Raw genomic sequence first — 109,853 nt, forward strand, 5'->3', positions numbered from 1 at the left:
CATCGATCGCCAGCAACTGGGCGCGCGCGTGTTCGGCGATCCCGCAGCGCTCCACCGGCTTGAGGCGATCCTGCATCCGCGCGTGCGGGCGGCGAAACGCTGCTTCCTCGCGGCCCAGGCCCGGCGACGGCAGCGCCTGGTCGTGCTCGACGTGCCGCTGCTGTTCGAGACCGGCGGCGAGCGGGAATGCGACGCAGTGCTGGTCGTCTCGGCGCCGCCGTTCCTGCAGCGCCAGCGCGTGCTCGGCCGGCCCGGCATGCACGAGGCCAAGTTCCGCTCGATCCTGGCGAAGCAGATGCCGGATCGCGAAAAACGCCAGCGTGCGCAATATGTCGTGCCAACCGGCCTCGGTCAGCGCTATAGCTTGGATAAGCTGAAAGCGGCGATCCGAGCGATCAAAGCGAAGCCTCGAGAGCGCCGTCGCCGCTAGAGAGAAACCATGCGCGAGATCTGCCTGGATACGGAAACCACCGGCTTCGACCCGGCCGAGGGCCATCGGATGGTCGAGATCGCCTGTGTCGAGCTGGTCAACCTGATGCCGACGGGCCGGGAGCTGCATCTCTATTTCGACCCGGAGCGTGACATGCCGGCCGAGGCCGAGGCGGTGCATGGCCTCACCATCGAATTCCTGACAGGCAAGCCCAAGTTCCGCGAGCTAGCCCACGAATTCGAAGCCTTCATGCAGGATTCCCGCCTGGTCGCGCACAATGCCGAGTTCGACGTCCGCTTCATCAATGCGGAACTCGTGCGCGCCGGCCGGCCGAAGCTTACTTGCGAGGTGCAGGACACGCTGCGGCTCGCCCGCACCAAGTTCCCAGGCTCACCCGCGAGCCTCGACGCGCTCTGCCGCCGGTTCGGCATTGACTTGAGCGAGCGCTCGAAGCACGGCGCGCTCATCGATACGCGGCTCCTCGCCAAGGTCTATCTGGAGCTGATGGGCGGGCAGCAACCGGGCCTGAGCCTCGCAATCGACAATGGCGCCGCGGTTGCGGCGGCGGTCGTGGCGCGCCGCGAACCGAGACCGGCGCGGCCGCATCAGGCGACGCCGGAGGAACTGGCGGCACACGAGGCGATCGTCGCGACGCTCAAGGAAGCGATCTGGCTGCATTGATCCTGCTGTTCTGGCCGATATGAAAACGGCGCCGGCCCAGAGGGCGGCGCCGTTTCTTTTTGGCCAACCGATCGCCGGCTCAGGCGTTGCCGGCAGTCTCCGCCTGCGCCGCCGCCTCGGCTTCGGCAGCCTTGCGCCGCTGCACCTCGGTGAAGTCGATCGGGTTGATGAGCAGCGGCGGGAAGCCGCCATCACGCGTCGCGTCGGCCACGATCGCCCGGGCAAACGGGAACAGCATGCGCGGCGTCTCGATCAGCACCAGCGCCGCCATGATGTCCTGCGACACGCCGCGGATCGTGACGACGCCGCCGTATTCGACCTCGACCAGGAACGCGACTTCGCCCGCGGTCCGCGCCTGGACCTTCAGCACCAGGACGACCTCGAACGTCTCTTCGCCCAGCTGGCGCGCCTTGACGTCGACGTCGATGCCGACCTCCGGCGCCGCCGACTGCTGCAGCAGGCTATCCGGCGCGCGCGGGTTCTCGAAGGACAGGTCGCGCAGGTACTGGGCGTTGATGACGATCGACGGGGCCTGCTGGCCTTCGCCGTTCGGGCCGGGGGCGGCGGTATCGGACATGGAACTGAGGCTCCGGGAAAGAATGGAGCCGGTGGGCTAGCACGGAACGGGGGCGCGGCTCAACCGCTCAACCATTTCCGGCCGCTGCGACAGCTCAATCTCGATCGGGCGGCGGATGGTCGATCCGCCGCTCCGGCGGCACCTCGTGCTCGACGATCTCGTAATCCGTCTCGATCACGGTCGGGCCCGCCTTGGGTCCGGTCCCATGAACCTCGACACGGACGAACCGCTTCAGCGCCCACGCGGTGGCAATCCGACGCACGGCCGGGATCAGCAGCAGAAGCCCGATCGCATCGGTGAAGAAGCCGGGCACGGCCAGGAGCACGCCCGCCAGTACCTGGACACCGCCATCGGCCGCGACCGGCAGCGGCGTCTCGCCGGCCTGGGCCGCGTCGCGCAGCCGGATCAGCGTTTCGAGGCCGCGCTGGCGGATGATCGCCATACCCAGCATGCCGGTCAGCACGATCTCCGCCAGGGTGCCGGCCACACCCAGGTAGGGACCGATCAGCACGAAGCCGGCGATCTCGATCAGCGGCAATGCCAGAAGGAAGGCCGGAAAACCCATGCCAATACCCATGCCGAAGCTTGTCCTTTCCCGAGCTTCCGCCTATGTCTCCGTGATGGACGGACGCTTTGCGGCGCAGCGGGGCTCGAGCGCCGTCCCATAATCCGTCTCTTGGGATGCGTCCATGGGCGATCAGGTTATCGATATCATTTTGTTTGCCCTGGTCGCGGGCTTTCTGGTGTTCCGCCTGTGGAGCGTGCTCGGCCGCCGCACGGGCAACGAACGCTCGTCCGTCGAGCCGCGGCGCCCGATGATTGATGTGACGCCGCCGCCCCCCGCCGACAATGTCGTGTCTTTGCCCGACCGGCCGCGCATGCCGCAGGCCCGCCCGCTGAACCCGCTCGACGCGGGCCTGGCTGAGATCGCCGGCGCCGACCCGCATTTCCGGCGCGATCCCTTCATCGATGGCGCGCGCCATGCCTTCGACATGATCGTGAAGGCCTTTGCCGACGGCGACACGGCGACGCTCCGGCCGCTCTTGAGCGACGAGGTCTACGACACGTTCGCCGAGGCGATCCGCCATCGGCTCGCGACGAAGGAGACGGTCGAGACCCGCGTCGTCAGCATGCGCGACCCGGAGCTGGTCGACGCCCGGCTCGAAGGCCGGACCGCCTCCGTCACCGTCAAGTTCGTCTCCAACCAGATCTCGGCCACGCGCAGTGCCGACGGCAAGGTCGTCGACGGCGATCCCGAACGCGCTGCCGAACATACCGATCTCTGGACCTTCTCGCGCAATGTGCGGGCCTCCGACCCGAACTGGATCCTGGTCTCGACCGGCCCCCACGAGTGATCGGCCCACACGTGATCGGCCCACCCGTGATCGGCTGGCGTTTCCTCCTCCTCGGGCTCGTTGCGGGCGCGCTCGCCGCCTGCGGCGCACCGAAGCCGCCGCCCGACAAGCTGGTGCTGACCCGCGCCGGGTTCGGCGAGCTGCCCGGCTGGGCTCAAGACGATCCGTCGGCGGCGCTGCCGGTGCTGCTCAAGTCGTGTGCCGTGCTGCTCAAGGGGACCGACGACCAGGCGCTCGGGCTTGCCGGCCAGGTCGGCGACTGGCGGGCGCCATGCGCCGATGCAGCCCAGGTCACGCCCGGTGACCAGGCGGCTGCGCGCGCCTTCTTCGAACGCGATTTCGTGCCGTTCCGCGCGGCCAACAACGACAAGACCGAAGGCCTGTTCACCGGCTATTACGAGGCCGAGCTGCACGGCTCGCTCACGCACGACGACCGGTTCTCCGTGCCGCTCTATCGCCGGCCGGCCGATCTCGTCTCGGTCGATCTCGGGCAGTTCCGCCCGTCCTTGAAGGGCGAGCGGATCGCCGGCCGGGTCGCCGGCGGCAAGCTCGTGCCCTATGCGACCCGGACGCAGATCGAGGCGGGGGCGCTCGCCGGCAAGGGGCTGGAACTCGCCTGGGTCGACAACTCGGTCGATGCCTTCTTCCTCGCGGTCCAGGGCTCGGGCCGCGTCATCCTGCCGGACGGGCAGGTCATGCGTGTGGGCTACGACGGCGAGAACGGCCAGCCCTATGTCGCGATCGGCCGGGTGCTGGCGCAGCAGGGCGTGCCGGCCGACCAGATCACCATGCCGTTCCTCAGGCAATGGATCGCCGACCATGGCACGGACGGCACGGCGCTCATGGACAAGAACCCGTCCTATATCTTCTTCCGCGAGCTCAAGGGCGACGGACCGATGGGCGCTCAGGGTGTCGCGCTGACGCCTGGGCGCAGCGCCGCGGTCGACCGCAGCTTCGTGCCGCTGGGCCTGCCCTTCTGGATCGATACGACCGATCCGGTCGAGTCCTCGGGGCGGCTGCAGCGCCTGTTCGTGGCGCAGGATGTGGGCGGCGCGATCCGCGGCCCGGTGCGTGCCGACCTGTTCTTCGGCTACGGCGCCGAGGCGGCGAACCATGCCGGCCTGATGAAGGGCCGCGGCTCGGCCTGGCTCATGCTGCCGACTGCGGCGGCGGCGCGCCAAGCGCCGGGCGTCTAGGGCGGCGGCGTATCGTCGGAGCATTTGGGCAATTGCAATTGTCCCGGAGCTGACACAGGGTACTGGCCGGTTTGAACCGCCGGGGTTTTTTCTAGATGGCGCCGTCAAAGCCGCGGGTCGCGTTGTTCGTTACGTGCCTCGTTGATCTGTTCCGCCCGACTGTCGGCTTCGCTGCCGTCAAATTGCTCGAGGACGCAGGCTGCATCGTCGAGGTGCCGCCGACCCAGACCTGCTGCGGCCAGCCGGCCTATAATTCCGGCGACCGGGCCGATACCAAGGCGATCGCCCGCGCCGTGATCGACGCGTTCGAGGACTACGACTATGTCGTGGCGCCGTCCGGTTCCTGTGCCGGCATGATCCACGAGCATTACGCCCGCCTGTTCGAGGACGAGCCGGCGATGTTCCAGCGCGCCCAGCACCTGGGCAACCGCACGCACGAGCTGGTGTCGTTCCTGGTCGACGTCAGGGGCATGACCGCGGTCCACGCCCACTACGACGGGGTCGCGACCTACCATGATTCCTGCTCCGGCCTGCGCGAGCTCGGCGTCAAGCAGCAGCCGCGCGCGCTCTTGAAATCGGTCGAGGGCCTGAGTCTCAAGGAACTGCCAGGGGCCGAGATTTGCTGCGGCTTCGGCGGCACCTTCTGCATCAAGTATCCCGACATTTCGAACCGCATGGTCGGCGACAAGACGGCCGACGTCGTCGCGACCGGTGCCGACACGCTGCTCGCCGGCGACATGGGCTGTCTCATGAACATGGCCGGCAAGTTGAGCCGCGACGGCCAGCCGATCGCGGTGCGCCATGTCGCCGAGGTGCTGGCGGACATGGCCCATGACGCGCCGCCGATCGCCAGCAACCAGCCGGCCAGCGGGCACCAGGACCGGCACTGAGGAGCAGGGCCCATGCAGCCGACCAGCCACGCCTTCAAGGCGAACGTTCGCGAAGCCCTTGTCGATACGACCCTCCAGCGGGCGCTCGACAACATGAGGACGGGTTTTCCGGCCAAGCGTTTGTTGGCTATCAGCCGGCTGCCCGAGTTCGACGCGCTCAGGGACCAGGGGCGCGCGATCAAGAACCACACGCTCGAAAACCTGGATTTCTATCTCGAGACATTCGAGCGCAACGTGTCGCGCGCCGGCGGCCATGTCCATTGGGCGCGCACGCCCGAGGAGGCGCGCCAGATCGTGCTCGACATCTGCCGCTCGGTCGACGCCAAGACGGTGACCAAGGGCAAGTCGATGATCTCGGAAGAGATCGAGCTCAACGAGTTCCTCGAGCACCAGGGGCTGGTGCCGGTCGAGACCGATCTCGGCGAATACATCATCCAGCTCAGGCACGAGGCGCCGAGCCACATCATCGCGCCGGCGATCCATCTGGTGAAGGAGCAGGTCGAGGAGGCATTCCGCGCCAGCCACACCGACCTGCCGCCGGACCGGCCGCTGTCGGAGCCGCGCGAATTGACCGACGAGGCGCGCGCGGTGCTGCGCCGCCGCTTCCACGAGGCCGACGTCGGCATCACCGGGGCGAATTTCCTGATCGCTGAGACCGGGTCGACAGTCATCGTGACCAACGAGGGCAACGGCGACCTGACCCAGACCCTGCCCAAGGTCCATCTGGTGCTGGCCTCGCTCGAAAAGGTCGTGCCCACGCTCGAGGATGCGACGACGATCCTGCGCCTGCTCGCCCGCTCGGCGACCGGCCAGGAATTCTCGAGCTACACGACCTTCTCGACCGGACCGCGCCGGCCGGGCGACCTGGACGGGCCGGAGCAGTTCCATGTCGTGCTGCTCGACAACGGCCGCAGCGGCATGCTCGGCACCGAATTCCAGGACATGCTGCGCTGCATCCGCTGCTCGGCCTGCATCAACCATTGCCCGGTCTATTCGTCGGTCGGCGGCCATGCTTACGGCTGGGTCTATCCCGGCCCCATGGGCTCGGTGCTGACGCCGAGCCTGATCGGCGTCGAGGAGGCGGGCAACCTGCCGAACGCGTCGACCTTCTGCGGCAAGTGCGAAAGCGTCTGTCCGATGCGCATCCCGCTGCCCAAGATGATGCGGCACTGGCGCGAGCGCGAGTTTGAGCGGAACCTTTCGCCGGCGCCATTCCGCTGGGGCTTGAAGCTCTGGGCCTATTTCGCCAAGCGGCCGAAGCTCTACCGCCTTGGCGCCAACCTGGCGGCCAGAACCCTGGGCCGCATGGGCCGCGACAGCGGCCGCTTCAGCCGCCTGCCGCTCGCGGGCGGCTGGACCGGCGGGCGCGACCTGCCGGCGCCCCAGGGCAAGAGCTTCATGGAGCAATGGCAGGCCCGCACGGAACAAGCCCGCCGGCGGGAGGCGGCATGATGGAGGACGCGCGCAGCCAGATCCTCACCGGCATCCGCAAGTCGCTGAAGCGTGGGCCCTTGGGCGAGGCCGCGGCCGCCGTCGGGCCGGCCAGCCGCATCGCCGAGCACAGGCCGGGCCTCATCCCTGCCCGCACGACGTCGCTCGACCGCCAGGGCTTGCGCGACCTGTTCGTGAAGATGGCCGAGGAGGTGCAGACCACGGTGACGCGCGTCGCCGACGCGGCGGCGGTGCCGGGCGCCGTCGCCGATTATCTGGCGCGCCACAACCTGCCGGCCGAGATCGCCATGGCGCCCGATCCGGCGCTCGACGCCTATCCCTGGGCCGACCGGCCGCTGCTGCGCATCCGCCGCGGCCGAGCCGAGGACCATGACCAGGTGAGCGTCACCGCAGCCTTCGCCGCGATCGCCGAGACCGGCACCTTGATGCTGACCTCGGGCCATGACCGGCCGACCACGCTCAACCTGATGCCCGACACCCATATCGTCGTGCTGCGCGCCGACCAGGTGGTGGGGCCGTACGAGACGGCGTGGGCGCGGCTCCGCGCGCAATACGAGGGCAACGCCATGCCGCGCACGGTCAATTTCATCACCGGCCCGTCGCGCACCGGCGACATCGAGCAGCGCATCCAGCTGGGCGCCCATGGTCCGCGCCGCCTGCACATCGTCCTGGTCGACGGACCGGACGGCGAAGCCGCCTGAGACGCGGGAATGGTCCGGCAGGGGATGAACGGCCGGCGGGTCCGCGCCATGACGAGCGTGGAGCGCGCGCTGTGGCGTGCCGCCATGCGCGATGTCGAGCCCCTGCCCGGCCATGTCTTGCCGCCGGAGCCGCCGAAGCCGGCCGCGGAGCCGGTGGCACCGCCGCCATCGCCCACGGCCGCGTCGGTTGGGGCGGCGGTAGTGGTCGCGAAGCCGCATCCCGTGCCGGCCGAGCTGCCGCCGCTCACTTATGCCCGCACGCCCGGCCTCGACCGGCGGACGTCGGAGCGGCTGAAGCGCGGGCAGCTGCCGATCGAAGGCCGGCTCGACCTGCACGGCATGACCCAGGACCAGGCGCGCCGGGCGCTCGACCATTTCATCGGCCATGCCTACGAGCGCGGGCTGCGGGCCGTGCTGGTCATCACCGGCAAGGGCCTGAAGCCGCGGGCCGTGGATCGAAAGCCGGGCGACGCCGATCCGTGGGAGGCGGCGCCCGGCGTCTTGAAGCACCAGACGCCGCGCTGGCTGAACGAGGCGCCGAACCGCGGGCGCGTGCTGGCCTTCACCCCGGCGCAGCCGCGCGACGGCGGGTCGGGCGCGCTCTATGTGCTGATCCGCCGGCACCGGGCGTGAGGGGTGCATGACACCGTTCGGCGCGCGACTTCGCGCACTCCGCGAGGAGCGCGGCCTTACGCTTACGCGCATGGCGGCCGACCTCGGCCTGTCCGCGGCCTATCTCTCAGCACTCGAGCACGGCAAGCGCGCCCGGCCGACGCCGGGCCTGGTCCGGCAGATCTGCGGCTATCTGGGCATCATCTGGGACGATGCCGACGAGCTGCAGTTGCTCGCCAAGCGCTCGCGCCCGAAGGTGACGGTCGATACCGGCGGCCTCTCCCCGCTCGCGACCGAATTCGCCAATCTGCTGGCCGACCGCATCGGCGACATCGACCAGGAGACGCTCGGCCGGCTGCTCGACCTGGTCCGCGAGGTGCCGGCGCCGCCGCGTCGTCATCGTCGTTGACCATCGCACCCGTAAGCATGGCTAAGCGATTGTTAACGGCCGGGACCGTAGTATCCTCACGCCGGAGGACTATCGAGGAGGTGTCGCACCATGGGCGATGACCTGCGCCAGGCCGACCTGTCGAGCCTGACGATCAATCAGATGACGAAGGAACAGCGGGCCGAGTTGCGCCGGCGGTTCGAGGAATTCGTTTCCGCCTTCACCAAGCACAATCCCAACGCCCGCATCACCGCGGCACCCAAGGTCCGCAAATGGGTGCCGGGCATGAAGAAATAGCGACGGCCCGAAAACCCTCGCCCGCGGAGCAGGAGAGGGTGCTGAGCGCCAGCGAAGCGGGTGAGGGTCGCGCCGCTGCGACACCCTCACCCTCCGTCTCCCTCTCCCGCAAGCGGGCGAGGGAGAGAATGCCCTACAGAATGAACTTCGACAGGTCGGCGTTCTTGGCGAGCTCGGCCACGTGGCTGCGCACGTAGGGGCGGTCGACCGTGACGACGGTGCCCGGCGGCATGTCGGTCGCCTCGAAGCTGATCTCCTCCAAGAGCCGTTCCAGCACGGTATGGAGCCGGCGCGCGCCGATGTTCTCGATCGTGCTGTTGATCTCGACCGCGAGCCGGGCGAGCTCGTCGATCGCGTCCGGCTCGAAGCCGAGCGTCACGCCTTCCGTGCCGAGCAGCGCCACATACTGCTTGATCAGGCTTGCCTCGGTTTCGGTCAGGATGCGGCGGAAGTCGTCCTGGGTGAGTGGCTTGAGCTCCACCCGGATCGGCAGGCGGCCCTGCAGCTCCGGCAGCAGGTCGGACGGCTTCGCCACCTGGAAGGCACCGGACGCGATGAACAGGATATGGTCGGTCTTGACCGGCCCATGCTTGGTCGCGACCACCGTGCCTTCGATGAGCGGCAGCAGGTCGCGCTGCACGCCCTCGCGGCTGACGTCGGCACCGCCGCGCTCCGACCGGGCGCAGATCTTGTCGATCTCGTCGATGAACACGATGCCGTTCTGCTCGACCGCCTGGACCGCCTCGCGCGTCACGACGTCGCTGTCCAGGAGCTTGTCGCTCTCCTCCGCCATCAGCACCGCATAGCTCTCGGAAACCGTCAGCTTGCGCGGCTTCGTGCGCTGGCCGCCGAGCTTGCCCATGAGCTCGCCCAGATTGATCATGCCGACCTGGGCGCCGGGCATGCCCGGGATCTCGAAGGTCTGGCCCGAGGTGTCGGCGACCTGGATCTCGATCTCCTTGTCGTCGAGCTGGCCCTCGCGCAGCATCTTGCGGAACTTGGAGCGCGTGTCGGCCGACGCGGTCGGGCCGACGAGCGCGTCCAGCACCCGCTCCTCGGCCGCGAGTTCGGCCTTGGCGGTCACTTCCTTGCGCAGGCGTTCCCGCGTGAGCCCGATCGCGGCTTCGACCAGGTCGCGCACGATCTGCTCGACGTCGCGGCCGACATAGCCCACCTCGGTGAACTTGGTCGCCTCGACCTTGATGAACGGCGCCTGGGCGAGCCTCGCCAGGCGGCGCGCGATCTCGGTCTTGCCGACGCCGGTCGGGCCGATCATCAGGATGTTCTTGGGCAGCACCTCCTCGCGCAGCGCCTCGGGCAGCTGCTGGCGGCGCCAGCGGTTGCGGAGCGCGATTGCGACCGCGCGCTTGGCATCGTGCTGACCGATGATGAAGCGGTCGAGTTCCGAGACGATCTCCCGGGGACTGAAGGCGGCGGTCATAGATCGATGCTCTCAAGCGTGATGTTGGTATTGGTGTAGACGCAGATCCCGGCGGCGATGGCCATGGAGCGGCGGACGACCTGCTCGGCGTCGATGCCGTCGACCGGGGCGAGCGCACGGGCAGCCGCCAGCGCGAACGAGCCGCCGGAGCCGATGCCGATGATGCCGTCCTCGGGCTCGAGCACGTCGCCGGTGCCCGACAGGATGAGCGAGGCCTGCTTGTCGGCGACCGCCATCATCGCCTCGAGCCGGCGCAGGTAGCGGTCGGTGCGCCAGTCCTTGGCGAGCTCGACCGCGGCGCGGGTCAATTGGCCCTGGTACTGCTCGAGCTTGGCTTCGAGCCGCTCGAACAACGTCATGGCATCCGCCGTGGCGCCGGCGAAACCGGCGATGACCTGGCCGTCGCCCAGGCGGCGGACCTTGCGGGCATTGGACTTGACGATGGTCTGGCCCATCGAGACCTGGCCGTCGCCCGCCAGCACGACCTTGTTGCCCTTGCGCACGCACAGGATCGTCGTGCCGTGCCAAGTGGCGTCGCGTTCAGACATGAGGGTTCCACTTCACCTTTGCCGGCCTCCCATTGAGCGCCGGCGCGAAGTCCCCATGTGGGCGACGGGTTGCAGGAGGTCAAGCACCCGCCTCGGCGGCCCGGGCGTGGCGGTTCAGACCTCCGGCCGCTCCAAGAATTGCCACAGCGGCTCGAGCGACAGATGGACCGCGAGCGCAGCGTCCAGATGAGTGGGGTCGCCCGGGTCGAAGCGATTTTGGGTGGCGAGCATTAGGAATCCGCCGTTCGGGGTCTCTTCGACGATTGCCGTCGGCGGCGGCGCGATCTCGTGGCACCAGGGTGCGGCGACATAGGTCATCCAGCCGCCGTGGCAGCGCGCCTGCTCCATCATCGGCGGTTCGCCCAGCCAATGCTGGATCATCTCAAGCGGCCGGACGTTGCCGGTCATCGGCTCCCAGGCGTCGATGAGAGCGAGCAGGATCGGTTTCAGTGTCGCGGCTGAAAGCAGCGCTGTGTTCGCGGGCTCCGGTGGCTCGAACGCGATGCCGACATGGTTCACCATGTCGTTGCCCCAGTCGAGGCCGCTCCGGTCCGAGCCCGCCTGGATGATCAGGCTGGCGTGGTTCGGGCCCTGCTCACCGTTCCAGGCCGTAAGGTCGAAGCCTTGGTCGGCATCCGGTTCGTCGGCCGAGGTCGGCAGATGGCTCTCGGCAAGCCGGCGCGCCAGACTCGACGGCGCCAGCGGCAGCGGCACTGCCGCCTCAGCCGGCGTCGCACCGATCTCGAACCATCGCCGGACGCGTGCGTCGCAGCGCGCCAGGTTTTCCTGCATGCGCGCGAAGCGCCGGGCGATCGCACCGGCATCTTCCCGCCGTGCCGGCCAGGCAACGTCGAGCAGCACGGGCGCCCGCACCAGATCGGACAGCACTCGCGTCATCGGGCAGCCTCCGTCTCGTTTGAATCCCGGTCCAGGCCCACGTCGTCCAGGCCCACATCGGGCGGCCACGGCATCTCACTGAGCGGTGCCAAGCTCTCCTGGATCGCGTCGAAGGCCGCGAGATCGCGCGGATTCGAGGCGTCGAATCGATTTTCGCTCGCACTCAACAGCAAGCCGCCATCCGGGACGGGTTCGACGATTGCGCCGGGTGGCGGCTTGATCCGCCGCGCCAAGGCCGGCGCCAGATAGGTCAGCCAACCGGCTTCGACGCATGCGCTGCGGTCGACCGTCAAACCCGGCGGTCGGACGCGCCCGACCGCCGGTTGCCAGGCCTCGACCAACGCCAGAAGCATTTTTTTCAATAGTGCCGCCGAGACCTGGTCCTCCGCCGCACCGGATACGATGATATAGATCCGGTTCGGCAAGTCGCGACTGGCCGTCGCGGGCATGCCGATCGCAGCCGAAAACCGCAACGGCGGCGTGAATGCATTGTTATGAGCATGCACCTGAAATAGCTGCGGCGTAACGGGCTGCCCACGGCTGTCTCGCCATCGCCCCCGGTCGATCCGACGCGCCATCGGTGCCACCTGCGGCGGCATGGTCGAGAATGGAACGCTCACCTCGCGCCGGGTCCAACCACCCTCACACCAGCGATCGAGCCGCGCGTCGCATCGGCCGAAATTCTCGATCATCCGCACCATTCGCTCGGCGCACTGCGCGGCGCTTTCCGGCCGCCCCTGCCACTTGAGGAAAATCCACGTTTGCTCGGACGGCATTTCGAAAGCCATAATTCCTCGCCTTCAGTAACGGGGAGAAAATTGTCGTAGGTGGAGTATAGATCACGTCGATATTGGTCAGATTCAAGTCAGCAAAATGAGCTCTCATAAAATCGGCAACACGCTTTTCGGCAAAATGCCACTCGACGCGTCGCCCACCCGCGTTATCTAATTCGCGAATAGCGAGCTCGTCGAAATCCTTTACGGTGTCATCCCACCAAAAAAGATCCATCATAGCTTCGTATCCAGGCCCCTTTGCTTCCAGTAGAGCGCCGGTCACTGGATTGCAGCCGTCATATACTTGACCATTGAACCAAATGGCCAAACCGGGCGGTAGCCCTGTTATTTGCCACTGGTAGGCCTGGGCACGCGGGCTGGCGCCGTGGGGGTGATCTGGCCCCGGATCAGGGCAAACCTGCGGTTCATCGGTCGTGCTTACCGCACGAGCTTGCGTAACCGGGGGCGATTTGTCTGAAACGGCATCGATCCGGTCGATGTCGACCCGAAAGCCGCGACCGAGATCGCTGCCGATGACGGTCCCTTGGGGATCGCGGTACAGACCATCGCTACCGGCGCGGCCTTGGTAAAGCTGCGTGCGACTTCCGTCTGGCGCGGTTCTGTAGAGCGACAGGTGGCCTTCGTCATATCGGTAATCGACGTCAGGGCGACCGTCCAAGGTGCCTTGATAGGTATTCCAATTGCCGGATGGGTAGACGAGCCCCGCGAGCAGTCCGGCCGCGCTGCCCGCGACGCCCGCAAGTGCTGCCCGGGCGGCGGTGGCGATGGCCGATGCATCGATTGCGGCCTCCGCGAATCCCATGCCTTCCGCAGCCGTCGCGAGAGCGCCGCCAACGGTCCATTCGCCGTTGGGTTTCCGCGGCTCCTGATCGTCATAGCCACCCTTTAGCAGGCCACCCGCGGACGGCGGTTCCTGTGCTGCGAGCGGCAGCTGCAAACCCAACAGCTGCGCCCGCACCAGATTCCCGCCGTTGAGCGCGTCGGCGATGCGCGAGAGCTGCCGGGGATCTGCCCCCGCTTTCGCCATCCGCGGGACAAGCGCGAGTTCATTCTTGTCGAGTGCCCGATAGGCGCCGCCCGGCAGCCGGCGCACAAGTTCGCAATCCGGGCCGAACGCGACGCCTTCATGGTCGACAACGAGCCCTCTGCGAGCATCGTCGCGTGTGTGAAGTCGGCGCACCTGTTCTTGTGGATCAAACATTCGGTCTCGCTACCTCAGATGGTGGCGAGCAACCTACCTTGAAGCCGTGAAAAGAACAAACAAAGAACGAAACTTTTTCGCGCCATGCGACCGGCGAGTCGTCCAGCCGTCCATCTCCTCCCTCGCCCACCGCTGGGCAGCCCCGTTTCCAGCGGCCTTCCGCGCGAGAACGGAACTTGCTAGAAACCGGGAACAGCCAAGCGCTTTTGCAGATTTCGAGGGAGTGCGGCCCGGTGCGCCAGGCGACGGTCGAGCGGAATACCAAGGAGACCCGGATCAAGGCGACGGTGCGCCTGGACGGGACCGGCCAATACAAGGTTTCGACCGGTATCGGCTTCCTCGACCATATGCTGGAAAATTTCTCGCGCCATAGCCTGATCGACCTCGAACTCGAGGCGAAGGGCGACCTGCATATCGACTTCCATCACACGACCGAGGACAGCGGCATCACGATCGGCCAGGCCGTCAACCAGGCGCTGGGCGACCGGCGCGGCATCCGGCGCTATGCCGATGCGCTCATCCCGATGGACGAGACTTTGACGCGCGTGGCGCTCGACCTTTCCAACCGGCCCTATCTGATCTGGAAGGTCAATTTCACCCGCGACAAGCTCGGCGAGATGGATACCGAGCTGTTCAAGGAATGGTTTCAGGCCTTCGCCCAGGCGGCCGGCGTGACGCTGCACGTCGAGAACCTCTACGGCGAGAACAACCATCATATCGTCGAGAGCTGCTTCAAGGCGTTGGCCCGCGCGCTCCGCGCCGCCATCGAGATCGATCCGCGCCAGGCCGAAGCCGTGCCCTCGACCAAGGGCACGCTCGGCGGCACGCTCTAAGGCGGTCCTACCCATGCAGCGCTGCGTCATCATCGACTACGGCTCGGGCAACCTGCGCTCGGCCGCCAAGGCGTTCGAGCGGGCGGCCGCGGAGGCCGGGCTCGACATCGCGATCGAGGTCTCGGCCGATGCCGCGGCCTTGGCCCACGCCGACCGTATCGTGCTGCCGGGCGTCGGCGCCTTCGCCGACTGCCGGCGCGGCCTCGACGCCGTCGAGGGCTTGGTGGACGCCCTCCAGCAGCGCGTCATCCGCGATGCGGTGCCATTCATCGGCATCTGCGTCGGCATGCAGCTCGTGGCCGAGCGCGGGCTCGAGTTCCAGACGAGCCGCGGCCTCGGCTGGCTCGCCGGCGACGTGGTGGCGATCCCGCCGGCGCCGGGCCTCAAGATCCCGCACATGGGCTGGAACGATCTCCGCATCCTGGCCGACCATCCGGTGCTGGATGGTATCAAGACCGGCGATCACACCTATTTCGTCCACAGCTTCAAATTCGCCGCGGCGGCGTCCGACATCCTCGCGACGGTTGAATATGGCGGCCCGGTTGCCGCGGTGGTCGGACGGGACAATATGGTGGGAACGCAGTTCCACCCCGAGAAGAGCCAGGCTGTCGGCCTGAAGCTCATCGGCAATTTTCTGAAGTGGCGTCCCTGATGGCTGTCGCCCAGACTCATAAGCCCTCGATCTCGGTCGAGCGCCTCACCCGGTTCGACAAGACGGACCTGGCGGACCTTTGCGATGCAGCCGATGCCGCGATCGAGGCCGGCGGCGGCTTCGGCTGGGTCAAGCCGCCGCCGCGCCATGTCTTCGAATCCTACTGGAAGGGCGTGCTGCTGGTGCCGGAGCGGCACCTGTTCGTCGGCCGGCTCGACGGCACGATTGCGGCCTCGGCCCAGCTCGTGCGCCCGACCCGCAACAACGAGGCCCAGGCCTTCTCGGCCCAGCTGATGCACCATTTCGTCGCCCCCTGGGCGCGCGGTCATGGCTTGGCCAAGCTCGTGACACTCGCGGTCGAGCAGGCGGCGCGCGACCATGGCGTCAGCATGGTCAACCTCGACATCCGCGAGACGCAGATCGCCGCGATCCAGCTCTACGAGGGGCTGGGCTACACCCGCTGGGGCGTGCATCCGCACTATGCCAAGGTAGAAGGCCGGATGATCCGCGGCTTCTACTATTACAAGTTCCTGGACCCGGCGGCCGAGGCAGACACCTTGAGCGAAGCCGCCCTGACCAACCCTGGAGAAGCGCCGTGATTCTGTACCCGGCGATCGATTTGAAGGATGGGCGCTGCGTCCGGCTGCTGCGCGGCGACATGGCCGCGGCGACGGTGTTCGCGGCGGCGCCGGCCGACCAGGCGCGCCAGTTCGCCGATGCCGGCTTCGAATGGCTGCATCTGGTCGACCTGAACGGCGCCTTCGCCGGGCGTCCCGTCAATGGCGACGCGGTCGAGGCGATCCTGGCCGCGGTCTCCCTGCCGGTGCAGCTGGGCGGCGGCATCCGCGATCTCTCGACCATCGACTTCTGGCTCGACCGCGGTGTCAGGCGGGTGATCCTCGGCACGGCGGCTGTCACCGACCCGGACCTGGTCCGCACGGCCTGCCAGCGCCATCCGGGCTGCATCGTCGTCGGCATCGACGCGCGCGACGGCATGGTCGCGGTCGAGGGTTGGGCGCGGACGTCGGAGGTGCGCGCCCTCGACCTGGCGCTCCGCTTCGAGGACGCGGGCGTCGCAGCCATCGTCTATACCGACATCGACCGCGACGGCGCCTTGGGCGGCGTCAATGTCGAGGCGACGGCCGATCTCGCCTTCGCGCTCACCACGCCGGTGATCGCGTCCGGCGGCGTCGCCTCGCTCGCCGACCTGCGCAGCCTCAAGGCGGTCGAGAAGACCGGCGTCGAGGGCGTCATCTGCGGCCGCGCGCTCTATGACGGCCGGCTCGACCCGGCGGCGGCCTTGAAGCTGTTGGCGGAGCCCGTCTGATGCTGAAGATGCGGGTCATCCCCTGCCTCGACGTCAAGGACGGGCGGGTCGTCAAGGGCGTCAACTTCGTCGACCTGCGCGATGCCGGCGACCCGGTCGAGCAGGCGCGGATCTATGACGCGGCCGGCGCCGACGAGTTGTGCTTCCTCGACATCACGGCGAGCGCCGAGGAACGCGACACGCTCTACGACGTGGTCCGGCGCACGGCCGAGCAATGTTTCATGCCGCTCACCGTCGGCGGCGGCGTGCGCAAGGTCGAGGATATCCGCAAGCTGCTCCTGGCTGGCGCCGACAAGGTGTCGATCAACACGGCGGCGGTGGCGCGGCCGGAATTCGTGCGCGAGGCGGCCGAGAAGTTCGGCGCGCAATGCATCGTCGTCGCGGTCGACGCCAAGGCGACCGGGCCCGGCCAATGGGGCGTCTTCACCCATGGCGGCCGGCGCGAGACGGGGCTCGACGCGATCGAATGGGCGCGCCGCATGGCCGATTACGGCGCCGGCGAGATCCTGCTGACCTCCATGGATCGGGACGGCACCAAGTCTGGCTTCGACCTGGCCTTGACTCGCGCGGTCGCCGACGCGGTCACGGTGCCGGTCATCGCGTCCGGCGGCGTCGGCTCGCTCGACGACCTGGTCGACGGCATCCGCGAGGGCCATGCGACGGCGGTGCTCGCCGCCTCGATCTTCCATTTCGGCACGCACACGATCGCCGAAGCCAAGGCGCGGCTCGCCGAAAGCGGGATCGCGGTGCGCTGATGAGGGGGCGCTGATGGGGCCGCTCGACAAGCTCTACGCCAAGGTCCAGGCCTCGCGCGGCGGCGATCCGACCCAATCCTATACCGCGAAGCTGTTTGAGCGCGGCCGGCCCAAGATTGCGCAGAAACTGGGCGAAGAGGCGGTCGAGGCCGTGATCGAGCTGATGCGCGGCGACAAGCAGGCACTCGTCGGCGAGAGCGCCGACCTGCTTTATCACCTGATGGTCTGCTGGGCCGAGGCCGGCATCACGCCGGACGAGGTCTGGGCCGAGCTCGCCCGGCGCGAAGGGGTGAGCGGCCTCGCGGAAAAGGCCTCGCGCCCGCCTTCCTGACGAAGCCCGCCTGAGACGATCTTAATAGCAAAAGGATCTTTGCCTTGTCCTATGATCCGTCGAACGTGTTTGCCCGCATCCTGCGCGGCGAGATCCCGTGCAAGAAGGTGTATGAGGACGCCCATGTGCTGGCGTTCCACGACATCAATCCGCAGACGCCGACCCATATCCTGGTGATCCCCAAGGGCGCCTATGTGTCGTTCGACGATTTCTCGGCCAAGGCCTCGGCCGAGGAGATCGCCGCCTTCGTGCGGGCCGCGGGCCAGATCGCGCGCGACGCCGGGCTCGACCAGCCCGGCTATCGCGTGCTCTCGAACATGGGCCGTGACGGGCACCAGGAGGTGCCGCATTTCCACCTGCATATCTTCGGCGGCCGACCCCTGGGCCGCATGGTCCCCAAGGCCGAGTAGCTACTCGTAGCGCAGCGCCAGCACCGGCCGGCGCCGTGCCACCTGCAGCGCGTGATAGAGCGTGGTGCCGCTGGCGATCGCGAGCGCCACCGCGGCTGAGCCCAGGAACACGAGCGGGTTCAGGCTGATCCGATAGGCGAAACCGTCGAGCCAACGGGTCATGACGAGATAGGCGAGCGGCCAGGCAATCGCGTTCGCCAGCAGCACCGGCTTGGCGAACTCCCAGATCAACAGCTTCAGGATGTCCGTGGTCGAGGCACCCATGGCCTTGCGGATGCCGATCTCCTTGGTGCGCCGCTCGGCGGTGAAGGCGGCGAGGCCGAAGAGCCCAAGGCAGGCGATCAGCACGGCGACGAGCGCGAAGCCGGCGAAGACCTGACCCTGGCGCGTCACGTCGCGATAGAGCTTCTCGATCCGGTCGTCGACGAATTGGCGCTGGATCGGCCGGGTCGTGACCATCTCCTGCCAGATCCGGTCGATCGCGGCCAGGGTCTCGGGCACGCGATCGCCGGTCAGCTTGATGTTGAGATAGTTGGACCAGTCGGGCTCGACCAGGAACACGCTCGGCCGGATCGGCGCCCGGATCGTCGAGAGCGGGAAGTCCGGCACGACGCCGACAATGCGGCGCGGCTGGGATCCGTTGTTGCCCTCGATATCCATGGCCAACTCCTGGCCGATCGCCTTCTCAGGCGAGGCGAAGCCGAACAGCTTGACCGCGGACATATTGAGGACGGCCGTGCCTTCGACCCCGGCTTGCTCGGGCGTCGCATCGTCGCCATGGTCGCGGCCGAAGCTGCGGCCGGTGATCGGCTTGATGCCGTAGAGCTCGAAGAAGCCGAAGCCCTGCGTCACGCGTCCGGCGATGATCGCCCGTCCGGCCGGATCGCCATTCAGGTGCCAGGTGGTAGACGACATGGAATGGGCATCCGGGATGACCCAGGAGTCAGCGACTGCCTTGACCCCCGGCAGTGCGGCGAACCGGTCGCGCATGCGCCCGACCGTCGCCTGGTCATGGGAGAAGAGCCCGTCGGGGCTCGCCCGGCCGGGAATCCCGTCCAGCGACACGGCGACGATCAGGTTCTTGTCGAAATGGAGGCTGTCGCTGGTCGCGAATTCCGTCTGGCGATAGATGATGGCCGTCGCGATCAGGAGCGTGATCGAGATGGCGTATTGCAGCACGACCAAGACCTGACGCAGCGTGCCGGAACCCTGGGCGGCCGCGGCCCCTTTGAGCACGGTGGCTGGGCGGAAGCTCGACAGCACGAGCGCCGGGTAGAAGCCGGCGATGAGGCCGATCGCGATTGCCAGCAGCGGCAGGCCCACGAACAGCAGCGGGTCGCGCCAATACGCGAAGGTGATGGTGCGGTCGAGGAAGCCGTTAAAGCCCGGCAGCGCCAGCTCGACCAGGGCCGCAGCCAGGACGAGGGCGGCCAGCGCGTAGGCCACCGATTCCCCCATGAACTGGCCGATCAACTGGCGGCGCGTGGCGCCGGCCGCCTTGCGCACGCCGACCTCGAGCGCCCGGCGCGTGGCGCGTGCCGTCACCAGATTGACGAAATTGATGCCGGCGACGACCAGCACCAGCACGCCCGTAGCCGAGATGGCATAGACGGTGGCGAGATCGCTCGAGTTGTTGTAGTCGCCAAGCTCGCGGCCGTGCAGGTGGATGGACGCGATCGGCTCCAGGAAGCCGCTGCGCGGCGGCGCTCCGGACTGGTCCTGGGGATAATGGGCATCAATGAAGGCCGGCAGCCGCGCGTCGACCGTGGCAATCGACGCCCCGGGCTTCAGGCGGACGTAAATGTTGCTGTCGGTATTGTATTCGCCGGGCAGCGGCGGCGGCAGCTTGTCGGCCTTGGCGAGCGTGCTCACCGGCACGAGGCTCGACAGGAAGGCCTGAAGACCGTGAAGCTGGGTGTTGGACGGCAGGTCCTCGAACACGGCGCCGACCCTGACCGTGATCGAGTGGTCGAGCTCCAAGGTCTGGCCCAGGCAATCCTCGGTGCCGAAATACTTGAGCGCCATCGCGCGCGACAACGCGATCGAATCCGGCGTGGCGAGCGCGGTGTCAGGCGTGCCCTTGATCAGCTTGAAGCCCAGTACCTTGAAGAAGTTGGGGTCGGCCGACTGCATGGACTCGGTCGCTTCGATCTGGTCATGACGGACGCCGTACGTGCCGCCCATGACGCGCGTCACTTCGGCCAATTCCGGAAAACTCTCGCGCAGCAATGCTGCCAGCCCATGCGGCGTGCTGGCGAAGGTCATGGTCCGTCCATCCGTGTCGGTATCGACCGACTGCATGCGATAGACCTGCTCGTAGTCCGGCAGGAAGCGCTCGAACGTCACCTCGTCGCGCACATAGAGCCCGATCAGGATTGCGGTCGCGAGGCCCAGGGCCAGGCCGAACAGGTTGATCGCCGCATGCAGCTTGTTGCGGACCAGGTTGCCGAGGGCGGCCGAGAGATAATTGCCGAACATGGGGCCTCTCTGTGAGTCAGGCGGCTCTTGGGGGTCAGGCGGCGAGCAGTGTCGCGGCGACGATCTGGCCGTCGAGCATATGGACCTGGCGCTGGGCGTAGGCCGCGTGCGACGGCGAGTGGGTGACCATGACGACGGTCGTGCCGGCGGTGGCGACCTCGGTCAAGAGGCCCATGACCTGGTCGCCGTTCGCCGTGTCGAGATTGCCGGTCGGCTCGTCGGCCAGGATCAGCCTGGGCCGGCCGACGAGTGCGCGGGCGACGGCGACGCGCTGCTGCTGGCCGCCCGAGAGCTGTTTCGGCCGGTGGCTCGCCCGGTGCGCGACATTGACCCGCTCGAGCGCCTCGGCCACGCGCCGCTTGCGTTCGGCCGGTGCCACACCCTGATAGAGCAAGGCCAGCTCGACATTCTCGGCGACCGAGAGATCGTCGATCAGGTTGAAGCTCTGGAACACGAAGCCGATCGTCTGGCGCCGGAGCAGGGTCAGCTTGCGCTCGGGCCAGCGCGAGACCTCCTGATCGAGGAACCAGAATTCACCGCCTGATGGGCTGTCGAGCAGGCCCAGGATGTTGAGCAGGGTCGACTTGCCGCAGCCCGACGGGCCCATGATGGCCAGGAACTCGCCTTGACCGATCTCGAGCGAGATCTCCCGGAGCGCCAGCGTCTCAATCTCGTCGGCGAGATAGGTCTTCGACAGTTGCGCGAGCTTCAGCATGGGCGATGGTCCTTGCGGGCGGAAGGGGCGGGAAAGGCGCGTCAGCGCGTGATGCGGATCTGGTCGATCCGGTCGAGATCGGCATAGTCGGACAGGATGATCTTGTCGCCGGGCTTGAGCCCACCCAGCACCTCGATCTCGGTGCCGTTGCGCCGGCCGGTGCTGATTGGCCGGCGTTGGGCCGTGGTCCCGTCGGCGTCGAGCACGAAGGCCCAGCGGCCGCCGGTCGTCTCCATGAATGGGCCGATCGGCAGGACCAGCGCCGGCTGGTCGTCGCCCAGCTGCAGGCTGCCCTGCAACGCCTCGCCCGGCCGGAGGTCCTGCGGCGCGGCGCCCTCGGCAAAACCCAGCCAGATCTCGAACCGGCCGTTCTTCACCTGTGGGAACACCTTGGTGATGGTGAGCGGGATCTTGCGGCCGTTGCGGGTGAGTGAGACCGCCTGGCCGGCATGGACGCGCGACAGATAGAACTCGTCGACCTCGGCCACGACCTTGAAGCCGGTCGGCCGGTCGATCCGGCCCAGGCGCTCGCCGCGCGCCTTCTGCTCGCCCAGCCGGACGTCGAGCGCCGTCAGCTGGCCTGCGACCGGCGCGCGCACGGTGAGCCCGTCCAGGAGCTTCTTCGCGATCGCCAGGTTGTCCGCGAGATGGGCCGCGATCTCGGTCGCCTGGCCCGCGACCTCGCCATAAAGCGCCGCGTCGCGTTTCTGGCCGTCGAGCGCCACGTCGCGGAGCCGCTTCTGGTAGTCGAGCTGGTCGGTCAGGTTGTCGAACGTCTCCTGCGCGGTGAAGCCGTGGGCGGTGAGCGGCGACTGGCGGCGGATCTGGCGCGAGAGGTTGGTGATGTTGTACTCGGCGTCGGCGACCGCATGAGCGTCGCTCGTGCGCGCTTGCTCGAACTGCAGCTGCACGTTCCGCTGGTTGTTGATCTGCTCGATGATCTGCGTCTCGCGCGCGATCGTCTCGAGCTGCAGGTCGGTGTTGCTGAGCCGCACGAGTGGCTGGCCGGCCGTCACGGTCTCGCCGGCCTCGACCAGGATCTCCTCCACGCGGCCCGCCTCCGTCGTGTCGAGCACGACCGAATCGAGCGCCGCCACCTCGCCGCGCACCGGGATCGCGTCATGGAACACACCCTGGGTCACGGTGCCGATCGTGAGCTTCTCGCGATCGAGCCGGAGGCTGCGCGTGCCCTGACCCAGCAGAAATACGGCGCCGCCGCCTGCCAGCAGCAGGACGACGGTGCCCGCCAGGAGCCGGTTGCTGGGCCAGCGGCGGTGCGGCCGCCGGCGGTCCATCCCGGAGACGACATCGGCGGCGGCAAGGGGCGTATCGGCATGTTTCATGCGAGGGTGAGCAGCAAGGCTCACGCCAAAAGGTAGAATCTTTGAATCTCAATGACTTGATCGTTTGACGCTATGGCAGGGTTGTGCGAATACGGACAGAGAGTGTACGGAATCGGACATGTCGGACACGAACGCCCTTAATAACGCCCTTAATGACGCCCGCATCCTCGTCATCGACGACGACCCGGACATCCTGACCGCGGCGCGGCTGGTGCTCCGGCGCCATGTCGGCACGATCGACATCGCGCGGGCGGCCGAGGGCCTGGCCGACCGGCTCAAGACCGAGCGCTGGGACGTGGTGCTGCTCGACATGAACCTGACCCAGGGCAAGACCGACGGCGCCGACGGCTTCGCCTGGCTCGAGCGCTTGCGGGCGGCGGACCCGGCCGCGTCGGTCGTGCTGATGACCGCGTTCGGCGGGGTCGCGGTCGCGGTCGAGGCGATGAAGCGCGGCGCCAGCGATTTCGTGCTGAAGCCCTGGGCGAACGAGCGGCTGGTCGCGACCGTCATGGCCGGCGTCAGCCTCGCCCGCTCGCGGCGCGAGGCCGACGACCTCCGGCTGCGGCACCAGGCGCTGTCGGCGACGCCGGCGGTCGACGGCGCCACCATCGTCGGAGCGGCACCCGCGATGCGGCGCGTGTTCGAGGTGATCGGCCGCGCGGCACCGACCAACGCCAACGTGCTGGTGCTGGGCGAAAGCGGCACGGGCAAGGAGCTGGTGGCGCGCGAGATCCATCGGCTGTCGGCGCGCGCCAATGGCCCGTTCGTCTCGATCGACTTGGGCGCCGTGTCGGAGAACCTGTTCGAGAGCGAACTGTTCGGCCACCGGAAGGGCGCCTTCACCGACGCGCGTGACGACCGGCCCGGCCGCATCGTGGCGGCGAGCGGCGGCACCCTGTTCCTGGACGAGATCGGCAACCTGCCGCTCTATCTGCAGCGCAAGCTCCTGACCGTGCTCGAGCGGCAGGAGGTGGTGCCGGTCGGCGGCGACCGGCCGGTCTCGGTCGACATCCGCGTCGTGTCCGCGACCAACGTGCCGACGGCCGAGCTGCAGCGCGAGCAGGTGTTCAGGCAGGACCTGCTCTATCGCATCAATACGGTCGAGCTGACCCTGTCGCCGCTGCGCGACCGGCGCGAGGACATTGCGGCGCTGGCCGAGCATTTCATCGCGATCTATGCGCGCAAATACAATGTCGCGCGCCGGCGGCTCTCGGGCGAGGCGCTGGCGCTGCTCGAATCCTATCGCTGGCCCGGCAACGTGCGCGAGCTGAAGCACGCGATCGAGCGGGCGACCATCCTCGCTGCCGGCGACCGGTTCGAGCCTGGTGATTTCCCGGCGGTGACGGTGCCCACGGCCGGCGCCGCGGCCAGCCCGGCGGCTGCCGCGAGCCCGGGCGAGGCGGAGCCCTATGACCTGGACGCGATCGAGCGGCGCACCATCGCCCGAGCACTCGCCGACCATACCGGCAACATCAGCCGCGCCGCCTCGGCGCTCGGCCTGACGCGCGCGGCGCTCTATCGCCGGATGGAGAAGCATGGGCTTTAGCCGCTACCCGCTGGGATTGGCGCTGCGCGTCGGCGGCGTCGCCGGGGCAGCGGCGCTCTTGGGCCTGCTGCTGGTTACGACGGAGTTCTATGCCACCGCCTTCATCGTCGCCGTGCTGCTGGCGGCGGCGCTGGCCGAGCTCACGCGCCATGCCAATGCCATCGGGCGCGACCTGACCCAGGTGACGGAGGCGATCGCGGCCGGCGAGCTCATGCCCGTGCTGCCGCGCCGGCTCGGCCCCCTGGGCGCCCGGCTCGGCCGCGCGATCGACAAGCTGGGTGAGCGCAATGCGGCGCGCGAGACGGCGATTGCGCGACTGAATGCCGAGGTCGAGCACGCGCCGGTGCCGCTCTTGTCCCTGGCCGAGGATGGCCGCATCACGCTCTTGAACCGCGCTGCGCGCCGCTTCTTCGACGGGGTCGATCTCGCCCGGCTCGACCAGGCCGAGGCGCTGTCGCACGATTTCGCCGCGGCGCTGGCGGCCCCGCCGGGCCGGCGCATGGTGCAGGTGCCGCTGCCGGGTGGCGTGGCACGCGTGCTGGTCGCGACGTCGCAGACCATCGCCGGCGGCCGGGCCCAGGCGATCGCCTCCCTGCTCAGCATCGAGGGCGAGCTTGCCCAGAGCGAGCTCAGGGCCTGGTCAGACCTCGTGCGCGTGCTGGCGCACGAGATGATGAACTCGCTGACGCCGGTCGCCTCGCTCGCCGGCACGGCCGAGGCGCTCGTCGCCGAACTCAGGGAGACGCTGCCCGATGCCGAGCCGCCGGCGCTCGATGAGCTGGCGGAGGCGATGGCGGCGATCGCCCGGCGCAGCGCCGGCCTGATGCGCTTCGTCGACGGCTACCGCCGCTTCGCCGAGCCGCCGGAGCCGGTGCGCCGCACCGTGCCGCTCACCGAGGCGTTCGGCCGGGTGCGGGCACTGATGCAGGCATCGCCGGCCGGCGCCGGTGTCGCCTTTGAGGTCGCGGTCGAGCCGCCGGGCCTCTCGGTCGAGGCCGACCCGGACCTCATCGACCAGGCGCTCATCAATCTGGTCAAGAACGCGTTCGAGGCGGTCGCCGGCTGCCCGGCGCCGCGCGTGACGCTGGCGGCGGCGCTCGATGGGCGCGGCCGGGTCGCGGTCACGGTCGAGGATAACGGGCCGGGCCTGCCGCCGGGCGCGGCGGAACAGATCTTCGTGCCGTTCTTCACGACCAAGCCGGCGGGCTCCGGCATCGGCTTGAGCCTGGTGCGCCAGATCATGGTCGCCCATGGCGGCTCGGTCGAGCCGGTCCCCCGTGGCCCGAGCACAACATGTGGCACAAGCACGACATGTGGCATGGGCGCCACATTCCGCCTGACGTTTTGATCACACCCGCAAATTTTCCGCCTTTGGTCTTGCGTAGATGCATCCGAGATCGGATATATCGCTTCCACGGAACGATATGAAGGAGAGCCGTCATGCTGCGTCTCTGGCGCAAGACCGCTGATGGCACGGACCAACAGGCCCTGCCGCCGGTGGTCGAGGTGCGGCACCTCTCGCCCCACCTGCTACGAGATCTGAACCTGCGGGAAGTCGAAGACTTTTTGTCGCTCGAATCCATCCGAGATCGGAAACTTCCCCAGAACAGGTTATTTTAAGGCTTGCACCCGTTCCTCGAACGGGTGCATAGTCCGCCGCGTTTCAACCCCCTCACCACGCAGGAGGACCGCAATGTCGACCATTTACGTGTGCCCACTCACCCGAGTTGGGGTCTTGGTCAACGGCGGCAACCTCCATGGGTTCGCCATGACGGCACCCTGGAAGCGTGGGACGAAGCCGAAAGCAATCGGACAACAAGGGGTTGGAAATGACTGTATTGATCAAGCTTGGTACGTGCCGTCAGCTCTACATTGAGCGAGACCGGTGGTCGACGCCGCAGCAATGGCTGGAATGGCACGTCCAGGAGCGGGAGATCCTGATATGGATCGGTCGTTGGCACCTTATCTATACGCCGGGTCGGTGGCACTCGGCGTCAAGGTCGCTTCCTGATGGTCGGGTCGCCTAAGCCGGACGAGATCACCCTGGTGGTCCGCGTCCTGGAAGAATTCCGGCGGCTCGACCCCGACCTGCCGATCCAATACGCACTGTCGTTCCTGACGATCGCCCAGCGCGAAGGCATGTCGATGGGCGAATTGGCCCAGCACCTCGGCATCGCGCAATCCTCCGCGTCGCGCAATATCGCAGCCCTCTCCAAATGGCATTCCTTCGGCAAGGCCGGTCATGACCTGGTCGAAGCGCACGAAGACCCCCGTGAGCGGCGCCGCAAGCTGGTGAAGCTCACGCCCAAGGGCCAGCGGCTGGTCGAGATCCTCCAGGCCATCATGGGCGGCGACCTGCTCGCCAGCATGCCGGCACCCCAGCCCTCCGCCCCCGAGGCGGAGCCGCCGATGGCCCATCCTGTAGCGGTCGGGGCCCGGCGCCGCGGCGCGCTCAGCCCCGCCGCGACCTGAACGTTCTTCCTTCTCGATTTGCGCGGAAAAGGACGCTAGCCTGACGGCGCTAAGATCAAGCGCTGGCGCCTCGGCCTGAGCGCGTTCCAGGGAGCCGTCCGGACATGCCGCGGCGCAAGGCCAGCAAGCCCGCCAAATCGACCAAACCCGCGCGCCCCTATCACCACGGCGACCTGCGCACGGCGCTTATCGCGGCCGCCCTCGACCGGCTCGACCAGGATGGCGCCGCCGACCTGTCGCTGCGCGCCGTCGCCAAGGCGGTCGGCGTATCCGAGGCCGCCCCCTACCATCATTTCGCCGACAAGGAGGAACTCGAACGCGCGCTCGCGGCCGAGGGCTTCGGGCGCCTGACCGATCGCCTCACCGGCGCGCTCATGGCGTCGGCCCCGGGCGAGGACCTGCATCGCCTGGCGGAGGCCTATGTGGGCTTCGCGCTTGAGGCGCGCGGCCTCTTCCGCCTGATGGTCCGCCTGCCGATCGACCGGGCGAAACACGCCGACCTCGCGAGCCTCGTTGACGGCGCCTTGGCGCCGCTCGCCGCCTCCGTCGCCCGGCGCATGCGCCCCTGGGGCGCCGACGCCGACATCGTGGGCTTCGCGGCCTTGACCCTCTGGACCCAGCTGCACGGCCTCGCCGAGATCCTGCTCACCCGCGCCGCCGACCAGGACCCGGCCCGCTATGGGCCGAGACTTGTGCGGCTTATGGAATTCTTCGAGGATGGGCTGGAAGCGGCGACCCGCGGGCAGGTGGCGCGGGCGGGGTGATGGGGACGGTTGGTGAGTTTGCTACATAATTCCGGGTCGTTCGGCTAGACGACGCGTAAAGGAGCCGACCGCACCGCGTTCTCGACTCTCCGAGACGTTAAGCGCCCGCTGACGACCGACGAGCTAACGCCGCGCGTCGTAGCCGAGTGCGACCTGAATACAGCAGGCAAACGCCTACTCAAGACTGTGACCAAACGCGTACACGCTTGCCTACGACACTACCGAAACAAGCGTGTGTTGCAATCGGCGCAAGGACCAGAAAACCGGATGCTGTGGAAGTTGATGAATTAACGAACCAGCATGGTTGCAATGCGCTTGTACTGACCGCGCGTTGTATCCTCTGGCACAACGTTGTAGCGCTGTCCGGTCATCAGGCCAAAAGAGGCCATCTTGGATGCGAAAGCCTCATGCTCACGCACTTGGCTTTCCATGGCCTCCAAGCGAGCACTGTCAGACAGGATCTGCTCCAAATCTTTGGTAGCGCTCATATTTCTACTCCTATACCAGCGGTATATGCGGGCTATGGAGCACGAAACCCACTCCCTGCCTATCCATATAGTCAGTAATCAGCTCGCTGTAAACCCTGATCAACGTTCTTAGTGAAATATCTTTTGTGTAATCGTCAATCTCAAGCCGCAAAATCGACTGCAAGGTTCCAATTCCTATAAATCTACCGTGCGAATGCCAAATCTTGTTACTGCCGAGCTTGTCAGCTATTTCTTTGGCGCGCTGTTCTTTTTCGAGTTGAGTAACGGGTTGTCCCTTCTTTGTCGGATCTGTCCTATGATTCGTCCAGTTTTGGAATTTATATGCCACCAACCATTTCTTCAGTAGTTCGACAGATAAATCTCTTGCCTGCTCATAAGATCTTAACAAGGCTAGATTCTGATCTTTGAGGATGGCAAACTCTGCTGGTGTAATCGTTCCATCTTTAGACTTTCCGATAAGTTCTTCCACTTTGTCGAGGAATCCAAGGGCCGGTATGTATTGTTCAGATCCGTTACTTCCTGTCACAATTACTTGAGGATCTATTGGACCTAGAGAAGATGAATAGTCCATGAAGATCTTATCGCCAGCCATGCATAAAATAGTCCCCGCCGACATCGCCATGTCCGGTACGACGAAATAAACGGTCTTGTAGTGATATCTAATAATTTCTACCATTTTTTCGACGGCTTGCGCGCTACCGCCAAGTGTATTAAGCATAATTACGAGAGTATCTTTTCTACGTCGGTGAGACGCTAGCTCCTCAATAAAATCTCTAATTGATTTTATGAATGCTGGATGTATAGTTCCCATATAAAACATTACATTGGCGGAAAACTTCTTTTCTAATCTCTTCGCGGCTTCGTCAATTTTTCGGACGATGACGTCATCCAATTTGCTATCCGGCATGTTCTTCATCTCCCTAGAGCGTTTACGCTCAGGGGAAAGAAATTACACAATTCAGGGTCGAGTGAAAAGGCGCTATTCGCCCGAGGTGTGTGTGCTACCTAATGCCGTGAAACTCCGTCGGCTCGGCGAGGAACGCGCGGGCGAGATATCGCCCTGAAACCCCGTCCCTACGCCGCCGTCAGCCGCTGGCAATAGCTGAACACCGCCGCATCCGCTTGGGCGATCGCCTCGGCCGGGGCCTCGCCGCTGCCGAGCGCGGCCAGGAGGGTGCCGAGGGCGCGGCCGGCTTCGTCGCAGCTGGCGCGCCGGGCGGCGTCGTCGGCGAGGCTCGGGAAGGTGCCGAGCCAGCTGGTGAAACTCTTGAGCAGGGGCAGCTCGTCCGGGTCGTCGATGCGGGTCGAAAGCTCGCGGGCCAGCGCCGGCAGGCGGGCGAGGTCGCGCCGGGCGGCGCCGGCGCCGAGGCTGCCGGCCGCGGCGGCGAGCCGGACCAGGAACAGCGCCTGGAACGCGATGCGCAGCGTCCGCTGCCGCTCGATGAGCGCCCAAGCTTCGGACTCGGCGGTCATCAGGCTCACGGGATCGAGGTTCCTGATCTTGGCGGCGAGCCGGTTCGGCACGTCGATCTGCTCGATCGCCTGGCCCGACCGCTGGCCGGTGCGGCGTTCCGGCCCGACATAGTCTACCGTCACGACGAACGGCCGGCGCCGGGCGACGAGTGCCGCGACCGGGTCCATGATCTGCTTCAGCGAATAGGGCTTGAGGACCACCGCGTCGGCGCCGGCGTCGACCGCGGCGCGCACGGTCGCGGCAAGCGAGCTGCCGCAGGTGATGATCGCCGGCACGAACGGGTTGCCGGGGATCGTGCCGTTGCGCAGGCTGCGCAGCATCTGGGCCGCCGCTTCGTCGCCGTCGTCGATGTTCGCAATGATCAGATCGAAGTCCGCAAGGGCCGCGAGGTCGAGCGGCTCGGTCTTGACCGCGTTCCATTCCTCGATGTCGGTGATCTCAAGCGTGCCGAGCGCGCTTCGGAGCACGCTGCGCCCCATGGCCTGCTCGATCAGCAGCACCTTCACCGCCTTGAATCCGTCGCTCTGTCTCACCGGGCTCGCCTCGATTCGTCGGGTCGCGGGGCTGTCGGCGGTCGCCACGGGGATATGCGGCGGAAAACCTCCGGTAGCATCGACCCGGGACAGTGACGCGCGGACATTGACGACAAGTTACTAAACGGTCATCGCGGCGTCATATAAGCGACGATGCGTGAAAAACGCGGAAAAGACAACCGGAGGCGGTGCGGCTCAGGCGCGGCTGAAGCTCAATCGACGGTAGCTGAGCGCCTCCGCAACGTGGGCCCGGCGCACGCCGGCGCTGCTGTCGAGGTCGGCCAAGGTGCGGGCGACGCGCAGCACCCGGTGGTAGGCGCGGGCCGAGAGCTTGAGGCGCTCCGCCGCGTCGACCAGCAGGCGCTTGCCGTCCGGATCCGGGTCGGCGATCTCGAGCAGCAGCGCGCCGTCGGCCTCCGCATTGGTGCGGACGCGCCGCTCGGCCGGAAGAGGGGCGAAGCGCTCGGTCTGGCGGGCCCGGGCGCGCGCCACGCGCTTTGCCACCGTGGCGCTGTCCTCGGCCGGCGGCGGCAGGGCCAGGTCGACCGCGCGCACGGCCGGCACCTCGACATGCAGGTCGATGCGGTCGAACAGCGGGCCCGAGATCTTGCTCTGGTAGTCCTGGGCGCAGCGCGGCGCCCGGGCACAGGCCTGGGCCGGGTCGTCCAGATGGCCGCAGCGGCACGGGTTCATCGCCGCGACCAACTGGACTCGCGCCGGATAGGTGACATGCGCATTGGCGCGCGCGACCACGGCCCGGCCGCTTTCGAGCGGCTGGCGCAGCGATTCGAGCGTCGCGCGGGCAAATTCGGGCAGTTCGTCGAGGAACAGCACGCCCAGATGCGCGAGCGAGATCTCGCCGGGCTTGGCGCGCGATCCCCCGCCGACCAGCGCCGGCAGCGAGGCCGAATGATGCGGGTCGCGAAATGGCCGCTGGCGCATCAGCGCGCCGTCGCCCAAGAGGCCGGCGACCGAATGGATCATGCTGACCTCGAGCGCCTCGGCCGGGTCGAGCGGCGGCAGCAGGCCGGGCAGCCGCGCCGCCAGCATCGACTTGCCGGAGCCAGGCGGGCCCAGCATCAAGAGATTGTGCCCACCGGCCGCGGCCAGCTCCAGCGCGCGCTTCGCCGTCTCCTGGCCCTTGATGTCCTTGAGGTCGGGCGGCGCCGGCCCGTCCGCGGCGAGCCGCGGGCTGGGCGGTGTCAGCACTTGGGCGCCCTTGAAATGGTTGATAAGCGCCAAGAGGTTCGCCGGCGCCAGGATCTCGATGCCGCCGGCCCAGGCTGCCTCGCTGCCGCACGCGGCCGGGCATATCAGGCCCCGCTCCTGCCCCGCGGCGCCCATCGCCGCCGGCAGCGCGCCGGCGACGGCGGTCAAGGAGCCGTCGAGCGCCAGTTCGCCCAGCGTGACATAGCCGTCGAGCTCGTCCGCCGGCAGCACGCCCATGGTAACGAGCAGGCCGGCGGCAATGGCCAAGTCGAAGTGCGAGCCTTCCTTTTGCACGTCGGCCGGCGACAGGTTGACGATGATGCGCTTCGGCGGCAATGCCAGCCCGATCGCATTCAGCGCCGCCCGCACCCGCTCGCGCGATTCGGCAACCGCCTTGTCCGGCAGGCCCACCACCACGAACGCCGGCAGCCCCGGCGCCATCTGCACCTGGACCTCGATCGGCAGCACCTCGATGCCCTGGAACGCCACCGTGTGAATGCGCGCGACCATGCCTTGAGCGAACGTCCTTGCGGCTAAACCTGCGGGCGAGCGTACAGGCCTGCCAGCAGGATCGCCAGAGCGGCTTTGCGGCTTGCGCGCTATTGGCCTGCCGTCATGTCGGTCCGGCCCACCGATTGGCAATGCCCGGCGCACGGTCAAGTGGTACGCTGCCGGTGTCACCGACGGAGGGTGCGATGGCCGGAAGTCGCGAGTATCTCTTGGCCAGCGGCGGCGCTGAGCTTGAGCGGCTGCGCCTGCAGGCGCGTGTGTGGCAGCCTGAGGCCGAGGCGTGGCTTGACCGGATCGGTATCCAGCCGGGCTGGCGTTGCCTCGATGTCGGCTGTGGTCCCTTGGGTATCCTCGGGTCGCTCGCGCACCGGGTCGGCCCGCGCGGTACGGTCGTCGGCCTCGACCAGGACGCGGTACAGCTGGCCGCGGCGCGCGCCCATGTGGCCGAGAGCGGGTTCGCCAATGTCGAGATCGTCGAGGCGGACGCCTATGCCTCGGCCCTGCCCGACAATTCCTTCGATTTCGTCCATGTGCGCTTCGTCTTCGCGCCCGTAGGCCGCGACGATGCGCTGCTGGCCGAGCTGCTGCGGCTTGCGAAGCCCGGCGGCATCATCGGCATCGAGGAGCCCGACACCTCGTCCTGGTCGCTCTATCCACCACATCCGGCGTGGGAGGCGCTCAAGGCTGCGATCCTTGCCGCCTTCAAGCGAGGCGGCGGCGATCTCGACGCGGGCCGGCGCATGTTCGGCCTCTTGCGCCGGGCCGGCCTCGAGGACGTGACCCTGCGGGCCGCCGTCGTAGCGCTGCAGGACGGCCATCCTCACATGCGGCTGCCGATCCAGTTCGCCACGTCGCTGCGCGCGCGAATCCTCGACGGCGGCTTGATGAACGACGCCGCGTTGGATGCCGCGGTGATGGAATGCGAGCAGGCGATCGGCGCCCGCGATAGCGCGGCGCTGAGCTACATCGTCACGCAAGTGTCGGGACGAAAGCCGCAATAGCCTGGTGCGGCGGCCCTCTTTCGGGTGACTCGTTAGAACAGCACCACACCAGCGAACGCGATGGCGAAGACGACGAGCCAGGCGGCGGCGAGCTCGCGCGTGGCCGGGGCCGGGATGGCGAGCGCACGGCTCTCGGCCGGGTCGGCGGCGACCGGAGTCAGTCGCGGCAGGTGCCACTGGGACAGGGCGCGGCTCGCGGCCGGCCGGCGAAACTTGTCGAGCTGTGCCAACAGGCTCGCAGGCGCGATGGCGACGGATGGGGTTATCGAATGCGGCACGGCGGCCATGGGTATCTCCTCTGCCGTGAGATGTAGGCGCGCGCGGTCCATAGGTCTAAGATCGATTAAATAGAAAACTATAGGCAAAACATCTGATGGAACTGCGCCATCTCCGCTATTTCCTGGCGGTCGCGGAGGAGCTGAACTTCAGCCGGGCGGCGCTGCGCCTGCATATCGCGCAGCCGCCCTTGAGCCAGCAGATCCGTCAGCTCGAGGACGAGCTCGGCCTGCAGCTGTTCGAGCGCGGCAGCCGGCCGCTGCGCCTGACCGAGGCCGGGCGCTTCTTCAAGACCGAGGCGCTGGAGCTCCTGGCAAAGCTCGACCAGGCGATCGTCGGCACGCGCCGGATCGCGCGTGGCGATGTCGGCTGGATCGGCATCGGCTATGTCGGCTCAGCCATGGCGCTCCTGCTGCCGCAGGTGCTGAGGCGCTTCCACGCCGAGCATCCGGGCGTCGAGGTGCTGCTGTTCGAGATGCTGGTCACCGATCAGGCCGACGCGCTGTTGGATCGCCGCATCCATGTCGGCTTCGTCCGGCCGGTGCTCGGCCATGACGGCCTGATCGAGGAGACGCTCTACGAGGAGCCGATGGTCATCGCCATGCCGGTCGATCACCCGATGGCGACGCGCGACAGCGTCGCCATCGCCGAGCTCGCCGACGAGCCCTTCGTGCTCTACGGCGGCCGGACCGCGCGCCAGGTGATCGGCGGCGACTTCATCCTGTCGCAGCTGCGCGCCGGCGGCATCGAGCCCAAGATCGCGGTCGAGTCGCAATATGTCGAGTCGGCGCTGGGCCTGGTCGCGGCCGGCATGGGTGTCGCCCTTACCGCGGCGGGCTTCCGCCATGTGCCGCGCTTCGGCGTCCGCTTCGTGCCCGTGGCGGCGCCGGCACCCAGCATCCCGATGCGCGTCGTCTGCCGCGGCGAGGAACGGTCTCCGACGGTCTTGGCATTCCTCAAGATCGTGCGCGACGTGGCCGGCCGCCTGCCGCCGTTCTGGTCCTAAAGCGCCGCCACCGCGTCGCGGATCGCGGCGGCGCGGTGGGCCCAGGTATGGGCGCCCTCGAACCAGCCGCGCCCGGCGTCGGCCATGGCTTGCGCCTCAACCGCGTCGTCCAGCAGGCGGTCGGCCAGCGCCGCGACGTCCGCCTGATCCGGTCGGGTGCGTGCCAGCGCGCCCGCTGGGGCCGCGGCTTCAAGCCAGGCGGTCGGGCTGCTGAGCGCCACGGCGCCGGCCGCCATGGCCTGGAACAGCCGCTCGTGGCTGCCGTGATAGGGCGTGCAGCTGTTGACCACGATCTTCGCCCGCGCCATCAGATCGGCCACTTCGCCCGCGGTCTTAGCGCCGAGAAGATGAGCGCGGACCGGCCCGGAGGAGGCGGCCAGCACCGGCTCCCAGCCGGGCCCGACCAGCGTCAACGGCCGCTGGAGCAGCGGCAGGACCATGCGCCAGCGCACGCGGGCGCGCAGATACTGGTCGAGCGTCTGGAAATAGGGGTAGAGCGAATCGGGCGAGGCCAGCGCCGCGACGGGATGACCGATCCGCGCGATGAGCGCCGGCAGTGGCGTGAACGGCTCGGCATCGTGGGCATCGAGCATGGCGTTGAGCCGCGCCTCGACCTTCGGCCCGTGCTGGGCCCAGGCCTGGCGCAATGCCGCCGGGTCTGCGGGCGCCGTGCCGGCATGCAGCAGGTCGATGTCGCGCTCGGTCCAGGGCAAAGGCGGTACGCCGAGTGGGCTCGCGGCATGGGGCAGGTGCCGGATCGGCACGGGCACGCCGAGCGTGCCGCGCCAATAGTCGACGTCGTCCGGCGCGGTCGTGAAGATGAGGCGACGCCGGATCGGCGTCACGATCTGGTTCCAATAGAGCAGCAGCGGGTCGAGATAGATCGAGACCAGCGGTTTGCCCAACGCGTTGTAGAGATTGCCCTCGGCGCGCAGGTCGAGCCCGATGCCGGTGAAGCCCACGAACGCGTCGACCGGTGCCTCGGCGACCGTGCGCTCGAGCGTGGCGGCATAGTCGGGCGCGGTCGCGTCGATGATCTGCGCCGCGTCGCCTTGAGCCGCAAAGGCCACGGCCAGATTGTCCAGCATGCGGTCGACGCTGCCGTAGAGGCTGGTGCCGCGGAAGAGAATGAAGCGCATGCGAGGCTCGCCGGGGTTGCCGTTTCGGCCAACCTAGCATGGCTCGACTCGCGGCTCGGTGCCGATATGCCCCCCAGAGGAAGCGATACTCAGAACAGGCGCGCCGCGCGCACGATCTCCGCTTCGATCTCGGCGATTTCCCGCGAGCCGTCGTGCCGGCGCGACAGCACGACGAACTCGACCTCGGGCAGCGGCGGCAGGCCGGCGTCATCGGCGAGCGGCTGCAGTGACGCCGTGACCAGGCTGCGGTTCAGCGGCGAGACGGCGAAGCCGGCGGCGGCGGCCGTCTTCAGGCTGCCGACGCTGGGGCTGACGACAGCGATGTGCCACGGCCGGCCGGCGGCCGCCAATGCCGCGAGCGCCGCGTCGCGATAGGGGCAAGGCTCGGGAAACAGCGCCAGCGGCAACGGGGCCTGCGCCTCCGGCAGCCGGCCGCGGGCATAGGCCCAGACGAGCGGCTCCCGCCACAGCAATTGGCCGGTCCGCTCGCCATGACAGCGGCTGCCGACGACGAGATCCAGCTCGCCGCGATCCATCGCCTGGGTCAGCACGCCGGTATTGGCGATCCGGATCTCCAGCGACAGGCCGGGACGGGCGCTGCGAAACTGCTGCAGCACCTCCGGCAGCCAGCTGCTCATGAAGTCGTCCGACGCGCCGATCCGGACATGGGTGCTCGGCGCGGTGCCGGCGAGCCTGATCCGCGCATCCTCGTTGAGCCGGAGGATGGCCCGGGCATAGCCCAGGAGCACCTCGCCCTCAACCGTCAGCGCGACCGAGCGGGTGCTGCGCGCGAGCAGCGGCTTGCCGACCTGCTCCTCGAGCCGGCGGACGTGGCCGCTCACGGCCGATTGCGTCAGATGAAGCCGTTCGGCGGCGCGGGTGAAGCTCGCCTCCTGGGCCACGACCTGGAAGGAGCGGAGCAAGGTGGCGTCGAACATAGCTTATCTCATTTCGCACTGAATTGAGCAGAGATATATCATTTTTTATTCTGAAATGCATGTGCTTCGCTGTCCGGCAGCATGAACCGGCAGAGAAGCTTCAGATGACCAAGATCCTCTATATCGAGGCGTCGCCGCGCAAACGGCGGAGTGCCTCGATCGACGTGGCGGCAGCCGCCTTGGCCGCGTGGCGTGCGGCCGACCCGAGCGTCGAGATCGACGTGCTCGATGTCTGGTCGACGGCGTTGCCCGAATTCGACGGGCCTGTGATGGAGGCGAAATATGCCGGGCTATCCGGCGTGCCGCTCTCGCCCGAGCAGGAGGCCGCATGGCGGGGGATCCGGCGGCTGGCGACGCGCTTTCACGCCGCCGATGCGCTCGTTCTGGCGGTGCCGCTCTGGAATTTCTCCATCCCCTACAAGCTGAAGCACCTGATCGATGTGGTGTCGCAGAAGGACGTGCTGTTCAGCTTCGACGCGGAGGGCTTCGGCGGCCTGCTCGCCGGGCGCAAGGCGCTCGTGATCTGCGCGCGGGGCCTCGATTATAGCCCGGCCAGCGACACGCCCGCCGGATCCTATGATTTCCAGAAGCCGTATCTCGAGACGTGGCTCCGCTTCATCGGCATCACGGCGATCGAGACGGTGATCGTGGAAAAGACGCTGTTCGGCCCTGAGATCGATGGCGACTCCCGCGCGGCCGCCCGGGCATCGGCGATCGAGGCGGTCGAGCGGTTGCGGGCGCGATCGTAGAAGAGGGCCCGCCCCACGTTATGCGCAGGGCGGGCCGAAGCACTCAGGCGAGCGCCGGATAGTCGGTGTAGCCGGCCGCTCCGCCGCCGTAGAAGGTCGCCTGGTTCGGCGCGTTCAACGGCGCGTTCCGCTTCAGCCGCTCGACCAGGTCCGGGTTGGCGAGGAACGGCACGCCAATCGCCACCAGGTCGGCGGCCTCGCTCTCGAGCGCCGCTTCCGCCTTGGTCCGGTCATAGCCGCCGTTGACGATGAAGGTGCCGCCGAACGCGCGGCGCAGACGCTGCCAGTCGAACGGGTCGGCGCCGGCCTGGAAGACATGGAGATAGGCAAGACCGCGGCCGGCGAGCTGCCTTGCGACAAAATCGAAGGTCGTCTGCGGGTCGGAGTCGCGAATATCGTTGAACGGGTTGACCGGCGACAGGCGCACGCCGACACGGGCCGCACCCAGCACGGCAGAGACGACCGAAACCACTTCGAGCAGCAGCCGTGCCCGGTTTTCGACCGGGCCGCCATAAGCGTCCGTCCGCTGGTTGGTGCCGTCGCGCAGGAATTGGTCGAGGAGATAGCCGTTCGCGGCGTGGATCTCGACGCCGTCGAACCCCGCCTCTTTCGCGTTGATCGCCGCCTGGCGATAGGCGGCGACGATGCCGGGGATCTCCTCGATGCCGAGCGCCCGCGGCTCGACGAACGGCTGGAGGCCGGTCACGGTCATGGCGTCGCCGGCCGGCTTCACGGCCGAGGGCGCCACCGGCAGCTGGCCGTTCGGCTGCAGCGACGGGTGCGAGATGCGGCCGACGTGCCAGAGCTGCAGGAAGATCCGGCCGCCCTTCTTGTGCACGGCGTCGGTCACGAGCCGCCAGCCGGCGACTTGCTCGGCCGAATAGATCCCGGGCGTGCCGGGGTAGCCCTTGCCCTCCGGCGTGATCTGCGACGCCTCGGTGATGATCAGGCCGGCCTCGGCGCGCTGGGCGTAATATTCGGCATTGAGCGCGTGGGGCACGTCGCCGGCGCCGGCCCGGTTGCGGGTCATCGGCGCCATGACGATGCGGTTGCCGAGCGTGATCGGGCCGAGCTTGAACGGCTCGAACAGGGCGGGAAGCTTGGACATTGCGTACTCCAGCGATTGGGACCGATCGGTCCGGAAAGGGGGCGAGACGACCCGCTTGGGCGCGTGCCGTCCGACGTGGAACAGGTTCAGTGCAGCAGTTTCAGGATGCTCTCGACGATCGCATCGAGCCGGGACCGCCCGGTCTGCGCCCGGATCATCACCTGCAGGCCGCTCAGCGATACGGCGAGCAGACAGGCGAGCGTGGCGGCGTCATAGGTTCGCCCGATCGAGCCCTCGCGCTGGCCACGGACGATCGTCGTTTCCAGCTGGCGCTCGAAGTGGGCAAGGGCGACCGAGACCTGGGCCTCGACCGTAGGGTCGCGCGGCGCCAGTTCGACCGCCTCGTTGCAGGTCATGCAGCCGCGCGCCGCGTCGCACGCGACAATGCCGCGGACCAGCGCCTCGATCGCGGCACGCGCCGTCGGACCACGCTTCAGGTGCGTCTCGATCTCGTTCGACCGCTCGTCCTGGTATTGTTCGAGCGCGCGCAAGAACAGCGCGTGCTTGGAGCCGAAGGTCTCGTAGAAGCTCGACTTGCTGATCGCCATGGCATCGAGCAGGTCGGCGAGCGAGGTCGCCTCGTAACCCTGGCGCCAAAACAGGTCGCGCGCTTGCGCGAGCGCCTCAGCTTCATCGAATTCACGGGGTCTTGCCATGACCGGTAGATGGGGTTCTGGACTGCAGAGTCCAGAACCCCGGGTGAAATTTTTTCCTGCTCATCATCAGCCCCACGAGACCGGCGGAAATCGTTCAGTTTTTCGGAAGACGGTCATTCGAATTATCTGATTTTCTAATTTTTACCTGCCTGTACGGTCCACCCGTCCGAAAGACGGAGGGTCGTCTTATGAATATGTCGCTGAGTCTCTCCGCCACTGTTCTCGCCGGGCTGCTCGCCACGGCTCCTGCATGGGCAGGTTCCGCGCCGCAGCTGGCAGGGACCTGGGTCCTGGTCGCTGCGGATGTGGTGCATCCGAACGGCGCGCGCGAACACGACTACGGCGCCGCGCCGAAAGGTCTGATGATGATCGACCCCCAAGGCCGATATTCGGTGCAGATATTCAAATCCGAACGCCCGAACTTCGCCTCGGGCGACCGTGCGACGGGGACGCCGGCTGAGTACGAGGCTGCCGTGCTCGGCAGCAGCACTCATTTCGGAGTCCTTTCGGTGGACGCGGCCGCACACACGCTGGTCTTCAGCATCGACGCCGCGTCCTTCCCCAATCAAAACGGGACCACGCAGCGGCGCCTCTACGAACTTTCGGGAGACGAGTTGAGCTACCGTGTTGCCCCTCGCTCGAATGGCGACGTGCCGATATCCGTCTGGCGACGAGTCCGATAGGCAGGTTATCGACGGTGAGACGGGTTCTCGCGGCGGCTTTCGCCGTCGCGGTGTCATGCTTGGCGCTGCCGACGGTCACACGAGCCGAGCCATCGGCGGCGACCGCGCCTCATCTCATCGTGACGGCGATGGAAAGCGAATGACGCGGGTGCAGCCCTACCGCCGGTCGAGCTTCGCCTCGATCGCGTCCCAGATGCGGGCTTCGAGCTTCACCTCGTCGAACCGGTTGATTTCCTGCAGGCCGGTGGGCGAGGTCACGTTGATCTCGGTGATATAGTCGCCGATCACGTCGATGCCGACGAAGATCAGGCCCTGAGCCCTCAAGGACGGGCCGATCGCGGTGCAGATCTCGCGCTCGCGCGCCGTGAGGCTGGTCTTGACCGCCTTGCCGCCGACATGGAGGTTGGCGCGCGCCTCGCCCGTCGCCGGCACGCGCAGCACGGCGCCGGCCGGCTCGCCGTCGATCAGGATGACGCGCTTGTCGCCTTGCCGCACCTCTGGGATGTAGCGCTGGATCATCAGCGGCTCGCGGCTGATGCTTGCGAACATCTCCAGGAGCGAGCCCAGGTTCTCGTCGCCCTCGCGGATGCGGAACACGCCGGCGCCGCCGTTGCCGAACAGCGGCTTCACGATGATGTCCTTGTGCTCGTCACGGAAAGCGTCGATCTCGCGCCGGTCCGATGTGATGAGCGTCGGCGGCATCAGCTCCGGGAACTGGGTCACGAACAGCTTTTCCGGCGCGTTGCGCACGCTCGCCGGATCGTTCACCACCAGGGTCTGCGGATGGATCCGCTCCAAGAGATGGGTCGCGGTGATGTAGGCCATGTCGAACGGCGGGTCCTGGCGCATCAGCACCACGTCGACGCCGGCCAGGTCGATGAGCTCGGACGGGCCCAGCGTGTAATGGTTGCCGCGTTCGCGCTGCACCTTGAGCGGCTCGGCGCGGGCATAGAGCCGGCCGTTGCGGAATGTCAGGTTCTTGGGTCCGTAATGGTAGAGCAGATGGCCGCGCGCCTGGGCCTCGAGCGCCAGGACGAAGGTCGAATCGGCATCGATATTGATGCCGGCGATCGGGTCCATCTGGATGGCGACGGCAAGACTCATGGCGCATTTCCCCTTCTTGGTGCCGGCACTATATGGTGACGACGCCCAAGGCCCCAAGCCCAGAACATCCGAGCCTGAACAGCGCTAGTTGAGCCGGGACCGGAGCTGGGCCAGCAGCAGGGCGGCGTCGTGGCGCCATTCGGCGGCCGGATCGAGGCGGAGCGCGGTGTCGAGTGCCGCAATGGCGGCGCCCAAGCGGCCCAGATGATCGGCGAGCATGCCGGTTTCGCGCCAGAGGTCCGCATGGCGCGGCGCCAGGAGCCGCATGCGGCGCAGGACCTCGAACGCGGCCTCCGCGCCGCCCGCCTGCAGCAGGCGGAGCTTGATGTTGTTCTGCAGCCGGAGCAGCACCTCGCGGTCCGGGACGATCCGGGTGTGTTCGGGCTTGAGCTCGACCGGGCCCGCCCCGCCCCGGCCGACGATCCGGATGAGCTTGCGGAGCTGCGCCGCGTCGCGCCGTTCGCCACCCGCGAACGGGTCGAGGATGGCATGCTCGCCGCCAGCATCGATGCGGATCAGGAAATGGCCGGGGAAGTTGAGTCCGCCGGCTCGCCAGCCCTGGGCGCGCGCGGCGTGGATATAGAGGATGCCGAGCGCCACCGGCAGGCCGCGTCGCCGGTCGATCACCCGCATCAGGTCGGCATTGGCGAGATCGTCATAGGTGGCGCTGTCGCCCCTGTAGCGGTGATGGCCGACCATGACCGTGACGAGGGCGGCGACCCGGTCGGCGAGCGGGGGTGTCGTGACATCGCCGAGCTCGGCGGCGAGCTCGTCGGCCAGCTGGTCGAGATGGGCACGGTAGCCCTCCGGATCGACCTCGGGCCGATCGAGGCGGGCGAAGGCGAGCGCCGCTTCGGCGAGCGGCAGAATCGCCCCATCGGTCTGGCCCAGCTCGGCCAGCAGCGCCTCGGCGCTGTCGCTCATGCCCGAAAGTCCCGTTCTACTGCAGCGGCGTCACCTGGACCGGCGACTGTTGCGCCGGGGCCTGCTGCACCGGAGCCGACGGCTGGCCGTTCAGCGCCGGATCGCGGCTGTCGCCCGGGCCGGTCGCGCGCTGGCTTGCACCCGGCTGGTCGACCCCGGCCTGGCTAGCACCCGACTGGCTAGCACCCGGTGCGCTCAAGGCGCTCGGCTGCGTGCTGCCGGCGGTGCCGAGCTGCGTGCTGCCGTCCTCGCCGACACCGCTGCGGATGCGGATGTAGTTCTTGACTTGTTTCACGTTCGGAATGTTGCGCGCATAGTTCAGCACATGGTCGAGCTCGGTCTGGGTGCGTGCGACGCCCAGGATGTAGACCGTGCCGTCGACGCACTGGAGCGAGTAGTTGGGCGTGCGCACCTGGCTGTCGAACAGCATGTCGCTGTTGAGCCGGGCCAGGATCCAATTGTCGCCGGCCGCAGTGCCGAAGCTCGCACCCTGCGCCACCTGGATCTCGTTGATGACTTCCTTGACGCCATCCGCCTTCCAGGCGCCGGCGACGGCCTGGTCGCGGATCTTCGGGTCCGGCACCTGGCCGGTCAGCAGCACTCGGCCCTCGAAGATGTTGAGATCGACGTAGGACGCGATCTGGCCATTGTCCTTGGCCCATTGGGCATTGATCTGCGTCTTGATGCTGGTGTCGCTGAAAGTGCCGCCGACACCGCGCTCGTTGCCCATGGTATAGCCGGCGGTGCCGCCCGCGGCACCTACAGCAGCGACAAGACAGCCGCCAAGCGGCAGGGTCGCCCCGACGAGCGCCACGAGGCTGAACGCCAGGGACTGAACGCGCTGATGAGACAGGGTCACTGTTCGGGGCCTCCGGTTGGATCTTTCCTTACCGCTATAGAACGGCCGAATTGTGGCGACAACCGGACATCCGTTGTGGCGTCCCTCATGCGCCGATCCGCCAGGCGTCGGGCAGGTGGCGCGGCCAGGTCCGACGCACGATCAAGAGCGCGTCGAAACGCTGGTCGAGGTCGGCCAAGTCGGGCCGCGTCGCCAGGAACTGGCTCGCCGCACGGGCGATGCGATGCTGCTGGCGTGGGCTGACCGCATCGGCGGCCGCGCGGAAATCGGCGCGCGCCTTGACCTCGACGAACACCAGCACCCGGCCGCGCCGGACGATGAGGTCGATCTCGCCCGCCGCCGTCTTGTAGCGCCGGGCGACGATCCTGTAGCCCTTGAGCCGGAGCCACCACGCGGCGATCGCCTCGGACCGGTGGCCATGCCGCTCGGCGGCGCGCCGCTCCCGGGTCATTTGTCGGCCCGGGTCATTTGTCCACCTGGGCGAGCTCGAGCGCGCGGGCATAGACCGTGCGGCGCTTGAGGCCGAGCGCATCCGCGACCTCGCTCGCCGCGTCCCGGACCGAGAGGCGCGCGAGGGCCGCCTTGAGCGAGGCGTCGAGATCGGCGTCACTCGGCGGCGGCGCCGGCAGCGGCGGGCCGACGACGACGACGATCTCACCCTTGGGCGGCCCGGCTGCCGCATAGTGGCGGGCAAGCTCGGCGAGCGTGCCGCGGCGGACCTCCTCATAGAGCTTGGTCAATTCGCGCGCGACCGCGGCTGGCCGGTCGCCAAGCTCCGCCGCCATGTCGGCCAGCGAATCTGCGAGCCGCTGGGCGGACTCGAAGAAGATGAGCGTGGCGCGCACGGCCTTGAGCTCTGCGAGCTCCCGGCGCCGGGCAGTACTCCGCGACTCGAGGAAGCCCGCGAACAGGAACCGGTCGCTCGGCAGGCCGGACAGGACCAGGGCGGCGAGCGGCGCCGAGGCGCCCGGCAGCATCTCGACCTTGAGCCCGTCGGCAATCGCCTGGCGCACGAGCTTGAAGCCCGGGTCGGAGACGAGCGGCGTTCCGGCGTCGGAGATGAGCGCCACCGCCTGGCCTTCGGTGATCCGGCGCAGCAGCACCGGCCGCATGTGCTCGGCATTGTGCTCGTGATAGGCCGCGAGCGGCACGGCGATGCCATGACGCTGTAGCAATTTTGTGCTCACCCGCGTGTCCTCGCAGGCGATCACGTCGACCTCGGCTAAAATGTCGAGTGCGCGAAGGGTGATGTCGGCCGCATTGCCGATCGGTGTCGCCACGACGTAGAGACCGGCCGCAGCCCGTTTGGCCGCGGCAGGCCGCTCGTGGGAAGGCCGCTGCCCCTGAACAGGTTGCTTAGGCGCGCGTTTACTTGGCGTGGGCGCCCGGCTAGTCTCCCGCGGCGCCTCCTCGGTCGCTTCGGAGAATGTGCTTGAACCGTCCGTCTCTTGCGAACCCGGTCCTGCGGCCCTTGGCCCTCGCATCTGTGGTGACTTTCGCTCTGAGCTTGGCTGGCTGCGGTACCCAGACCGTACCGGGGAAGCTGCCGGGACAGCAACCCCCGGTCGCCACCCTGACCGCGCCCACGCTGCAGCCGGCTGTGCCCGCGGTACCGCAGAAGCCGGCCAATTTCGTCGACGTCAAGGGCAAGATCGACGTGGCGCTGCTGCTGCCGCTGAGCGGGCCGACCGCCGCGCTTGGCCGCGACATGCTCGACGCCGCGCAATTGTCGCTGATCGAGCTCGGCGGCGACGACATGGTGCTGACGCCGAAGGATACGCACGGCACGGCCGAAGGGGCCGTCGCCGCGGCGCGGCTCGCGGTCGCCGAAGGGGCCAGGATCATCGTGGGTCCGCTGACTGCGTCGGAGGCCGACGCGGTGAAGCCGATCGCGCAGGCCGCCCACATCAACGTGCTGAGTTTCTCGAGCGTCGCCTCCATCGCCGGTAACGGCCTGTTCCTGATGGGCATCCTGCCGCGCGAGGAGCTGACGCGGATCGCGAGCTACGCGCGCTCGACCGGCATCGATCATTTCGCGGCGATCGTGCCCAACAATACCTATGGCCAGCTCGCCGCCGACGAGTTCGGCCGTGCCGTCGCGGCGGCCGGCGGCACCATGGACGATACCGAGGTCTTCGAGCCTGGCGGCGCCGACTTGAAGCCGGTGATCAAGCATCTGGCCGCCAACGGCAAATTCACCTTCACCGCGCTCCTGGTGCCGGAGACCGGGCCCAAGCTCAAGAACGTCGTGTCGCAGCTGCAGCTCGCCGACATCAACCAGCAGAAGGTCCGCCTGCTTGGCACCGGCATCTGGGACGTGCCGGATCTCGGCAACGAGCCGTCGCTCATCGGCGGCTGGTACGCGGCCCCGCCGCCCGAGGCGCGCGCCGGGTTCCAGGACCGGTTCCGCGCCGCCTATGGCCATGCGCCGGCGCGGCTCGCGACACTCGCCTATGACGCGGTCGGCGTCGCTGCCGTGCTGGGCCGCACGCCCGGCGCCGATTTCTCGGCGGCGGCGCTCACCAACCCGAGCGGCTTCGCTGGCGCCGACGGCATCTTCCGCCTGCGCGAGGACGGCACGGCCGAGCGCGGGTTGGCCGTGCTGCAGGTCGAGCGCACCGGCGCCAGCGTGGTCAGCCCCGCGCCCGAAAGCTTCGGCGGCGAGGCCGGCCAGTAAGAAAGTCAGTAAGGAAAGTCAGCGCAGGAGGGCAGCCAGCACCGCGTTGAGCCGCTGGCGGCCGGCGGCGGTCGCGACCAGCCGGTCGCGGTCGAGCGTCACGAACCCGCCCTCCGTCAATTGGCCGAGCGCCACCGGGTCGAGCAGGTCCTCCGGCTCCAGCGCCAGTTCGTCCCGGAAGCGCCGGCGCGGGATGCCTTCGGCGAGCCTCAGGCCCATCATGACCATTTCCTCGGCACGGGCGTCGCGGTCGACGATCTCGGTCTCCTGCGTGCCGTGGCCATTGGCCTCGACGAGGCCAAGCCAGGTCTCCGGCGCCTTGGCCTGGCGTGTCGCGGTCTTGGTGCCGCCCAGGGTCAGCCGGCCATGGGCGCCGGGCCCGACCCCGACATAATCGCCGTAGCGCCAGTAGGTCAGGTTGTGCCGGCTTGCCTCGCCGGCGCGCGCATGGTTCGAGATCTCGTAGGCCGGCAGGCCGGCAGCCGCGAGCCGCGCCTGGGTCAGCTCGTAGAGCTCGCCCGCGAGCTCGTCGTCGGGCAGCGCGAAATCGCCGCGGGCATAGGCGGTGGCGAACGCCGTGCCCGGCTCGATCGTCAGCTGGTAGACCGATAGATGACCGGCGGCGAAGCCCAAGGCCCGGTCGAGCTCCGCGGTCCAGGAATCGACCGTCTGTCCGGGTCGGGCGTAGATCAGATCGAAACTGTAACGATCGAAATGCCGGGCGGCGAGCGCGATGGCCTCGAGTGCCTCGCCGGCCGTGTGCTGGCGGCCCAGGAACTTGAGTGCCGCCGGGTCGAGCGCCTGGATGCCGAGCGACACGCGATTGACGCCGGCCGCGCGGAAGCCCTGGAACTTATGCGCCTCGACCGAGGTCGGATTGGCCTCGAGCGTGATCTCGACGTCCGCGTCGAGCGACCAGTTTCGGCCGATCCGCTCGATGACGGCGCCGACCGTCGCGGGTTCCATGAGCGACGGCGTGCCGCCGCCGAAGAAGATCGAAGTGACCGCGCGCCCCGGTGTTTGGGCCGCGTAATGGTCGAGCTCGCGCAAAAGCGCTGCGCGCCAGCGGTCCTGCTCGATCCGCTCGCGCACATGGCTGTTGAAGTCGCAATAAGGGCACTTCGCCAGGCAGAACGGCCAATGGACATAGACGGCGAAGCCCGGGGTCTCCGGCCCGCGCGATGCGGGCACCTGGATCATGACGCGAAACAGGCCTCGACCAACTGGCCGAAGGCACGGGCCCGGTGGCTGATGCGATGCTTGGTCGCCTCGTGCATCTCGCCGAAGGTCTGGCTCATGCCGTCGGGCACGAAGATCGGGTCATAGCCGAAGCCGCGGTCGCCGCGCGGCGGGAAGGTGAGCGTGCCCGACACGCGACCCTCGAAGCTCTCGTAGTGACCGTCCGGCCAGGCGAGCGTCAGCGCACACACGAAATGGGCGCGCCGGCTGGCGGCTCCCTTGTCCGTGAGCTCGTGCTCGACGCGCGCCATGGCGGCGGCGAAATCCTTGTCGGGCCCGGCCCAGCGCGCCGAATAGATGCCGGGAGCGCCGCCGAGCGCGTCGACCGCGAGGCCGGAATCGTCCGACAGCGCCGGCACGCCGGCTGCCAGCGCCGCCGCCAGGGCCTTGAGCTCGGCATTGGCGAGGAAGGTGGTCCCGGTCTCCTCCGGCTCCGGCAGGCCGTGCTCCGCGGCCGAACTCACGTGCACGCCATAGGGCGCCAGCAGCTCGACGATCTCACGCAGCTTGCCCGGATTATGGGTCGCGACGATGAGGCCGGTGCCGGTGAAGCGGCGGCGTGGAACGGCGGCGCACATGGGTGTCAGAGCCCGCCCAGGCCTACAGCCGCCCGCTGCAGCCGGGCAAGCTCGGCGATGCCCTTGCGCGCGAGCTTCAGGAGCTCCGCGAACTGCTCCTCGGCAAACGGCGCCTCCTCGGCGGTTGCCTGGATCTCGACGATCCGGCCGGTCGCGGTCAGCACGAAATTGGCGTCGGCCTCCGCGGCGGAATCTTCCGGATAGTCGAGGTCGAGCACGGGCACGCCGTTATAGATGCCGCAGGACACGGCGGCGACCTGGTCGCGGAGCGGCAGGACCGGGATCAGCTTCTGGTCGACCAGGCCCCTGAGCGCCAGGTGCAGCGCCACATAGCTGCCGGTGATCGACGCAGTGCGCGTGCCGCCGTCGGCCTGCAGCACGTCGCAGTCGATCTTGATCTGCCGCTCGCCCAAGGCCTTGAGGTCGCAGATCGCGCGGAGCGACCGGCCGATCAGGCGCTGGATCTCCTGCGTGCGGCCCGACTGCTTGCCGCGTGCCGCCTCGCGTTCCGTCCGCGTATGGGTCGACCGCGGCAGCATGCCGTATTCGGCGGTGATCCAGCCGGCGCCGGTGTTGCGCAGGAACGGCGGCACCTTTTCCTCGACCGAGGCGGTGCAGAGCACATGGGTCTCGCCGAACTTCGCGAGGCAGGAACCCTCGGCATATTTGGCGAAGCCGGGGGTGAGCGTCACCGGGCGGAGCTGGTCGACCGGGCGACCGGAAGGACGTGACATGGGTCTCTGGCTTCTTTCGACGATCCGAATATTCTCGAGCGGGCGTACTCGAATGGGGCGCCAACCTACTCTGCCAGTCGCCTGCGCGTCCAGGATTTGCCGGCATCGATACATGGGCGGCTTGAAGGGGCGAAGGTTGACGCCCGGGCTTGTCGTCCCTAAGTTTCGGCACGCCTTGGCCGTCAGCGGCGAGGTTCCATTGCATTCACTGTCTCACAAGGGACGATCGGCGAGCTTGAGCGACCGCGACATGCCCCGCGCGAGAACGGAAACGCTCGTCGGCATGCTCAACGAGCGTAGCCGGGAGATCTTCCGCACGATCGTCGATGCCTATGTGGAGACCGGCGAGCCGATCGGCTCGCGCACGATCTCGCGCCGGCTCGGGCTCAATCTCTCGCCGGCGACGATCCGCAACGTGATGGCGGATCTCGAGGAGGCGGGCCTGCTGTTCGCGCCGCATACCTCGGCCGGCCGCCTGCCGACCGATGCGGGGCTCCGGCTCTTTGTCGACGGGCTGCTCGAGGTGGGCCGGCTCTCGCAGGATGAGCGCGACAATCTCGATGCGCGCTGTGCCGCCGGCGGCCGGTCGTTTTCGGCCGTGCTGGAACAGGCGACGCAGACCTTGTCGGGTCTGTCGCGCTGTGCCGGCCTGGTGCTGGCGCCCAAGACCGAGAGCGCCTTGAAGCATGCCGAGTTTGTGGCCCTCGGGCCCGGCCGGGCGCTCGTCGTGCTGGTGACCGAGGACGGCCTGGTCGAGAACCGTGTCATCGAGGTGCCGGTCGGCGTGCCGGCCTCCGCGCTCGTCACCGCTGGCAATTTCCTCTCCGCGCGGATGGTGGGCTTCACGCTCGAGGAGGCCAAGGCGGCGCTGGTGCAGGAGCTGGCCCAGAACCAGGCGGAGCTCGACGAGCTCACCGCGCGCCTCGTCGAGGCGGGCCTCGCGTCCTGGTCCGGAGAGCGTTCGGGCGGCTCGCTCATCGTGCGCGGCCAGAAGAACCTGCTCGAGGATATCAACGCGCTCGAGGACCTCGACCGGGTGCGGCGGCTCTTCGAGATGCTCGAGACCAAGGAAACGATGATGCGCCTCGTCGAGGCGACCCATCGCGGCGAGGGCGTGCAGATCTTTATCGGCTCCGCCAACTCGCTGTTCGGCATCGCGGGCTGTTCGATGGTGATCGCACCCTATATGAACAGCCGAGAGCAGATCGTCGGGGCCATCGGCGTGATCGGCCCCACGCGGATCAACTATGCCCGCATCATCCCCATGGTGGATTACACCGCCAAGGTGATCGGGCGTTCCATTGGATAAATCAGGACTCAGTCGACGATGGCAGATAACCCCAATACCCCCGAGACCGAAGAGCTGATCGAGGCGACGCAGCCGGCCGAGACGGGCGTTTCCGCCGAGGCGCGCGTGGCCGAGCTCGAGGCCGAGGTCGCGAAATACAAGGACCAGGCGCTGCGCGCGCTCGCCGAGCAGGAGAACGTGCGTCGCCGCGCTCAGCGCGACCGGGAGGACGCGCTCAAGTTCGCGATCTCCGGCTTCGCCAAGGACCTGGTCAACGTCGCCGACAACCTGCGCCGCGCGATCGACAGCGTGCCGGAGGCCCAGGCGACGAAGAACGAGCTGGTGAAGAACCTGCTCTCGGGCGTGTCCGCGACCGAGCGCGAGCTGCTGGGCGCGTTCGAGAAGCACGGCATCCGCAGGGTCGATCCTGTCGGCGAGAAGTTCGACCACAACCTGCACCAGGCGATCTTCGAGCTCGAGAACACCGGCAAGCCCGCGGGCACGGTCGTCCAGGTGCTGCAGGCCGGCTACACGATCCACGACCGGCTGCTGCGTGAGGCGATGGTCGGCGTTGCCAAGGGCCCGGTGACGGAAGCCGCCGCGGCGGAGAAGCCGGCCACCGAAAAGTCGGCGGGCGAAAAACCGGCTGCGGAGGCGCATCAGCGCGTCGATCGCACGGCCTGATCCCGGTCGAGTGTGGCTTTTCGATTTTCCCTCACGAATCCGTGACAGGAAAGCATTTCGCCCCGTTGCAGGGTCGGAAAGCCGCCCATATATATCGGCGGGCGCCCGGTCGAATCGTGGCGCCCAGGTGAAATATCGGGGGACGGTGAAGGAGCGCTCCTCGGAGGCCCTCGCGTCCTGCTTGTTTGAGAGGCAGTAATGAGCAAAGTCATCGGTATCGATCTCGGCACGACCAATTCCTGCGTCGCTGTCATGGAAGGCAAGACCGCCAAGGTGATCGAGAACAGTGAAGGTGCGCGCACGACGCCGTCGATGGTCGCCTTCACCGAGAACGGCGAGCGCCTGGTCGGCCAGGCGGCGAAGCGCCAGGGCGTCACCAACCCGGAGAACACTTTCTCTGCGATCAAGCGCCTGATCGGCCGCCGCTTCGAAGATCCGACCGTCAAGAAGGATATCGGCCTCGTTCCCTATAAGATCATCGGCGCCGACAATGGCGACGCCTGGGTCGAGAGCCGCAACGACAAGTACGCGCCGTCGCAGATCAGCGCGTTCATCCTGCAGAAGATGAAGGAGACCGCCGAGGCCTATCTCGGCGAGACGGTGACCCAGGCGGTCATCACGGTGCCGGCCTATTTCAACGACAGCCAGCGCCAGGCGACGAAGGACGCCGGCAAGATCGCCGGCCTCGAAGTGCTGCGCATCATCAACGAGCCGACCGCGGCGGCCCTTGCCTATGGCATGGAGAAGCGCGGCTCCGGCACGATCGCGGTCTATGACCTGGGCGGCGGCACGTTCGACGTCTCGATCCTCGAGATCGGCGACGGCGTGTTCGAGGTGAAGTCGACCAACGGCGACACGTTCCTCGGCGGCGAGGATTTCGACAAGTCGGTGATCGACTACCTGGCCGACGAGTTCCGGAAGGAGCAGGGCATCGACCTGCGCAAGGACCGGCTGGCGCTCCAGCGCCTCAAGGAAGCGGCCGAGAAGGCGAAGATCGAGCTGTCGTCCTCGATGCAGACCGAGGTCAATCTGCCGTTCATCACGGCCGACCAGTCGGGTCCGAAGCATCTCAACATCAAGCTCTCCCGCGCCAAGCTCGAGAGCCTGGTCGAGGATCTGGTGCAGCGGACGATCGAGCCCTGCAAGGCGGCGCTCCGTGATGCAGGCCTGAAGGCCTCCGAGATCGACGAAGTGATCCTGGTCGGCGGCATGACCCGCATGCCCAAGATCGCCGAGACCGTGAAGCAGATCTTCGGCAAGGAGCCGAACAAGGGCGTGAACCCGGACGAGGTCGTGGCCATCGGCGCCGCGATCCAGGCCGGCGTGTTGAAGGGCGAGGTCAAGGACGTCCTGCTCCTCGACGTGACGCCGCTGTCGCTCGGCATCGAGACCCTGGGCGGCGTCTTCACGCGCCTCATCGACCGCAACACGACGATCCCGACCAAGAAGAGCCAGACCTTCTCGACCGCCGAGGACAACCAGACCGCGGTCACGATCCGCGTGTTCCAGGGCGAGCGCGAGATGGCGGCCGACAACAAGCTGCTCGGCCAGTTCGACCTCATCGGCCTGCCGCCGGCGCCGCGCGGCATGCCGCAGATCGAGGTGACGTTCGACATCGACGCGAACGGCATCGTCCAGGTGTCGGCCAAGGACAAGGGCACCGGCAAGGAGCAGCAGATCCGTATCCAGGCCTCGGGCGGTCTCTCGGACAGCGAGATCGACAAGATGGTCAAGGAAGCCGAGCTCAACGCCGAGGCGGACAAGAAGAAGCGTGAGCTGGTCGAGGTCAGGAACCAGGCGGAGGCGCTCGTCCATTCGACCGAGCGCACCTTGAAGGAAGAGGCGGCCCAGAGCGTCGCCGAGGCCGACAAGAAGGCGGTCGAGGATGCGGTCGCGGCGCTGAAGGCGGCGCTCTCGACGGATGACGCCGAGGCGATCAAGGCCAAGACCGAGGCGCTGGCCCAGGTGTCGATGAAGATCGGCGAGGCGATCTACAAGGCGAAGGCGGCGGCGGAGGGCGCGCCGGGTGCCGAGACGCCCCATGCCGGTCCGGAGGCGGGTCAGGCCGCCGGCGGCGGCGGCGGCGACGACGGCCGTGTGGTCGATGCCGACTTCGAGGAAGTCGACGAGCGTAAGAAGGGTCACCAGGCCTAAGCGGCCGGTTACCGGTTCTAGAGAGGCAGGGGGGCGGCTCGAAGCGATTCGAGATCGCCCCCCGGTTCGTCGGGATCCGACCATATGGCGAAACAAGACTATTACGATGTTCTGGGAGTCGGGCGCGGCGCGAGCCCGGATGACCTCAAGAAGGCGTACCGCAAGCTCGCGATGCAATATCACCCGGACCGCAATCCGGGCGACAAGACGGCCGAGCACAAGTTCAAGGATATCAGCGAGGCCTATGACGTCCTGAAGGACGATCAGAAGCGCGCGGCCTATGACCGGTTCGGCCACGGCGCCTTCGAGAACGGCGGCGGCCGGGCCGGCGGCGGTCCGGGCGATTTCGGCTTCGCGAGCGGCTTTGCCGACATCTTCGACGAGATGTTCGGCGATTTCGTCGGCGGCCGGCGCGGCCCGTCGGCCTCCCGCGGCTCCGACCTGCGCTACAATCTCGAAATCAGCCTCGAGGACGCGTTCAAGGGCTCGACCGCCCAGATCCGCGTGCCGACCTCGCAGAGCTGCGAGGCCTGCAAGGGCTCGGGCGCCGAGGCCGGATCGAAGCCGGTCACCTGCACGACCTGCCATGGCCATGGCAAAGTGCGCGCCCAGCAGGGCTTCTTCACAATCGAACGCACCTGCCCCAGCTGCGGCGGCGCCGGCCGCGTGATCGAGAACCCGTGCAAGTCGTGCGGCGGCCAGGGCCGCGTGCGCAAGGAAAAGACGCTGTCGGTCAATATCCCGGCCGGCGTCGAGGAAGGCACGCGCATTCGCCTGGCCGGCGAGGGCGAGGCCGGCATCCGCGGCTCGGCCCCGGGCGACCTCTATATCTTCCTGTCGGTGACGCCGCACCGGCTGTTCCAGCGCGACGGCGCCAACATCCATTGCCGCGTGCCCATCCCGATGACGACCGCGTCCTTGGGCGGCCAGATCGAGGTACCGACGATCGACGGCGCGCGCGCGCGCGTCACGATCCCGGCCGGCACCCAGTCGGGCCACCAGTTCCGCCTCAAGGCCAAGGGCATGTCCGTGCTGCGCTCGCCGTCGCGCGGCGACATGTATATCGAGGCGGTCGTGGAAACGCCGGTCAATCTCACCAAGCGCCAGCAGGAACTGCTGCGCGAGTTCGAGATCGAAGGCGGCGGCGCCAAGACCAGCCCGGAATCCGAAGGCTTCTTCGCCCGCGTCCGCGAATTCTGGGACGATTTGAGGGACTGACGGGGGCTCCCTTTCCCGCTTGCGGGAGAGGGTTGGGGTGAGGGCGGTCCGACCCAGGCACCCTCACCCGCCTCGCTTGACGCTCGGCACCCTCTCCCACTCGCGTGGGCGAGGGTTTTCTTTACCCCGGAAACGCGCTTATCGCCGGGAAGTCCTGGCGGATGTCCCACGTCGTGTTCTTGGCCGTGCGCTGCTGGCGGATCCAGCCGCCCTGCCCGTCGGCCCGGTAGTGGATGTAGTCGACTACGTCCGGCAGGTCTGTCGGCAATTCCTCGCCGGGCTTCAGCTTCTGGAAACGCGGGTCGGTGAAATCCGGATGGCTGCTTACCTCCAGGATCTCGTCGGCATGATCCTTCGGCATCAGGTGCCAGGTGATGCGCGCCGCCTGGACCACGGTCAGCTCCTCATCCTCGCCGGTCGTCTTGTCGACGTAATGCTGCCAGACGATCTTGTCGCCCTCGACCGTGAAGAAATGCGTGATGAGGCCGGCATAGAGCCCTTCGCCGGTCGAGCAGTCGTTGCCGAGCGCCCAGACCTGGCGCCCGCCCGTCTGCGGCAGCGGATGGTCCGACGTCGCCGCAAGCTCGCAGTCGAGCCGTCGTTCGGCGAGCGCCTTGCCGTCGAGGTCGATGAGCCGGATGAGCGCATGCCGCGTCTCGGTCTCGGCGAAAGACTTCTTGAGCGCCGCGTCGGCCGTGACACCCGGGGCGGAAAGGAAATCGGCCGGGTCCTTGCTGCCGCCCCACATGGCTTCACGCATGGCCGGGGTGAGGCGCGCGTCTTCCAGGATCTCGATGCGCCGCTCGCTGGGCTTGCCGGCGTCGGCCACGATCGTCGATTGATGCACGACATATTCGATGGGCTTGCCCGGCGAACAGGCGGCGAGCGAAAGCGACAGGAGCGGCAGAACCAGCAGGCGGGACATTCAGGCAGGATCCGGAAGAAGCGCGGCGCGGGCACCCTAGGCGAGAGAAGGCCTCGCCGCCAAGAGCCTATCGGGCAGGCTGGATCAGGTCGGCTGGATCAGGCCGGCTGGATCAGGCCGGGCCGAACTGCGTCGCGACGTCGCCCTGGAACGTGAGCGGCCCGGTATGGCTGAGGCGGCTTTGGAGATCTGCCCAGATCTCGCCGCCCATTGCCGTCCAGCGCCGGCAGAAGCTGAAGTCTTCGGAGAGATAGGTGCCGGTCTCCCGGTCGATCAGGCAGTCGAACAGAGCATAGCGGTGCGGGCTGTCCTTGAGCGGGTCGTTCGCCTGGTGCTCGCGGGCGTATTTCAGCTCCGCGTAGTGCGCTTGCATGCGCTCCAGCACCGGGCGCCGGATCATCAGGAAGCCGGTGCCGGCATAGCGCACGCGGGCAAAGCCGTCCCTGACGCCGATGCGGCCGGGGTCGAGGAATTCGAGGACATAGGAGAGCGCCGCCGCCTCGATCGGCTCGCGCCCCTGGGCCGCGACCGCCTTCACCTTGGGCCAGTCGATCTTCTTGGTCGGATAGACCCCGGCCGCCATGTCCGCACCGAAATCCAGGAGCCGGAACGCCGCTTCCGGCTCGAAGCCAATGTCGGCGTCGACGAACAGCAGGTGCGTCGCGGCCGGATTGCCGAGGAAATGCGCCACGACATTCTGGCGCGCGCGGGTGACCAGTGCGTCGCCGCCCTGCAGCAGTACCGTGAAGCCGATGCCGCGCTGGTCGCACGCGCGCTGCAGCTTCAGGAGCGAGACGGCGAACTGGCTCGTCACCTGGCCGCCATAGCAGGGCGTGCCGATGGCGAGATGGACAGGGGCATCGGTCACGCAGCACTCTCCTCGGGCAGATCCATGGTCAGTAGGCGGGCAAGCCGCTCGGCCGAGAGGGTGCCAGGAGCAGCGGAATAGACGGTGACGCTGAGCTCGAGCGCTTCGCCTGCGTGGAGGACGGTGTGGTCCAGTTCGAGGTAGCCCACGATCGGGTGCTGGAAGCGCTTCAAGCCGTCGGCCGGCGCCAGGACGTCATGCTGCTGCCACAGCGGCCGGAAGTCGGGCGAGGCGTGCCACAGATCGTCCACCAGGCTCTGGAAGGCCGGATGGCCGCCCGAGCGGGCGAAGTCCGTGCGGAAGCGGGCGATGGAGCGCCTGGCCGCGATTTCCCAATCCGGCAGGATCCGGCGGAAGTGTGGCTCGGCGAACATCAGCCATAGCATGTTGCGCTCGCGCGGTGGCCGTCGGCTGAAGTCGATGATCAGCCGTTCGGCGCCCCGGTTCCAGGCGACGGCGTCCCAGCGTCCGTTGCGCACGACGACCGGCTGGTCGTGCAGGCTGTCGATCATGCGCCGGAGCAGCGGGCTCACCGACGCCGCCATCTCGGACGGGACCGCGGGCGCGGCGCGGCCGGTGAGCACGAAGAGATGCGCCCGCTCTGTCGCGTCGAGCCTGAGTGCCGTCGCGATCCGGTCGAGCGCCGCGGTCGAGACCTGGATGTCGCGGCCCTGTTCGAGCCAAGTGTACCAGGTGACGCCGAGGCCGGCGAGCTGGGCTACCTCCTCGCGTCGGAGGCCGGGCGTGCGCCGGCGGCCGCCGGTGGGCAAGCCGACCGCCTCCGGCTGCAGCTTCGCGCGCTGGCTGATGAGAAATGCCGCGAGGCCGGCCCGGTCGACCGTGATCGCACTCATCATGGTATCTCCTATACCAGGATAACTGCTTAGATTGTCCTAGTACCTCTGAGCGGCCATTCTGTCGCTACCGCGCGTCCGCATCCAGCGAAATCGACATTCCCGGCGGACGCGTTCAAGGAGATAGAAATGTCTGATCACACGCCGGCGCCCCGGTTCTGGGCGCCGATCTCGGTGCTGCTGCTCGGCGCCTTCGTCGTGGCGCTCGACAATTTCATCGTCAATGTCGCGATCCCCCGGCTCAAGGCCGACTTCAACACCGGCTACGGCACAATCCAGCTGATCATTGTGGCCTATGGCCTGGCCTACGGCATGAGCCTTGTGACCGGCGGGCGTCTCGGCGACCTCTATGGCCGCAAGCGCATGTATCTCTTGGGCTTCGCCGGCTTCACCCTCGCCTCGCTCCTGTGCGGCCTCGCCCCGTCGCCCGCGTTTCTGGTCGCGGCCCGGCTGTTGCAGGGTATCACGGGTGCCGTCCTGCACCCGCAGATCGTCGCCATGCTGCGGGTCCAGATGGCGCCGGAGCGGCGGCGCTTCGCCTTCGCGCTCTATGGTTCGGCGCTCGGCCTGGGCGCCATCGCCGGCCAGCTCCTGGGTGGGGCACTCGTCGACTGGGACTGGCTCGGCCTCGGCTGGCGCCTCGTCTTCCTGGTCAACCTGCCGGTCGGTCTCATTGCCGTACCGGCGGCGGCTCTGTTGCTGGACGAGACGCTGCGGGCAAAGCGCGTCCGGTTCGATGTGCCCGGCATGGCGCTCGCGGCGCTCACCCTCGGCGCCGTGCTGACGCCGCTCATTCTCGGCCGCGAGGCCGGCTGGCCGCTCTGGACCTGGGCCTCGTTCGCGGTGAGCCTGCCGCTCGGCGGGGCCTTCGTGCGCCGCGAGCGGGAGCTCAGCTGGATGGGCCGGGCGCCGCTCGTCGATTTCCGCCTGTTCCGCGCCCCCGCCTTCGTCAGCGGGCTGCTGCTCTCCGGCACTTTCTTCACGACGCTCAATTCCTTCTACATGGCACTGACGCTGCTGGAGCAGCTGGGTCTCGGCGCATCGGCGTTCGAGACCGGGCTCGTGTTCCTGCCGCTCGGCCTCACCTTCCTCGTGGGCACGCTCGCGGCCGTCCGGCTCGGCGGGCGGCGGACGCTCGATCTCGGGCTCCTGTTCACGCTCGCGGGCTATGGGCTGCTGTTCTCGGTTGGCCATGTCGTCGGGCCGGACTGGCCGGTGCGGGCGCTGGTGCCGGGTCTCGCGGTGCTGGGGCTGGGCCAGGGCCTGTTCATCACGCCGCTCCTGAACGTGATCCTGGCGCGGGTCGATGCGGCCGAGGCGGGCAGCGCCGCGGGCGTGCTCGCGACTGCGCAGCAGACGGGCGGCGCGCTCGGCATCGCGATCGTCGGGCTCCTGTTCTTCGGGGCGCTCGACGGCGGCGTCGGGGGCTTCCGCCATGGCTTCGAGCACGTTGCGGAATACGCGTTCGGCGTCTCGCTCGTCTGCCTCGTTCTGCTGCGCCGGCTCGACCAGTCGCACCGCCGGGCGGCGAGCGTCGGGGTAGAGCCGGCCTGACAGGTTGGCGAGGGCGGATCAGGCGGTGACCTTGGCCTTGGCGGCGGCGGGCTTCGCCGCCGGCTCGCCGTCGCCCTCGGTCAGCACGCGGACGAGCGCCTCGCGGATGTCGCGGATCTTGCTCTCGTGCTCGATCTTGAGACCGAAGATGTCCTTTACATAGAAGACGTCGACGACCTTCTCGCCATAGGTCGTGATCTTGGCGCCGGAAATCTGCACACCCTGGGCGGTCAAGGCCCGCGTCAAGTCGAACAGCAGCGCCGGTCGGTCGCGGCCGTTGACCTCGACGACCGTGTGGGCGGCCGACGCCTTGTTGTCGATCAGCACGCGCGGCGCCACGGTGAAGACCCGCGTGCGGCTCGGCAGCGCCGGCCGGCGCTTCAGCTCCTTGCGCGGGTCGAGCTTGCCGCCCAGCACGTTCTCGAACAGCACGGCGAGCCGCGCCAGCTTGTCGGGCCGGTCGAACGCGTCGCCCTGGGCGTCCTGAACCCAGAACGTGTCGAGCGCCATGCCGTTCACCATGGTGACGATGCGCGCGTCGACGATCATGGCGCCGGCGAGCGACAGGGCACCGGCGATGCGCGAGAACAGGCCCGGATGGTCGGCGGTATAGACCGTGACCTCGGTGACCGAGCGGGAGAGATCGACCCGGTTCGCGACCGTGAGCGGCGCCTGGTTCCGGTCGGCCTCGCGCATGAGCCGCGCGTGGCGGGCGAGCGTCACCGGATCGTGGCTCAGCCAATAGAACGGATAGCCGCGCTGGGTGAAGGCGGCGAAGTCCGCGGCGTCGAATTCCGGCAAGAGCTCGCGCACCTGCTCCTGCACCTTGGCGATGCGCACGTCGCGCGGATCGGCCACGACCCCGCCGGACATGAGTTCCTGCGCACGCCGATAGAGCTCGCGCAGCAGCGCCGCCTTCCAGCCGTTCCAGACATTGGGGCCGACCGCGCGGATATCGCAGGCGGTCAGGATCAGGAGCAGCTTCAGACGCTCGGGCGACTGCACCCGCGCCACGAAATCCTGGATCGTCTTCGGATCGTCGATGTCGCGCTTGAAGGCGGTCCGGCTCATGACGAGGTGGTGGAGCACCAGCCACGAAACGGTCTCGGTCTCCTCGGCGTCGAGGCCGAGCCGGGGCCCGAGCTTCAGCGCGATCTTGGCGCCCAGTTCCGAATGGTCGCCCGGCCGGCCCTTGGCGATGTCATGCAGCAGGACGGCAAGGTAGAGCGCACGGCGGGACGCGATCGTGTCGACGATCGAGCTCGCCAGCGGCAGCTCGTCCTTGAGCTCGCCCGCTTCGATCTTGTGCAGCTGGGCGAGTGCGAAGATCGTGTGCTCGTCGACCGTGTACACATGGTACATGTCGTACTGCATCTGGGCCACGACCCGGCCGAAATCCGGGATGAAGCGGCCGAACACACCCGCCTCATTGAGCCGTCTGAGGCTGTTCTCCGGATCGATGCGCGAGGTCAGGATCTCCATGAACAGCCGGTTGGCCTCGGGATCCGCCCTGAGCTTGCCGTCGATGAGCTTCAGCGACTGGGTGACGAGCCGGATCGCATGCGGATGGATGTCGAGCCGGTGGGTCTCGGCGACATGGAACAGGCGCAAGAGATTGACCGGGTCGTCCTCGAACGCCCGGTCGGACACGAGCGACAGCCGCCCGCCATCGATCTTGAAGCCTTCGATCGACTTGGTGCCAGGGATGAGCCGCCGCCACAGCGACACGGGCTTGCGCTTCTGTTCGGCCTCGAGTGCGGCGATGAAGATGCGCGTCAGGTCGCCCACGTCCTTCGCGATCAGGAAGTAGTGCTTCATGAAGCGCTCGACGCCGCGCGAGCCGGCATGGTCCGTATAGCCCATGCGCCGGCCGATCTCGGCCTGCACGTCGAAAGTGAGCCGTTCCTCGGGCCGGCCGGTCAGGTAATGCAGGTGGCAGCGCACGGTCCACAGGAAGATCTCGGCGCGATGGAACCGGCTCGCCTCGTCCCGACTCAAGATGCCGCGCTCGACCAGCTCGTCGAGGCCACGCACCCGGAACAGGTATTTGGCGATCCAGAGCAAGCCGTGCAGGTCGCGCAAGCCGCCCTTGCCTTCCTTGATGTTGGGCTCCAGCACGTAGCGGCTGTCGCCGAGGCGCTGATGCCGCTGGTCGCGCTCGGCGAGCTTCGCGTCGACGAAGCCGATGCCGCTGCCCTCGATCACCTCGCGCTCGAACCGCTTCTCCAGGTCCGCGAACAGGTCCTCGTCGCCCGAGATGAGCCGTGCCTCGAGGAGCGCCGTGCGGATCGTGATGTCGCCTGTCGCCTGGCGCAGGCTGTCGTCGACCGAACGGGTCGCGTGCCCGACCTTGAGGCCGAGGTCCCACAGCACATAGAGCAGGAACTCGATCACCTGCTCGGTATGGGGCGTCGCCTTGTAGGGCAGCAGGAACAGGAGATCGATGTCCGACTGCGGCGCGAGCTCCGCCCGGCCATAGCCGCCGACCGCGCAGATCGCGAGCTTCTCGCCCTTGGTCGGGTTCGAGACCCGGAACAGGGTCTGCGCCGTGATGCGATGGAGTGCCCGCACGATCGTGTCGATCAGCCAGGAGGTGCCGGCCATGGCCATTGCCCCGTCCTGGCTCGCCATGAAGCGCGTCTCGATCTCGCGCCGGCCGGCCTGCAGCACCGGCTTCAGCTCCGCGACCAGCGCCTGCTGCGGCGAACGCGCACCGCGCTCCCCGATCGCGGCGCTCAGAACCGCGTCGAGCGCCGCCGGATCGACGATCCGTTCGGGATGAGCCACGTGCTGCATCCCGTCATTTCGCCGGGGAATGTCGATCGGCGCAACAGCCGCGTCTGGCGGGGCGGCCTTGCTGCGTCTGAAACCGGCGCGCGAGCGGGCGAGAGGGCGCATGGGCGATTGTTCCGGCTGAAAAGATCAGAGGTTTGACCGCAGATGTGATGCCGCACAAGGCTTAAGAAAAGTGCAAGGCTGGCAACGCCGCGCGGCAAATCCCATCAGCCGCGCGCGAGCCCGACCAGCTGGTAGACGAGATCGAGCGCCGCCCTGGGGGTGAGCTCATCCGGGTTGATCGCCTTCACCGCCTCCTCGATGGGTGACGGCGGCGGGGGCGAGACCTTTGAGGTCGGGCGCCGGGCCGCGCTGAAGAGGGGCAGGTCGTCGGCGAGCCGGGTCAAGGCACTGCCGGCCTCGCCCTGCTCCAGGATCTCCAGCACTTCCTCGGCGCGCGCCACGACGGGCTTCGGCAGGCCTGCGAGCTTCGCCACATGGATGCCGTAGGACCGGTCGGCCGCCCCTGGCGCTACCTCGTGCAGGAACACGACGTCGCCCTGCCACTCCTTGACCCGCATGGTGTAGCAGGCAAGGTCGGGCAACTGGGCGGCGAGCGCCGTCAGCTCGTGATAGTGGGTCGCGAACAGTGCCCGGCAGCGGTTCGCCTGATGCAGATGCTCGACCGCGGCCCAGGCGATCGACAGGCCGTCGTAGGTCGCGGTCCCGCGCCCGATCTCGTCCAGGATGACGAGCGCCCGCGGGCCCGACTGGTTCAGGATCGCCGCGGTCTCGACCATCTCGACCATGAAGGTCGAACGGCCGCGTGCCAGATCGTCGGCGGCACCGACGCGGCTGTAGAGCCGGTCGACGATGCCGATCCTGGCACGCTCCGCCGGCACGTAGCAGCCGATCTGGGCCAGGATGGCGATGAGCGCGTTCTGGCGCAGGAACGTGCTCTTGCCGGCCATGTTCGGGCCGGTCAAGAGCCAGAGCCGCCGGCCCGGCTCGAGCGTGCAGTCGTTGCCGACGAAGCTGGTCCCCGCAGGCAGGCTCGCCTCGACCACCGGGTGGCGCCCACCGACGATGTCGAACGCGACGCTGTCCTCGATCTCCGGCCGGCAGTAGCGCCGCTCGACCGCAAGCTCGCCGTGGCTCGCCGCGACGTCGAGCTGGGCCAGCGCCGCGGCGGCGCGCTGGATCGGCTCCGCCCGTTCGACCGCCTCGCGCACCAGGTCGTCGAAGAGCGCCAGCTCCAGCGCCAGCGCCTTGTCGCCGGCCTGGCCGATGCGCGTCTCGATCTCGGAAAGCTCGACCGTGGTGAAGCGCATGGCGTTCGCCATGGTCTGGCGATGGATGAAGCGGCCACCGGCGCCATAGTCGAGCTTCGACGCATGGGTCGGCGTCACCTCGATATAATAGCCCAGTACGTTGTTGTGCCGGATCTTGAGGCTGGCGACGCCGGTCTCCTCGGCATAGCGCGCCTGAAGGGCGGCCATCATGCGCCGGCTCTCGTCGCGCAAGCTCCGCCATTCGTCGAGCTCGGCGGAATAGCCGGCTGCGATGAAGCCGCCGTCGCGCGCCAGAAGGGGCAGGTCGGCCGCGAGCGCGCGCGCCAAGCGGTCGACGAGTACCGCATGTTCGCCGAGGTCGACGCCGGCCTGGCGCAAGAGGCTGCCGGCGACGGCTTCGGGCCGGGCCAGCACCAGCGGGCGGATGCGCGCGGTGGCCGCGAGCCCGTCGCGCAAGCCCGCCAAATCGCGCGGGCCGCCGCGGCCGAGGCCGAGCCGCGAGAGGGCGCGCGCCATGTCCGGGCATTCCTTGAGAAAGGCGCGGAGGTCGCTGCGGAAACGCTCGTCGCGCACGAAGACCTCGACCAGGTCGAGCCGTGCGTTGATCAGGCCGGGATCGGTCAGCGGCCCGGCGAGCTCGGCCGCGAGCCGGCGGGCGCCGGCGCCGGTCTGGGTCCGGTCGATGGTTGCGAGCAGGCTGCCGCGCCGCTCGCCGGAAAGCGTCTGCGCCAGTTCCAGGTTGCGCCGCGTCGCGGCGTCGATCTCCATGACCGCGCCGGCCGAGAGGCGGCGGGGAGGCCCAAGCTTCGGGTGCTTGCCCTGCTGCGTCAGATCGATGTAGTCGACGAGCGCCCCGCCCGCGGCATATTCGGCCCGACCGAACGTGCCGAAACCGTCCAGCGTGCCGACGCCGTAGAGCTGGGCCAGGCGCCGGCGCCCGCTCTCGCTGTCGAAGCGCGCGCCCGGCAGCGGCGTCAGCACCGCCTTCCAGTCGCCCAGCACCTCGAACAGCTCCGGCCGCTGCAACAGCCGGTCGGCGATCAGGAGCTCGCCCGGGGCGAGCCGCGCCAGCGCTGCGCCGACCTGGGCCGCCTCCAGCGGCTGGAACTCGACCTCACCGGTCGAAAGCTCGGCCGAGGCGAGTGCCAGCTCGCCCGCCGCCTCGGCCAGGGCGGCCAGGAAATTGTGCCGGCGCGCGTCGAGGAGATTGTCCTCGGTCACCGTGCCCGAGGTCACGATGCGAACGACGCCGCGGCGGACCGGCTGCTTGCCGCCGCGCTTCTTCGCCTCCGCCGGGTCCTCCATCTGCTCGCAGATCGCGACGCGGAAGCCTTGGCGGATGAGGCGGGCCAGATAGGCGTCGGCGGCATGGATCGGCACGCCGCACATCGGGATGTCGGCGCCATCGTGCTTGCCGCGCCGGGTGAGCGTGATGTCGAGCGCCACCGACGCCTTCGCCGCATCGTCGAAGAACAGCTCGTAGAAATCGCCCATCCGGTAGAACAAGAGATGGTCCGGATGCTGCCGCTTGATCTCGAGATACTGCGCCATCATCGGCGTCGCCGGCTCGGCGGCGAGGATGCGGGCGGTGGTCTCTCTCTCGGGCTCGGGAAGATCGGATTGGAGATCGGATTGGAGATCGGATTCGGGCGACATCAGGCCTGGGGCAGAGTGGAGCGGGCAGAACCGCCTCGATAGCACGCCCGGGCGAAATCCACGAGACCGCCCGTTGCGGCGGCGGCACGACGGGGTGGTGCGCCCCTTGGTTTAGGTTAACGGAAGCTTTGACCCGGACGGGCGAACCGGGCAAAGCTCATGGTTGGTTTCGTAAGGTGGCTAATCTCCGAAACGACGAAACGGCTCGGAGATGCGGGAGGAGACGAGGTTATGGAGGATAACAGCCGGCGCATCACCGAAGAGGAAGCGCTGCGATTTCACGCGGAGGGCAAGCCCGGCAAGATCGAGATCGCGCCGACCAAGCCGCTCACGACCCAGCGCGACCTGTCGCTGGCCTATTCTCCCGGCGTCGCCTATCCCTGCCTGCACATCGCCAAGGACCCGGCGACCGCCTATGACTACACGGCCAAGGGCAATGTCGTGGCCGTCATCTCGAACGGCACCGCGGTTCTGGGCCTGGGCGACCTGGGCGCGCTCGCGTCCAAGCCGGTGATGGAGGGCAAGGCCGTCCTCTTCAAGCGCTTCGCGGACATCGACTCGATCGATCTCGAGGTCGACACGCGCGACGTCGACCAGTTCATCAATGCGGTGCGCTATCTGGGCCCGAGCTTCGGCGGCATCAATCTCGAGGACATCAAGGCGCCGGAATGCTTCATCATCGAGCAGCGCCTGCGCGAGCTCATGGACATTCCGGTCTTCCACGACGACCAGCACGGCACGGCCATCATCGCGTCGGCCGGCCTCATCAACGCCTGCAACCTGACCGGCCGGTCCTTGAAGGACGTGAAGCTGGTGGTGAACGGCGCCGGTGCCGCCTCGATCGCCTGCATCGAGCTCTTGAAGGCCATGGGCGTCGGCCACGACAACGTCATCATGTGCGACACCAAGGGTGTCATCTACCAGGGCCGCACCGAGGGCATGAACCAATGGAAGTCGGCGCACGCGGTCAAGACCGAGGCGCGGACGCTCGGCGAGGCGCTCGAGGGTGCCGACGCGTTCTTCGGCCTGTCGGTCAAGGGGGCCGTCACCCAGGACATGGTGAAGAAGATGGCGAAGCAGCCGATCATCTTCGCCATGGCCAACCCGGATCCTGAGATCACGCCGGAAGATGTGAAGGCGGTCCGGCCCGACGCGCTGGTCGCGACCGGGCGCTCGGACTATCCGAACCAGGTGAACAACGTCCTGGGCTTCCCCTATATCTTCCGCGGCGCGCTCGACACGCGCGCCCCCACGATCAACGAGCCGATGAAGATCGCCGCTGCCGAGGCGCTGGCGGCGCTGGCGCGCGAAGACGTGCCCGACGAGGTCGCCGCCGCCTATTCCGGCCGGCGGCTCACCTATGGCCCGGAGTACCTGATCCCGGCGCCGTTCGACCCGCGGCTCATCTCGCATGTGCCGGTCGCAGTCGCCAGGGCGGCGATGGAATCGGGTGTCGCGCACAAGCCGATCGCCGACCTCAATGCCTATGCACGCCTGCTCGCGACCCGCATGAACCCGGTCGCGGGCTCGCTGCAGGGTATCTTCGAATCCGTGCGCTCGAAGCCGAAGCGGATCGTCTTCGCCGAGGGCGAGGAAGAGAAGGTCATGCGCGCGGCGCTCGAGTTCAAGAACGCCGGCTACGGCATGCCGGTGCTGATCGGCCGCGAGGAGCGGGTGCACGCGACCCTGAAGTCGATCGGCCTTTCGGCGCCGGACGGGCTCGAGGTCCACAACGCGCGGCTCAGCCACAACAACAAGACTTACACCGACTTCCTGTTCAAGCGGTTGCAGCGCAAGGGCTTCCTCTATCGCGACTGCCAGCGGCTCGTGAACCAGGACCGCAACGTGTTTGCCGCCTGCATGGTGGCGATGGGCGACGCCGACGCGATGGTGACCGGCACGACGCGCAGCTACGCCGCCGCGTTCGAGGAAATCACCCGGGTGCTCGACGCCAAGCCGAACAAGCGGCTCTTGGGTCTCATGATGATGATCGCGCGCGGCCGTACCGTGTTTGTCGCCGACACCACGGTCCACGAGCTGCCGACGCCGGAGGAGCTCGCCGACATCGCCGAGCAGGCGGCCGACACCGCCCGCCAGATGGGTGCCGTGCCGCGTGTCGCCCTCCTCTCCTTCTCGAACTTCGGCAACCCGATGCGCGAAAAGGCGCAGCGTGTGCGTGCCGCGGTCGAGGTGCTCGACCGCCGCAAGGTCGATTTCGAATATGACGGCGAGATGTCGGCCGACGTGGCGCTCGATTTCAACCTGATGCGCCGGAGCTACCCGTTCTGCCGCCTGACCGGCCCGGCCAACGTGCTGGTCATGCCGGCGCTCCATACCGCGAACGTCTCGTCCAAGCTGCTGCAGCAGCTGGGGGGCGGCACGGTGATCGGGCCGATCCTGCTCGGCCTCGAGAAGCCGGTGCAGATCGTCGAGATGGGGGCGACGGTGTCCGACATCGTCAATCTGGCGGCGCTGGCATCCTACGAGGCCATCTCATAGGTTGTATTACAAGTGTTTGCGACCGTTCGATGAAATTTCGGACGGTCGTCATGAAACGGCAACATCAGTGACGGATACCTCGGAGCTACGCGGATCGAACCCGGTCGACGGGACGGAGCGGCAAAGTGCCGCTCCGGAGGCGGTACCGCGTCAGGAAGGTCCCCGTCCCCTTATGCCGTTTCGCCGCTTCGTCGCCTCCATTGCGCTCATGGCCGGTGTCGTGCTGCTCGCGTTTGCGGCTCTGGTGATCGATGGCGACCTGCGGATCTGGCCGGCCGTGATTGCCGGCATTCTGGTGATCGGCTGCCACGCGCTCCTGCTGCGCGCCTTCCTCGATGGGCTGGCACGGCTCCGCGCCGGCGTCGAGGAGATCCTGGTCGACCCGGAACGGGCGGTGCCGGTCGTCCGCTCGTCGAGCCCGGCGGTCAACGAGCTGTGGCTTGCGATCATGCGGCTCACCCGCGTCTGGCGCCAGCGCATCAGCGGGCTCGAGATCGAACTCGCCGGGTCCAATACCGTGCTGGCAGCGCTGCCCGACCCGCTCATCCTCGTCAACGAGCGGCGCGAGGTCGTGCGGCAGAACGCCGCCGCCAAGGCGCTGTTCGGAGACCATGTACTGCGCCGCGACCTGGCGGTGGCCCTCCGGCAGCCGCCGCTCCTGGCCGCGGTCGACGCGGTCGTGGCCGGCGGCAGCGGCCGGCTCGTCGAGTTCGAGCTCTCGAGCCCGGTCGAGCGCCACATGACGGCGCGCATCGATCCCCTGCCTGCCCGGACCGAGGACGGCGTCATCCTGCTGGTCTCGCTCCATGACCTGACCTCGGCCAAGCGGGCGGAGCAGATGCGCGCGGATTTCGTCGCCAACGCCAGCCACGAGCTCCGGACGCCGCTCTCGACGCTGGTGGGTTTCATCGAGACGCTGCAGGGGCCGGCGGCCGACGACGAGGAGGCGCGGGTCAAGTTCCTTGCCATCATGCAGCAGCAGGCCTCGCGCATGGCGCGGCTGGTCGAGGATCTCCTGTCGCTCTCGCGCATCGAAATGAACGAGCACCAGCCGCCGACGACGCCGATCGAGGTCGTGACGGTGCTGCGCCACGTGGCGCAGACGCTGGAGCTCAAGGCCGCGGCGCGCGGCATGACGATCGACTTCGACGTGGCGGACGAGCGCGTCCGGGCGGTGGGCGACGCCGACGAGCTCGCCCAGCTGTTCCAGAACCTGATCGACAACGCGATCAAATATGCCCGGCCGAACACGCCGATCACGCTCGGCGTCGGCCCGTCGCGGCGCGTCAAGGAGGGGGTCGCGATCAAGGTGCGCGATCGCGGCGAGGGCATCCCGCGCAATCATCTGCCGCGGCTGACCGAACGGTTCTACCGCGTCGATACGGCGCGCTCGCGTGAGATGGGCGGCACCGGCCTCGGCCTCGCCATCGTGAAGCACATCATCAACCGGCACCGCGGCCAGCTCGAGATCGACAGCGAGATCGGCGAGGGCACGACCTTCACGGTGCACCTGCGCAGCTCGATCCCGGGCCCGGCGACAGCGCCCGGCTCGAAGGCGGACGACAAGCGCGCTGCGGGTTGAGCGGCCTCCCGCCGGACCCTGCGGCGAGAGGCCGCAAACTCGTATCAATGCCTGTGTGCCGTGCAGGGCGGCATTAATCAAAGCAGCTTCAAACTGTCATCTAACTGTCATCTGACAGCTGTATCTCGTCGGGCGTGGGCAGACGCGCCGTCGGCGCGGTGGGGATCCCACAAGAAACTTTGGGAGATCGTTTCGTGAATGCACTCAGCAGGAAGCTGATCGGGGCCGCGTTTGTTGGCGCCATCTCGCTGACCGCCGTCGGTGCCCAGGCTGCCGATATCTCTGGCGCCGGCTCGACCTTTGCTTACCCGATCCTCTCCAAGTGGGCCGAAGCCTACAAGGCGAAGGCCAACGTCGGCATGAACTATCAGTCGATCGGTTCGGGCGGCGGCATCAAGCAGATCAATGCCAAGACCGTCGATTTCGGCGCGACCGACATGCCGCTCGAGCAGAAGGACCTGGACGGCCCGGGTCTGGCCCAGTTCCCGATCATCATGGGCGGCATCGTCCCGGTCATCAACGTCAAGGGCATCGACGCCGGCAAGCTCAAGCTGACCGGCAAGATCCTGGCCGACATCTATCTCGGCATGATCAGCAACTGGAACGACAAGGCGATCGCCGCGATCAATCCGGGCCTGAAGCTGCCGGACCTCGCGATCGCGCCGGTCTACCGGTCGGACGGGTCGGGCACGACCTTCAACTTCACCTACTATCTGGCCGAGGAATCGCCGGAGTGGAAGGACAAGATCGGCGTCAACACGGCGGTCCAGTTCCCGCAGGGCATCGGCGGCAAGGGTAACGAAGGCGTTTCGGCCTTCACGAGCCGCACCGACGGCGCCATCGGCTACGTCGAATACGCCTATGCGAAGCAGAACAAGCTCGCCTATGCGCTGGTGCAGAACAAGGAAGGCGCCTTCCCGGAGCCGAACCTGAAGAGCTTCCAGGCTGCCGCCGCGAACGCCGACTGGGCCCATGCCACGGGCTTCAAGGTGATCCTGGCGAACCAGCCGGGCAAGGACAGCTGGCCGATGACCGCGTCGACCTGGGCGCTCGTCTACAAGAACCAGGACAAGGCCGACATCGGCAAGTCGGTGCTGACGTTCTTCGACTATGCCTATAAGAATGGTCAGCCGGCGGCCGAATCGCTCGACTATGTCCCGATGCCGGACAATGTCGTGAAGCTGATCGAGGAGAGCTGGGCCAAGGACGTCAAGGGCGACGGCAAGGCGCTCTGGCCGTAAGCCTGAACCAGACTTCCTGAAAGCTGTGGGGGAAGGGCGGCATTCTGCTACCCTTCCCTCGCGCGCATGAGGAGCAAGACGCGACCCATGGTCGATATTCCCAGCAGCAGCAGCAGAGTGCTTCAACTGCGCGGCCCGCAGCATCTGTTCGACAGGCTGTTCCGCAGCGCCACTCTGTTCTTCGGACTGTTCATCCTGCTGCTCCTGGGCGGCGTGGCAGTCTCGCTCGTCGTGGGATCGTCCGCGGCGTTCAGCAAGTTCGGCCTGCCGTTCCTCTGGACCGACATCTGGAACCCGGCGACGGAACGGTTCGGCGCCCTCGTGCCGATCTACGGCACGCTCATGACCTCGCTCATCGCGATGGTCGTCGGCATTCCCTTGAGCTTCGGCGTTGCCGTCTTCATCACCGAGCTGTGCCCGCCGGTGCTGAAGCGCCCGCTGTCGATCGCGATCGAGCTTCTGGCTGGCATCCCCAGCATCATCTACGGCATCTGGGGCCTGTTCGTGTTCGCGCCCTTCCTGCAGGCGTATGTCCAGCCGTTCCTGATCGCGACCCTGGGCCACATCCCGGGGCTGGGCGTGCTCTTCGCCGGCCCGCCGTTCGGCATCGGCATCCTGACCGCCGGCCTCATCCTCGCGATCATGGTGCTGCCGTTCATCTCGTCGATCATGCGCGACGTGTTCGAGACCGTGCCCCCCATGCTGCGCGAGTCCGCCTACGGGCTCGGCTGCACGACGTGGGAGGTGATCTGGCGCGTGGTGCTGCCCTACACCAAGGTCGGCGTCGTCGGCGGCATCATGCTGGGCCTCGGCCGTGCCATGGGCGAGACCATGGCGGTCACCTTCGTGATCGGCAACGCCCACCAGATCCGGACCTCGCTGCTGGCACCGGGCACGACGATCTCCTCAGCGCTCGCTAATGAATTCACCGAGGCGACGACGCCGGTCTACACCTCGTCGCTCATCACCCTCGGCCTCATCCTGTTCTTCATCACCTTCATCGTGCTGGCGGCGGCGAAATACATGCTGATCCGCATGCAGCGCCAGGCGGGGGGCTGAGCCATGGCCAAGGATCTCGCGCGTTACGCGCGGCGCCAGCGCAAGAACTGGATCGTCCTGGGTCTCTCGCTCTGCGCCACCGGCGTCGGCCTGTTCTTCCTCGGTGCCATTCTCTATGCCCTCCTGGTCGAGGGCATCGCGGCCATCCGGCCGTCGCTCTTCACCGAGATGACGCCGGCGCCCGGCAGCGACGGCGGCCTGTTGAACGCGCTCTTCGGCTCAGCGGTCATGACGATCGTCGGCACGGTTGTCGGCACGCCGATCGGCGTCCTGGTCGGCACCTACGTCGCCGAATACAGCCGTGGCAACAAGCTCGGCCAGGCGATCCAGTTCATCAATGACGTGCTGCTCTCGGCACCGTCGATCATCGTCGGCCTGTTCATCTACCAGCTGATGGTCGTGCCGATGGGCCATTTCTCCGGCTGGGCCGGCAGCATGACGCTCGCCATCCTGGTGATCCCGGTCGTGACCCGCACGACCGTCGACATGCTGGCGCTGGTGCCGAACGCGCTCCGCGAGGCGGCGGCGGCCTTGGGCACGCCGAAATGGCGCATCACGGTCTCGGTGTGCTATCGCGCGGCGCGCCAGGGCATGCTCACCGGCATCATGCTCGCGGTCGCCCGCATCAGCGGCGAGACGGCACCGCTGCTCTTCACCGTGCTCTCGAACCAGTTCTGGAGCACCGACATGAACCGGCCGATCGCGAGCCTGCCGGTCGTCATTTCGAATTTCGCGCTCAGCCCCTATCCTGACTGGCAGCGCCTCGCCTGGGGCGGCGCGCTTCTGATCACGCTCGCGATCCTGTGCCTCAACATCACCGCCCGCTCCCTCGCCTCCTTCGGCAGTATCAAGCAATGAACTCAGAGCCCCTGAAGACGCCCGCCGGCGAGCCGAACTACTCCGATGTCGCTTCGTCCGGTCTCGGTGCGGCCGCGGTGTCGCCGACGAAGGATCCGGTCGCGGCCGGCAAGCTGGTCGAGAAGATCGAGATCAAGGATCTGCGCTTCTACTACAAGAAGTACGAGGCGCTGAAGACGATCAACCTGACGCTCGCCGACAAGCGGGTGACTGCGTTCATCGGTCCCTCGGGCTGCGGCAAGTCGACCCTGCTGCGCGTGCTAAACCGCATGTACGCGCTCTATCCGGAGCAGCGGGCAGAGGGCCAGGTGCTGGTCGACGGCGAGAACATCCTCGACCCCAAGGTCGACCTCAACCTGCTCCGGGCCAAGATCGGCATGGTGTTCCAGAAGCCGACGCCGTTCCCGATGTCGATCTTCGACAACATCGCGTTCGGCATCAATCTCTACGAGGACCTGCCGCGCGCGGAGCTCGAGGACCGGGTCGAGCAGGCGCTCCGGAAGGCGGCCCTCTGGACCGAGGTCAAGGACAAGCTGAAGCAGTCGGGCCTGGGCCTCTCGGGCGGCCAGCAGCAGCGCCTCTGCATCGCGCGCGCCATCGCGGTGAAGCCAGAGATTCTGCTGCTGGACGAGCCCTGCTCGGCGCTCGACCCGATCTCGACCCAGAAGATCGAGGAGCTGATCTCGGAGCTTAAGACCGACTATTGCATCGTCATCGTCACCCACTCGATGCAGCAGGCGGCGCGCAGCTCCGATTTCACCGCCTTCATGTATCTGGGCGAGCTCATCGAGTTCAACGACACCGAGACGGTGTTCACGAACCCGCATAATAAGCGCACCGAGGATTACATCACCGGCCGGTTCGGCTGAGGCTCGAGAGCGAAAGCGCGGGGCAGGAGCAGGGCATGCCGACCGATCACATCATGAAGACCTACGACGACGAGCTGAAGCGGCTCAACAACGCCATCATCCGCATGGGTGGATTGGCGGAGAGCCAGGTCGCCGCCTCGATTCAGGCGACCGTCAAACGCGACAGCGAACTCGCCCACGAGGTCGTCGAGCAGGACGCGCAGGTCGATGCGCTCGAGGCCGAGGTCGAGGCGCTCGCCATGCGGCTCCTGGCGCTCAGGCAGCCGATGGCGCGCGACCTGCGCGAGATCGTCTCGTCGCTCAAGATCGCGTCCGACCTCGAACGGATCTGCGATTATGCGGCGAACGTGGCCAAGCGCTCGATCGCGCTCAACCAGGCGCCGGTGGCGAAGCCGGTCTACGCCATTCCGCGCATGGGCAAGCTCGCCCAGGCGCTGATCAAGGACGTGCTCGACGCCTATGTCCAGGGCGATGCCGACAAGGCCATGCACGTCTGGCTCTCGGACGAGGAGCTGGACGAGCTCTATACGAGCCTGTTCCGCGAACTCCTGACCTACATGATGGAAGATCCGCGCAGCATCACCGCCGGCACGCATCTCCTGTTCATGGCGAAGAATATCGAGCGGATCGGCGACCACGCGACCAACATTGCCGAGACGATCTACTACCTCATCCATGGCACGCCGTTGAAGGAGGCTCGGCCGAAGCGCGACCGGTCGAGCACCTCGGTCGTTCTGCCGGGGCCGGTCGCGGTCGCCACCACCGATAGCGAAGAGACGAAATGAAGCCTCTGGTCATGATCGTCGAGGACGAGGCGCCCCTCGTCACTCTGCTCAAGTACAATCTGGAAAAGGAAGGCTTCGGCGTCTGCGAGGCAACCGACGGCGAGGAGGCGCTGGTGCAGATCGCCGAGCGCAAGCCCGACGTCGTGCTGCTCGACTGGATGCTGCCGCTCGTCTCCGGCATCGAGGTCTGCCGCCAGATCCGCCGCTCGCCCACCTCGCGCACGCTGCCGGTCATCATGCTGACCGCGCGCGGCGAGGAGGCCGACAAGATCCGCGGCCTAAACAGCGGTGCCGACGACTACATCACCAAGCCGTTCAGCCCGTCGGAGCTGATCGCGCGGGTGCGCGCCGTCATGCGCCGGGCGAAGCCCGACAGCGCCGGCGAGAGCCTCGGCTTCGCCGACGTGTCGATGGATCTCGCAGCCCATCGCGTGACGCGCGGCGGCCGGCCGATCCATCTGGGCCCGACCGAGTTCCGCCTGCTGCGCTTCCTCCTGGAGCACCCGGGCCGGGTGTTCTCGCGCGAGCAGCTGCTGGACGCGGTCTGGGGCCACGACGTCTATGTCGAGCCGCGTACCGTCGACGTGCACATCCGCCGCCTGCGCAAGGCCCTGAACGGCCCGAACGAGATGGATGTCATCCGCACCGTCCGCTCCGCCGGCTACGCGCTCGACGAGGCGCGGGACTGAACGATATCCCCATCATTCCCGCGCAGGCGGGAATCCAGGGTTGCCGGAAAGATCCTTCGCTTGCCCTGGATCCCCGCCTCCGCAGGGATGACGGAATGAGAGCGTAGGTCCTCCAAAAGCAACAAAGGGCGCCGCCGGTCATCCGGCGGCGCCCTTCGCTTGTTCAATCCTAGGCCCGGCTCAGCGGTCGGCCCTGTAGCGCTCCATGCCCTGGCGGATGAGGTCGGCCGCCTCTTCCGGGCCGCACCAGTGCTTGACCTTCACCCACTTGCCCTTCTCCAGGTCCTTGTAGTGGGTGAAGAAATGCTCGATCTGCTCGATCAGGATGTGGTGGATGTCCTTGTAGGACGTCACGTCCTCGTAGAACGGGTGCAGCTTGTTGACCGGCACCGCCAGGATCTTCTCGTCCTGGCCGCTCTCGTCCTCCATGATCAGCGCGCCGATCGGGCGCGACGGCAGGACGACGCCCGGCACCAGCGGATGGCGGCCGAGGACCATGCAGTCGACCGGGTCGCCGTCGTCGGACAGCGTGTGCGGGATGAAGCCGTAATGGGCCGGATAATGCATCGCCGTATGCAGGAACCGGTCGACGAACATGGCACCCGATTCCTTGTCGACCTCGTACTTGACCGGCGGGCCGCCCATCGGGATTTCGATGATGACGTTGACGTCGTAGGGCGGATTCTTCCCGGTCGGGATCTTGCTGATATCCATTAGGCGTCTCGAAACGTTTGAGGTCGGTGAAGCGTCCAGCCGGAAGCGCCCGGAGGGAGCGCGGTCGCGATCAATGAGCTCTGGGCAATAGGCCCTGGGCTCTAACGCCCGCTGCTGCCGATTTCTTCCGCGAGGCCGCCCTCGGGCCGGGTCCGGAGCGCCAGCCACAGGAGCAGCGCCAGACCGGGCAGGGGCAGGCCGATCGAAAATACGAAGAACCACAGCCAGCCGAGCCAATCGGCAGCCGCACCGCCGGCGGATACGAAGAAGTTCCGGGCGAACGCGGCCAGCGCGGAGAGTAGCGCATATTGCGTTGCGGTATAAGTCCGGCTGCACAGGGCAGATAGGTACGCAACGAATGCCGCGGAGCCGATGCCGCCCGCGACGTTCTCGAACGCGATGGTCGCCGTCAGCACGGTCAGGTCATGGCCGGCGAGCGCCTGCGCCACATACATGGCGTTCGATCCCATCTGCAGGACGGCGCCCAGGAACAGCGTGCGGATGGTGCCGTAGCGATAGACGAGCGAGCCACCCAGCGCCACGCCGACGATCGTGGCGATGATGCCGAACACCTTGCTGATGCTGGCGATCTCGATCTTGGAGAAGCCCAGCGACAGATAGAGCGGCCCGGCGTAATGGCCGGTCACCGCATCGGCCATCTTGTAGACGAGAACGAAGAGGAGGATGAGAAACCAGCGCGGGCGCAGGGCGAAGTCGCGGAAGGGCGCCAGCACGGTCTCGGCGAAGCCGCCGCGCGGCGCGCGCTCGACCTGGGGCTCCGGCGTCGCCAGCACGGTCGCAACGCCGACCAGCATGAGTGCCGCCATGACCTGATAGGCGGCGGGCCAGCCCCAGGCGGCAGCGGCATAGAGCGCGCCCGCGCCGGACGCGATCATGCCCAGCCGATAGCCGAACTGGGTCGCGGCCGCACCGGCGCCCTGCTCCTCCGGCAGCAGAAGCTCGACGCGATAGGCGTCGACGACGATGTCCTGGCTCGCCGAAAAGAAGGCGACGAGCACGGCCATGAGGGCGGTCGGCACGGGGGCGGCCGCCGGGTCGGTCAGGCTCAGACCCAGGAGGCTGAGCGCGACGCCGGCCTGGAACAGGATCGCCCAGGAACGGCGGCGGCCGAGACGGCGGGTCAGGCCCGGGATGGCCAGCCGGTCGACCAGCGGCGCCCAGAGGAACTTGAAATTGTACGAGACGGCGACGAGTGCGAAGAGGCCGATCTCGCGCAGCGAGACCTGGGCGTCGGCGAGCCAGAGTGCCAGCGTCGAGCCGCTCAAGGCGAGCGGCAGCCCGCTCGAGAAGCCCATGCCCAGGATCGCGACGAGGCGCGGGCGGCCGTAGATCCTGATCGTCTCAAGCATCTCTAGTGCATGATGGAATTAGATTTGCTCTCGGTTCACGCGGTCGCCGCTCGTTTGGCTCCCTCTCCGCCCTGAGGGCGGAGAGGGACTTGTACGGCGCTCCGATCGAACCTGATGCATATCGTTCTAGGAGGCCACCCGCAGGGTCCAGGATCGGGCGCTCAGGCCGCTTCGACGTCGGCCGCGACCTTCATGCTCACGATCTTGTCCGGGTCGGTGACGCTGCCGTTGCGCGCCGAGTTGCCCTTCTTGATCGCGTCGATGTGCTCCATGCCGGAGACGACCTCGCCCCAGGCCGTGTACTGGCCGTCGAGATGTGGCGAGGTGCCGAGCATGATGAAGAACTGGCTGTCGGCCGAGTTCGGGTCCATGGCGCGCGCCATGGAGCAGACGCCGCGGACGTGCTTCTTGTCGTTGAATTCGGCCTTGAGCTTGCTGCCCGAGCCGCCGGTGCCGTCGCCGCGCGGGCAGCCCGTCTGCACCATGAAGCCGTCGATCACGCGGTGGAACACGATGCCGTCGTAGAAGCCCTCACGCGCCAGCCGCTTGATCTGGGCGACATGGTTCGGCGCCAGGTCGGGGCGCATTTCGATGACGACACGGCCGGTCGGCACTTCGAGATAGAGGGTGTTTTCGAGATCTGCCGCCATGGCGGTCCTCCAGCGTTCCGGAAAGGAAAAAGTCGCGGGACCTTAGCGATCCCGCGACGGTCTAACAAGTCGGGCTGGCAAGTCGAGCTGGCAAGTCGAGCTGGCAAGTCGAGCTGGCAAGTCGGGCCGGCAAGCCGGCGGATGCCTTACGACTTCTTGTCCGCGTCGGCCGCGATCTGCAGGCGGATGATCTTGTCCGGATGGGCGACGGCGCCGTTGTTGGCCTCGGTCCCGGCCGCGAGCTTGTCGACGAACTCCATGCCCGAGACGACCTGGCCGAAGACGGTGTACTTGCCGTCGAGGAAGCCCGCGTCGCCCGTGGTGATGAAGAACTGGCTGTCGGCGGAATCGAACGAGTTGGCGCGCGCCATGCCGACGATGCCGCGGGCGAAATGCTCGTGCGAGAATTCCGCCTTGATGTTCTTGCCCGAGCCGCCCGAGCCGTTGCCGAGCGGATCGCCGGTCTGCGCCATGAAGCCCGGGATGACGCGGTGGAAGGTGAGCCCGTCGTAGAAGCCGCGGTGCACCAGCTCCTTGATGCGCGCCACATGGTTGGGCGCCAGGTCGGGCCGCAGCTTGATCACGACGCGGCCGGCGGGAATGTCGAGGTAGAGCGTGTTCTCCGGGTCGGTCGCCTGGGCGTGGGCGGCCCCGGAGACGACCAGCGGGGCCATCACGAGGGCGACGAGAAGGAGCAGGACGCGAAACAGCTTCTGCATGGTCGATCCTTATGGGGGGTCCTGGCCTTATGGGCGATCCTGGGGACCGGTGAGGAAAGGCCGCGACGATAGCGGAGCCGCCGCTGCCGGAAAAGCCTGGCATGTCGCCTCCCTGCTGGCTTCGGCGATCGCCTGCATGCTAGCGTCATGCAATGGCAACCCAGGAAGAACGCTCGGCCGCTTCGCTGGCCAAATTGATGGCTGCCGCCCGCAGCCTGTTCCGCGCCCACGGCTATGCAGAAACCTCGGTTGACGACATTACCCGGGCGGCGGAGCTCACCAAGGGCGCGTTCTACCATCATTTCACCGACAAGAAGGCGATCTTTCACGCCGTCTATGAAGAGGGGGAGGACCAGCTCCTCGCCGACATCATGGCGGCGTGCGGCCATGGCGATCCCTTCAGCATGCTGAAGGGCGGCTGCCTCGCCTTCCTCGATCTGATGATGGATGCCGGGACCCAGCGGCTTCTGTTGCGCGAGGGGCCGTCGGTCCTGGGCTGGGATGTGTGGCGCGAGGTCTGCGCCCGCCATTCGCTGGGCCTGATCACGGCCGGCATCCGCGGGGCGATCAAGGCCGGTCAGATCCGGCCCCGGCCGATGGAGCCTTTGGCGGCAACGATCTACGGGGCCTTGACGGAAGCCGCGCGCTACCTGGCGCAGCTCGACGATCCGGCGGCCGGGCTTGCCAGCGTGCGGGCCGAGATCGAAGGGATGCTCGACGCACTGCGCACGCAGCCGGAGCAGGCTCCGGCTGCGTGAGCGTTTCGTACCGAACGCGCGCGCTTCAGCGACGCTGCGCCGCGACGCGCGCCTCGCGTTCCTCCGCGAACACGGCCGCAATGGCCGGCCGGGCCGCGACCCGGTCGAAATAGGCGCCGAGCTCGGGCCAGGGCGAAAGGTCGAATTCCACGTAGCGCGCCCAGATCAGCATGTTGAACAGATAGGCGTCGGCTACGGTGAAATACTCGCCCATGAGGAACGAGCCGGTGCTGAGTGCCCGGGCGACATGCCCGAAGCGCTGCGGCAGGAGATGCCGCGCCAGGCGGCGTGCGCTTTCGGCCCCGGCCGGATCAACCGTCGGGGCAATGATCAGCAGCACACTTAGAATCTTGTGCAGCTCGCCGGCGACGAAGCTCAGCCATTCCTGCAGCCGATAGCGCTCGAACGACGTGGCCGGCGGCACCAGCTGCCGGCCGGACGCCTGGTCCCCGACATATTGGAGAATGGCGCCGACCTCGGTCAGCACGGCGCGGTCGTCGAGTACCAGCGTCGGCACCTGGCCCTTCGGATTGAGGGTTGTGAGGTCGGTGCCGTCCTGGGCCCGCTTGGTCGCGAGATCGACCCAGCGGGTCTCCACGTTGAGCCCGGCCTCGGCAAGCGCCAAGCGGACGGTGAAGGAACAGGCGAACGGACTGGCGTAGAGCTTCATGGTGCTGGCTCCCGTGATTTTGCGGCTTGCTGGTCGAGGGGGGCGGTCGTGGCGGGGGTCCCGGCGGTCGCCGCAACGGCGGCCTTGCCGGCCTCGTCGCGGGGTGCGTTGGTGACGGCGTCGCTCGTGGCGTCACCGGCGGCGAACAGGGCAATCACGATCCAAATGGCGATCATCGCAGCCTCCCGGTCATGCGGTTCAGATCATCAGACCCAGAGTACATACCATGAGTACGCAATATCATACTAGCGGTATGTAAGATCGCACTTCCGCCTTCCGGTGGTGCGGGCCACAAGACGGGACGATGAGGAGGCGAGCATGACCGAGGAGGACCGGGCGGCTTTGCTCCGGCAATGGGCGCTGGAAAATCGAGCCAACGCCGAGATCCTGCGCCGGCTGCCGGCGCTGGGATTGCCCGAGGCGTATCTGGTCGCAGGCTGCCTCTATCAGGCGGTGTGGAACCGGCTTGCCGGGCGGGCGGCCGAGGCCGACATCAAGGACTACGACGTGTTCTATTTCGACGGAGCGGACTTGAGCTGGGAGGCCGAGGACCGGGTGATCCGCCAGGCGCGCGACCTGTTCGCCGACTTGGGCGTCGAGGTCGAAGTGAAGAACCAGGCGCGCGTCCATCTCTGGTACGGCCAGCGCTTCGGTGCGGGCTATCCGGCGCTGACATCCGTCGAGGACGGCATAGGGCGCTATCTCGTCGCCTGCACCTGCGTCGGCATCCGGGCCGCCGACGGCGCGCTTCACGCGCCCTACGGCCTCGCCGAGCTGTGGGACGGCATCCTGCGCATGAACGCAGCCAATCCCCGGCCGGCGCTGTTCCAGGCCAAGGCCGAGAGCTACCGGGCGCGCTGGCCGTGGCTCACCATCGTGTCGCCCAGCACATAAGCCGAGGGCTGCTTGAACCCGCGACGCCGAACCATGGCGCCGGCTGCGTCAAGACGACTCGCGGCTGATCCAAAACGGCAAAAGGGCCGGATCGGCTGCCCGATCCGGCCCTTTTTGTGGGATCCGATCCTTACGAGGCTTCGGCCGCGCGGCTCGCGCGCTTGCGCTCGTTCGGGTCCAGCAGCTTCTTGCGCAGGCGCACGCTCTTCGGCGTGACCTCGACCAGCTCGTCGTCCTCGATATAGGCGATCGCCTGCTCGAGCGTCATGATGCGCGGCGGCGTGAGGCGGATCGCCTCGTCCTTGGACGTCGTGCGGATGTTGGTCAGCTGCTTGGCCTTGAGCGCGTTCACCTCGAGATCGTTCTCGCGGTTGTGCTCGCCGATGATCATGCCCTGGTAGATGGCGGCACCCGGCACGATGAACATCGGCCCGCGGTCCTCCAGGTTCCAGAGCGCGTAGGCCACCGCATTGCCGTCGCTGTTCGAGATGAGCGCGCCGTTGCGCCGGCCCTCGATCGGGCCCTTGTAGGGCGCGTAGCCGTGGAAGAGGCGGCTCATGAGCCCCGTGCCGCGCGTGTCGGTCATGAACTCGCCCTGATAGCCGATGAGGCCGCGCGACGGCGCCAGGAACGTGACGCGGGTCTTGCCGCCGCCCGACGGCCGCATGTCGGAGAGCTCGGCCTTGCGCAGGCTCATCTTCTCGACCACGACGCCGGAGAATTCCTCGTCGACGTCGATCTGCACTTCCTCGATCGGCTCCAGGCGCTGGCCATTCTCGGTCTTGAACAGCACGCGCGGGCGCGAGATCGACAGCTCGAAGCCTTCGCGGCGCATGTTCTCAATCAGCACGCCCAGCTGCAATTCGCCGCGGCCGGCCACTTCGAGCGCGTCCTTGTCGGCGGTCTCGCGCACCTGGATCGCGATATTGCCCTCGGCCTCGCGGAACAGGCGCTCGGCGATCATGCGCGACGTGACCTTCGAGCCTTCGCGGCCGGCGATCGGGCTGTCGTTGACCGAGAAGGTCATGGCAAGCGTCGGCGGATCGATCGGCGTGGCCGCGATCGCCTCGGTCACTTCCGGCGCGCAGATCGTGTCGGCGACGGTCGTGTCGGTCAGGCCCGCGACGGCGATGATGTCGCCGGCCTCGGCCTGGTCGACCGGCACGCGCTCGAGGCCGCGGAACGAGAGCAGCTTCGAGAGCCGGCCCTGCTCGATCACCGAGCCGTCGCGGCGCAGCGACTTCACCGCCATGTTGATCTTGGCCGTGCCCCTGAGGATGCGGCCGGTCAGGACGCGGCCGAGGTACGGATCGGCCTCGAGCGTGGTCGCCAGCATGGCGAAGGGCGCTTCCGTGTCGCCCTTGGGCGGTTCGACATGGCGCACGATGAGCTCGAACAGCGGCGACAGGTCCTCGCGCGGGGCATCCAGCGACTCGGCGGCCCAGCCGTTGCGGCCGGAAGCGAACAGCGTCGGGAAGTCGAGCTGCTCGTCGGTCGCGTCCAGCATGGCGAAGAGGTCGAACACCTCGTTGTGCACTTCCTGCACGCGGGCGTCGGGCCGGTCGACCTTGTTGATGAGCACGATCGGCTTCAGGCCCTGCTTCAAGGCCTTGCCGACGACGAACTTGGTCTGCGGCATCGGGCCCTCGGCCGCGTCGACCAGCACGACGACGCCGTCGACCATGCTCAAGATGCGCTCGACCTCGCCGCCGAAGTCGGCATGGCCCGGCGTGTCGACGATGTTGAGCCGCGTGTTCTTCCAGACGACGGACGTGCACTTGGCCAGGATGGTGATGCCGCGCTCGCGCTCGAGATCGTTCGAGTCCATGGCGCGCTCGGCCACCTGCTGGTTCGAGCGGAAGGTGCCGCTCTGGCGCAGGAGCGCGTCGACCAGCGTGGTCTTGCCGTGGTCGACGTGGGCGATGATGGCGATATTACGGATATCCATGGGACTCTCGGATGTCTCTTTCAGGCCGTCTCAGGCCTTGATATGGGCCGCGAGCGACGTCTCGGGGCGGGCGCCGTAGTGGCTGATGATCTCGGCGGCCGCCAGGCTGCCGATCCGCCCGCATTCGGCGAGCGGCAGGTTGCGGGTCAGGCCATAAAGGAAGCCCGCGGCATAAAGGTCGCCGGCGCCGGTCGTGTCCACGACACGCGCGACCGGCGCGGCCGGAACCGCGACCGCTTCCGTGGCACTGACGATGACCGAGCCCTTGGCGCTGCGGGTCACCGCGGCGAGCTCGGTCATGCGGCGGACACGTGCCACCGCCTGGTCGAAATCGTCGGTCTCGAAGAGAGCGGTCAGTTCCGCCTCGTTCGCGAACAGCACGTCGACATGGCCCTCGACCAGGTCGAGAAACGCCTGGCGATGGCGATGGACGCAGAAACTGTCCGACAGCGACAGCGACACCTTGCGGCCGGCGGCATGCGCGATCTCGGCCGCCTTGCGGAAGGCGGCCTGCGCCAGGGGCGGATCGTAGAGATAGCCCTCGAGGTATGTCACCTGCGCGCTCTGGATGAAATCCGCATCGACGTCCGCGGGGCTCAAGCCCACGCAGGCGCCGAGGAACGTGTTCATGGTGCGCTGCGCGTCCGGCGTGACCAGGATGAGGCAGCGCGCCGTCGCCGGGCCGTCCACGGCGGCCGGCGTCGGGAAGGTGACGCCCGCCGCCGTGATGTCGTGGCGGAAGACCTTGCCCAGCAGGTCGTCGCGCACCTTGCCGATATAGCCGGCCGTGCCGCCGAGAGAGGCGAGGCCCGCGATGGTATTGCCGGCGGAGCCGCCCGAGGCTTCGATGCCCGGGCCCATGGCGGCATAGATCGCTTCGGCGCGCGCTTCGTCGATCAGCATCATGGCGCCCTTGTCCATCGCATGGGCGGCGAGGAAGGCGTCGTCGGCCTGGCTGATCACGTCGACAATGGCATTGCCGATGCCGACGACGTCGAACGGTGCGGTCGTCATGGACGAGGCATATCCTGGACAGAGGACAAATTTTGCGGCGCAGTATATGAATTTCCGCTCCGCTGGCAACCGACCCGGGCGCAGGGGTAGTATCCGCTAACGCCGCGACGTCCTGCCCTTTCCTCTTTGCTCGCTCGAGCTTCATCCATCGATGGTCTCCGCTCTCACCCGCGCCTTTGCGCAATTGCCTCAGCCCGAAATGCGCGGACCGCTCATCCGCTCCCTCGTCTGGGCCTTGCTGGTCTTCGCGGCACTCTGGGTCGTCGTCGCCGGCGTCATCCACGCGATGCTCGCCCGGCAGGAGCATTGGATCGAGCTGCTGGCCGACCTGCTCGGCGCCTTCGCCGCCCCGGTCGTGACCTGGCTCCTGTTCCCGAGCGTCGTGCTGATGATCCTCAGCTTCTATGCCGAGGCGATCATCGTCGCGGTCGAACGGCGCTATTATCCCAATCTTGCCACGCCGCCGACCGCTCGGCGAATGGCAAACCTGTGGAGTGGCGTCAGGCTGGCCCTCATTGGCTTGGCGCTCAACCTCGTTGCACTACCCCTATACCTGCTGTTTCCCGGCTTGAATCTGATTCTATTTCTCGGCCTGAACGGCTACCTTCTCGGGCGCGAATACTTCGATGCCGTGGCGCTCCGGCGGGTCGACTGGCGCGCGGCTGAGCGGCTGTGGCGACGGCATCGGCCGAGGTTCCTCCTCACCGGCATGGTCGTCGCAGGGTTGTTTGCCCTTCCGGTCGTCAACCTCGTGGCGCCGATCATCGGTCTCGCGGCTGCCGTCCATCTGGTCGAACGGTTCCGGGAGCTGGATCCGATCTGAACGGGCCGCTGCCGGATAAGGTCGCCTGAATAATCTTGCCTCTGGCAGACGCGCCAGGGTGAAGTTGCTCCAAGCTCGTTGTCGACAATCGCACGTCAAACACATCGCACGTCAAACTCTGGGGATCCGATACATGTTCCGCCGCAAGAAGACTGAAGGCGAAGACGGAGCGCCCGATCAGGCGCTCGCGCCGGAAAATCTCGTGGCTCCGGCCGCCAAGACTGCCCCGCGGCCGGGTCCCAGCCCGGCCCTGGCCCAGCCCTCGCAACCGACCCTGCCCAACCGTGTGTCAACCATTCCGATGCGTCCCGCCATGCCTGAGGTAGTAAGACCGATGACCACCGAATTGCCCCGCCGTCCCGCCGAGCCGTCCCCCGCCGCCCCGAGTGCCGCGTCGTCCTTCGGCGCCACGCCGGCTGCGGCTCCGGCTGCCGCCCCGGCCGCCAGGCTCGAACCGGAGCTGCGCCAGCTGCTCGTCGGTCGCGAGATCACGCTCTCGGGCGAGATCACGACCTGCGACCGCCTGCTGGTCGAGGGCAGCGTCGAGGCGAACCTGGCGAACTGCAAGGAAGTGGAGATCGCCCAGACCGGCCTGTTCAAGGGCACGGCCTCGGTCGACAACACCGAAATCCGCGGCCGGTTCGAAGGCTCGCTTACGGTGAAGAAGCGGCTGCTCATCAAGGCGACGGGCCGGGTCTCCGGCACGATCCGCTACGGCCAGCTCGAGATCGAATGCGGCGGCCAGGTCTCGGGCGACGTGCAGGCGACCGGCATGGAAGAGTTCGAGGCCAAGCCCACGAGCGGGTCGGCGTCCGCCAGCGCCCCGGCCTCGGCCGCCAGCGACTCGCACAAAGACATGAACGCGACCCGGATCGTCTGATCCGGTTGCCGGACGCCCCGGGGGCCTGGTCGGCGGAGGTTCCGTCGGCCAAGCACCCGGGATCCCGGCGATTTTCCTTTACAGAATCTAAACACTCGGCCGCTACGGTCCTGGGTTGTATTTCGAAAGATGCGTCGAGTCGCGGGATTCCCCTGGGATTCCTGTTGCGTCGCAAGATCGGAATCCGGCAAGTATCCGCGGGGCGGTTTTCAGGGGGTTTATTGTGGTTGCCACGTCCGGCTCGGCCGCGGGCGTCGTAGAGGGCGCGTGTCCGGTTCCTCGCGGTTGGGCCGCTGGCCTGCCGCCGAAACAAGTGTCGAAACGTGTTCGGGGCCCCGTCGCGGCCGCCCTTATCGCCCTCAGCCTTGCGGCCTGCTCGACCGGCGCCCCCCAGGCGGCACTCTCACCCGCCGACGTCAGCTATCGCTCGCCCCAGCCGGCGCGCGCCCACTTCGCCGTGGCCGAGATGGCGTCGCTCCATGACATGTCCGACCGGCAGCTGGTGCAGCGCCTGGGCACGCCGGATTTCACCCGCCGCGATCCGCCGGCGGAGATCTGGCAGTATCGCAGCGCCTCCTGCGTGCTCGACGTGTTCCTCTATCCTGGTGACGGCGGGCTCAAGGTCGCGCATGCGACGACGCGCGACCGGATCAAGCTCGGTACCCCCGACAACGGTTGCACGCCGTTCCCTGACCAGCGCTCCGCCTCGGCGAAGTAAGCTTCTTCAGGCAGCCAGCTCCGTCTTGGCTGGGTAGCGGCACTGGTCCGCGACCGGGCAGGTCGGGCACTCGGGCTTGCGGGCCTTGCAGGTATAGCGCCCGTGCAGGATCAGCCAGTGGTGGGCGTGAAGCCGCCAGCGGGCCGGCACGCGCTTCATGAGCGCATCCTCGACCGCGCGCGGCGTCTTGCCGGGGGCGAGGCCCGTGCGGTTGCCGACCCGGAAGATATGGGTGTCGACCGCAATGGTCGGCTTGCCGAACGCCACGTTCAGCACCACGTTCGCGGTCTTGCGGCCGACGCCCGGCAGCGCCTCCAGCGCCTCGCGGTCGCGCGGCACCTCGCCGCCATGCTGGGCGACCAGGATCTCCGACAGTTTCAGCACGTTCTTGGCCTTGGTGTTGAACAGGCCGATCGTCTTGATGTGCTCGCGGATGGTCTCTTCGCCCAGCGCCGCCATCCTGGCCGGCGTGTCGGCGATCTGGAACAAGGTCTTCGTCGCCTTGTTGACGCCGACGTCGGTCGCCTGGGCCGACAGCACGACCGCGACCAGGAGCGTGAAAGGGTTGGAATATTCGAGCTCGGTCTCCGGCGCCGGCAGCCGCTCGGCAAGCCGTTGAAAGAACCCCTCGATGTCGGATTTGGTCATCAGCGCGGACGTCATGATGGCGGGGAGAGTATAGGGCGGCGGATGCCCGCGCCAGCCCATGTGGCCCGGCTTTACCGGCCCACGTGCGCGGCTTTATGATTACGAAATCATGAATGATGCCGTATCCGAGCCGACGCCGCTCTACGAAACGGTGCTCCGGCCCCATCGCAGCCTGACGCCCTGGGGTTTCCTGCTGCTGATGCTGGCCATGGCCGGGGTCAGCTTCGTGACCGGCATCGCCTTCGTGAGGATGGGCGCCTGGCCGGTGACCGGCTTCTTTGTGCTCGACCTGCTGCTGCTCTATGGCGCCTTCCGCCTGTCCTATCGGGCGGCCCGCGTCAGCGAGACCATCCGCCTCGTCGGCGACGACGTCACGGTCGAACGGGTGGGCGTACGCGGCGAGGTCCGGCGCTGGCGCTTCCAGGCGTTCTGGCTGCGCATCAAGCTGATCGAGATCGACGGTCGCGCCAGCCGCCTGGTGCTGACCTCGCACGGCCGCGAGCTCGCGGTCGGCAGCTTCCTGTCACCTGACGAGCGCCGCCGGCTCGCGGGCGAGCTCGACGACGCGCTCGTCCGCTATCGCACCCATCCGGTCTGATCCGGCTTATTGCGCCTCGACGGTCCGATGCAGGGCCACGCCGACGACGACCAGGCCGATGCCTGCGAGCTCTGCCGGGCTTGGAACCTGCTTCAGCACGAGAAAGCCGATCGCCGCCGCCGTGGCTGGCAGGATCGACAGCATGAGCGCGAAGCTCGCGCGCGGCAGGCGCGCCATGGCGAGTTGGTCTGTGACGTAGGGGATGACCGAGGAGGACACGCCGACGCCGATGCCGGCCGCGAGCAGCCAGGGCTCGCGGAACGCCGGCGCCGCGTCGCCAAGGCCGAACGGCAGGGCCGCGACCATGGCAATCATCATGGCAAGGCCCAGGCGGTCGATACCGCCGGCGCCCGACAGCCGGTGGCCGAGCACGATGTAGAGCACGAACAGCGCGCAATTGGCGAAGGCGAAGACATAGCCCAAGGGCGCGCCCGCAATGCGCACGTCGGTCAGAACGAAGACGCCTGCCGCTGCCAGCAGCAGAGCCGCAAGATTGCGCGGCGAACGAAGGCCCAAAGCCGCAAGCCCGATCGGGCCCAGGAACTCGATCGCGCCGACCGTGCCGAGCGGCAAAGCCTGGATCGCCAGATAGAACACGGAATTCATGACGGCGAGCACGATGCCGAGCCCGAGGGCTGCCAGGCGCTCAGCCGGGGCCAGCCGGCCGAAGGTGCGCCAGGGCCGCCGCCAGAGCGCGAAGATCACGGCGGCGCTCGCGATGCGCAGCCAGGCGACGCCGAGCGGCTCGATCCGGGCGAACAGCAGGACCGCGAACGAGGGGCCGAGATAGTGGAACACCGCGCTCACGACGAAATAGGCGTGCGGCGGCACCCGCTCGACGAGCGGCGGTGGGTTTGGCAGGGCTTGGTCGGTCGGCATGCCGATCAGTATGGCGGCGCCGGCGTCGATGCTCTATAAGCGGATGAAGGTATGAAACGCTATCCTCCTTCACGTCGAAGGAAATTGTCCGAATGAGCTTTCAAGTTTCGACGCTTCTGGCCGATGAGACCAACATCTCGATTCTGCGCGCGATGACGGAGCGGCCGCGCATCGGCATGTCCGAGCTGGCGCGGGCCGTCGGCATGTCGGCCCCGGCGGTGCGCGAACGGGTGCAGCGGCTCGAGGAGGCGGGCGTCATCCGCGGCGTCCGCCTCGAGCTCGATCCCAAGGCGCTGGGCTATCCGGTCGCGGTCATGGTGCGGATCCGCCCGATGCCCGGGCAGCTGCCGAAGATCATCGAGCTGGCGCGGCTGAGCCCGCGCGTCGTCGAGTGCCACCGCATCACCGGCGAGGATTGCTTCATCCTGAAGATGCATCTGGAGAGTATCGACGCGCTCGACGGCGCGCTCGACGCTTTCCTCGCCTACGGGCAGACCACGACCTCGATCATCCAATCCTCGCCGGTGCCGCCGCGCTCGCTGCCGCTGCCGGGCTGAACGCTCAGAGCCCGAGCACGTCCTTCATGCCGTAGAGGCCGGGCGGGCGGCCCTTGACCCAGAGGGCGGCGCGCACGGCGCCACGGGCATAGATGCGCCGGTCCGACGCCTTGTGGCCGAGCTCGACCCGCTCGCCGAGGCCGGCGAACATCACGGTATGGTCGCCGACCACGTCGCCGCCGCGCAGCGTCGCGAAGCCGATCGTGCCGCTTGCGCGGGCCCCCGTGTGGCCGTCGCGGCTCTTGACCCAGACCTCGTCGAGCGGCACCTGGCGCCCGGCCGCCGCCGCGTGGCCCAAGGCCAGCGCCGTGCCCGACGGCGCGTCGACCTTCATGCGATGGTGCATCTCCAGCACCTCGATGTCGTAGTCGGGGCCGAGCCGGGCGGCCGCCTGCTCGACCAGGCCCAGCAGCAGGTTGACGCCCAGGCTCATGTTGGCGGACCAGACGATCGGCGCCTGCCGGGCGGCCGCTTGGATCGCCGCCGTCTGGGCGGGATCGAGCCCGGTCGTGCCGACGACGAGCGCCTTGCCGGCTTCGGCAGCGAGGGCCGCAAGGCGCACGGTCACGGCCGGTGCGGTGAAATCGATCACGACGTCGCTCGCCTGGACGAGCGCCACCGCGTCATTGCCGACCGTGACGCCGAGCGGCGCCAGACCCGCGAGGCTGCCCAGGTCCTGGCCTTGGAGTGTTGCCGCTTGCGCGGTGCCGCCGGCGAGCATGGCGCCCGTGGTTCCCACGACCTCGGCGATCAGCATGCGGCCCATCCGGCCGCCGCAACCGACGATTCCGATCCGGCACTCACTCATCTGGCTCACTCCTCGACGGTTGCGGCTGCTTTGCGCCGCCCGCTTTGCGCATCCCGGGTCCATGTGTATGGTTGCGGCCGTTTCCAGACAAGGGCGTCCGTCTTGGGGTGCCCGTTCCGACCGGAAGTCGCCGCCTCCCATGTCCCTGTTCCGTTCCGTCGCGGCCATCGGCGGCAATACCATGATCAGCCGGGTGCTGGGCCTCGTGCGCGACACGCTCACGGCGCAGGCGCTGGGCGCCGGCCACCTGTCCGACGTGTTCGTCGTGGCGCAGCGCCTGCCGAACATGTTCCGCACGATCTTCGCCGAGGGCGCCTTCTCGACCGCCTTCGTGCCGCTGTTCGCGCACAAGATCGCCGACGAGGGCGAGGCCGCCGCGCGCGCCTATGCCGAGCGCGCCATGGCGGTGCTCTTGACCGGGCTCCTGGCCGTGACCGTGCTGGCCGAAGCGTTCATGCCGTTCCTGATCCCGGCGATCGCCTTCGGCTTCACGGAGCGGCCGGAGCAGTTCGCCGCCGCGACGTCGCTGACGCGCGTGACCTTTCCCTATCTCCTGTTCATCTCGCTCGTCTCGCTGCAGGGCGGCATCCTGAATTCGCTCGGCCGATTCGGCGCCGTCGCCTTCACGCCGGTGCTCCTGAACATCTTCATGATCGCCGCCGTGTTCTGGGGCCGGGCGTTCGGACACGTGATCGACGCGCTCGCCTGGAGCGTCACCATCGCGGGCCTGGTGCAGTTCCTGTGGCTCGCCATCTCCTGCGCCCGGGCCGGCATGGCGCTCCGCCTACCAATGCCGCGCCTCACCCCGGACATCAAGCGGCTCATGGCGCTGATGGGGCCGGGCGTGTTCGGCGCCAGCGTCAACCAGATCAACCTGTTCGTCTCGACCAACGTCGCCTCCATGCTGCCGGCGGGGTCGGTGACCTACCTCTATTACGCCGATCGGCTGAACCAGCTGCCGCTCGCCGTCATCGGCATCGCGGTCGGCACGGCGATCCTGCCGAGCCTGTCGCGCCAGCTGCGCGGCGGCGACGTCAAGGCCGCGACCGACACGCAGAACCGCGGTCTCGAATTCGCCTTTCTCTTCACGCTGCCGGCGGCGGCAGCGCTCGCCGTCATTGCCGAGCCGATCCTGTCGGTGCTGCTGGTGCGTGGCGATTTCACGCCGCTGGCGGCGCATGAGACGGCGCTCGCCCTCATCGTCTATGCCTTCGGCCTGCCGGCGCTGGTCGTGGTCAAGGTGCTGGTGCCGGCCTTCTATGCGCGCCAGGACACGCGCACGCCAGTCAAGATCGCGGTCGTCTCGCTCGTGGTCAATCTGGTGCTGACCCTGGTCTTGAGTCGCTTCTTCGCCCATGTCGGCAATGCGCTCGCGACCACCACGGCCGGCTGGGTCAATGTCGGGCTCTTGAGCGTGGCACTCCGGCGGCGCGGGCATCTGACGCTCGACCACCGGCTCATTGCGACCGTGCCGCGCCAGATCCTGGCGGCGATTGTCATGGCGGTCGTGCTGGTCGGCGTCGACCGGCTGCTGGCGGCGAGCCTCGGCAGTACGGCCGGCGCCGTGCGCTATCCGGCGCTGGCCGCCCTCATCGTGACCGGCCTCGTCAGCTACGGCCTCTTCGTGCTGCTGTTCGGCGCCGCCCGCGTGAGCGACCTGAAGCGGCTCATGCGGCGCCAACCCGCTTGACCCGTCCTTCCCGCCGGGCTAACCGGAACGTCCGCTCTCTCCCTCGAACCGCCTCGGTCCCCGTCCCATGAACCGCATTCTGTCCGGCATCCAGCCGACCGGAAACCTGCATATCGGCAATTACCTGGGCGCCTTGAAGAACTGGGTGCGGCTGCAGGCCGAGTACGACTGCATCTTCTGCATCGTCGATCTCCACGCCATCACCGTGCCGCAGGATCCGGCCGCGCTGCGCGCCAGCACGCGCGAGGTGGCTGCGACCTATATCGCGGCCGGCATCGACGCCGAGCGTGCGGTCATCTTCAACCAGTCGATGGTGTCGGCCCATGCCGAGCTCAGCTGGATCCTGACCTGCCTGACGCCGCTCGGCTGGCTCAACCGCATGACCCAGTTCAAGGACAAGGCCGGCAAGAACAAGGATTCGGTCGGGCTCGGGCTCTATGCCTATCCCGTGCTGATGGCGGCCGACATCCTGATCTACAAGGCGACGCACGTGCCGGTCGGCGAGGACCAGAAGCAGCATCTGGAGCTGGCCCGCGACCTGGCGCAGATGTTCAACAAGACGTTCGCGCCGGACTTCTTCCCGCTGCCCGAGCCTGTGATCATGGGCCCGGCAACGCGCGTCATGTCGCTCCGCGACGGCACCAAGAAGATGTCGAAGTCGGACGCGTCCGATTATTCGCGGATCAACATGACCGACGACGCCGACACGATCGCGCTCAAGATCCGCAAGGCCAAGACCGATCCCCTGCCGCTGCCGGTGAGCGTAGAGGCCGCCGCCGCCCGGCCCGAGGCGGAAAATCTGCTCAGCATCTATGCGGCGCTGACCGATGCCAGCCTCGCCGACACGGTGGCGCGCTTCGCCGGCGGCGAATTCGCCCGCTTCAAGGAGACGCTGGCCGAGATCGCCGTCGCCAAGCTGGCGCCCATCGCAGACGAGCGCGCGCGCATCCTGGCGGACGTGGGCGAGCTCGACCGGCTGTTGCGCCGCGGCGCCGAGCGGGCCAATGCGATCGCCGAGCCGACCATGGCGGCAGTCAAGGACCTGGTCGGCATGCTCAGGCCCTGAACGGACTGGGTGACCTACTGCGGCGCTTGCGGTTTGTTCCGCTCGGCCGAGTTGGTGATTGCCTGACCGGCCTTGCTAAGGTCCTCGCCTGCGCCGGCGGTCGTGTTGCAGGCGGCGATTGTCGGGCCGAGCGCGCCCAGCAGGACCAGCAGCAATAGGGTCTTGGCGGTTGTGCGGTTCGCGACGATCGGACGCATGGCTTCCCTCCTGGGCGGCGACCTCGGGATCGAGGCCTCTGCCCGGGACAACCCGGTGCTCCCGGTCGGGTTCCCGCCGGATCATATGCGGCGCGTCTACTTTCTTATCCAATCGATCTTGGACGTCTGAAGCGGCGGCGCCCACGTCTTCTCCCGTCGGGCGGCGATCCGCTCGATCAACCAGGAGATGGATCATGACCAAGTCGATGCTCGCCGCCCTCTGCACCACCGTCGCTGTATTGGCCGGCGGCAGCGCGTTCGCTGCCCAGCCCTATCATCCGGACCAGCTGCCGCCGCTCTTCGTCGACCCGGCCAAGGCACAGGCCGCCTGCCCGGCCGACCAGGTCGTCTGGGTCAACTGGACCGCGCGCAAGTCGCACGTGCCCGGCCAGTGGTACTATGCCAACACCCGCAACGGCGCCTATGCCTGCGCCCAGGCGTCCGCCCAGGCCGGCATCGAGCCCGCGACGAACTAAGGTCAAATCCCTCGACCCACGGCAAAGCCGGTCCGGGCGCTTGAAGCGCCCGCGCCGGCTTCGTGCTTTTCAGACACCGTAAGGCTCCAGCGTCGGTGCTGCGGCCTGGTCCTCGGGCCGGAGGTGACGCATGAGGCGTCCCTCGGCGAGCGCCACGGCGCGCGTGATGCAGAACGTCAGGATCAGATAGACGGCGCCCGCATCGAGGAACGCCTCATAGACGGCGAAGCTCTCGGCCACGATCGAGCGCGCGACGCCGGTGATGTCCAAGAGCGTGATCGTGCTCGCGAGCGACGATGACTTCACGACCAGGATGATCTCGTTGCCGTAGGCCGGCAGCGTCAGCCTCAGCGCCTGCGGCAGCACGATCTTGCGCAGGATCAGCCAGTGGCTCATGCCGAGCGCCCGCGCCGCCTCGACCTCGCCGGTCGGCACCGCCATGATGCCGCCGCGCAGGATCTCGGCCTGATAGGCGGCGGTGTTGAGTGCAAAGGCGATGACCGCGCAGGAGAACGGCTGACGCAGGATCGGCCAGAGCGGGCTCGCATGGACCCAGGCGAACTGGCCGGCGCCGTAATATATCAGATAGAGCTGGACCAGGAGCGGCGTGCCGCGCAGGCAGAAGATATAGCCGAAGGCCGGCATCCAGAGCGCGCGGCGCGGGCTCACCCGCGCAAACGCGATCGGCACGGACAGTACGGCGCCGGCCACGAGCGAGAGCGCGATCAGCTCAAGGCTGAGCCAGGCGCCGGCGAGGAAGCGCGGCAGGCTCCCGAGCATCAATTGCCAATCCATCGCTGCCCCTCAGACCCGCGCCAGGCCGCGCCGGGCGCGGCGTTCGAGTGCCGCGATGCCGAGGACGGAGATGGTCGTGAACAGGAGATAGACGCCGGCCGCGACGGCATAGAAGGTGAAGGGCTCGCGCGTGGCGCCGGCGGCGATCGCCGATTTCCGCATCAGCTCCTCGAGCCCCACGACCGAGATCAGCGACGTGTCCTTCAGGAGCACGAGCCAGACGTTGCCGAGGCCCGGCAGCGCCAGCCGCCAGACCTGCGGCAGCAGGACGAGGCGGACCATCTGCACTCGGTCGAGGCCCAGCGCGCGGGCCGCCTCGGCCTGGCCCTTGGGCACGCCTGCGATCGCGGCGCGCAGCACCTCGGTCGTATAGGCGCCGCACAAGATCGAGAGCGCGAACAGGCCGGCGCCGAAGCCGTCGACCTCGACATACTCGCCGGCAATCCAGGTGAGGAGCACGGTGCCGCCGAAATAGAGCAGCAGCAGGATCAGGAGCTCCGGCACGCCGCGCACGAGCGTGGTGTAGGCCTCGGCCGCGGCGCGCAGCCGTTTGGATTTCGATAGCTTGGCCGCGGCGCCGAGGCCGCCGATCATCAGGCCGAACACGAGGCTCAAGGCCGCGACCAGCAGGGTCAGGCCCGCGCCGGTAAGGATCTGGCCGCCGAAGCCCTTCAAATCCATCGAGCTTGCTTTCGAGAAGAGCGGCCGGGAACGGCGCTCAATAAATCGAGAAGGGGAAATATTTCGCGTCGATCTTGTCGTAGGTGCCGTCCTTGCGGATCTCGGCCAGCGCCTTGTCGAACGCGTCCTTGAGCTTGGTGTCGCCCGGCCGGACCGCGATGCCGGCGCCCTCGCCGAACCATTTCGGGTCCTTGAGCTCGGGTCCGACGAATTCGAAATCCTGGCCTTCGGGCTTGTTGAGGAAGCCTTCGAGCAGCACGATCGAATCGGCCAGCACCAGGTCGAGCCGGCCCGCCGTCAGGTCCAGGTCGGCATTTTCCTGGCTGTCGTAGAGCTTGATGTCGGCGACATCGGCGTAATTTTCCTGCAGGTATTGCGCATGAATGGTCGAGCGCTGGGCGCCGATCGTCTTGCCCTTCAACCCCTCCTTCGAGATCGTGAAGTCGGCGCCCTTCTTTTCGACGAAGCGGGCCGGCGTCTGATAGTACTTGTCGGTGAAATCGACCTTCTTCTTGCGCTCGTCCGTGATCGACATGGAGGCGACGATCGCATCGTATTTCTTGGCGAGCAGGCCCGGGATGATGCCGTCCCAATCCTGCGCCACGATCAGGCATTCGAGATGGGCGTGGTCGCAGAGCGCCTTGGCGATGTCGACGTCGAACCCCTCGAGCGTGCCGTCCGGCGCCTTGTAGTTGAACGGCGCATAGGCGCCTTCGGTCGCGATCCGGACCTTGTCCTGGGCCTGGGCGTGGCCGGCGATGCCGACCGCCGCCGCAATGAGCACGGCTGTGAGGGCTAGGCGCATCTCTTTCCTCCTGTCGTCTTCGCTCGGCCCTTGTTCGGAACGCTTCGCCTCAAGGCCGGGCGAAGCGTTCCGCCGGCCGCTTAGTAGATCGAGAAGTCGAAATATTTAGCGTTGATCTTCTGGTAAGTGCCGTTCGCCCGGATCGCGGCGATCGCCTTGTTGAAGGTCTCGCGCAGGGCGTCGTCGTTCTGGCGCACGGCGATCGCCGTGCCGGCGCCGAGCTTGAGCTCAGGCCCCACGAACGCGTAGTCGACGCCCTCGGGCTTGTTGAGGAAACTGCCGAGGAGCACGGCGGAGCTCGCCAGCACCAGGTCGAGCCGCCCGGACGTCAAGTCGAGCGTCACGTTCTCCTGGGTGTCGTAGAGCTTGACGTCGGCAACGTCGGCATAATTCTCCATGAGGTAGCTGGCATGGATGGTCGAGCGCTGCGCGCCGATCACCTTGCCTTTGAGGCCGTCCTTGGTGAAGGTGAAGTTGGCGCCCTTCTTCGCCACGAAGCGTGCCGGCATCTGGTAATACTTGTCGGTGAAGGCGACCTTCTTCTTGCGCTCCTCGGTGATCGCCATCGAGGCCACGATCGCGTCGTATTTCCTGGCGAGCAGGCCGGGGATGATGCCGTCCCAGTCCTGCGCCACGATCGTGCAGTCGAGATGGGCCTCGGCGCAGACGGCATTGGCGATGTCGACGTCGAAGCCCTGGAGCGTGCCGTCCGGCGCCTTGTAGTTGAACGGCGGATAGGCCCCTTCGGTCGCGATCCGGATCTTCTGCGGCGCATCCGCGGCCAGGACAGGAGCGGTGACAAGCCCGAGCAGCAGGCCGAACACAAGGGGGATGGCGCGAAGATTCATGACGGACCTCGAACACGGAAAAAAGCGGCGTCGAGGGTCGTGGCGCCGGCGGCTCGCGTCAAGCCTTACCGGGTGCCGTCATCTGTCAAAAAACTGCCGCCGCCGAGACGGGCTGGGACTGGGGGGAGCCAACGGCTCGACGGCGGCAGAGAGAAGCCGTGCCTGTTCGCGGGGGTCCGGCTTCGAAGAGATGTCGTCAGTCGGCGAGGCCGAGGGAATAGAAGCGAACGCGCGGCTGCTTGCGCCGCCGGCGCATCGGCTCCCGATCGAGCGTCGTGCCGAACAGCTTGTAGGCCTCCTGGCGGATGGCGTTCTCGCTCCGGCCAAGCTGCTGGGCGATCTCTTCGACCGGCAGTTTGCCCCAAGCGTGACCGAGCAGGCGGCGCTCGCTGTCCTGCCACTTCGGAAAACGGGCCATGGGCGCTCCCTCAGTTAATCGCGTAGAGCGCCAGGCCGAGCGACAGCAGCCCGAGCACAAGCGGCATGGCGGTGGCGATGTCGCGGGGACGGAAGGCGGCGAGATAAGCACGCATGACGGGCAAGCTCCCCTGGGCCAGCGGTTGGGGGGTCGGGTGGGCGTTCGGGTGGCCCAGGTGTAGCCCAGCACTGTGCCGCGATGATTTCGCGCAGCCGGGCGGTTTGTTTCGCAATGTTTCAGGCGGTTGGACGGTCATCCGCCGAAACCAAAATCTGCGGCAAAACCGCCGGCCAAACCCTGGGTGCGCGACAAAATCTCGAGCGGCGCAATAAATTTTCCGGGGCGTCAAATGACCCTTGCCGTGCTGCCGCCCTTGGCTGCTACCATCATTCTCCAAGCGGCCGTCGACCGAGGGAGACGTGCATGTGGTCGATCAGATCAGCCCGGGCGACGGACATCCAGGCGATTGCAAAGGTCGATGTCGAGACCTGGCAGACGACATATCCGGGCATGCTGCCCGACAATCTCCTGATGGCGCTCGACCCGCGCCAGCGCGCGCGCCAATGGTCCCGCTTCATCGCCCATCGGCCGGGCGACACGCTCATCGCGGTTGACGAGCGGGAGCATGTTCTGGGGTTCGGCAGCTGCGGCCCCCAGCGCGAGACGCTGCTGCCCTATGCCGGCGAGATCTTCACGCTCTATGTGGCACCCGACTACCAGGGCCAGGGCGTCGGCCGGCAGCTGTTGGTGGCACTGTTCCAGCGCATGATCCGCGGCGGCCTCGGTTCCGCCATGCTCTGGGTGCTGGCCGCCAACCCATCCCGCTATTTCTATGAACGGGTCGGCGGACGCCGCGTCGCCGACCGGCTGCTCGACATGGGCTCGTTCGGCGTCCCGGCCGTCGCCTACGGCTGGCCCGATCTCGCCGATGCCGTCCGACGCGCGGCCGGCGCCCGCAGCCGGATCGATTAACGGCAGGTCGACTGAAGGCGGATCGATCGGTCCGTCATTTGGCCGCCTGCAGCTGCTCGATCGCCTTCTGCACCCGGCCGGCTTCCGGGGAGCCCGGCGGCAATTGGTCGAGCAGGGTCTTCCAGTGGTCGGCTGCCTCCTGCGTCCGCCCGGTCGCGGCCGCGGCCAGGCCCAATTGCCAGAGCGCATCGGGCTGCTTCGGGTCGCGCTGCAACACCTGGCGATAGGCCGCTTCCGCCTTTTGCCCCTCGCCCAGCACGACATAGGCGCGCGCCAGGCGCTGCCAGCCGGCAAGATCGTCCGGATGGGCCTCGAGCCGCGCCGCCAGCCCCTCGACCATGCCGCGGATCGCTTGACCCTGCTCGCCCGGCGGCAGCTTCGCGATCTGTGCCGCGGCCGAGTCGCGGGGCCCGCCCGGGTCGGTCGATGGGCTGGGGCTGGCATCGGGCGCACCACCGGCGAGCCGGCGCTCGGCCTCCTCGCGCATTTCCGTCACCGTCGCGCGCCAGGGCGCGCCCGCGGGCGCATCCGCCTCGAGCGCCTTCCAGCCCGCGATCGCCTGCGGCAGATCGCCATGCTGGGCAGCGGAGAGCGCCAGGTAGTAGCGCGCCTTGATCCGGTTGTGGTCGGCGGCGACGGCGCGGGTGAACAGGTCCATGGCCGGATCGGTCACCTGGCCTTGGGCGGATCCCACCAGCAGCTCGGCATAGCCCTCCATCACGTCGGGCCGGTCCTTCGACATGGCCATCGCCTTTTCGTAGGCCGCCTTGCCGTCGTCCCACGCGCCGAGGCTGGCGTCGGTCCGCGCTAGCAGCAGCCAGCCGTCGAGGCTCTCCGGATCGGCCTTGAGCCGCGCTTCGAGCGCCACCTTGACCTTGGCTGGGTCGAGCGTGCCGTCCTCTGCGAGCAGCGCCCGCTCGGCCGACCGGGATGCCAGCGGCTGGTCCGGCATGTCCGGCTCGCCCAGCGCCAGATAGAGTCCGACCGCGGCGATCGGCAGGGTCAGCATGACAAGGATCGCGGCAAACCGGGCCGGGCGGGGCGCCGGCGGCGGCGCCTCGGCCTTGGCGGTCGCGGCGAGCAGCCGGCGCTCGATTTCGAGCCAGGCCGCCGCCGCCTCGCTGGCGCTGAGCGTGCCGCGCTCTTCGTCACGGCGAAGCTCGTCCAGCTGGTCGCGATAGACGGCGATGTCGAAGTCGGCGCGCGCCACGGCCGCCGCGTTCACGCGCAGCAACGGCCTGAGCAGGCCCGCCAGCACGCCGCCGGTCATGAGCGCCAGCACCACCCACAGCCAGATCATTTGTCGGGCCCGATCATTTGGTGGGCCAGATCATTTGTCGTCCGCCAGCAGCAGATCGACGCGGGCGCGTTCCTCGGACGTGAGCGGCGCCGGCGGCGCCGGCTGAGCGCGGCGGCGCTGTATCACGACGGCGGCACCGATGGCCAAGGCGACGGCCGGCCCGAACCACAGGACCCAGGTGGCCGGGTCGACCGGCGGCTTCAGCAGCACGAAATTGCCGTAGCGTGCCTGCAGGTAGGCCAGCACCTGTGCATTCGTGTCGCCGGCCGTGAGCCGCTCGCGCACCAGCACGCGCAGGTCATGGGCGAGGTCGGCGTTGGAATCGTCGATCGACTCGTTCTGGCACACGAGGCAGCGCAGCTCCTTGCTGAGGGCCCGGGCGCGCGCCTCCAGCACCGGGTCGGCGAGCCGCTCGTCCGGATTGACCGCGAGCGCCGGCCCGGCGGCGGCGAGCAACAGCAACAGAGCAAGGGTGAGCCGGGTGGTCATTGGGCCGACAGCGCCTCGAGCCGCGGCAGGATCTCGGTCTTCAGCACGGAATCGGTGAGCGCGCCGGCATAGCGGTAGCGGATGCGCCCGTCGCGATCGAGGATGAAGGTCTCGGGCACGCCATAGACGCCGAAGTCGATCGCCGTGCGCCCGTCGAGATCGAGACCGATGCGCTGGTACGGGTTGCCAAGGTCGCCGAGGAAGCGGCGGGCGTCCTGTGGCTTGTCTTTGTAAGCAACGCCATAGACCGGCACGCCGGAGGCGGCGAGGCCGGTCAGCGTCGGGTGCTCGACGCGGCAGGGCGCGCACCAGGACGCGAAGAAATTGACCAGCACCGGCTTGCCGCCGAGGTCGGCGCGCGCGAGGCCCGGCCGATCCTCGAGGATCGGCGGCAGAGTGAAGGCGGGCGCCGGCTTATCGATCATCGCCGACTTGAGCGCGGTCGGATCATGGCCCAAGCCCAGCGCGAACACGCCCACGAGGGCGGCAAAGGCTGCGACCGGCAGCAGGAACAGGAGGCGCCGGCCCATGCCGTTTGTCGGCTGAGTCGCGGCCGGCGCCGGTGACGTCTCAGGCGACAAGCTCGGCCTCCGCTCGGCGGACGCGGCGGACCGGCGCGCCGATCCTGAGCCGACGGTCGCTCAAGGACAGGCCGCCGCCCACGACCATGATGACGGCGCCGAACCAGACCCACGGCACCAGCGGGTTGTAGTAGAGCCGGAAGATCCAGCCGCCGTCCGGCTGCGGGTCGCCCAGCACGACATATTTGTCGCTCAAGCCGTCGGTGTGGATCGCAACGTCGGTCGTCGTCATGCGCTGCAGCGGATAGGTCTTGCGCGACGGATGGACCGTGGCGAAGACCTGCCCATCGTGGCTTATGGTGACCGTCGCCTCTTCCGCCGAATAGTTCGGGCCGGGCACGGGATCGACCCGCTCGAAGCGATAGGTGTCGCCGGCGAGCGCGATACTGCCGCCCGGCTTCACGGTCTGGATCGCCTCCTGCTGCCAGCCGCTCGCAATCGTGATGCCGGCGATGGTCACGGCCAGGCCCGCATGGGCCACGGTCATGCCGATGGCCGCGCGCGGCACATGGACGAGCCGGTTCATGACGACGCTCCAGGGCGCCCGAAACAGGCGGATGCGCTCGGCGAATTCCGCGAGCGTGCCGACGAGCAGCCAGGCAGCGAGCGCCATGCCAAACGGCGCCACCGCCTCATGGCCCTTCGTCAGCGCGACCATGGCGATGGCGACCGCGACGGTGGCACCAAAGGCAAGCCGGAGCCGGGCCAAGACGCCGGCGAGATCCGCGCGCTTCCATGTCAGGAGCGGCCCGGCCGCCATGGTGACGATGAGCGGCACCATCAGCGGCACGAAGGTCGCGTTGTAATAGGGAGATCCCACCGAGACCTTGTCGCCGCCGATCACGTCGAGGAACAGGGGATAGAGCGTGCCGAGGAACACGGTGAGCGCCGCGGTCGCGAGCAGCAGGTTGTTCAGCACCAGTGCCGATTCGCGGCTGATCGGCGCGAAGCTGCCGGTCGCGCGCAGCGCCGGTGCGCGAACCGCGAACAGCGTGAGCGAGCCGCCGATCGCAATGACCAGCAGCGCCAGGATGAAGGCGCCGCGCGCCGGGTCGACCGCGAAGGCGTGGACCGAGGACAGCACGCCCGAGCGCACGAGGAAGGTGCCGAGCAGCGAGAGCGAGAAGGTGACGATGGCGAGGAACAGGGTCCAGCCTTTGAGCGTGTCGCGCTTCTCGACCACGATCGCCGAATGCAGGAGCGCCGTGCCCGAAAGCCACGGCATGAAGGACGCATTCTCGACCGGGTCCCACGCCCACCAGCCGCCCCAGCCGAGCTCATAGTACGCCCACCAGCTGCCGAGGCAGATGCCGAGCGTCAAGGCGCACCAGGCCAGCAGCGTCCAGGGCCGGACCCAGCGCGCCCAGGCGGCGTCGACCCGGCCCTCGATCAGGGCCGCGACCGCAAAGGAAAAGGCCATCGAGAAGCCGACGTAGCCGAGGTACAGGAACGGCGGATGGAACGCCAGGCCCGGGTCCTGCAGGATCGGGTTCAGCCCCTGGCCGTCCGGCGGCACCGGCAGCACACGCAGGAACGGGTTCGACGTGAACAGGATGAAGGCCAAGAAGCCGACACCGATCATGCCGTGAACCGAGAGCACGCGCGCCTTCAACGCCGGCGGCAGGTTGCGGCCGAAGGCGGCGACGGCGGCGCCGTAGAGCGTCAGGATCAGCGCCCACAGCAGCATGGAGCCCTCGTGGTTGCCCCAGACGCCGGTCACCTTGTAGATGAGCGGCTTCAGCGAGTGGCTGTTCTCGACCACGTTCTTCAGCGAGAAGTCCGACGTGACATAGGCGTGGACGAGGGCGCCGAACGCGATCGCGACCGCGCCGAACTGCAGCAGTGCCGCCATCGGCGCCACGTCCATGAGCGGCCGGCGGCCCAACTGCGCTCCCGCCATCGGCAGGATCGCCTGCACGATCGCGATCAAGAGCGCCAGGATCAGCGCGAAATGGCCGAGCTCGGCGATCATCATGGCTTGCTGGTCCCCCGGCTGGTCACCGGGGCGTTCACCGGGGCGTTCACCGGCTGCACGGTCATCGATTGCGCCGGCGGGCTGGCGGCACCGGGCGCCGCCGCCTCGGCATCCGGGCGCCATTCGCCGGATTTCTTGAGCGCGGCCGCGACCTCGGGCGGCATGTATTTCTCGTCGTGCTTGGCCAGCAGGGTCGCGGCCGTGAAGCTGCCGTCCGGCGCAAGCTTACCCTCGGCGACCACGCCCTGGCCCTCGCGGAACAGCGCCGGCGCCACGCCGACGTAGCTTACCGCGAGGTCGGTCTTGCCGTCGGTCACCTTGAACTGGAAACGCTTGCCGCCGTCGGAGGTGACCAGGCTGCCGGTCTCGACCAGCCCGCCGATGCGCAAGCGCTTGGTTGTGCCCGGATGCTTCTGCACGAGGTCGGTCGGGCTGTAGAAGAACACGAGATTGTCGTCGAACGCGTTCAGCACGAGCGCCGTCGCGATGCCGAGGCAGGTCATGCCGGCCAGCACGAAGATCAGGCGGCGGCGTTTACGGGTCATCGATCCTCCCCGCGGCGCTCACCCGTGATCTGGGCGAGGCGGCGCTGCGCCATGCGATACCGCCGGATCGACAGGGTCGCCACGAGGCCGAGTGCCGCAGCGGCAATGCCGTAGGCGGGCCAGACGAAGATTGCGTAGCCGCCCATGGCGGCCCAGGTCGCAAGGCCCGTCATCCGAACACCGTCATCCGAACACCCGCGAATCCGCCGCTTCCAGCTGCGTCACTTCAAGCGCGCGGATCTTGCGCTCGATCAAGGCCGCGCGCATGCGCACGACGAGCAGCGTCGCGAACAGCAGGGTGAAGGCGAGCCCCATGACCAGGAGCGGCCAGAGCAGCGACGGGTCGATGGTCGGGCCGCCCATGCGCAGCACGCTCGCCGGCTGGTGCAGCGTGTTCCACCAGTCGACCGAGAACTTGATGATCGGCACGTTGACGAAGCCGACGAGCGCCAGGATCGCCGCCGCGCGCCGACCGCGGACCGGGTCGTCGAACGCGCTCGAGAGCGCCATGTATCCCAGATAGAGGAAGAACAGCACCAGGACCGAGGTCATGCGCGCGTCCCATGCCCACCAGGTGCCCCACATGGGCTGGCCCCAGAGCGAGCCCGAGACGAGGCAGAGCCCGGTGAAGGTGGCGCCCAAGGGCGCTGTCTCCTCGGCGGCGATCTCGGCCAAGGGATGGCGCCAGATGAGCGCGCAGGCGCTCGCCGCCGCCAGGCTGGTATAGGCGCACATCGCCATCCAGGCCGACGGCACATGGATGAACATGATGCGCACGCTCTCGCCCTGCTGATAGTCGGGCGGCGCTACGAAGAGCGCCAGCACGAGCCCAACGCCAAGCAAGAGCGCGGTCGCGGTGGCGAGCCAAGGCAGCGCGGGCTCACTCAAGCGCATGAAGCGGGCGGGGTTGGCGAAACGATGCATCGACTGTCTTCTACCGCATTCTTTGTCGGCGCTCTTGCATTTATCGGTGTTCTTGGCGGCCGGCGCTATTCCAGCGCTTGTCGCAGGGCCGCCGCCGCCGCCCATGGGCAGAGTGGCAGAGCCAACGCCAAGAGCGCACCCAGTACCATGACATGGGTCAAGCCGTCGCCTATTCCAGCCGGGTCGGCCGCCGCCACGCCGAAGATCAGCACGGGGATCTCGAGCGGCAGGACCAGCAGCGAGACCAGCACCGCCGCGCGCCGGGCGCCCAAGGTCAGCGCCGCACCGACCGCGCCCAGGAGGCTCAGGGTCGGCGTGCCGAGCGCCAGCGCCAGGACGAGGCGCGGCAGGCTCGCAGCGTCGAACTGCAGCATGGAGGCGACGATCGGCGCCGCGACCAAAAGCGGCAGGCCGCTCAAGAGCCAATGGGCGAGCGCCTTCGCGAGCACCGCGAGCTCGAGCGGCAGCGGCGAAAGGGCCATGAGGTCGAGCGTGCCGTCCTCCCAATCGCCCTGGAACAGCCGGTCAAGCGCCAGCAGCGAGGCGAGCAGCGCCATGACCCAGACGATGCCGACCGCGTCGCGCGCCAGCGCCTCGGGCTCGGGTCCGAGCCCGAACGGGAAAAGCAGGGCGGCCAGCACGAAGAAGATCACTGCCATCAGCCCGTCGCCGCCCTGGCGGAACGCCAGGCGCAGGTCGCGCAGCAGCAGGGCGCGAAAGCCGCTCATCCAAATCACCAGGCGGTCGCGGCGGCCGGCCGGGCCGGCGGGAAATCGGCGATCGACAGGTGCCGCGCCCGGGCGAGCGCCAGCGGCTGGTGGGTCGCGAGCAGCACGATGCCGCCCCGGGCCCGATGCCGTTCGATGAGGTCGGTCACGAGCGCCAGCGCCTCGTCGTCGAGCCCGACCGTCGGTTCGTCCAAAAGCCAGAGTGGCGCCTGCCAGGCGATGAGGCGGGCGAGCGCCAGGCGCCGGCGCTGGCCGGACGACAGAAACCGGCAGGGCTGCGCCGCGGCGCGGGCCAGGCCCATGGTTGTGAGTGGACCCAGCGTGTCGTCGAGCGGCCGGCCTGCGAGATCGGCCCAGAAGCGCAGGGTCTCGCGCGCGGTCAAGGCCGGCTTCAATGCCTCCTGATGGCCGACGAAATGCAGGACGCGCTGGTAGCTCTCGAGATCGTCCGCGATCGGCGCACCGTTCCAGCGGAGCGTGCCGGCGGTCGGACGGCCGAAGCCCGCGACGAGGCGCAGCAGGCTCGACTTGCCGCTGCCGTTCGGCCCGGTCAGCACCAGCGCGTCGCCCGGCTCGAGCGCGAAGCCGAGGCTGCTGAACAGTGGCCGCTCGCCCCGGACCCCAGACAGGCTCTCGGCGCTCAGCCGCATGCGCTCCGTCCGATAAGCCTGTCGATGTGCATGGGCCCGCCCGCGGGAAAAAGGGCGGAACTCATACCATCGGCGGCGGCATTTGTCGCGAAAACGCTGCAAACCCTCGCCCGCGGAAGCGGGAGAGGGTGCCGAGCGCGAGGGTCGGGCCCCTTCCCTCTCCCGCCCGCGCGGGCGAGGGGCAGTCAGCCCTTACCCCGCCAAGTCCCTGGCGGCCAGGATCGGGCCGGGTGCCACGGGTTGGACGAACAGGATGGCGCCCTCGGCCTCGACATTCGGCATCGGATATTCGGCGGCCGTGCCGTTCCACTCGCCAAGACGCACCAGCGAGCGCACGACCTGGTATTCGGTCAGTGTCCGCCCACCGTTCTCGCCGCGCCCGACCGGCGTCACGTGGCTCCGGTCGTAGCCGGCGAGCCAGACATCGGCCTGGACCGCGTCGCCCGCGCCGATCCGGACCGTGCGGCCGCCCTTGTCGTCGGTACGGATGTCGATGGCGGGGCCGGCGTCGGCCCGGCGCCGTGCCGAGTTGATGAGGGCCAGGATATTCTCCCGGTCGGACCCGACCGCGTCGGCCGCCCCGTCGACGACGAGCTGCGGCGTGTAGATCGAGCGCTTGCCGAGCCGGCGCGCATAGTCGTTCTGCCGGGCGGTCGCGGTGGCACTCGAGAACGGGTCGCGCCAGCCGAGCCCGTTCCAGTAGTCAACATGGAACGCGAGCGCCAACACGCCCGGCCGGCGCGCGAGCTCGCCCAGGAGCGCGTCCGCCGGCGGGCAGGAATTGCAGCCCTGCGAGGTGAAGAGCTCGATCAGCACCGGCCGCGCGCCCTGGCCGGCGCCCGGGTCGCTCTGGGCGTCGACCTGGTGAATGCGGGCAGAGCCGGCGAGGGCGAAACCGGCGGCGAAGAGCGCGAGGCGGCGAAGCATGGTCATGATGGGAGGATTAGGCGCCGGCCCCGCCGCCGGCGCCAGTCAACTCCGGTCACGTTCGGGTGAGCCTGTCTTTCCCTTGCCCGTCTTTCCCTTGATGTAGGCCGCCACCGTCGAGCCAGTCCTGGGCCTGGGCCCGGCCCTGGTCGCGGAGCGCCGTCAGGAACGTCCAGTCGAGATCGAGCGCGCTGCCCGGCGGCGCACCGTCGGTCTCGATGACCAGCCGGTGCAGCCGGAAGCGCCCGGCCGCGGCGTCGGGTGCGAGCGCCGCCCATTCCTCGATGAGCGGCCGGTTGAACACGATCTGGTTCAGCCGCTGCGCGATCTCCCGGGCGCTCGTCGGCAGGCCGTCGTGCTCGACCGGGTTCAGCTGGACGACCAGCAGATCGTCCGGCGGCTTGCCTTCGATGAGCGCTTTGAGCGGCGGATTGAGCGAATAGCCGCCGTCCCAATAGGCCTCGCCCTCGATCTCGACCGCCTGGTGGATGAACGGCAGGCAGGCGGACGCGATGACCGCGTCGAGCGTGATTTCGCCGCGGCGGAACAGGCGCGGCTCGCCGTCGCGGATTCGTGTCGCGGCGATGATCAGCTCCGGCGCCGCCGCGTCGGCGAGGACGGCGAAATTCACCTCCTCGGCCAGCACCTCGCGCAGCGGGTTCACGTCGAGCGGGTTCAGCTGATAGGGCGAGAACAGGCGCGAGGTGACATCGAGCGCCACCGCGCCGGCCGACTGGCCGAGCCCCGGCAGCCAGCTCGGCCGGGCGAAGCTCGCCTTTTCGGAGAGTCGCCGCCATACCCGTTCGAGGCCGAGGCGCGCCGCCTCGGGGCCGCCCAGCACCCAGTTGCTGATGAGCGTCACGCCGTTGACGGCACCGGCGCTGGCGCCGCTCACGGCACTAAGCGGCAGGTCCGGCTCTTCGAGCAGGCGGTCGAGCACGCCCCAAGTGAAGGCGCCGAGCGCGCCGCCGCCCTGCAGGCCCAGGGCCAGCCTTCGGCGGCCGGCCGATGGTTTGGGCTGGGGTTCCTCATGCTCGGGTTCGGCGGCGGGCTTGCCCGGCCTGATCCAACGGCCCAGCTGATCGACGACCCAGGCGGTCTGGCGGCGCGACTTGGCCATCCGGCTTTCCTTCCTCGGCGGTGATCCCTGGAAAGATGCTGGCTCGGGGCTGATGTTGGGCCGTCAATGTGACATCAGTACCGGCAGGGTCATGTGGTCGAGGATCGCGCGCGTGACGCCGCCCATGATCAACTCGCGCAGGCGGCTGTGGCCGTAGGCGCCCATGACCAGGAGATCGGACGACAGGTCCGCCGCCAGCGACAGCAGCAGATCGGGCACGGCGATGGTGCCGCCGCCGTCGTTGCGCGCCTCGGCGGCGACGTTGTGGCGGGCGAGATGGGCGGCGAGTGCCGCCGCCCCTTGCGTCGCCGAGCCGCCGCTCTGCAGCTTGTCGCCGACCGTGACGATCGTGACCCGTTCGGCCCGGGTCAGAAGCGGCATGGCGTCGCCGACTGCGCGCGCCGCCTCACGGCCGCCGTCCCAGGCGACGAGCACGCGTCGGCCGAGCGAGGGGAACCGGCCGGCGTAGGGCATGATGAGGCACGGCCGGCCGGCCGACAGCGGCACATGCTCGGCCAAGCCCGGTGTCGAGCTGAATGGCGCCGCCTGCGGCTCGCTCTGGCCCAGCACGATGAGGTCGGCATAGCGGCCGTGCTGCGTCACCGTCCGGTCGGCAAGCCCGCTCGCCTCGCGCCATTCGCGGCCGATCGCCCGGCCGGCGACCTGGCGGTCGAACAGTTCGCGCGCCCGCGCCCGGTCCGCCTCGGCCCGTTCGGCGGCGTAGCGGATCACCATTTCGGTGGCGTAGCCCTCGATCCAGGGCATCTCCTCGGCCGTCGACGCGATATGCAGCCCGACCAGATGGCCTTCGCCTGCCTCGGCCAGTGCAGCCGCAGCCTCGACGCGCCATTCCGCCGCCCTGCCGCCGTCGACATGGACCAGGATGTCTTTGAGCATGGTTCGATCCTCCGAAGGGATGTCACGATACCAACGCTTGAACACCGCATATGGTACGCCACGGCGGAGAACGCCCCAAAAGAAAACGGCCGGGGCGTCGCCGCCCCGGCCGATCTCCGTCAGAATGAAGGCCGCAAGCCTTTGATCAGGCGGCGTCCTTCATCATGTTGCGCAGCACGTAGTGCAGGATGCCGCCGTGGCGGTAGTACTCGACTTCGTCGAGGGTATCGATCCGGCACTTCAGCGTGACGTCGGTCTTGGAGCCGTCGGCGCGGGTGATCGTGCAGGCGACGTCCATGCCCGGCTTGATGCCTTTCTCGACGCCGGTGATGTCGACCGTCTCGGTGCCGTCGAGCTTCAGGGTCTGGCGCGTCATGCCATCCTTGAACACGAGCGGCAGGATGCCCATGCCGACCAGGTTCGAGCGGTGGATGCGCTCGAAGCTCTCGGCGATGACCGCCTTGACGCCGAGCAGCCGGGTGCCCTTGGCCGCCCAGTCGCGCGACGAGCCGGTGCCGTATTCCTTGCCGGCGAAGATGACCAGCGGCGTGCCTTCCTTCTGGTACTCCATCGCCGCGTCATAGATCGACTCGACCTTGCCGTTCTTCTTGGTGACGCCGCCTTCGACGCCCGGCACCAGCTCGTTCTTGATGCGCACGTTGGCGAACGTGCCACGCATCATGACCTCGTGGTTGCCGCGGCGCGAGCCGTAGCTGTTGAAGTCGGCCGGACGCACCTGGTAGCCCAGCAGGTACTGGCCCGCCGGGCCGTCCTTCTTGATCGAGCCGGCCGGCGAGATGTGGTCGGTCGTGATCGAGTCGCCGAGGATGGCCAAGAGCTTGGCGCCCTTGACGTCGGAGACCGGCGCCGGCTCCTTCGGCATGTTCTCGAAGAACGGCGGGTGCGCGATGTAGGTCGAGCCCTCGACCCACTTGTAGGTCTTGCCGGTCGCGGTCTCGATCTTCTGCCACGCCGCCGGGCCCTTGAACACGTCGGCGTAGCGCGACTTGAACATCTTGGACGTCAGGTTCTTGTGGACCGTGTCCGCGATCTCCTCGTTCGACGGCCAGATGTCTTTCAGGTAGACCGGCTTGCCGTCCGAGCCGGTGCCGATCGGGTCCTTGGTCAGGTCGATGTTCATCGAGCCGGCGAGCGCGTAGGCCACGACCAGCGGCGGCGAGGCCAGGTAGTTCGCGCGCACGTGCGGGCTGATGCGGCCTTCGAAGTTGCGGTTGCCCGACAGCACGGCGGCAACCGTCAGGTCGCCCTCCTCGACCGCCTTGGCGATCGGGTCGGGCAGCGGGCCGGAATTGCCGATGCAGGTGGTGCAGCCGTAGCCGACCAGGTTGAATCCCAGCTTGTCGAGCTCCTTGTCGAGGCCGGACTGAGCCAGGTACTCGGTCACGACCTGGCTGCCGGGGGCGAGCGAGGTCTTGACCCACGGCTTGACCGTCAGGCCCTTGGCGGCCGCGTTGCGCGCGACGAGGCCGGCGGCCAGCATGACCGACGGGTTCGACGTATTGGTGCAGCTCGTGATCGCCGCGATCACCACGCTGCCGTGGCCGATCTCGTAGTTGGTGCCGTCGACCTTGACCTGCTTCGCAAGCTTGGCCGGGTCCTCGGTGTTGGCGAGCTTCGGCAGCTCGGTCTTGAACGAGGGGGCCGCGGCCGACAGCAGCACCTTGTCCTGCGGGCGGCGCGGGCCGGCCAAGGACGGCTCGACGGTCGAAAGGTCGAGCTCGAGCGTGTCGGTGAAGACCGGGTCCGGCGTCGCGTCATCGCGCCACATGCCCTGGGCCTTGGCATAGGCCTCGACGAGCGCCACCCGGTCGGCGTCGCGGCCGGAGAAGGTCAGGTACTTGATCGTCTCGGCGTCGATCGGGAAGAAGCCGCAGGTCGCACCATATTCCGGCGCCATGTTGCCGATCGTGGCGCGGTCGGCGACGGAGAGCGCGCTGATGCCGGGCCCGAAGAACTCGACGAACCGGCCGACGACGCCCTTCTTGCGCAGCATCTGGGTCACGGTCAGCACCAGGTCGGTTGCGGTCGCCCCCTCGCGGAGCTTGCCCGACAGCTTGAAGCCCACGACCTCGGGCAGCACCATCGAGATCGGCTGGCCCAGCATGGCCGCCTCGGCCTCGATGCCGCCGACGCCCCAGCCTAGGACCGCCATGCCGTTCACCATGGTGGTGTGGCTGTCGGTGCCGACGAGCGTGTCCGGATAGGCCACCAGCGTGCCGTCATCCTCCTTGCCGACCCAGACGGCCTGGGCCAGGTACTCGAGGTTGACCTGGTGGCAGATGCCGGTGCCCGGCGGCACGACGCGGAAATTGTCGAACGCGTCCTGGCCCCAGCGCAGGAAGGAATAGCGCTCGCCGTTGCGCTCGAACTCGAGGTCGACGTTCTCCTCGAACGCCTTGGGCGAGCCGAAATAATCGACCATGACCGAATGGTCGATGACGAGGTCGACCGGCGACAGCGGGTTGATCTTCTCCGGGTCGCCGCCCAGGTTGACCATCGCCTGGCGCATGGCGGCCAGATCGCAGACCGCCGGCACGCCGGTGAAGTCCTGCATCAGCACGCGCGCCGGGCGGAATGCGATCTCGCGGGTCGAGGTCTTGTCCTTGAGCCACTGGCCCACGGCCTTGACGTCGTCGACCGACACGGTCCGGCCGTTCTCGAGCCGGACCAGGTTTTCCAGGAGCACGCGCAGCGAGAAGGGCAGGCGGGAGATATCGCCCAGGCCCGCAGCCTCGGCCGCCGCCGGCAGGCTGTAATAGTCATAGGTCTTCCCGCCCGCCGTCAGCTGGCGACGGGTCTTCAGCGTGTCATGGCCGGAATATTTCACGGCGAACTCCTTTGGCTCGGCAATGTCGTGAGGGCGGGCGGGCGGCGCTGGCCGCGAGACGGCCGAAGGCGCCCGCATCCCTCACGGGGATCGGAAGCTGGCGTGCGTTCCCGTTGATATCGCAGTTGCGCGACCGGAACAACAGGGGCTTCGCCCTTCCTATCGGGCATCCCAGGGGCTTTTCCAGGGCTGGCCGCCGTCATTTTGTCGGGACATCGTTCTGCCGGCTGCGGCACCCGCATAATTCCCGCACAATTCGCCCGTAGAACTCGGCCATAGAGTCCCGCACGAGACCGGAGAACCGGCCGGAGACGGGACCAGGCAGGGAGGCGGCATGGCTTCGAACGAGGCATCCGGCTGGGCGTGCCCCAGTTGTGCATACTGGCGTCCGCGTCGGCTTGACCGACCCCAGAGCATCACGCATGCTCACCTTCAATGAATTCAAAGGCTCCCGCGGCTTTCGCGAAGGTGCCGACGCCCGGCAAAGAGGCGGCACGAAGGGAGGCGACCTTCCGGTGACAACCGATCCGGTGCTCGTCGCACGCGACGTTTCCATCCGCTTCGGCGGGGTCAAGGCGCTGACCGACGTCAGCTTCGAGGTCAAGTCCGGCGAGCTCTTTTCCATCATCGGGCCGAACGGCGCCGGCAAGACGTCGCTCTTGAACTGCATCTCCGGCCGCTACCGCCCGACCGCGGGCTCGATCCATCTCCTGGGCCGCGACGTCACGCATTTGAAGCCCAACAAGCGCGCGGCGATCGGCATCGGCCGGACGTTCCAGAACCTGGCGCTGTTCGGGCACATGTCCGTGCTCGACAACATCATGGTCGGCCGGCACCACCTCCTAAAAAACAACTTCCTCTCCGGCGCGCTCTATTGGCTGGGCGGCGCCCAGAAGGAGGAGCTCGCGCACCGGCGCGAGGTCGAGGACATTATCGACTTCCTCGAGATCGAGGCGGTCCGCCATGCGACCGCCGGCACGCTCTCCTACGGCTTGAGGAAGCGCGTCGAGCTCGCCCGTGCCGTCGCCTTGAAGCCGAAGCTCCTGCTGCTCGACGAGCCGATGGCCGGCATGAACCTCGAGGAAAAGGAGGACATGGCGCGCTACATCCTCGACCTCAACGAGGAATGGGGCATGACCATCGTCATGATCGAGCATGACATGGGCGTGGTCATGGACATCTCGCACCGGGTCATGGTGCTCGACTTCGGCCGGAAGATCGCCGAGGGCCTGCCGGCCGACGTGCTCGAGGACGAGTATGTGAAGAAGGCCTATCTCGGCGAGGAGCTGCCGGGCCTCGAGGCGGAGGAAGCCGCCGCATGAAACCCTCCGTCCTGCCGCCGCTGCCCGATCTCGCGCGCTGCGACACGCTGCCGAAGCTGCTGGCTTATAATGCCGAGCAGTTCGGCCGCGATGTGGCGCTCCGGGAAAAGCGGCTCGGGCTCTGGACCGAATTCACCTGGAGCCAGTACCAGGACGGCGTCAGGAAGCGCACTTATGGCCTGGCGAGCCTCGGCATAGGCCGGGGCGATGTCGTGGGATTGATCGGCGACAACCGGCCGGGCTGGCTCATGGGCGAGCTCGCGGCCCATGCGCTGGGCGCCATCAGCCTCGGCATCTATCGCGACGCGCTCGACGAGGAGGTGGCCTATCTCGTCAACCACGCCGGCGTCCGGGTGATCCTGGCCGAGGACGAGGAGCAAGCGGACAAGCTGCTGGCGTTGGGCGAGCGCATCCCCACGGTCCGGCACATCATCTATGCCGACCCGCGCGGCATGCGCAAATACGACGATCCGCGCCTGATGGCCGAGACGGAGCTGTTCCGCCGCGCGGCCGAGGCCGAGGCGGCCGATCCCGGGCTCTACGCCCGCTCGGTCGCGGCCGGTACGGCCGACGATGTCGCGGTGCTGTGCACGACTTCGGGTACCACCTCCCATCCCAAGCTCTCGATGATGCGCGGCGGCGGCCTCATCCGCCACTGTGCTTCCTATCTCCGCGTCGATCCCAAGGGGCCGGACGACGAATATGTCTCGGTCCTGCCCTTTCCCTGGATCATGGAGCAGATCTACGCGGTCGTGAAACCGCTCTTGTGCCGCATGCGCGTCAATTTCGTCGAAGAGCCCGAGACGACGATGCACGACATGCGCGAGATCGGGCCGACGTTCATCCTGCTGGCGCCGCGCGTGTGGGAACAGATCGCGGCCGACGTCAGGGCGCGCATGATGGACGCCTCGCCCTTGAAGCGCTTGCTGTTCGACCGGGGCCTGAAGCTCGGCATGGCAGCACTCGACCAGGGCCGGCGCTCGCCGGCCGCCGACATGCTGCTGTTCAGTGCGCTTCGGGATAGGCTGGGATTCTCGCGCCTGCGCTCGGCCGCGACTGGCGGGGCCGCACTCGGGCCTGACACGTTCCGCTTCTTCCTCGCCATGGGCGTGCCGCTCCGCCAGCTCTAC

114 protein-coding genes and 1 pseudogene (2 of these 115 cut by a window edge) are annotated in these 109,853 nt (G+C 67.9%); 53 read left to right on the plus strand and 62 right to left on the minus strand.

Annotated features, from left to right (window positions below):
- Window positions 1–430 carry the 3' portion of a dephospho-CoA kinase gene (gene coaE / locus IEY58_RS21780; protein ID WP_189049710.1) on the plus strand. 185 nt of this gene lie to the left of the window's left edge, so 430 of the gene's 615 nt are visible here — the last part of the coding sequence; the start codon falls outside the window, past its left edge; its stop codon occupies window positions 428–430.
- 9 nt (window positions 431–439) lie between these two features.
- Window positions 440–1,111, plus strand: a complete 672-nt coding sequence (dnaQ, locus tag IEY58_RS21785; RefSeq protein WP_189049712.1) for a DNA polymerase III subunit epsilon — start codon at window positions 440–442, stop codon at window positions 1,109–1,111.
- Between the two features lie 79 nt (window positions 1,112–1,190).
- On the opposite strand, the gene secB is transcribed toward dnaQ, so the two are convergent.
- Together secB and IEY58_RS21795 are read right to left on the minus strand one after the other, a co-directional pair.
- Window positions 1,191–1,688, minus strand: coding sequence for a protein-export chaperone SecB (secB, locus tag IEY58_RS21790; protein ID WP_189049714.1), 498 nt, complete (start codon window positions 1,686–1,688; stop codon window positions 1,191–1,193).
- Window positions 1,689–1,782: 94 nt separating this feature from the next.
- Window positions 1,783–2,265, minus strand: a complete 483-nt coding sequence (locus IEY58_RS21795; RefSeq protein ID WP_189049716.1) for an FxsA family protein — start codon at window positions 2,263–2,265, stop codon at window positions 1,783–1,785.
- A 112-nt stretch (window positions 2,266–2,377) separates the two neighbouring features.
- On the opposite strand from IEY58_RS21795, the gene IEY58_RS21800 reads away from it, so the two are divergent.
- The 8 genes from IEY58_RS21800 to IEY58_RS21835 all read left to right on the plus strand — a co-directional run bounded on the left by IEY58_RS21800 (window position 2,378) and on the right by IEY58_RS21835 (window position 8,579).
- Entirely contained in the window at window positions 2,378–3,043 is a 666-nt protein-coding gene (locus tag IEY58_RS21800) for a Tim44/TimA family putative adaptor protein (protein ID WP_189049718.1), read from the plus strand.
- Window positions 3,044–3,054: 11 nt separating this feature from the next.
- Entirely contained in the window at window positions 3,055–4,239 is a 1,185-nt protein-coding gene (gene mltA, locus IEY58_RS21805; RefSeq protein ID WP_189049720.1) for a murein transglycosylase A, read from the plus strand.
- A gap of 95 nt (window positions 4,240–4,334) precedes the next feature.
- Entirely contained in the window at window positions 4,335–5,129 is a 795-nt protein-coding gene (locus tag IEY58_RS21810; RefSeq protein WP_189049722.1) for a (Fe-S)-binding protein, read from the plus strand.
- A gap of 12 nt (window positions 5,130–5,141) precedes the next feature.
- Entirely contained in the window at window positions 5,142–6,581 is a 1,440-nt protein-coding gene (locus IEY58_RS21815) for a LutB/LldF family L-lactate oxidation iron-sulfur protein (RefSeq protein ID WP_189049725.1), read from the plus strand.
- On the plus strand, window positions 6,578–7,282 hold the full coding sequence (locus tag IEY58_RS21820; RefSeq protein WP_308422444.1) for a LutC/YkgG family protein: 705 nt from the start codon (window positions 6,578–6,580) through the stop codon (window positions 7,280–7,282). Before IEY58_RS21815 ends, IEY58_RS21820 begins: the two co-directional genes overlap by 4 nt.
- A gap of 9 nt (window positions 7,283–7,291) precedes the next feature.
- Window positions 7,292–7,915: a Smr/MutS family protein gene (locus IEY58_RS21825; protein ID WP_229743872.1), complete on the plus strand. Its 624-nt coding sequence runs from the start codon at window positions 7,292–7,294 to the stop codon at window positions 7,913–7,915.
- A 7-nt stretch (window positions 7,916–7,922) separates the two neighbouring features.
- Complete coding sequence (locus IEY58_RS21830; RefSeq protein WP_189049727.1) at window positions 7,923–8,303, plus strand: helix-turn-helix domain-containing protein; 381 nt, start codon at window positions 7,923–7,925, stop codon at window positions 8,301–8,303.
- Window positions 8,304–8,393: 90 nt separating this feature from the next.
- Complete coding sequence (locus tag IEY58_RS21835; RefSeq protein ID WP_189049729.1) at window positions 8,394–8,579, plus strand: hypothetical protein; 186 nt, start codon at window positions 8,394–8,396, stop codon at window positions 8,577–8,579.
- Window positions 8,580–8,712: 133 nt separating this feature from the next.
- Here the strand turns inward: IEY58_RS21835 and hslU are convergent, their stop codons facing one another.
- The 5 genes from hslU to IEY58_RS21860 form a co-directional block, all read right to left on the minus strand.
- Entirely contained in the window at window positions 8,713–10,020 is a 1,308-nt protein-coding gene (hslU, locus tag IEY58_RS21840; RefSeq protein WP_189049731.1) for an ATP-dependent protease ATPase subunit HslU, read from the minus strand.
- Window positions 10,017–10,568 carry an ATP-dependent protease subunit HslV gene (hslV, locus tag IEY58_RS21845; protein WP_189049733.1) on the minus strand — a complete coding sequence of 184 codons (552 nt, stop codon included), beginning with the start codon at window positions 10,566–10,568 and terminating at the stop codon, window positions 10,017–10,019. The genes hslU and hslV overlap by 4 nt, the downstream gene beginning before the upstream one ends.
- 114 nt (window positions 10,569–10,682) lie before the next feature.
- Window positions 10,683–11,465 carry an Imm52 family immunity protein gene (locus tag IEY58_RS21850; protein ID WP_189049735.1) on the minus strand — a complete coding sequence of 261 codons (783 nt, stop codon included), beginning with the start codon at window positions 11,463–11,465 and terminating at the stop codon, window positions 10,683–10,685.
- A complete protein-coding gene (locus IEY58_RS21855) occupies window positions 11,462–12,157 on the minus strand; it encodes an Imm52 family immunity protein (protein WP_189049738.1) in 696 nt (231 codons plus the stop codon). Before IEY58_RS21855 ends, IEY58_RS21850 begins: the two co-directional genes overlap by 4 nt.
- Complete coding sequence (locus IEY58_RS21860) at window positions 12,108–13,460, minus strand: Tox-REase-5 domain-containing protein (protein ID WP_189049740.1); 1,353 nt, start codon at window positions 13,458–13,460, stop codon at window positions 12,108–12,110. The genes IEY58_RS21855 and IEY58_RS21860 overlap by 50 nt, the downstream gene beginning before the upstream one ends.
- Before the next feature lie 233 nt (window positions 13,461–13,693).
- On the opposite strand from IEY58_RS21860, the gene hisB reads away from it, so the two are divergent.
- From hisB to IEY58_RS21895, 7 genes are read left to right on the plus strand one after another with little or no spacing between them, the layout of a single operon-like run.
- The gene (gene hisB / locus IEY58_RS21865) at window positions 13,694–14,293 is read left to right on the plus strand and encodes an imidazoleglycerol-phosphate dehydratase HisB (RefSeq protein ID WP_189049742.1); all 600 of its coding nucleotides are present in this window, start codon (window positions 13,694–13,696) and stop codon (window positions 14,291–14,293) included.
- 13 nt (window positions 14,294–14,306) lie between these two features.
- Window positions 14,307–14,945: an imidazole glycerol phosphate synthase subunit HisH gene (hisH, locus tag IEY58_RS21870; RefSeq protein ID WP_189049744.1), complete on the plus strand. Its 639-nt coding sequence runs from the start codon at window positions 14,307–14,309 to the stop codon at window positions 14,943–14,945.
- Window positions 14,945–15,544: a GNAT family N-acetyltransferase gene (locus tag IEY58_RS21875; RefSeq protein WP_189049746.1), complete on the plus strand. Its 600-nt coding sequence runs from the start codon at window positions 14,945–14,947 to the stop codon at window positions 15,542–15,544. The genes hisH and IEY58_RS21875 overlap by 1 nt, the downstream gene beginning before the upstream one ends.
- Window positions 15,541–16,272, plus strand: a complete 732-nt coding sequence (gene hisA / locus IEY58_RS21880) for a 1-(5-phosphoribosyl)-5-[(5-phosphoribosylamino)methylideneamino]imidazole-4-carboxamide isomerase (protein ID WP_189049748.1) — start codon at window positions 15,541–15,543, stop codon at window positions 16,270–16,272. Before IEY58_RS21875 ends, hisA begins: the two co-directional genes overlap by 4 nt.
- Window positions 16,272–17,027, plus strand: a complete 756-nt coding sequence (gene hisF, locus IEY58_RS21885; RefSeq protein WP_189049750.1) for an imidazole glycerol phosphate synthase subunit HisF — start codon at window positions 16,272–16,274, stop codon at window positions 17,025–17,027. The genes hisA and hisF overlap by 1 nt, the downstream gene beginning before the upstream one ends.
- Before the next feature lie 13 nt (window positions 17,028–17,040).
- Window positions 17,041–17,358 (plus strand): phosphoribosyl-ATP diphosphatase, encoded by a 318-nt coding sequence (locus IEY58_RS21890; protein ID WP_189049752.1) that lies wholly within the window; start codon window positions 17,041–17,043, stop codon window positions 17,356–17,358.
- Window positions 17,359–17,402: 44 nt separating this feature from the next.
- Window positions 17,403–17,768: a histidine triad nucleotide-binding protein gene (locus IEY58_RS21895; RefSeq protein ID WP_189049753.1), complete on the plus strand. Its 366-nt coding sequence runs from the start codon at window positions 17,403–17,405 to the stop codon at window positions 17,766–17,768.
- On the opposite strand, the gene IEY58_RS21900 is transcribed toward IEY58_RS21895, so the two are convergent.
- The 3 genes from IEY58_RS21900 to IEY58_RS21910 are packed head-to-tail and all read right to left on the minus strand — an operon-like array spanning window position 17,769 to window position 22,304.
- Window positions 17,769–20,246, minus strand: coding sequence for an ABC transporter permease (locus IEY58_RS21900; protein WP_189049755.1), 2,478 nt, complete (start codon window positions 20,244–20,246; stop codon window positions 17,769–17,771).
- A gap of 34 nt (window positions 20,247–20,280) precedes the next feature.
- The gene (locus tag IEY58_RS21905; protein WP_189049757.1) at window positions 20,281–20,961 is read right to left on the minus strand and encodes an ABC transporter ATP-binding protein; all 681 of its coding nucleotides are present in this window, start codon (window positions 20,959–20,961) and stop codon (window positions 20,281–20,283) included.
- 41 nt (window positions 20,962–21,002) lie between these two features.
- Window positions 21,003–22,304 (minus strand): efflux RND transporter periplasmic adaptor subunit, encoded by a 1,302-nt coding sequence (locus IEY58_RS21910; protein WP_189049759.1) that lies wholly within the window; start codon window positions 22,302–22,304, stop codon window positions 21,003–21,005.
- A gap of 118 nt (window positions 22,305–22,422) precedes the next feature.
- Here IEY58_RS21910 and IEY58_RS21915 point away from each other — a divergent pair, with 118 nt between their 5' ends.
- The 5 genes from IEY58_RS21915 to IEY58_RS21935 all read left to right on the plus strand — a co-directional run bounded on the left by IEY58_RS21915 (window position 22,423) and on the right by IEY58_RS21935 (window position 27,086).
- Window positions 22,423–23,850, plus strand: coding sequence for a sigma-54-dependent transcriptional regulator (locus IEY58_RS21915; protein WP_189049761.1), 1,428 nt, complete (start codon window positions 22,423–22,425; stop codon window positions 23,848–23,850).
- The gene (locus tag IEY58_RS21920) at window positions 23,840–25,198 is read left to right on the plus strand and encodes a sensor histidine kinase (protein ID WP_189049763.1); all 1,359 of its coding nucleotides are present in this window, start codon (window positions 23,840–23,842) and stop codon (window positions 25,196–25,198) included. The genes IEY58_RS21915 and IEY58_RS21920 overlap by 11 nt, the downstream gene beginning before the upstream one ends.
- 92 nt (window positions 25,199–25,290) lie before the next feature.
- Window positions 25,291–25,470 (plus strand): hypothetical protein, encoded by a 180-nt coding sequence (locus tag IEY58_RS21925; RefSeq protein WP_189049765.1) that lies wholly within the window; start codon window positions 25,291–25,293, stop codon window positions 25,468–25,470.
- Between the two features lie 390 nt (window positions 25,471–25,860).
- Window positions 25,861–26,322, plus strand: coding sequence for a MarR family winged helix-turn-helix transcriptional regulator (locus tag IEY58_RS21930; RefSeq protein WP_189049767.1), 462 nt, complete (start codon window positions 25,861–25,863; stop codon window positions 26,320–26,322).
- A 104-nt stretch (window positions 26,323–26,426) separates the two neighbouring features.
- Window positions 26,427–27,086 (plus strand): TetR/AcrR family transcriptional regulator, encoded by a 660-nt coding sequence (locus IEY58_RS21935; protein ID WP_189049769.1) that lies wholly within the window; start codon window positions 26,427–26,429, stop codon window positions 27,084–27,086.
- A gap of 287 nt (window positions 27,087–27,373) precedes the next feature.
- Here the strand turns inward: IEY58_RS21935 and IEY58_RS21940 are convergent, their stop codons facing one another.
- From IEY58_RS21940 to IEY58_RS21955, 4 genes are all read right to left on the minus strand, one after another.
- The gene (locus IEY58_RS21940) at window positions 27,374–27,574 is read right to left on the minus strand and encodes a hypothetical protein (protein WP_189049771.1); all 201 of its coding nucleotides are present in this window, start codon (window positions 27,572–27,574) and stop codon (window positions 27,374–27,376) included.
- Window positions 27,575–27,584: 10 nt separating this feature from the next.
- On the minus strand, window positions 27,585–28,481 hold the full coding sequence (locus tag IEY58_RS21945) for an SDH family Clp fold serine proteinase (protein ID WP_229743873.1): 897 nt from the start codon (window positions 28,479–28,481) through the stop codon (window positions 27,585–27,587).
- A 167-nt stretch (window positions 28,482–28,648) separates the two neighbouring features.
- Complete coding sequence (locus IEY58_RS21950; protein WP_189049774.1) at window positions 28,649–29,581, minus strand: hypothetical protein; 933 nt, start codon at window positions 29,579–29,581, stop codon at window positions 28,649–28,651.
- A gap of 195 nt (window positions 29,582–29,776) precedes the next feature.
- Window positions 29,777–31,300, minus strand: coding sequence for a YifB family Mg chelatase-like AAA ATPase (locus IEY58_RS21955; RefSeq protein WP_189049776.1), 1,524 nt, complete (start codon window positions 31,298–31,300; stop codon window positions 29,777–29,779).
- Window positions 31,301–31,485: 185 nt separating this feature from the next.
- Between IEY58_RS21955 and IEY58_RS21960 the strand changes: the two genes are divergently transcribed.
- Window positions 31,486–32,301, plus strand: a complete 816-nt coding sequence (locus tag IEY58_RS21960; protein WP_189049778.1) for a methyltransferase domain-containing protein — start codon at window positions 31,486–31,488, stop codon at window positions 32,299–32,301.
- A gap of 32 nt (window positions 32,302–32,333) precedes the next feature.
- Here the strand turns inward: IEY58_RS21960 and IEY58_RS21965 are convergent, their stop codons facing one another.
- The gene (locus IEY58_RS21965) at window positions 32,334–32,588 is read right to left on the minus strand and encodes a hypothetical protein (protein ID WP_189049780.1); all 255 of its coding nucleotides are present in this window, start codon (window positions 32,586–32,588) and stop codon (window positions 32,334–32,336) included.
- An 86-nt stretch (window positions 32,589–32,674) separates the two neighbouring features.
- Between IEY58_RS21965 and IEY58_RS21970 the strand changes: the two genes are divergently transcribed.
- Window positions 32,675–33,583, plus strand: a complete 909-nt coding sequence (locus IEY58_RS21970; protein ID WP_189049782.1) for a LysR substrate-binding domain-containing protein — start codon at window positions 32,675–32,677, stop codon at window positions 33,581–33,583.
- Here IEY58_RS21970 and IEY58_RS21975 read toward each other — a convergent pair.
- Both IEY58_RS21975 and IEY58_RS34435 read right to left on the minus strand, forming a co-directional pair.
- Window positions 33,580–34,722, minus strand: a complete 1,143-nt coding sequence (locus IEY58_RS21975; protein ID WP_189049785.1) for a glycosyltransferase family protein — start codon at window positions 34,720–34,722, stop codon at window positions 33,580–33,582. The two genes, IEY58_RS21970 and IEY58_RS21975, sit on opposite strands and share 4 nt — an antisense overlap.
- Window positions 34,723–34,811: 89 nt before the next feature.
- Entirely contained in the window at window positions 34,812–35,660 is an 849-nt protein-coding gene (locus IEY58_RS34435; RefSeq protein ID WP_189049787.1) for a LysR substrate-binding domain-containing protein, read from the minus strand.
- A gap of 104 nt (window positions 35,661–35,764) precedes the next feature.
- On the opposite strand from IEY58_RS34435, the gene IEY58_RS21985 reads away from it, so the two are divergent.
- Complete coding sequence (locus IEY58_RS21985; protein ID WP_189049789.1) at window positions 35,765–36,409, plus strand: FMN-dependent NADH-azoreductase; 645 nt, start codon at window positions 35,765–35,767, stop codon at window positions 36,407–36,409.
- Between the two features lie 43 nt (window positions 36,410–36,452).
- On the opposite strand, the gene IEY58_RS21990 is transcribed toward IEY58_RS21985, so the two are convergent.
- Window positions 36,453–37,517 carry an alkene reductase gene (locus IEY58_RS21990; protein WP_189049791.1) on the minus strand — a complete coding sequence of 355 codons (1,065 nt, stop codon included), beginning with the start codon at window positions 37,515–37,517 and terminating at the stop codon, window positions 36,453–36,455.
- Window positions 37,518–37,603: 86 nt separating this feature from the next.
- Window positions 37,604–38,173: a TetR/AcrR family transcriptional regulator gene (locus tag IEY58_RS21995; protein ID WP_189049793.1), complete on the minus strand. Its 570-nt coding sequence runs from the start codon at window positions 38,171–38,173 to the stop codon at window positions 37,604–37,606.
- Window positions 38,174–38,361: 188 nt separating this feature from the next.
- Here IEY58_RS21995 and IEY58_RS22000 point away from each other — a divergent pair, with 188 nt between their 5' ends.
- Window positions 38,362–38,856 (plus strand): lipocalin-like domain-containing protein, encoded by a 495-nt coding sequence (locus tag IEY58_RS22000; RefSeq protein ID WP_189049795.1) that lies wholly within the window; start codon window positions 38,362–38,364, stop codon window positions 38,854–38,856.
- A 156-nt stretch (window positions 38,857–39,012) separates the two neighbouring features.
- Here the strand turns inward: IEY58_RS22000 and gshB are convergent, their stop codons facing one another.
- From gshB to rsmI, 5 genes are all read right to left on the minus strand, one after another.
- The gene (gshB, locus tag IEY58_RS22005) at window positions 39,013–39,960 is read right to left on the minus strand and encodes a glutathione synthase (protein WP_189049797.1); all 948 of its coding nucleotides are present in this window, start codon (window positions 39,958–39,960) and stop codon (window positions 39,013–39,015) included.
- 84 nt (window positions 39,961–40,044) lie between these two features.
- Window positions 40,045–40,884 carry a SirB1 family protein gene (locus tag IEY58_RS22010; protein WP_189049799.1) on the minus strand — a complete coding sequence of 280 codons (840 nt, stop codon included), beginning with the start codon at window positions 40,882–40,884 and terminating at the stop codon, window positions 40,045–40,047.
- A 16-nt stretch (window positions 40,885–40,900) separates the two neighbouring features.
- Entirely contained in the window at window positions 40,901–41,743 is an 843-nt protein-coding gene (locus IEY58_RS22015; protein ID WP_189049801.1) for a BON domain-containing protein, read from the minus strand.
- Window positions 41,744–41,828: 85 nt separating this feature from the next.
- Window positions 41,829–42,194 (minus strand): YraN family protein, encoded by a 366-nt coding sequence (locus IEY58_RS22020; protein ID WP_189049803.1) that lies wholly within the window; start codon window positions 42,192–42,194, stop codon window positions 41,829–41,831.
- Window positions 42,195–42,207: 13 nt separating this feature from the next.
- Complete coding sequence (gene rsmI, locus IEY58_RS22025) at window positions 42,208–43,023, minus strand: 16S rRNA (cytidine(1402)-2'-O)-methyltransferase (RefSeq protein ID WP_229743874.1); 816 nt, start codon at window positions 43,021–43,023, stop codon at window positions 42,208–42,210.
- A 209-nt stretch (window positions 43,024–43,232) separates the two neighbouring features.
- On the opposite strand from rsmI, the gene IEY58_RS22030 reads away from it, so the two are divergent.
- Window positions 43,233–44,420 (plus strand): penicillin-binding protein activator, encoded by a 1,188-nt coding sequence (locus IEY58_RS22030; RefSeq protein WP_189049807.1) that lies wholly within the window; start codon window positions 43,233–43,235, stop codon window positions 44,418–44,420.
- An 18-nt stretch (window positions 44,421–44,438) separates the two neighbouring features.
- On the opposite strand, the gene hemW is transcribed toward IEY58_RS22030, so the two are convergent.
- From hemW to rph, 3 genes are read right to left on the minus strand one after another with little or no spacing between them, the layout of a single operon-like run.
- On the minus strand, window positions 44,439–45,620 hold the full coding sequence (hemW, locus tag IEY58_RS22035; protein WP_189049809.1) for a radical SAM family heme chaperone HemW: 1,182 nt from the start codon (window positions 45,618–45,620) through the stop codon (window positions 44,439–44,441).
- Window positions 45,617–46,237 (minus strand): RdgB/HAM1 family non-canonical purine NTP pyrophosphatase, encoded by a 621-nt coding sequence (gene rdgB / locus IEY58_RS22040; protein ID WP_189049811.1) that lies wholly within the window; start codon window positions 46,235–46,237, stop codon window positions 45,617–45,619. The genes hemW and rdgB overlap by 4 nt, the downstream gene beginning before the upstream one ends.
- Window positions 46,238–46,242: 5 nt before the next feature.
- Window positions 46,243–46,971, minus strand: a complete 729-nt coding sequence (gene rph, locus IEY58_RS22045) for a ribonuclease PH (protein WP_189049814.1) — start codon at window positions 46,969–46,971, stop codon at window positions 46,243–46,245.
- Window positions 46,972–47,221: 250 nt separating this feature from the next.
- On the opposite strand from rph, the gene hrcA reads away from it, so the two are divergent.
- From hrcA to dnaJ, 4 genes are all read left to right on the plus strand, one after another.
- The gene (hrcA, locus tag IEY58_RS22050; protein ID WP_189049816.1) at window positions 47,222–48,280 is read left to right on the plus strand and encodes a heat-inducible transcriptional repressor HrcA; all 1,059 of its coding nucleotides are present in this window, start codon (window positions 47,222–47,224) and stop codon (window positions 48,278–48,280) included.
- A gap of 18 nt (window positions 48,281–48,298) precedes the next feature.
- On the plus strand, window positions 48,299–48,943 hold the full coding sequence (gene grpE / locus IEY58_RS22055; RefSeq protein WP_189049818.1) for a nucleotide exchange factor GrpE: 645 nt from the start codon (window positions 48,299–48,301) through the stop codon (window positions 48,941–48,943).
- A 198-nt stretch (window positions 48,944–49,141) separates the two neighbouring features.
- A complete protein-coding gene (gene dnaK / locus IEY58_RS22060; RefSeq protein WP_189049820.1) occupies window positions 49,142–51,097 on the plus strand; it encodes a molecular chaperone DnaK in 1,956 nt (651 codons plus the stop codon).
- Between the two features lie 84 nt (window positions 51,098–51,181).
- On the plus strand, window positions 51,182–52,315 hold the full coding sequence (dnaJ, locus tag IEY58_RS22065; RefSeq protein ID WP_189049822.1) for a molecular chaperone DnaJ: 1,134 nt from the start codon (window positions 51,182–51,184) through the stop codon (window positions 52,313–52,315).
- Between the two features lie 121 nt (window positions 52,316–52,436).
- On the opposite strand, the gene IEY58_RS22070 is transcribed toward dnaJ, so the two are convergent.
- The 3 genes from IEY58_RS22070 to IEY58_RS22080 all read right to left on the minus strand — a co-directional run bounded on the left by IEY58_RS22070 (window position 52,437) and on the right by IEY58_RS22080 (window position 54,965).
- Complete coding sequence (locus IEY58_RS22070) at window positions 52,437–53,240, minus strand: hypothetical protein (RefSeq protein ID WP_189049824.1); 804 nt, start codon at window positions 53,238–53,240, stop codon at window positions 52,437–52,439.
- 112 nt (window positions 53,241–53,352) lie between these two features.
- On the minus strand, window positions 53,353–54,108 hold the full coding sequence (locus IEY58_RS22075) for a hypothetical protein (RefSeq protein ID WP_189049826.1): 756 nt from the start codon (window positions 54,106–54,108) through the stop codon (window positions 53,353–53,355).
- Window positions 54,105–54,965, minus strand: a complete 861-nt coding sequence (locus tag IEY58_RS22080) for a helix-turn-helix transcriptional regulator (protein ID WP_189049827.1) — start codon at window positions 54,963–54,965, stop codon at window positions 54,105–54,107. Before IEY58_RS22080 ends, IEY58_RS22075 begins: the two co-directional genes overlap by 4 nt.
- 126 nt (window positions 54,966–55,091) lie before the next feature.
- Here IEY58_RS22080 and IEY58_RS22085 point away from each other — a divergent pair, with 126 nt between their 5' ends.
- Entirely contained in the window at window positions 55,092–56,516 is a 1,425-nt protein-coding gene (locus IEY58_RS22085) for an MFS transporter (protein WP_189049829.1), read from the plus strand.
- A gap of 18 nt (window positions 56,517–56,534) precedes the next feature.
- Here IEY58_RS22085 and IEY58_RS22090 read toward each other — a convergent pair whose 3' ends face one another.
- Together IEY58_RS22090 and mutS are read right to left on the minus strand one after the other, a co-directional pair.
- Entirely contained in the window at window positions 56,535–59,312 is a 2,778-nt protein-coding gene (locus tag IEY58_RS22090; protein ID WP_189049831.1) for a [protein-PII] uridylyltransferase, read from the minus strand.
- Window positions 59,313–59,518: 206 nt separating this feature from the next.
- Entirely contained in the window at window positions 59,519–62,137 is a 2,619-nt protein-coding gene (gene mutS / locus IEY58_RS22095; RefSeq protein ID WP_229743889.1) for a DNA mismatch repair protein MutS, read from the minus strand.
- Between the two features lie 333 nt (window positions 62,138–62,470).
- On the opposite strand from mutS, the gene IEY58_RS22100 reads away from it, so the two are divergent.
- The 8 genes from IEY58_RS22100 to phoB all read left to right on the plus strand — a co-directional run bounded on the left by IEY58_RS22100 (window position 62,471) and on the right by phoB (window position 71,821).
- Window positions 62,471–64,738, plus strand: a complete 2,268-nt coding sequence (locus IEY58_RS22100; protein ID WP_189049835.1) for an NADP-dependent malic enzyme — start codon at window positions 62,471–62,473, stop codon at window positions 64,736–64,738.
- A 172-nt stretch (window positions 64,739–64,910) separates the two neighbouring features.
- Complete coding sequence (phoR, locus tag IEY58_RS22105) at window positions 64,911–66,320, plus strand: phosphate regulon sensor histidine kinase PhoR (RefSeq protein WP_189049837.1); 1,410 nt, start codon at window positions 64,911–64,913, stop codon at window positions 66,318–66,320.
- A 194-nt stretch (window positions 66,321–66,514) separates the two neighbouring features.
- Complete coding sequence (pstS, locus tag IEY58_RS22110; protein ID WP_189049839.1) at window positions 66,515–67,561, plus strand: phosphate ABC transporter substrate-binding protein PstS; 1,047 nt, start codon at window positions 66,515–66,517, stop codon at window positions 67,559–67,561.
- An 87-nt stretch (window positions 67,562–67,648) separates the two neighbouring features.
- Window positions 67,649–68,620: a phosphate ABC transporter permease subunit PstC gene (gene pstC, locus IEY58_RS22115; protein ID WP_189049841.1), complete on the plus strand. Its 972-nt coding sequence runs from the start codon at window positions 67,649–67,651 to the stop codon at window positions 68,618–68,620.
- A gap of 3 nt (window positions 68,621–68,623) precedes the next feature.
- Window positions 68,624–69,478: a phosphate ABC transporter permease PstA gene (pstA, locus tag IEY58_RS22120; RefSeq protein ID WP_189049843.1), complete on the plus strand. Its 855-nt coding sequence runs from the start codon at window positions 68,624–68,626 to the stop codon at window positions 69,476–69,478.
- Window positions 69,475–70,347: a phosphate ABC transporter ATP-binding protein PstB gene (gene pstB, locus IEY58_RS22125; protein WP_189049845.1), complete on the plus strand. Its 873-nt coding sequence runs from the start codon at window positions 69,475–69,477 to the stop codon at window positions 70,345–70,347. The genes pstA and pstB overlap by 4 nt, the downstream gene beginning before the upstream one ends.
- A gap of 35 nt (window positions 70,348–70,382) precedes the next feature.
- Entirely contained in the window at window positions 70,383–71,132 is a 750-nt protein-coding gene (gene phoU / locus IEY58_RS22130) for a phosphate signaling complex protein PhoU (protein ID WP_189049847.1), read from the plus strand.
- Window positions 71,129–71,821, plus strand: a complete 693-nt coding sequence (phoB, locus tag IEY58_RS22135; RefSeq protein ID WP_189049849.1) for a phosphate regulon transcriptional regulator PhoB — start codon at window positions 71,129–71,131, stop codon at window positions 71,819–71,821. The genes phoU and phoB overlap by 4 nt, the downstream gene beginning before the upstream one ends.
- A 180-nt stretch (window positions 71,822–72,001) precedes the next feature.
- Here phoB and ppa read toward each other — a convergent pair whose 3' ends face one another.
- The 4 genes from ppa to IEY58_RS22155 all read right to left on the minus strand — a co-directional run bounded on the left by ppa (window position 72,002) and on the right by IEY58_RS22155 (window position 75,274).
- Window positions 72,002–72,535: an inorganic diphosphatase gene (gene ppa, locus IEY58_RS22140; protein ID WP_189049851.1), complete on the minus strand. Its 534-nt coding sequence runs from the start codon at window positions 72,533–72,535 to the stop codon at window positions 72,002–72,004.
- 101 nt (window positions 72,536–72,636) lie between these two features.
- The gene (locus IEY58_RS22145) at window positions 72,637–73,905 is read right to left on the minus strand and encodes an AmpG family muropeptide MFS transporter (protein ID WP_189049853.1); all 1,269 of its coding nucleotides are present in this window, start codon (window positions 73,903–73,905) and stop codon (window positions 72,637–72,639) included.
- Window positions 73,906–74,066: 161 nt separating this feature from the next.
- Window positions 74,067–74,555 (minus strand): peptidylprolyl isomerase, encoded by a 489-nt coding sequence (locus IEY58_RS22150; protein ID WP_189049855.1) that lies wholly within the window; start codon window positions 74,553–74,555, stop codon window positions 74,067–74,069.
- 146 nt (window positions 74,556–74,701) lie between these two features.
- A complete protein-coding gene (locus IEY58_RS22155; RefSeq protein WP_189049857.1) occupies window positions 74,702–75,274 on the minus strand; it encodes a peptidylprolyl isomerase in 573 nt (190 codons plus the stop codon).
- Window positions 75,275–75,471: 197 nt separating this feature from the next.
- Between IEY58_RS22155 and IEY58_RS22160 the strand changes: the two genes are divergently transcribed.
- Window positions 75,472–76,032, plus strand: coding sequence for a TetR/AcrR family transcriptional regulator (locus tag IEY58_RS22160; RefSeq protein WP_189049860.1), 561 nt, complete (start codon window positions 75,472–75,474; stop codon window positions 76,030–76,032).
- Between the two features lie 25 nt (window positions 76,033–76,057).
- On the opposite strand, the gene IEY58_RS22165 is transcribed toward IEY58_RS22160, so the two are convergent.
- On the minus strand, window positions 76,058–76,702 hold the full coding sequence (locus tag IEY58_RS22165; RefSeq protein ID WP_189049862.1) for a glutathione S-transferase N-terminal domain-containing protein: 645 nt from the start codon (window positions 76,700–76,702) through the stop codon (window positions 76,058–76,060).
- Entirely contained in the window at window positions 76,699–76,878 is a 180-nt protein-coding gene (locus tag IEY58_RS22170) for a hypothetical protein (RefSeq protein ID WP_189049865.1), read from the minus strand. The genes IEY58_RS22165 and IEY58_RS22170 overlap by 4 nt, the downstream gene beginning before the upstream one ends.
- A gap of 142 nt (window positions 76,879–77,020) precedes the next feature.
- Here IEY58_RS22170 and IEY58_RS22175 point away from each other — a divergent pair, with 142 nt between their 5' ends.
- Window positions 77,021–77,596, plus strand: a complete 576-nt coding sequence (locus IEY58_RS22175; RefSeq protein ID WP_189049867.1) for a nucleotidyltransferase family protein — start codon at window positions 77,021–77,023, stop codon at window positions 77,594–77,596.
- 130 nt (window positions 77,597–77,726) lie between these two features.
- Here the strand turns inward: IEY58_RS22175 and typA are convergent, their stop codons facing one another.
- Entirely contained in the window at window positions 77,727–79,544 is a 1,818-nt protein-coding gene (gene typA, locus IEY58_RS22180) for a translational GTPase TypA (protein WP_189049869.1), read from the minus strand.
- Window positions 79,545–79,574: 30 nt separating this feature from the next.
- Window positions 79,575–80,558 carry an adenosine kinase gene (locus IEY58_RS22185; protein WP_189049871.1) on the minus strand — a complete coding sequence of 328 codons (984 nt, stop codon included), beginning with the start codon at window positions 80,556–80,558 and terminating at the stop codon, window positions 79,575–79,577.
- Window positions 80,559–80,709: 151 nt separating this feature from the next.
- Here IEY58_RS22185 and IEY58_RS22190 point away from each other — a divergent pair, with 151 nt between their 5' ends.
- The 3 genes from IEY58_RS22190 to IEY58_RS22200 all read left to right on the plus strand — a co-directional run bounded on the left by IEY58_RS22190 (window position 80,710) and on the right by IEY58_RS22200 (window position 82,979).
- Complete coding sequence (locus IEY58_RS22190; protein ID WP_189049873.1) at window positions 80,710–81,381, plus strand: EI24 domain-containing protein; 672 nt, start codon at window positions 80,710–80,712, stop codon at window positions 81,379–81,381.
- A 334-nt stretch (window positions 81,382–81,715) separates the two neighbouring features.
- Window positions 81,716–82,261: a bactofilin family protein gene (locus IEY58_RS22195; RefSeq protein ID WP_189049875.1), complete on the plus strand. Its 546-nt coding sequence runs from the start codon at window positions 81,716–81,718 to the stop codon at window positions 82,259–82,261.
- Window positions 82,262–82,574: 313 nt separating this feature from the next.
- Window positions 82,575–82,979, plus strand: coding sequence for a hypothetical protein (locus tag IEY58_RS22200; protein WP_189049877.1), 405 nt, complete (start codon window positions 82,575–82,577; stop codon window positions 82,977–82,979).
- Window positions 82,980–82,985: 6 nt separating this feature from the next.
- Here IEY58_RS22200 and nth read toward each other — a convergent pair whose 3' ends face one another.
- Window positions 82,986–83,627: an endonuclease III gene (nth, locus tag IEY58_RS22205; RefSeq protein ID WP_189049879.1), complete on the minus strand. Its 642-nt coding sequence runs from the start codon at window positions 83,625–83,627 to the stop codon at window positions 82,986–82,988.
- 109 nt (window positions 83,628–83,736) lie between these two features.
- Between nth and IEY58_RS22210 the strand changes: the two genes are divergently transcribed.
- Window positions 83,737–84,225, plus strand: coding sequence for a DUF2244 domain-containing protein (locus IEY58_RS22210; RefSeq protein WP_189049881.1), 489 nt, complete (start codon window positions 83,737–83,739; stop codon window positions 84,223–84,225).
- Window positions 84,226–84,231: 6 nt separating this feature from the next.
- Here the strand turns inward: IEY58_RS22210 and IEY58_RS22215 are convergent, their stop codons facing one another.
- Window positions 84,232–85,104, minus strand: a complete 873-nt coding sequence (locus IEY58_RS22215) for an EamA family transporter (RefSeq protein ID WP_189049882.1) — start codon at window positions 85,102–85,104, stop codon at window positions 84,232–84,234.
- A 92-nt stretch (window positions 85,105–85,196) separates the two neighbouring features.
- On the opposite strand from IEY58_RS22215, the gene IEY58_RS22220 reads away from it, so the two are divergent.
- Window positions 85,197–85,661: an Lrp/AsnC family transcriptional regulator gene (locus tag IEY58_RS22220; RefSeq protein WP_189049884.1), complete on the plus strand. Its 465-nt coding sequence runs from the start codon at window positions 85,197–85,199 to the stop codon at window positions 85,659–85,661.
- 4 nt (window positions 85,662–85,665) lie between these two features.
- Here IEY58_RS22220 and dapB read toward each other — a convergent pair whose 3' ends face one another.
- Complete coding sequence (dapB, locus tag IEY58_RS22225) at window positions 85,666–86,469, minus strand: 4-hydroxy-tetrahydrodipicolinate reductase (RefSeq protein WP_189049886.1); 804 nt, start codon at window positions 86,467–86,469, stop codon at window positions 85,666–85,668.
- Between the two features lie 139 nt (window positions 86,470–86,608).
- On the opposite strand from dapB, the gene murJ reads away from it, so the two are divergent.
- Both murJ and trpS read left to right on the plus strand, forming a co-directional pair.
- Complete coding sequence (gene murJ / locus IEY58_RS22230) at window positions 86,609–88,159, plus strand: murein biosynthesis integral membrane protein MurJ (RefSeq protein ID WP_189049888.1); 1,551 nt, start codon at window positions 86,609–86,611, stop codon at window positions 88,157–88,159.
- Between the two features lie 67 nt (window positions 88,160–88,226).
- Complete coding sequence (gene trpS, locus IEY58_RS22235; RefSeq protein WP_189049890.1) at window positions 88,227–89,225, plus strand: tryptophan--tRNA ligase; 999 nt, start codon at window positions 88,227–88,229, stop codon at window positions 89,223–89,225.
- Window positions 89,226–89,239: 14 nt separating this feature from the next.
- On the opposite strand, the gene IEY58_RS22240 is transcribed toward trpS, so the two are convergent.
- Complete coding sequence (locus tag IEY58_RS22240) at window positions 89,240–89,422, minus strand: entericidin A/B family lipoprotein (protein WP_189049892.1); 183 nt, start codon at window positions 89,420–89,422, stop codon at window positions 89,240–89,242.
- A 194-nt stretch (window positions 89,423–89,616) separates the two neighbouring features.
- Here IEY58_RS22240 and IEY58_RS22245 point away from each other — a divergent pair, with 194 nt between their 5' ends.
- Window positions 89,617–89,898 carry a hypothetical protein gene (locus IEY58_RS22245; protein ID WP_189049894.1) on the plus strand — a complete coding sequence of 94 codons (282 nt, stop codon included), beginning with the start codon at window positions 89,617–89,619 and terminating at the stop codon, window positions 89,896–89,898.
- A gap of 69 nt (window positions 89,899–89,967) precedes the next feature.
- Here the strand turns inward: IEY58_RS22245 and IEY58_RS22250 are convergent, their stop codons facing one another.
- The 5 genes from IEY58_RS22250 to IEY58_RS22270 form a co-directional block, all read right to left on the minus strand.
- Window positions 89,968–90,678: an ABC transporter permease gene (locus IEY58_RS22250; RefSeq protein WP_308422445.1), complete on the minus strand. Its 711-nt coding sequence runs from the start codon at window positions 90,676–90,678 to the stop codon at window positions 89,968–89,970.
- Window positions 90,679–90,702: 24 nt separating this feature from the next.
- Window positions 90,703–91,374 carry an ABC transporter permease gene (locus IEY58_RS22255; protein WP_189049898.1) on the minus strand — a complete coding sequence of 224 codons (672 nt, stop codon included), beginning with the start codon at window positions 91,372–91,374 and terminating at the stop codon, window positions 90,703–90,705.
- A gap of 37 nt (window positions 91,375–91,411) precedes the next feature.
- On the minus strand, window positions 91,412–92,179 hold the full coding sequence (locus IEY58_RS22260; RefSeq protein ID WP_189049900.1) for an ABC transporter substrate-binding protein: 768 nt from the start codon (window positions 92,177–92,179) through the stop codon (window positions 91,412–91,414).
- 80 nt (window positions 92,180–92,259) lie between these two features.
- Window positions 92,260–93,027 carry an ABC transporter substrate-binding protein gene (locus tag IEY58_RS22265; protein WP_189049902.1) on the minus strand — a complete coding sequence of 256 codons (768 nt, stop codon included), beginning with the start codon at window positions 93,025–93,027 and terminating at the stop codon, window positions 92,260–92,262.
- Window positions 93,028–93,223: 196 nt separating this feature from the next.
- Window positions 93,224–93,445: a hypothetical protein gene (locus IEY58_RS22270; RefSeq protein WP_189049904.1), complete on the minus strand. Its 222-nt coding sequence runs from the start codon at window positions 93,443–93,445 to the stop codon at window positions 93,224–93,226.
- Between the two features lie 423 nt (window positions 93,446–93,868).
- On the opposite strand from IEY58_RS22270, the gene IEY58_RS22275 reads away from it, so the two are divergent.
- Window positions 93,869–94,417 (plus strand): GNAT family N-acetyltransferase, encoded by a 549-nt coding sequence (locus IEY58_RS22275; protein WP_189049906.1) that lies wholly within the window; start codon window positions 93,869–93,871, stop codon window positions 94,415–94,417.
- Between the two features lie 34 nt (window positions 94,418–94,451).
- Here IEY58_RS22275 and ccmI read toward each other — a convergent pair whose 3' ends face one another.
- From ccmI to acnA, 13 genes and pseudogenes are all read right to left on the minus strand, one after another.
- A complete protein-coding gene (gene ccmI / locus IEY58_RS22280; RefSeq protein WP_189049909.1) occupies window positions 94,452–95,717 on the minus strand; it encodes a c-type cytochrome biogenesis protein CcmI in 1,266 nt (421 codons plus the stop codon).
- A 30-nt stretch (window positions 95,718–95,747) separates the two neighbouring features.
- Window positions 95,748–96,206 carry a cytochrome c-type biogenesis protein gene (locus IEY58_RS22285; RefSeq protein ID WP_189049911.1) on the minus strand — a complete coding sequence of 153 codons (459 nt, stop codon included), beginning with the start codon at window positions 96,204–96,206 and terminating at the stop codon, window positions 95,748–95,750.
- Window positions 96,203–96,787, minus strand: a complete 585-nt coding sequence (locus tag IEY58_RS22290) for a DsbE family thiol:disulfide interchange protein (RefSeq protein ID WP_308422446.1) — start codon at window positions 96,785–96,787, stop codon at window positions 96,203–96,205. The genes IEY58_RS22285 and IEY58_RS22290 overlap by 4 nt, the downstream gene beginning before the upstream one ends.
- Window positions 96,777–98,759, minus strand: a complete 1,983-nt coding sequence (locus IEY58_RS22295; RefSeq protein WP_189050099.1) for a heme lyase CcmF/NrfE family subunit — start codon at window positions 98,757–98,759, stop codon at window positions 96,777–96,779. The genes IEY58_RS22290 and IEY58_RS22295 overlap by 11 nt, the downstream gene beginning before the upstream one ends.
- 95 nt (window positions 98,760–98,854) lie before the next feature.
- A pseudogene (ccmE, locus tag IEY58_RS22300) lies at window positions 98,855–99,307 on the minus strand (cytochrome c maturation protein CcmE); the annotation flags it as partial.
- Window positions 99,304–99,480 (minus strand): heme exporter protein CcmD, encoded by a 177-nt coding sequence (gene ccmD, locus IEY58_RS22305; RefSeq protein ID WP_189049915.1) that lies wholly within the window; start codon window positions 99,478–99,480, stop codon window positions 99,304–99,306. The pseudogene ccmE and the gene ccmD, both read right to left, overlap by 4 nt.
- A 10-nt stretch (window positions 99,481–99,490) precedes the next feature.
- Window positions 99,491–100,231 (minus strand): heme ABC transporter permease, encoded by a 741-nt coding sequence (locus IEY58_RS22310; RefSeq protein ID WP_189049917.1) that lies wholly within the window; start codon window positions 100,229–100,231, stop codon window positions 99,491–99,493.
- 65 nt (window positions 100,232–100,296) lie between these two features.
- Entirely contained in the window at window positions 100,297–100,959 is a 663-nt protein-coding gene (ccmB, locus tag IEY58_RS22315) for a heme exporter protein CcmB (RefSeq protein WP_189049919.1), read from the minus strand.
- 5 nt (window positions 100,960–100,964) lie between these two features.
- Window positions 100,965–101,609 (minus strand): heme ABC exporter ATP-binding protein CcmA, encoded by a 645-nt coding sequence (gene ccmA / locus IEY58_RS22320; protein ID WP_189049921.1) that lies wholly within the window; start codon window positions 101,607–101,609, stop codon window positions 100,965–100,967.
- Between the two features lie 192 nt (window positions 101,610–101,801).
- Window positions 101,802–102,542 carry a DUF1223 domain-containing protein gene (locus IEY58_RS22325; RefSeq protein WP_189049923.1) on the minus strand — a complete coding sequence of 247 codons (741 nt, stop codon included), beginning with the start codon at window positions 102,540–102,542 and terminating at the stop codon, window positions 101,802–101,804.
- A gap of 49 nt (window positions 102,543–102,591) precedes the next feature.
- Window positions 102,592–103,656 (minus strand): patatin-like phospholipase family protein, encoded by a 1,065-nt coding sequence (locus IEY58_RS22330; RefSeq protein WP_189049925.1) that lies wholly within the window; start codon window positions 103,654–103,656, stop codon window positions 102,592–102,594.
- Between the two features lie 63 nt (window positions 103,657–103,719).
- Window positions 103,720–104,553, minus strand: a complete 834-nt coding sequence (locus IEY58_RS22335; RefSeq protein WP_189049927.1) for a universal stress protein — start codon at window positions 104,551–104,553, stop codon at window positions 103,720–103,722.
- 145 nt (window positions 104,554–104,698) lie between these two features.
- The gene (acnA, locus tag IEY58_RS22340; protein ID WP_229743875.1) at window positions 104,699–107,401 is read right to left on the minus strand and encodes an aconitate hydratase AcnA; all 2,703 of its coding nucleotides are present in this window, start codon (window positions 107,399–107,401) and stop codon (window positions 104,699–104,701) included.
- Between the two features lie 515 nt (window positions 107,402–107,916).
- Between acnA and IEY58_RS22345 the strand changes: the two genes are divergently transcribed.
- Entirely contained in the window at window positions 107,917–108,723 is an 807-nt protein-coding gene (locus IEY58_RS22345; protein ID WP_229743876.1) for an ABC transporter ATP-binding protein, read from the plus strand.
- Window positions 108,720–109,853, plus strand: the 5' portion of a protein-coding gene (locus tag IEY58_RS22350) for a long-chain fatty acid--CoA ligase (protein ID WP_189049934.1). 810 nt of this gene lie beyond the right edge of the window; the window shows 1,134 of its 1,944 coding nt (coding positions 1–1,134); its start codon is at window positions 108,720–108,722; its stop codon lies off the right edge, out of view. Before IEY58_RS22345 ends, IEY58_RS22350 begins: the two co-directional genes overlap by 4 nt.

This window comes from Aliidongia dinghuensis, assembly GCF_014643535.1.
Classification (GTDB): domain Bacteria; phylum Pseudomonadota; class Alphaproteobacteria; order ATCC43930; family CGMCC-115725; genus Aliidongia; species Aliidongia dinghuensis.

Bases quoted from the DNA above. Each gene is read 5' to 3' on its own strand.
- dnaQ (WP_189049712.1), top strand. From the start codon at position 440: ATGCGCGAGATCTGCCTGGATACGGAAACCACCGGCTTCGACCCGGCC.
- secB (WP_189049714.1), bottom strand. From the start codon at position 1,688: ATGTCCGATACCGCCGCCCCCGGCCCGAACGGCGAAGGCCAGCAGGCC.
- IEY58_RS21795 (WP_189049716.1), bottom strand. From the start codon at position 2,265: ATGGGTATTGGCATGGGTTTTCCGGCCTTCCTTCTGGCATTGCCGCTG.
- IEY58_RS21800 (WP_189049718.1), top strand. From the start codon at position 2,378: ATGGGCGATCAGGTTATCGATATCATTTTGTTTGCCCTGGTCGCGGGC.
- IEY58_RS21810 (WP_189049722.1), top strand. From the start codon at position 4,335: ATGGCGCCGTCAAAGCCGCGGGTCGCGTTGTTCGTTACGTGCCTCGTT.
- IEY58_RS21815 (WP_189049725.1), top strand. From the start codon at position 5,142: ATGCAGCCGACCAGCCACGCCTTCAAGGCGAACGTTCGCGAAGCCCTT.
- IEY58_RS21820 (WP_308422444.1), top strand. From the start codon at position 6,578: ATGATGGAGGACGCGCGCAGCCAGATCCTCACCGGCATCCGCAAGTCG.
- IEY58_RS21825 (WP_229743872.1), top strand. From the start codon at position 7,292: ATGGTCCGGCAGGGGATGAACGGCCGGCGGGTCCGCGCCATGACGAGC.
- IEY58_RS21830 (WP_189049727.1), top strand. From the start codon at position 7,923: ATGACACCGTTCGGCGCGCGACTTCGCGCACTCCGCGAGGAGCGCGGC.
- IEY58_RS21835 (WP_189049729.1), top strand. From the start codon at position 8,394: ATGGGCGATGACCTGCGCCAGGCCGACCTGTCGAGCCTGACGATCAAT.
- hslU (WP_189049731.1), bottom strand. From the start codon at position 10,020: ATGACCGCCGCCTTCAGTCCCCGGGAGATCGTCTCGGAACTCGACCGC.
- hslV (WP_189049733.1), bottom strand. From the start codon at position 10,568: ATGTCTGAACGCGACGCCACTTGGCACGGCACGACGATCCTGTGCGTG.
- IEY58_RS21850 (WP_189049735.1), bottom strand. From the start codon at position 11,465: ATGACGCGAGTGCTGTCCGATCTGGTGCGGGCGCCCGTGCTGCTCGAC.
- IEY58_RS21855 (WP_189049738.1), bottom strand. From the start codon at position 12,157: ATGATCGAGAATTTCGGCCGATGCGACGCGCGGCTCGATCGCTGGTGT.
- IEY58_RS21860 (WP_189049740.1), bottom strand. From the start codon at position 13,460: ATGTTTGATCCACAAGAACAGGTGCGCCGACTTCACACACGCGACGAT.
- hisH (WP_189049744.1), top strand. From the start codon at position 14,307: ATGCAGCGCTGCGTCATCATCGACTACGGCTCGGGCAACCTGCGCTCG.
- IEY58_RS21875 (WP_189049746.1), top strand. From the start codon at position 14,945: ATGGCTGTCGCCCAGACTCATAAGCCCTCGATCTCGGTCGAGCGCCTC.
- hisF (WP_189049750.1), top strand. From the start codon at position 16,272: ATGCTGAAGATGCGGGTCATCCCCTGCCTCGACGTCAAGGACGGGCGG.
- IEY58_RS21890 (WP_189049752.1), top strand. From the start codon at position 17,041: ATGGGGCCGCTCGACAAGCTCTACGCCAAGGTCCAGGCCTCGCGCGGC.
- IEY58_RS21900 (WP_189049755.1), bottom strand. From the start codon at position 20,246: ATGTTCGGCAATTATCTCTCGGCCGCCCTCGGCAACCTGGTCCGCAAC.
- IEY58_RS21905 (WP_189049757.1), bottom strand. From the start codon at position 20,961: ATGCTGAAGCTCGCGCAACTGTCGAAGACCTATCTCGCCGACGAGATT.
- IEY58_RS21910 (WP_189049759.1), bottom strand. From the start codon at position 22,304: ATGAAACATGCCGATACGCCCCTTGCCGCCGCCGATGTCGTCTCCGGG.
- IEY58_RS21915 (WP_189049761.1), top strand. From the start codon at position 22,423: ATGTCGGACACGAACGCCCTTAATAACGCCCTTAATGACGCCCGCATC.
- IEY58_RS21920 (WP_189049763.1), top strand. From the start codon at position 23,840: ATGGGCTTTAGCCGCTACCCGCTGGGATTGGCGCTGCGCGTCGGCGGC.
- IEY58_RS21925 (WP_189049765.1), top strand. From the start codon at position 25,291: ATGCTGCGTCTCTGGCGCAAGACCGCTGATGGCACGGACCAACAGGCC.
- IEY58_RS21930 (WP_189049767.1), top strand. From the start codon at position 25,861: ATGGTCGGGTCGCCTAAGCCGGACGAGATCACCCTGGTGGTCCGCGTC.
- IEY58_RS21935 (WP_189049769.1), top strand. From the start codon at position 26,427: ATGCCGCGGCGCAAGGCCAGCAAGCCCGCCAAATCGACCAAACCCGCG.
- IEY58_RS21940 (WP_189049771.1), bottom strand. From the start codon at position 27,574: ATGAGCGCTACCAAAGATTTGGAGCAGATCCTGTCTGACAGTGCTCGC.
- IEY58_RS21945 (WP_229743873.1), bottom strand. From the start codon at position 28,481: ATGCCGGATAGCAAATTGGATGACGTCATCGTCCGAAAAATTGACGAA.
- IEY58_RS21955 (WP_189049776.1), bottom strand. From the start codon at position 31,300: ATGGTCGCGCGCATTCACACGGTGGCGTTCCAGGGCATCGAGGTGCTG.
- IEY58_RS21960 (WP_189049778.1), top strand. From the start codon at position 31,486: ATGGCCGGAAGTCGCGAGTATCTCTTGGCCAGCGGCGGCGCTGAGCTT.
- IEY58_RS21965 (WP_189049780.1), bottom strand. From the start codon at position 32,588: ATGGCCGCCGTGCCGCATTCGATAACCCCATCCGTCGCCATCGCGCCT.
- IEY58_RS21970 (WP_189049782.1), top strand. From the start codon at position 32,675: ATGGAACTGCGCCATCTCCGCTATTTCCTGGCGGTCGCGGAGGAGCTG.
- IEY58_RS21975 (WP_189049785.1), bottom strand. From the start codon at position 34,722: ATGCGCTTCATTCTCTTCCGCGGCACCAGCCTCTACGGCAGCGTCGAC.
- IEY58_RS34435 (WP_189049787.1), bottom strand. From the start codon at position 35,660: ATGTTCGACGCCACCTTGCTCCGCTCCTTCCAGGTCGTGGCCCAGGAG.
- IEY58_RS21985 (WP_189049789.1), top strand. From the start codon at position 35,765: ATGACCAAGATCCTCTATATCGAGGCGTCGCCGCGCAAACGGCGGAGT.
- IEY58_RS21990 (WP_189049791.1), bottom strand. From the start codon at position 37,517: ATGTCCAAGCTTCCCGCCCTGTTCGAGCCGTTCAAGCTCGGCCCGATC.
- IEY58_RS21995 (WP_189049793.1), bottom strand. From the start codon at position 38,173: ATGGCAAGACCCCGTGAATTCGATGAAGCTGAGGCGCTCGCGCAAGCG.
- IEY58_RS22000 (WP_189049795.1), top strand. From the start codon at position 38,362: ATGAATATGTCGCTGAGTCTCTCCGCCACTGTTCTCGCCGGGCTGCTC.
- gshB (WP_189049797.1), bottom strand. From the start codon at position 39,960: ATGAGTCTTGCCGTCGCCATCCAGATGGACCCGATCGCCGGCATCAAT.
- IEY58_RS22010 (WP_189049799.1), bottom strand. From the start codon at position 40,884: ATGAGCGACAGCGCCGAGGCGCTGCTGGCCGAGCTGGGCCAGACCGAT.
- IEY58_RS22020 (WP_189049803.1), bottom strand. From the start codon at position 42,194: ATGACCCGGGAGCGGCGCGCCGCCGAGCGGCATGGCCACCGGTCCGAG.
- hemW (WP_189049809.1), bottom strand. From the start codon at position 45,620: ATGATCCAGGTGCCCGCATCGCGCGGGCCGGAGACCCCGGGCTTCGCC.
- rdgB (WP_189049811.1), bottom strand. From the start codon at position 46,237: ATGTGCGCCGCCGTTCCACGCCGCCGCTTCACCGGCACCGGCCTCATC.
- rph (WP_189049814.1), bottom strand. From the start codon at position 46,971: ATGTCACGTCCTTCCGGTCGCCCGGTCGACCAGCTCCGCCCGGTGACG.
- hrcA (WP_189049816.1), top strand. From the start codon at position 47,222: ATGCCCCGCGCGAGAACGGAAACGCTCGTCGGCATGCTCAACGAGCGT.
- grpE (WP_189049818.1), top strand. From the start codon at position 48,299: ATGGCAGATAACCCCAATACCCCCGAGACCGAAGAGCTGATCGAGGCG.
- dnaK (WP_189049820.1), top strand. From the start codon at position 49,142: ATGAGCAAAGTCATCGGTATCGATCTCGGCACGACCAATTCCTGCGTC.
- dnaJ (WP_189049822.1), top strand. From the start codon at position 51,182: ATGGCGAAACAAGACTATTACGATGTTCTGGGAGTCGGGCGCGGCGCG.
- IEY58_RS22070 (WP_189049824.1), bottom strand. From the start codon at position 53,240: ATGTCCCGCCTGCTGGTTCTGCCGCTCCTGTCGCTTTCGCTCGCCGCC.
- IEY58_RS22080 (WP_189049827.1), bottom strand. From the start codon at position 54,965: ATGATGAGTGCGATCACGGTCGACCGGGCCGGCCTCGCGGCATTTCTC.
- IEY58_RS22085 (WP_189049829.1), top strand. From the start codon at position 55,092: ATGTCTGATCACACGCCGGCGCCCCGGTTCTGGGCGCCGATCTCGGTG.
- IEY58_RS22090 (WP_189049831.1), bottom strand. From the start codon at position 59,312: ATGCAGCACGTGGCTCATCCCGAACGGATCGTCGATCCGGCGGCGCTC.
- mutS (WP_229743889.1), bottom strand. From the start codon at position 62,137: ATGATGGCGCAGTATCTCGAGATCAAGCGGCAGCATCCGGACCATCTC.
- IEY58_RS22100 (WP_189049835.1), top strand. From the start codon at position 62,471: ATGGAGGATAACAGCCGGCGCATCACCGAAGAGGAAGCGCTGCGATTT.
- phoR (WP_189049837.1), top strand. From the start codon at position 64,911: ATGCCGTTTCGCCGCTTCGTCGCCTCCATTGCGCTCATGGCCGGTGTC.
- pstC (WP_189049841.1), top strand. From the start codon at position 67,649: ATGGTCGATATTCCCAGCAGCAGCAGCAGAGTGCTTCAACTGCGCGGC.
- pstA (WP_189049843.1), top strand. From the start codon at position 68,624: ATGGCCAAGGATCTCGCGCGTTACGCGCGGCGCCAGCGCAAGAACTGG.
- pstB (WP_189049845.1), top strand. From the start codon at position 69,475: ATGAACTCAGAGCCCCTGAAGACGCCCGCCGGCGAGCCGAACTACTCC.
- phoU (WP_189049847.1), top strand. From the start codon at position 70,383: ATGCCGACCGATCACATCATGAAGACCTACGACGACGAGCTGAAGCGG.
- phoB (WP_189049849.1), top strand. From the start codon at position 71,129: ATGAAGCCTCTGGTCATGATCGTCGAGGACGAGGCGCCCCTCGTCACT.
- ppa (WP_189049851.1), bottom strand. From the start codon at position 72,535: ATGGATATCAGCAAGATCCCGACCGGGAAGAATCCGCCCTACGACGTC.
- IEY58_RS22145 (WP_189049853.1), bottom strand. From the start codon at position 73,905: ATGCTTGAGACGATCAGGATCTACGGCCGCCCGCGCCTCGTCGCGATC.
- IEY58_RS22150 (WP_189049855.1), bottom strand. From the start codon at position 74,555: ATGGCGGCAGATCTCGAAAACACCCTCTATCTCGAAGTGCCGACCGGC.
- IEY58_RS22155 (WP_189049857.1), bottom strand. From the start codon at position 75,274: ATGCAGAAGCTGTTTCGCGTCCTGCTCCTTCTCGTCGCCCTCGTGATG.
- IEY58_RS22160 (WP_189049860.1), top strand. From the start codon at position 75,472: ATGGCTGCCGCCCGCAGCCTGTTCCGCGCCCACGGCTATGCAGAAACC.
- IEY58_RS22165 (WP_189049862.1), bottom strand. From the start codon at position 76,702: ATGAAGCTCTACGCCAGTCCGTTCGCCTGTTCCTTCACCGTCCGCTTG.
- IEY58_RS22170 (WP_189049865.1), bottom strand. From the start codon at position 76,878: ATGATCGCCATTTGGATCGTGATTGCCCTGTTCGCCGCCGGTGACGCC.
- IEY58_RS22175 (WP_189049867.1), top strand. From the start codon at position 77,021: ATGACCGAGGAGGACCGGGCGGCTTTGCTCCGGCAATGGGCGCTGGAA.
- typA (WP_189049869.1), bottom strand. From the start codon at position 79,544: ATGGATATCCGTAATATCGCCATCATCGCCCACGTCGACCACGGCAAG.
- IEY58_RS22185 (WP_189049871.1), bottom strand. From the start codon at position 80,558: ATGACGACCGCACCGTTCGACGTCGTCGGCATCGGCAATGCCATTGTC.
- IEY58_RS22190 (WP_189049873.1), top strand. From the start codon at position 80,710: ATGGTCTCCGCTCTCACCCGCGCCTTTGCGCAATTGCCTCAGCCCGAA.
- IEY58_RS22195 (WP_189049875.1), top strand. From the start codon at position 81,716: ATGACCACCGAATTGCCCCGCCGTCCCGCCGAGCCGTCCCCCGCCGCC.
- nth (WP_189049879.1), bottom strand. From the start codon at position 83,627: ATGACCAAATCCGACATCGAGGGGTTCTTTCAACGGCTTGCCGAGCGG.
- IEY58_RS22210 (WP_189049881.1), top strand. From the start codon at position 83,737: ATGAATGATGCCGTATCCGAGCCGACGCCGCTCTACGAAACGGTGCTC.
- IEY58_RS22215 (WP_189049882.1), bottom strand. From the start codon at position 85,104: ATGCCGACCGACCAAGCCCTGCCAAACCCACCGCCGCTCGTCGAGCGG.
- IEY58_RS22220 (WP_189049884.1), top strand. From the start codon at position 85,197: ATGAGCTTTCAAGTTTCGACGCTTCTGGCCGATGAGACCAACATCTCG.
- dapB (WP_189049886.1), bottom strand. From the start codon at position 86,469: ATGAGTGAGTGCCGGATCGGAATCGTCGGTTGCGGCGGCCGGATGGGC.
- murJ (WP_189049888.1), top strand. From the start codon at position 86,609: ATGTCCCTGTTCCGTTCCGTCGCGGCCATCGGCGGCAATACCATGATC.
- trpS (WP_189049890.1), top strand. From the start codon at position 88,227: ATGAACCGCATTCTGTCCGGCATCCAGCCGACCGGAAACCTGCATATC.
- IEY58_RS22240 (WP_189049892.1), bottom strand. From the start codon at position 89,422: ATGCGTCCGATCGTCGCGAACCGCACAACCGCCAAGACCCTATTGCTG.
- IEY58_RS22245 (WP_189049894.1), top strand. From the start codon at position 89,617: ATGACCAAGTCGATGCTCGCCGCCCTCTGCACCACCGTCGCTGTATTG.
- IEY58_RS22250 (WP_308422445.1), bottom strand. From the start codon at position 90,678: ATGCTCGGGAGCCTGCCGCGCTTCCTCGCCGGCGCCTGGCTCAGCCTT.
- IEY58_RS22255 (WP_189049898.1), bottom strand. From the start codon at position 91,374: ATGGATTTGAAGGGCTTCGGCGGCCAGATCCTTACCGGCGCGGGCCTG.
- IEY58_RS22260 (WP_189049900.1), bottom strand. From the start codon at position 92,179: ATGCGCCTAGCCCTCACAGCCGTGCTCATTGCGGCGGCGGTCGGCATC.
- IEY58_RS22265 (WP_189049902.1), bottom strand. From the start codon at position 93,027: ATGAATCTTCGCGCCATCCCCCTTGTGTTCGGCCTGCTGCTCGGGCTT.
- IEY58_RS22270 (WP_189049904.1), bottom strand. From the start codon at position 93,445: ATGGCCCGTTTTCCGAAGTGGCAGGACAGCGAGCGCCGCCTGCTCGGT.
- IEY58_RS22275 (WP_189049906.1), top strand. From the start codon at position 93,869: ATGTGGTCGATCAGATCAGCCCGGGCGACGGACATCCAGGCGATTGCA.
- ccmI (WP_189049909.1), bottom strand. From the start codon at position 95,717: ATGATCTGGCTGTGGGTGGTGCTGGCGCTCATGACCGGCGGCGTGCTG.
- IEY58_RS22285 (WP_189049911.1), bottom strand. From the start codon at position 96,206: ATGACCACCCGGCTCACCCTTGCTCTGTTGCTGTTGCTCGCCGCCGCC.
- IEY58_RS22295 (WP_189050099.1), bottom strand. From the start codon at position 98,759: ATGATCGCCGAGCTCGGCCATTTCGCGCTGATCCTGGCGCTCTTGATC.
- ccmD (WP_189049915.1), bottom strand. From the start codon at position 99,480: ATGACGGGCCTTGCGACCTGGGCCGCCATGGGCGGCTACGCAATCTTC.
- IEY58_RS22310 (WP_189049917.1), bottom strand. From the start codon at position 100,231: ATGCATCGTTTCGCCAACCCCGCCCGCTTCATGCGCTTGAGTGAGCCC.
- ccmB (WP_189049919.1), bottom strand. From the start codon at position 100,959: ATGAGCGGCTTTCGCGCCCTGCTGCTGCGCGACCTGCGCCTGGCGTTC.
- ccmA (WP_189049921.1), bottom strand. From the start codon at position 101,609: ATGCGGCTGAGCGCCGAGAGCCTGTCTGGGGTCCGGGGCGAGCGGCCA.
- IEY58_RS22325 (WP_189049923.1), bottom strand. From the start codon at position 102,542: ATGACCATGCTTCGCCGCCTCGCGCTCTTCGCCGCCGGTTTCGCCCTC.
- IEY58_RS22330 (WP_189049925.1), bottom strand. From the start codon at position 103,656: ATGGCCAAGTCGCGCCGCCAGACCGCCTGGGTCGTCGATCAGCTGGGC.
- IEY58_RS22335 (WP_189049927.1), bottom strand. From the start codon at position 104,553: ATGCTCAAAGACATCCTGGTCCATGTCGACGGCGGCAGGGCGGCGGAA.